111 protein-coding genes and 3 pseudogenes (1 of these 114 running past the window's edge) are annotated in these 110,345 nt (G+C 72.1%); 51 read left to right on the forward strand and 63 right to left on the reverse strand.

The genetic code is table 11. From position 1 onward, the window contains the following. The 4 genes and pseudogenes from ACSIH6_RS14090 to ACSIH6_RS14105 form a co-directional block, all read right to left on the reverse strand. Positions 1-406 (reverse strand): DUF4184 family protein (locus ACSIH6_RS14090; RefSeq protein ID WP_435108728.1); only part of this gene is annotated, 406 nt, incomplete at its 3' end. A 56-nt stretch (positions 407-462) separates the two neighbouring features. After that, positions 463-525, reverse strand: a pseudogene (locus tag ACSIH6_RS14095) (hypothetical protein); the annotation flags it as partial. A gap of 45 nt (positions 526-570) precedes the next feature. After that, positions 571-1,302, reverse strand: coding sequence for a hypothetical protein (locus tag ACSIH6_RS14100; RefSeq protein WP_435108729.1), 732 nt, complete (start codon positions 1,300-1,302; stop codon positions 571-573). A gap of 320 nt (positions 1,303-1,622) precedes the next feature. Next, positions 1,623-2,276, reverse strand: coding sequence for a hypothetical protein (locus tag ACSIH6_RS14105; RefSeq protein WP_435108730.1), 654 nt, complete (start codon positions 2,274-2,276; stop codon positions 1,623-1,625). A gap of 280 nt (positions 2,277-2,556) precedes the next feature. Between ACSIH6_RS14105 and ACSIH6_RS14110 the strand changes: the two genes are divergently transcribed. The 5 genes from ACSIH6_RS14110 to ACSIH6_RS14130 all read left to right on the forward strand — a co-directional run bounded on the left by ACSIH6_RS14110 (position 2,557) and on the right by ACSIH6_RS14130 (position 9,565). Further along, a complete protein-coding gene (locus tag ACSIH6_RS14110) occupies positions 2,557-4,491 on the forward strand; it encodes a methylmalonyl-CoA mutase family protein (RefSeq protein WP_435108731.1) in 1,935 nt (644 codons plus the stop codon). Then, complete coding sequence (scpA, locus tag ACSIH6_RS14115) at positions 4,488-6,764, forward strand: methylmalonyl-CoA mutase (protein ID WP_435108732.1); 2,277 nt, start codon at positions 4,488-4,490, stop codon at positions 6,762-6,764. Before ACSIH6_RS14110 ends, scpA begins: the two co-directional genes overlap by 4 nt. A 245-nt stretch (positions 6,765-7,009) precedes the next feature. Further along, a complete protein-coding gene (meaB, locus tag ACSIH6_RS14120) occupies positions 7,010-8,056 on the forward strand; it encodes a methylmalonyl Co-A mutase-associated GTPase MeaB (RefSeq protein ID WP_435108733.1) in 1,047 nt (348 codons plus the stop codon). A 463-nt stretch (positions 8,057-8,519) separates the two neighbouring features. Continuing rightward, entirely contained in the window at positions 8,520-8,891 is a 372-nt protein-coding gene (locus ACSIH6_RS14125; RefSeq protein WP_061079278.1) for an STAS domain-containing protein, read from the forward strand. A gap of 38 nt (positions 8,892-8,929) precedes the next feature. Further along, positions 8,930-9,565 (forward strand): class I SAM-dependent methyltransferase, encoded by a 636-nt coding sequence (locus ACSIH6_RS14130; protein ID WP_435108834.1) that lies wholly within the window; start codon positions 8,930-8,932, stop codon positions 9,563-9,565. 82 nt (positions 9,566-9,647) lie between these two features. Here ACSIH6_RS14130 and ACSIH6_RS14135 read toward each other — a convergent pair whose 3' ends face one another. Next, on the reverse strand, positions 9,648-10,295 hold the full coding sequence (locus tag ACSIH6_RS14135; protein ID WP_435108734.1) for a hypothetical protein: 648 nt from the start codon (positions 10,293-10,295) through the stop codon (positions 9,648-9,650). A gap of 16 nt (positions 10,296-10,311) precedes the next feature. Then, positions 10,312-10,707, reverse strand: a complete 396-nt coding sequence (locus tag ACSIH6_RS14140; RefSeq protein ID WP_435108735.1) for a hypothetical protein — start codon at positions 10,705-10,707, stop codon at positions 10,312-10,314. 344 nt (positions 10,708-11,051) lie between these two features. Between ACSIH6_RS14140 and ACSIH6_RS14145 the strand changes: the two genes are divergently transcribed. Further along, positions 11,052-12,050 (forward strand): hypothetical protein, encoded by a 999-nt coding sequence (locus tag ACSIH6_RS14145; RefSeq protein ID WP_435108736.1) that lies wholly within the window; start codon positions 11,052-11,054, stop codon positions 12,048-12,050. A gap of 203 nt (positions 12,051-12,253) precedes the next feature. Then, positions 12,254-14,719 carry a PEP/pyruvate-binding domain-containing protein gene (locus tag ACSIH6_RS14150; RefSeq protein WP_435108737.1) on the forward strand — a complete coding sequence of 822 codons (2,466 nt, stop codon included), beginning with the start codon at positions 12,254-12,256 and terminating at the stop codon, positions 14,717-14,719. Positions 14,720-14,729: 10 nt separating this feature from the next. Here the strand turns inward: ACSIH6_RS14150 and ACSIH6_RS14155 are convergent, their stop codons facing one another. The 8 genes from ACSIH6_RS14155 to ACSIH6_RS14190 form a co-directional block, all read right to left on the reverse strand. Next, complete coding sequence (locus ACSIH6_RS14155; protein ID WP_435108738.1) at positions 14,730-15,404, reverse strand: hypothetical protein; 675 nt, start codon at positions 15,402-15,404, stop codon at positions 14,730-14,732. Positions 15,405-15,418: 14 nt separating this feature from the next. Further along, complete coding sequence (locus ACSIH6_RS14160; protein WP_435108739.1) at positions 15,419-15,790, reverse strand: hypothetical protein; 372 nt, start codon at positions 15,788-15,790, stop codon at positions 15,419-15,421. Between the two features lie 170 nt (positions 15,791-15,960). Beyond that, complete coding sequence (locus ACSIH6_RS14165; RefSeq protein WP_435108740.1) at positions 15,961-16,542, reverse strand: hypothetical protein; 582 nt, start codon at positions 16,540-16,542, stop codon at positions 15,961-15,963. Continuing rightward, the gene (locus tag ACSIH6_RS14170) at positions 16,539-16,907 is read right to left on the reverse strand and encodes an MFS transporter (RefSeq protein WP_435108741.1); all 369 of its coding nucleotides are present in this window, start codon (positions 16,905-16,907) and stop codon (positions 16,539-16,541) included. Before ACSIH6_RS14170 ends, ACSIH6_RS14165 begins: the two co-directional genes overlap by 4 nt. Positions 16,908-17,278: 371 nt before the next feature. Further along, positions 17,279-17,746, reverse strand: a complete 468-nt coding sequence (locus ACSIH6_RS14175) for an NUDIX hydrolase (protein WP_435108742.1) — start codon at positions 17,744-17,746, stop codon at positions 17,279-17,281. A gap of 6 nt (positions 17,747-17,752) precedes the next feature. Beyond that, positions 17,753-18,610 carry a helix-turn-helix domain-containing protein gene (locus ACSIH6_RS14180; protein WP_435108743.1) on the reverse strand — a complete coding sequence of 286 codons (858 nt, stop codon included), beginning with the start codon at positions 18,608-18,610 and terminating at the stop codon, positions 17,753-17,755. After that, positions 18,607-19,134 (reverse strand): DUF6879 family protein, encoded by a 528-nt coding sequence (locus ACSIH6_RS14185; protein ID WP_435108744.1) that lies wholly within the window; start codon positions 19,132-19,134, stop codon positions 18,607-18,609. Before ACSIH6_RS14185 ends, ACSIH6_RS14180 begins: the two co-directional genes overlap by 4 nt. Position 19,135: 1 nt before the next feature. Continuing rightward, entirely contained in the window at positions 19,136-19,336 is a 201-nt protein-coding gene (locus ACSIH6_RS14190) for a hypothetical protein (protein WP_435108745.1), read from the reverse strand. A 172-nt stretch (positions 19,337-19,508) separates the two neighbouring features. On the opposite strand from ACSIH6_RS14190, the gene ACSIH6_RS14195 reads away from it, so the two are divergent. Together ACSIH6_RS14195 and ACSIH6_RS14200 are read left to right on the forward strand one after the other, a co-directional pair. Next, complete coding sequence (locus tag ACSIH6_RS14195; RefSeq protein ID WP_435108746.1) at positions 19,509-20,615, forward strand: TOMM precursor leader peptide-binding protein; 1,107 nt, start codon at positions 19,509-19,511, stop codon at positions 20,613-20,615. Further along, positions 20,612-21,094, forward strand: a pseudogene (locus tag ACSIH6_RS14200) (HIT family protein); the annotation flags it as partial. The gene ACSIH6_RS14195 and the pseudogene ACSIH6_RS14200, both read left to right, overlap by 4 nt. Before the next feature lie 399 nt (positions 21,095-21,493). On the opposite strand, the gene ACSIH6_RS14205 reads toward ACSIH6_RS14200, so the two are convergent. After that, positions 21,494-22,168, reverse strand: a complete 675-nt coding sequence (locus ACSIH6_RS14205) for a hypothetical protein (RefSeq protein WP_435108747.1) — start codon at positions 22,166-22,168, stop codon at positions 21,494-21,496. Further along, positions 22,165-22,713, reverse strand: coding sequence for an ATP-binding protein (locus tag ACSIH6_RS14210; RefSeq protein ID WP_435108748.1), 549 nt, complete (start codon positions 22,711-22,713; stop codon positions 22,165-22,167). Before ACSIH6_RS14210 ends, ACSIH6_RS14205 begins: the two co-directional genes overlap by 4 nt. 385 nt (positions 22,714-23,098) lie before the next feature. On the opposite strand from ACSIH6_RS14210, the gene ACSIH6_RS14215 reads away from it, so the two are divergent. The 4 genes from ACSIH6_RS14215 to ACSIH6_RS14230 all read left to right on the forward strand — a co-directional run bounded on the left by ACSIH6_RS14215 (position 23,099) and on the right by ACSIH6_RS14230 (position 26,047). Then, positions 23,099-23,941 (forward strand): helix-turn-helix domain-containing protein, encoded by an 843-nt coding sequence (locus ACSIH6_RS14215; protein ID WP_435108749.1) that lies wholly within the window; start codon positions 23,099-23,101, stop codon positions 23,939-23,941. Continuing rightward, on the forward strand, positions 23,941-24,153 hold the full coding sequence (locus ACSIH6_RS14220; RefSeq protein WP_435108750.1) for a DUF397 domain-containing protein: 213 nt from the start codon (positions 23,941-23,943) through the stop codon (positions 24,151-24,153). The genes ACSIH6_RS14215 and ACSIH6_RS14220 overlap by 1 nt, the downstream gene beginning before the upstream one ends. A 103-nt stretch (positions 24,154-24,256) precedes the next feature. Then, the gene (locus ACSIH6_RS14225; protein ID WP_435108751.1) at positions 24,257-24,928 is read left to right on the forward strand and encodes a hypothetical protein; all 672 of its coding nucleotides are present in this window, start codon (positions 24,257-24,259) and stop codon (positions 24,926-24,928) included. A 135-nt stretch (positions 24,929-25,063) separates the two neighbouring features. Beyond that, positions 25,064-26,047, forward strand: coding sequence for a LacI family DNA-binding transcriptional regulator (locus tag ACSIH6_RS14230; protein ID WP_026338347.1), 984 nt, complete (start codon positions 25,064-25,066; stop codon positions 26,045-26,047). 306 nt (positions 26,048-26,353) lie between these two features. Here ACSIH6_RS14230 and ACSIH6_RS14235 read toward each other — a convergent pair whose 3' ends face one another. The 3 genes from ACSIH6_RS14235 to ACSIH6_RS14245 all read right to left on the reverse strand — a co-directional run bounded on the left by ACSIH6_RS14235 (position 26,354) and on the right by ACSIH6_RS14245 (position 30,308). Next, on the reverse strand, positions 26,354-26,920 hold the full coding sequence (locus tag ACSIH6_RS14235) for a hemerythrin domain-containing protein (RefSeq protein ID WP_435108752.1): 567 nt from the start codon (positions 26,918-26,920) through the stop codon (positions 26,354-26,356). Positions 26,921-27,091: 171 nt separating this feature from the next. Beyond that, complete coding sequence (gene xylA, locus ACSIH6_RS14240) at positions 27,092-28,249, reverse strand: xylose isomerase (protein WP_435108753.1); 1,158 nt, start codon at positions 28,247-28,249, stop codon at positions 27,092-27,094. A gap of 55 nt (positions 28,250-28,304) precedes the next feature. Continuing rightward, on the reverse strand, positions 28,305-30,308 hold the full coding sequence (locus tag ACSIH6_RS14245; protein WP_435108754.1) for a beta-galactosidase: 2,004 nt from the start codon (positions 30,306-30,308) through the stop codon (positions 28,305-28,307). An 85-nt stretch (positions 30,309-30,393) separates the two neighbouring features. On the opposite strand from ACSIH6_RS14245, the gene ACSIH6_RS14250 reads away from it, so the two are divergent. The 3 genes from ACSIH6_RS14250 to ACSIH6_RS14260 all read left to right on the forward strand — a co-directional run bounded on the left by ACSIH6_RS14250 (position 30,394) and on the right by ACSIH6_RS14260 (position 35,938). Beyond that, positions 30,394-32,700 (forward strand): glycosyl hydrolase family 95 catalytic domain-containing protein, encoded by a 2,307-nt coding sequence (locus tag ACSIH6_RS14250; protein WP_435108755.1) that lies wholly within the window; start codon positions 30,394-30,396, stop codon positions 32,698-32,700. A 94-nt stretch (positions 32,701-32,794) separates the two neighbouring features. Then, positions 32,795-35,527 carry a cellulose binding domain-containing protein gene (locus tag ACSIH6_RS14255; RefSeq protein WP_435108756.1) on the forward strand — a complete coding sequence of 911 codons (2,733 nt, stop codon included), beginning with the start codon at positions 32,795-32,797 and terminating at the stop codon, positions 35,525-35,527. Between the two features lie 111 nt (positions 35,528-35,638). After that, positions 35,639-35,938, forward strand: a complete 300-nt coding sequence (locus tag ACSIH6_RS14260) for a type II toxin-antitoxin system Phd/YefM family antitoxin (RefSeq protein ID WP_435108757.1) — start codon at positions 35,639-35,641, stop codon at positions 35,936-35,938. 84 nt (positions 35,939-36,022) lie between these two features. Here the strand turns inward: ACSIH6_RS14260 and ACSIH6_RS14265 are convergent, their stop codons facing one another. From ACSIH6_RS14265 to ACSIH6_RS14275, 3 genes are read right to left on the reverse strand one after another with little or no spacing between them, the layout of a single operon-like run. Beyond that, positions 36,023-36,934 (reverse strand): carbohydrate ABC transporter permease, encoded by a 912-nt coding sequence (locus tag ACSIH6_RS14265; RefSeq protein ID WP_435108758.1) that lies wholly within the window; start codon positions 36,932-36,934, stop codon positions 36,023-36,025. Continuing rightward, positions 36,931-37,971 carry an ABC transporter permease gene (locus ACSIH6_RS14270; RefSeq protein WP_435108759.1) on the reverse strand — a complete coding sequence of 347 codons (1,041 nt, stop codon included), beginning with the start codon at positions 37,969-37,971 and terminating at the stop codon, positions 36,931-36,933. Before ACSIH6_RS14270 ends, ACSIH6_RS14265 begins: the two co-directional genes overlap by 4 nt. Continuing rightward, on the reverse strand, positions 37,964-39,622 hold the full coding sequence (locus ACSIH6_RS14275; RefSeq protein ID WP_435108760.1) for an extracellular solute-binding protein: 1,659 nt from the start codon (positions 39,620-39,622) through the stop codon (positions 37,964-37,966). The genes ACSIH6_RS14270 and ACSIH6_RS14275 overlap by 8 nt, the downstream gene beginning before the upstream one ends. A gap of 199 nt (positions 39,623-39,821) precedes the next feature. On the opposite strand from ACSIH6_RS14275, the gene ACSIH6_RS14280 reads away from it, so the two are divergent. Continuing rightward, positions 39,822-42,890 (forward strand): glycoside hydrolase family 3 C-terminal domain-containing protein, encoded by a 3,069-nt coding sequence (locus tag ACSIH6_RS14280; protein ID WP_435108762.1) that lies wholly within the window; start codon positions 39,822-39,824, stop codon positions 42,888-42,890. Positions 42,891-42,909: 19 nt separating this feature from the next. Here the strand turns inward: ACSIH6_RS14280 and ACSIH6_RS14285 are convergent, their stop codons facing one another. Further along, positions 42,910-44,286, reverse strand: a complete 1,377-nt coding sequence (locus ACSIH6_RS14285) for an ROK family protein (RefSeq protein WP_435108763.1) — start codon at positions 44,284-44,286, stop codon at positions 42,910-42,912. A 258-nt stretch (positions 44,287-44,544) separates the two neighbouring features. On the opposite strand from ACSIH6_RS14285, the gene ACSIH6_RS14290 reads away from it, so the two are divergent. The 6 genes and pseudogenes from ACSIH6_RS14290 to ACSIH6_RS14315 all read left to right on the forward strand — a co-directional run. Next, the gene (locus ACSIH6_RS14290) at positions 44,545-45,132 is read left to right on the forward strand and encodes a GNAT family N-acetyltransferase (RefSeq protein ID WP_435108764.1); all 588 of its coding nucleotides are present in this window, start codon (positions 44,545-44,547) and stop codon (positions 45,130-45,132) included. Positions 45,133-45,149: 17 nt separating this feature from the next. Continuing rightward, positions 45,150-45,620, forward strand: a complete 471-nt coding sequence (locus tag ACSIH6_RS14295; protein ID WP_435108765.1) for an NUDIX hydrolase — start codon at positions 45,150-45,152, stop codon at positions 45,618-45,620. 67 nt (positions 45,621-45,687) lie between these two features. Further along, positions 45,688-46,140 (forward strand): helix-turn-helix domain-containing protein, encoded by a 453-nt coding sequence (locus ACSIH6_RS14300; RefSeq protein WP_435108766.1) that lies wholly within the window; start codon positions 45,688-45,690, stop codon positions 46,138-46,140. Between the two features lie 14 nt (positions 46,141-46,154). After that, entirely contained in the window at positions 46,155-46,721 is a 567-nt protein-coding gene (locus ACSIH6_RS14305; protein WP_435108767.1) for a PIN domain-containing protein, read from the forward strand. 21 nt (positions 46,722-46,742) lie between these two features. Beyond that, positions 46,743-46,883: a hypothetical protein gene (locus ACSIH6_RS14310; protein ID WP_435108769.1), complete on the forward strand. Its 141-nt coding sequence runs from the start codon at positions 46,743-46,745 to the stop codon at positions 46,881-46,883. Positions 46,884-46,949: 66 nt separating this feature from the next. After that, positions 46,950-47,177 (forward strand): annotated as a pseudogene (locus ACSIH6_RS14315) (NUDIX hydrolase); the annotation flags it as partial. A gap of 105 nt (positions 47,178-47,282) precedes the next feature. On the opposite strand, the gene ACSIH6_RS14320 reads toward ACSIH6_RS14315, so the two are convergent. Beyond that, positions 47,283-47,483 carry a DUF397 domain-containing protein gene (locus ACSIH6_RS14320; protein WP_435108770.1) on the reverse strand — a complete coding sequence of 67 codons (201 nt, stop codon included), beginning with the start codon at positions 47,481-47,483 and terminating at the stop codon, positions 47,283-47,285. A gap of 20 nt (positions 47,484-47,503) precedes the next feature. Further along, positions 47,504-48,364, reverse strand: a complete 861-nt coding sequence (locus tag ACSIH6_RS14325) for a helix-turn-helix domain-containing protein (protein WP_435108771.1) — start codon at positions 48,362-48,364, stop codon at positions 47,504-47,506. A 203-nt stretch (positions 48,365-48,567) separates the two neighbouring features. Between ACSIH6_RS14325 and ACSIH6_RS14330 the strand changes: the two genes are divergently transcribed. The 3 genes from ACSIH6_RS14330 to ACSIH6_RS14340 all read left to right on the forward strand — a co-directional run bounded on the left by ACSIH6_RS14330 (position 48,568) and on the right by ACSIH6_RS14340 (position 50,416). Further along, complete coding sequence (locus tag ACSIH6_RS14330; RefSeq protein ID WP_435108772.1) at positions 48,568-48,870, forward strand: hypothetical protein; 303 nt, start codon at positions 48,568-48,570, stop codon at positions 48,868-48,870. Between the two features lie 347 nt (positions 48,871-49,217). Next, positions 49,218-49,811: an ATP-binding protein gene (locus ACSIH6_RS14335; protein WP_435108773.1), complete on the forward strand. Its 594-nt coding sequence runs from the start codon at positions 49,218-49,220 to the stop codon at positions 49,809-49,811. After that, on the forward strand, positions 49,808-50,416 hold the full coding sequence (locus tag ACSIH6_RS14340) for a hypothetical protein (RefSeq protein ID WP_435108774.1): 609 nt from the start codon (positions 49,808-49,810) through the stop codon (positions 50,414-50,416). Before ACSIH6_RS14335 ends, ACSIH6_RS14340 begins: the two co-directional genes overlap by 4 nt. An 88-nt stretch (positions 50,417-50,504) precedes the next feature. On the opposite strand, the gene ACSIH6_RS14345 is transcribed toward ACSIH6_RS14340, so the two are convergent. The 7 genes from ACSIH6_RS14345 to idi all read right to left on the reverse strand — a co-directional run bounded on the left by ACSIH6_RS14345 (position 50,505) and on the right by idi (position 55,154). After that, positions 50,505-50,996, reverse strand: coding sequence for an NUDIX hydrolase (locus tag ACSIH6_RS14345; RefSeq protein ID WP_435108775.1), 492 nt, complete (start codon positions 50,994-50,996; stop codon positions 50,505-50,507). 117 nt (positions 50,997-51,113) lie between these two features. Next, positions 51,114-51,872 carry a GntR family transcriptional regulator gene (locus ACSIH6_RS14350; protein WP_435108776.1) on the reverse strand — a complete coding sequence of 253 codons (759 nt, stop codon included), beginning with the start codon at positions 51,870-51,872 and terminating at the stop codon, positions 51,114-51,116. Positions 51,873-51,876: 4 nt separating this feature from the next. After that, positions 51,877-52,404 carry a GntR family transcriptional regulator gene (locus ACSIH6_RS14355; RefSeq protein WP_435108777.1) on the reverse strand — a complete coding sequence of 176 codons (528 nt, stop codon included), beginning with the start codon at positions 52,402-52,404 and terminating at the stop codon, positions 51,877-51,879. A gap of 180 nt (positions 52,405-52,584) precedes the next feature. Next, a complete protein-coding gene (locus ACSIH6_RS14360; protein WP_435108778.1) occupies positions 52,585-53,139 on the reverse strand; it encodes a PIN domain-containing protein in 555 nt (184 codons plus the stop codon). Between the two features lies 1 nt (position 53,140). Then, a complete protein-coding gene (locus ACSIH6_RS14365) occupies positions 53,141-53,590 on the reverse strand; it encodes a helix-turn-helix domain-containing protein (RefSeq protein ID WP_435108779.1) in 450 nt (149 codons plus the stop codon). 159 nt (positions 53,591-53,749) lie between these two features. Beyond that, positions 53,750-54,460 (reverse strand): HAD family hydrolase, encoded by a 711-nt coding sequence (locus tag ACSIH6_RS14370; RefSeq protein WP_435108780.1) that lies wholly within the window; start codon positions 54,458-54,460, stop codon positions 53,750-53,752. Between the two features lie 136 nt (positions 54,461-54,596). After that, positions 54,597-55,154, reverse strand: a complete 558-nt coding sequence (idi, locus tag ACSIH6_RS14375) for an isopentenyl-diphosphate Delta-isomerase (protein ID WP_435108781.1) — start codon at positions 55,152-55,154, stop codon at positions 54,597-54,599. 279 nt (positions 55,155-55,433) lie between these two features. On the opposite strand from idi, the gene ACSIH6_RS14380 reads away from it, so the two are divergent. Further along, positions 55,434-56,921, forward strand: a complete 1,488-nt coding sequence (locus tag ACSIH6_RS14380; RefSeq protein WP_435108782.1) for an SDR family NAD(P)-dependent oxidoreductase — start codon at positions 55,434-55,436, stop codon at positions 56,919-56,921. Between the two features lie 45 nt (positions 56,922-56,966). Here ACSIH6_RS14380 and ACSIH6_RS14385 read toward each other — a convergent pair whose 3' ends face one another. The 4 genes from ACSIH6_RS14385 to ACSIH6_RS14400 form a co-directional block, all read right to left on the reverse strand. Then, a complete protein-coding gene (locus tag ACSIH6_RS14385) occupies positions 56,967-57,488 on the reverse strand; it encodes a GNAT family N-acetyltransferase (RefSeq protein WP_435108783.1) in 522 nt (173 codons plus the stop codon). Then, positions 57,485-57,790, reverse strand: a complete 306-nt coding sequence (locus ACSIH6_RS14390; RefSeq protein ID WP_435108784.1) for a type II toxin-antitoxin system TacA family antitoxin — start codon at positions 57,788-57,790, stop codon at positions 57,485-57,487. Before ACSIH6_RS14390 ends, ACSIH6_RS14385 begins: the two co-directional genes overlap by 4 nt. A gap of 119 nt (positions 57,791-57,909) precedes the next feature. After that, positions 57,910-58,632, reverse strand: a complete 723-nt coding sequence (locus tag ACSIH6_RS14395; RefSeq protein WP_435108785.1) for a response regulator — start codon at positions 58,630-58,632, stop codon at positions 57,910-57,912. A 5-nt stretch (positions 58,633-58,637) separates the two neighbouring features. Next, positions 58,638-59,888: a sensor histidine kinase gene (locus ACSIH6_RS14400; protein ID WP_435108786.1), complete on the reverse strand. Its 1,251-nt coding sequence runs from the start codon at positions 59,886-59,888 to the stop codon at positions 58,638-58,640. A 151-nt stretch (positions 59,889-60,039) separates the two neighbouring features. On the opposite strand from ACSIH6_RS14400, the gene ACSIH6_RS14405 reads away from it, so the two are divergent. Beyond that, positions 60,040-61,359 (forward strand): DUF418 domain-containing protein, encoded by a 1,320-nt coding sequence (locus tag ACSIH6_RS14405; RefSeq protein WP_435108787.1) that lies wholly within the window; start codon positions 60,040-60,042, stop codon positions 61,357-61,359. Here the strand turns inward: ACSIH6_RS14405 and ACSIH6_RS14410 are convergent. The 3 genes from ACSIH6_RS14410 to ACSIH6_RS14420 all read right to left on the reverse strand — a co-directional run bounded on the left by ACSIH6_RS14410 (position 61,349) and on the right by ACSIH6_RS14420 (position 63,807). Then, positions 61,349-62,044, reverse strand: a complete 696-nt coding sequence (locus ACSIH6_RS14410; protein ID WP_435108788.1) for a lipase family protein — start codon at positions 62,042-62,044, stop codon at positions 61,349-61,351. The genes ACSIH6_RS14405 and ACSIH6_RS14410 overlap by 11 nt on opposite strands. A gap of 373 nt (positions 62,045-62,417) precedes the next feature. Continuing rightward, positions 62,418-62,702: a MoaD/ThiS family protein gene (locus ACSIH6_RS14415; RefSeq protein WP_017563261.1), complete on the reverse strand. Its 285-nt coding sequence runs from the start codon at positions 62,700-62,702 to the stop codon at positions 62,418-62,420. A gap of 1 nt (position 62,703) precedes the next feature. Continuing rightward, positions 62,704-63,807, reverse strand: a complete 1,104-nt coding sequence (locus tag ACSIH6_RS14420; RefSeq protein WP_435108789.1) for a WD40/YVTN/BNR-like repeat-containing protein — start codon at positions 63,805-63,807, stop codon at positions 62,704-62,706. A 446-nt stretch (positions 63,808-64,253) separates the two neighbouring features. Here ACSIH6_RS14420 and ACSIH6_RS14425 point away from each other — a divergent pair, with 446 nt between their 5' ends. After that, positions 64,254-64,859 (forward strand): TetR/AcrR family transcriptional regulator, encoded by a 606-nt coding sequence (locus tag ACSIH6_RS14425; RefSeq protein WP_435108790.1) that lies wholly within the window; start codon positions 64,254-64,256, stop codon positions 64,857-64,859. Between the two features lie 109 nt (positions 64,860-64,968). On the opposite strand, the gene ACSIH6_RS14430 is transcribed toward ACSIH6_RS14425, so the two are convergent. Both ACSIH6_RS14430 and ACSIH6_RS14435 read right to left on the reverse strand, forming a co-directional pair. Next, positions 64,969-65,361 carry a nuclear transport factor 2 family protein gene (locus ACSIH6_RS14430; RefSeq protein WP_435108791.1) on the reverse strand — a complete coding sequence of 131 codons (393 nt, stop codon included), beginning with the start codon at positions 65,359-65,361 and terminating at the stop codon, positions 64,969-64,971. 332 nt (positions 65,362-65,693) lie between these two features. Beyond that, positions 65,694-66,182, reverse strand: coding sequence for a GreA/GreB family elongation factor (locus ACSIH6_RS14435; protein ID WP_017563257.1), 489 nt, complete (start codon positions 66,180-66,182; stop codon positions 65,694-65,696). Between the two features lie 196 nt (positions 66,183-66,378). Here ACSIH6_RS14435 and ACSIH6_RS14440 point away from each other — a divergent pair, with 196 nt between their 5' ends. Continuing rightward, the gene (locus ACSIH6_RS14440; RefSeq protein ID WP_435108792.1) at positions 66,379-67,947 is read left to right on the forward strand and encodes a helix-turn-helix domain-containing protein; all 1,569 of its coding nucleotides are present in this window, start codon (positions 66,379-66,381) and stop codon (positions 67,945-67,947) included. A gap of 221 nt (positions 67,948-68,168) precedes the next feature. Here ACSIH6_RS14440 and ACSIH6_RS14445 read toward each other — a convergent pair whose 3' ends face one another. Beyond that, entirely contained in the window at positions 68,169-68,801 is a 633-nt protein-coding gene (locus tag ACSIH6_RS14445) for a hypothetical protein (protein WP_435108793.1), read from the reverse strand. A 276-nt stretch (positions 68,802-69,077) separates the two neighbouring features. On the opposite strand from ACSIH6_RS14445, the gene ACSIH6_RS14450 reads away from it, so the two are divergent. The 3 genes from ACSIH6_RS14450 (at position 69,078) to ACSIH6_RS14460 (ending at position 72,435) form a co-directional block, all read left to right on the forward strand. Then, complete coding sequence (locus ACSIH6_RS14450; protein ID WP_435108794.1) at positions 69,078-70,415, forward strand: GAF domain-containing protein; 1,338 nt, start codon at positions 69,078-69,080, stop codon at positions 70,413-70,415. Between the two features lie 107 nt (positions 70,416-70,522). Next, positions 70,523-72,046, forward strand: coding sequence for an acetaldehyde dehydrogenase ExaC (exaC, locus tag ACSIH6_RS14455; protein ID WP_435108795.1), 1,524 nt, complete (start codon positions 70,523-70,525; stop codon positions 72,044-72,046). Continuing rightward, positions 72,046-72,435, forward strand: a complete 390-nt coding sequence (locus ACSIH6_RS14460) for a DUF779 domain-containing protein (RefSeq protein ID WP_435108796.1) — start codon at positions 72,046-72,048, stop codon at positions 72,433-72,435. Before exaC ends, ACSIH6_RS14460 begins: the two co-directional genes overlap by 1 nt. A gap of 85 nt (positions 72,436-72,520) precedes the next feature. On the opposite strand, the gene ACSIH6_RS14465 is transcribed toward ACSIH6_RS14460, so the two are convergent. Beyond that, on the reverse strand, positions 72,521-72,901 hold the full coding sequence (locus ACSIH6_RS14465) for a MerR family transcriptional regulator (RefSeq protein WP_435108797.1): 381 nt from the start codon (positions 72,899-72,901) through the stop codon (positions 72,521-72,523). A 658-nt stretch (positions 72,902-73,559) separates the two neighbouring features. Between ACSIH6_RS14465 and ACSIH6_RS14470 the strand changes: the two genes are divergently transcribed. Further along, positions 73,560-73,676 carry a MerR family transcriptional regulator gene (locus ACSIH6_RS14470; RefSeq protein WP_435108835.1) on the forward strand — a complete coding sequence of 39 codons (117 nt, stop codon included), beginning with the start codon at positions 73,560-73,562 and terminating at the stop codon, positions 73,674-73,676. 107 nt (positions 73,677-73,783) lie between these two features. On the opposite strand, the gene mnhG is transcribed toward ACSIH6_RS14470, so the two are convergent. Genes mnhG through ACSIH6_RS14500 form a run of 6 tightly spaced genes read right to left on the reverse strand, consistent with a single transcriptional unit; the run spans position 73,784 to position 80,606 of the window. Then, positions 73,784-74,179 (reverse strand): monovalent cation/H(+) antiporter subunit G, encoded by a 396-nt coding sequence (gene mnhG, locus ACSIH6_RS14475; RefSeq protein WP_435108798.1) that lies wholly within the window; start codon positions 74,177-74,179, stop codon positions 73,784-73,786. After that, on the reverse strand, positions 74,176-74,553 hold the full coding sequence (locus ACSIH6_RS14480; RefSeq protein ID WP_435108799.1) for a monovalent cation/H+ antiporter complex subunit F: 378 nt from the start codon (positions 74,551-74,553) through the stop codon (positions 74,176-74,178). The genes mnhG and ACSIH6_RS14480 overlap by 4 nt, the downstream gene beginning before the upstream one ends. Further along, on the reverse strand, positions 74,550-75,167 hold the full coding sequence (locus tag ACSIH6_RS14485; protein ID WP_435108800.1) for a Na+/H+ antiporter subunit E: 618 nt from the start codon (positions 75,165-75,167) through the stop codon (positions 74,550-74,552). The genes ACSIH6_RS14480 and ACSIH6_RS14485 overlap by 4 nt, the downstream gene beginning before the upstream one ends. Continuing rightward, entirely contained in the window at positions 75,164-76,822 is a 1,659-nt protein-coding gene (locus ACSIH6_RS14490; RefSeq protein WP_435108801.1) for a Na+/H+ antiporter subunit D, read from the reverse strand. The genes ACSIH6_RS14485 and ACSIH6_RS14490 overlap by 4 nt, the downstream gene beginning before the upstream one ends. A 2-nt stretch (positions 76,823-76,824) precedes the next feature. Further along, positions 76,825-77,655 carry a Na(+)/H(+) antiporter subunit C gene (locus tag ACSIH6_RS14495; protein WP_435108802.1) on the reverse strand — a complete coding sequence of 277 codons (831 nt, stop codon included), beginning with the start codon at positions 77,653-77,655 and terminating at the stop codon, positions 76,825-76,827. Beyond that, positions 77,652-80,606, reverse strand: a complete 2,955-nt coding sequence (locus ACSIH6_RS14500) for a Na+/H+ antiporter subunit A (protein ID WP_435108836.1) — start codon at positions 80,604-80,606, stop codon at positions 77,652-77,654. The genes ACSIH6_RS14495 and ACSIH6_RS14500 overlap by 4 nt, the downstream gene beginning before the upstream one ends. Positions 80,607-80,860: 254 nt before the next feature. Here ACSIH6_RS14500 and ACSIH6_RS14505 point away from each other — a divergent pair, with 254 nt between their 5' ends. From ACSIH6_RS14505 to ACSIH6_RS14515, 3 genes are all read left to right on the forward strand, one after another. Beyond that, positions 80,861-81,337: a MarR family winged helix-turn-helix transcriptional regulator gene (locus ACSIH6_RS14505; protein ID WP_061079323.1), complete on the forward strand. Its 477-nt coding sequence runs from the start codon at positions 80,861-80,863 to the stop codon at positions 81,335-81,337. 160 nt (positions 81,338-81,497) lie between these two features. After that, positions 81,498-82,157 (forward strand): ClpP family protease, encoded by a 660-nt coding sequence (locus ACSIH6_RS14510; protein WP_435108803.1) that lies wholly within the window; start codon positions 81,498-81,500, stop codon positions 82,155-82,157. Further along, on the forward strand, positions 82,154-82,777 hold the full coding sequence (locus tag ACSIH6_RS14515; protein ID WP_435108804.1) for an ATP-dependent Clp protease proteolytic subunit: 624 nt from the start codon (positions 82,154-82,156) through the stop codon (positions 82,775-82,777). Before ACSIH6_RS14510 ends, ACSIH6_RS14515 begins: the two co-directional genes overlap by 4 nt. A gap of 103 nt (positions 82,778-82,880) precedes the next feature. Here ACSIH6_RS14515 and ACSIH6_RS14520 read toward each other — a convergent pair whose 3' ends face one another. Next, positions 82,881-83,264: a helix-turn-helix domain-containing protein gene (locus tag ACSIH6_RS14520; RefSeq protein ID WP_435108805.1), complete on the reverse strand. Its 384-nt coding sequence runs from the start codon at positions 83,262-83,264 to the stop codon at positions 82,881-82,883. A gap of 181 nt (positions 83,265-83,445) precedes the next feature. Between ACSIH6_RS14520 and ACSIH6_RS14525 the strand changes: the two genes are divergently transcribed. Then, positions 83,446-83,916: a hypothetical protein gene (locus tag ACSIH6_RS14525; protein WP_435108806.1), complete on the forward strand. Its 471-nt coding sequence runs from the start codon at positions 83,446-83,448 to the stop codon at positions 83,914-83,916. A gap of 531 nt (positions 83,917-84,447) precedes the next feature. Here the strand turns inward: ACSIH6_RS14525 and ACSIH6_RS14530 are convergent. Both ACSIH6_RS14530 and ACSIH6_RS14535 read right to left on the reverse strand, forming a co-directional pair. Beyond that, on the reverse strand, positions 84,448-85,248 hold the full coding sequence (locus ACSIH6_RS14530; protein ID WP_435108807.1) for a hypothetical protein: 801 nt from the start codon (positions 85,246-85,248) through the stop codon (positions 84,448-84,450). Positions 85,249-85,776: 528 nt separating this feature from the next. Next, positions 85,777-86,136, reverse strand: a complete 360-nt coding sequence (locus tag ACSIH6_RS14535) for a hypothetical protein (protein WP_435108808.1) — start codon at positions 86,134-86,136, stop codon at positions 85,777-85,779. 189 nt (positions 86,137-86,325) lie between these two features. Here ACSIH6_RS14535 and ACSIH6_RS14540 point away from each other — a divergent pair, with 189 nt between their 5' ends. Then, entirely contained in the window at positions 86,326-86,595 is a 270-nt protein-coding gene (locus tag ACSIH6_RS14540; RefSeq protein ID WP_061079328.1) for a GlsB/YeaQ/YmgE family stress response membrane protein, read from the forward strand. 231 nt (positions 86,596-86,826) lie between these two features. Here ACSIH6_RS14540 and ACSIH6_RS14545 read toward each other — a convergent pair whose 3' ends face one another. The 5 genes from ACSIH6_RS14545 to ACSIH6_RS14565 form a co-directional block, all read right to left on the reverse strand. Continuing rightward, positions 86,827-87,741, reverse strand: coding sequence for a Gfo/Idh/MocA family protein (locus ACSIH6_RS14545; RefSeq protein ID WP_435108809.1), 915 nt, complete (start codon positions 87,739-87,741; stop codon positions 86,827-86,829). A gap of 123 nt (positions 87,742-87,864) precedes the next feature. Beyond that, positions 87,865-89,004, reverse strand: coding sequence for a galactokinase (gene galK / locus ACSIH6_RS14550; protein WP_435108810.1), 1,140 nt, complete (start codon positions 89,002-89,004; stop codon positions 87,865-87,867). Between the two features lie 31 nt (positions 89,005-89,035). Continuing rightward, on the reverse strand, positions 89,036-89,998 hold the full coding sequence (gene galE / locus ACSIH6_RS14555) for a UDP-glucose 4-epimerase GalE (RefSeq protein WP_435108811.1): 963 nt from the start codon (positions 89,996-89,998) through the stop codon (positions 89,036-89,038). Continuing rightward, positions 89,995-91,077, reverse strand: a complete 1,083-nt coding sequence (gene galT / locus ACSIH6_RS14560) for a galactose-1-phosphate uridylyltransferase (RefSeq protein ID WP_435108812.1) — start codon at positions 91,075-91,077, stop codon at positions 89,995-89,997. The genes galE and galT overlap by 4 nt, the downstream gene beginning before the upstream one ends. Next, the gene (locus ACSIH6_RS14565; RefSeq protein WP_435108813.1) at positions 91,074-91,871 is read right to left on the reverse strand and encodes a DeoR/GlpR family DNA-binding transcription regulator; all 798 of its coding nucleotides are present in this window, start codon (positions 91,869-91,871) and stop codon (positions 91,074-91,076) included. Before ACSIH6_RS14565 ends, galT begins: the two co-directional genes overlap by 4 nt. 215 nt (positions 91,872-92,086) lie before the next feature. Between ACSIH6_RS14565 and ACSIH6_RS14570 the strand changes: the two genes are divergently transcribed. The 5 genes from ACSIH6_RS14570 to ACSIH6_RS14590 all read left to right on the forward strand — a co-directional run bounded on the left by ACSIH6_RS14570 (position 92,087) and on the right by ACSIH6_RS14590 (position 100,456). Beyond that, positions 92,087-93,409: an ABC transporter substrate-binding protein gene (locus ACSIH6_RS14570; protein ID WP_435108814.1), complete on the forward strand. Its 1,323-nt coding sequence runs from the start codon at positions 92,087-92,089 to the stop codon at positions 93,407-93,409. A gap of 109 nt (positions 93,410-93,518) precedes the next feature. Then, positions 93,519-94,403 (forward strand): carbohydrate ABC transporter permease, encoded by an 885-nt coding sequence (locus ACSIH6_RS14575; protein WP_435108815.1) that lies wholly within the window; start codon positions 93,519-93,521, stop codon positions 94,401-94,403. Beyond that, the gene (locus ACSIH6_RS14580) at positions 94,400-95,299 is read left to right on the forward strand and encodes a carbohydrate ABC transporter permease (RefSeq protein ID WP_435108816.1); all 900 of its coding nucleotides are present in this window, start codon (positions 94,400-94,402) and stop codon (positions 95,297-95,299) included. The genes ACSIH6_RS14575 and ACSIH6_RS14580 overlap by 4 nt, the downstream gene beginning before the upstream one ends. Then, on the forward strand, positions 95,296-97,443 hold the full coding sequence (locus ACSIH6_RS14585) for an alpha-galactosidase (protein ID WP_435108817.1): 2,148 nt from the start codon (positions 95,296-95,298) through the stop codon (positions 97,441-97,443). The genes ACSIH6_RS14580 and ACSIH6_RS14585 overlap by 4 nt, the downstream gene beginning before the upstream one ends. A 1-nt stretch (position 97,444) precedes the next feature. After that, entirely contained in the window at positions 97,445-100,456 is a 3,012-nt protein-coding gene (locus tag ACSIH6_RS14590) for a glycoside hydrolase family 2 TIM barrel-domain containing protein (protein WP_435108818.1), read from the forward strand. On the opposite strand, the gene ACSIH6_RS14595 is transcribed toward ACSIH6_RS14590, so the two are convergent. Both ACSIH6_RS14595 and ACSIH6_RS14600 read right to left on the reverse strand, forming a co-directional pair. Beyond that, positions 100,367-101,335, reverse strand: a complete 969-nt coding sequence (locus ACSIH6_RS14595) for an EamA family transporter (protein ID WP_435108819.1) — start codon at positions 101,333-101,335, stop codon at positions 100,367-100,369. The genes ACSIH6_RS14590 and ACSIH6_RS14595 overlap by 90 nt on opposite strands. Next, positions 101,332-101,985, reverse strand: a complete 654-nt coding sequence (locus tag ACSIH6_RS14600) for a nitroreductase family protein (RefSeq protein WP_435108820.1) — start codon at positions 101,983-101,985, stop codon at positions 101,332-101,334. The genes ACSIH6_RS14595 and ACSIH6_RS14600 overlap by 4 nt, the downstream gene beginning before the upstream one ends. 92 nt (positions 101,986-102,077) lie before the next feature. On the opposite strand from ACSIH6_RS14600, the gene ACSIH6_RS14605 reads away from it, so the two are divergent. Both ACSIH6_RS14605 and ACSIH6_RS14610 read left to right on the forward strand, forming a co-directional pair. Beyond that, a complete protein-coding gene (locus ACSIH6_RS14605; RefSeq protein ID WP_435108821.1) occupies positions 102,078-102,590 on the forward strand; it encodes a MarR family winged helix-turn-helix transcriptional regulator in 513 nt (170 codons plus the stop codon). Between the two features lie 279 nt (positions 102,591-102,869). Continuing rightward, positions 102,870-103,913, forward strand: coding sequence for a ferric reductase-like transmembrane domain-containing protein (locus tag ACSIH6_RS14610; RefSeq protein ID WP_435108822.1), 1,044 nt, complete (start codon positions 102,870-102,872; stop codon positions 103,911-103,913). Positions 103,914-103,978: 65 nt separating this feature from the next. On the opposite strand, the gene ACSIH6_RS14615 is transcribed toward ACSIH6_RS14610, so the two are convergent. Both ACSIH6_RS14615 and thiD read right to left on the reverse strand, forming a co-directional pair. Beyond that, complete coding sequence (locus ACSIH6_RS14615) at positions 103,979-104,170, reverse strand: CsbD family protein (RefSeq protein WP_435108823.1); 192 nt, start codon at positions 104,168-104,170, stop codon at positions 103,979-103,981. A 112-nt stretch (positions 104,171-104,282) separates the two neighbouring features. Then, entirely contained in the window at positions 104,283-105,083 is an 801-nt protein-coding gene (gene thiD, locus ACSIH6_RS14620) for a bifunctional hydroxymethylpyrimidine kinase/phosphomethylpyrimidine kinase (RefSeq protein ID WP_061079340.1), read from the reverse strand. A gap of 204 nt (positions 105,084-105,287) precedes the next feature. Here thiD and ACSIH6_RS14625 point away from each other — a divergent pair, with 204 nt between their 5' ends. After that, entirely contained in the window at positions 105,288-105,686 is a 399-nt protein-coding gene (locus tag ACSIH6_RS14625) for a TetR family transcriptional regulator C-terminal domain-containing protein (RefSeq protein WP_435108824.1), read from the forward strand. 2 nt (positions 105,687-105,688) lie between these two features. Beyond that, positions 105,689-105,778 carry a hypothetical protein gene (locus ACSIH6_RS14630; protein WP_435108825.1) on the forward strand — a complete coding sequence of 30 codons (90 nt, stop codon included), beginning with the start codon at positions 105,689-105,691 and terminating at the stop codon, positions 105,776-105,778. Positions 105,779-105,917: 139 nt separating this feature from the next. On the opposite strand, the gene ACSIH6_RS14635 is transcribed toward ACSIH6_RS14630, so the two are convergent. Together ACSIH6_RS14635 and ACSIH6_RS14640 are read right to left on the reverse strand one after the other, a co-directional pair. Then, positions 105,918-106,568 carry a pyridoxamine 5'-phosphate oxidase family protein gene (locus ACSIH6_RS14635; RefSeq protein ID WP_435108826.1) on the reverse strand — a complete coding sequence of 217 codons (651 nt, stop codon included), beginning with the start codon at positions 106,566-106,568 and terminating at the stop codon, positions 105,918-105,920. A 185-nt stretch (positions 106,569-106,753) separates the two neighbouring features. Further along, the gene (locus ACSIH6_RS14640; protein WP_435108827.1) at positions 106,754-107,365 is read right to left on the reverse strand and encodes a globin domain-containing protein; all 612 of its coding nucleotides are present in this window, start codon (positions 107,363-107,365) and stop codon (positions 106,754-106,756) included. Positions 107,366-108,075: 710 nt separating this feature from the next. On the opposite strand from ACSIH6_RS14640, the gene ACSIH6_RS14645 reads away from it, so the two are divergent. The 3 genes in view from ACSIH6_RS14645 to ACSIH6_RS14655 are tightly spaced (at most 7 nt apart) and all read left to right on the forward strand, a layout consistent with a single transcriptional unit that may run on beyond the window. Then, positions 108,076-108,984 carry an ABC transporter ATP-binding protein gene (locus ACSIH6_RS14645; protein ID WP_435108828.1) on the forward strand — a complete coding sequence of 303 codons (909 nt, stop codon included), beginning with the start codon at positions 108,076-108,078 and terminating at the stop codon, positions 108,982-108,984. Next, on the forward strand, positions 108,981-109,760 hold the full coding sequence (locus ACSIH6_RS14650; protein WP_435108829.1) for an ABC transporter permease: 780 nt from the start codon (positions 108,981-108,983) through the stop codon (positions 109,758-109,760). Before ACSIH6_RS14645 ends, ACSIH6_RS14650 begins: the two co-directional genes overlap by 4 nt. A gap of 7 nt (positions 109,761-109,767) precedes the next feature. Beyond that, positions 109,768-110,345: the 5' end (the start) of a sensor histidine kinase gene (locus ACSIH6_RS14655; RefSeq protein ID WP_435108830.1), read on the forward strand. 670 nt of this gene lie beyond the right edge of the window; only the first 578 of its 1,248 coding nucleotides appear in the window; its start codon is at positions 109,768-109,770; the stop codon falls past the right edge of the window.

The raw sequence follows: 110,345 nt of genomic DNA on the forward strand, positions 1-110,345 counted from the left end.
CCCCCCCCCCCCCCCCCCCCCCCCCCCGCTCGCGGTGGACCCACCAGGCCAGGGCGACCAGACCGCCCGCCGAACTCGCGTACATCAGCACGTTGTGGAGCAGGTGCGGGCCCGCCACCGGAGTGCTCAGCAGCGGCCAGGACCGCACCAGGGCCCCGCCCGTCTGGGTGAAGGAGTCCCAGGCCATGTGCGTGGCCGACCCCAACGCCAGGGCCGCGACGATCAGCACGGCGGCCCGCGCCGACTCCCGCGCCGACCGGGGAGCCCGGACGCGTGGGGCCGGGGACCGTCCGGCCAGCGCGTGCAGCGGGGGCCGGAGCGCGTACGCGTACACCGCCAGCACGGCGCCGCCGAGCAGCACGTCCAGCCACAGCCCGGCGGGGCCGTGCGTGGTCGCCGCGGCCACGGGCAGCGGCGGTAGTACGGCAGGTCCGGCGCCACCGACCCCACGACCAGGGCCGCCGGAGGCAGCCCGGTACGCGCCAGTGGCAGGACCGCCGCGACATGGCTGGGGGTGAAGGGCACGTCGTCCTTCCTCGGCAGGGGCCGACCCGGCCCCGGTGGGTCCCGCTACTCCGCGTCCAGGTACTGGTAGGTGGCCAGGGTCCCCCCGATGAGCACGTAGACCTCGTAGGGGGAGACCGCGTCCTCCGGGGAGTCCGACCCCGCGAGCCCGCCGTCGCGGGCGTAGCAGAGGTAGGGTGCCCGCTCCGCGCCCGGCTCGACGGCCACGACGTCGTCCATGTCGCAGTACACCGCCTCGACTCCGTGGTCGAAGCGGATGGTGTCCTCGACCACCTCGCGCACGGTGGGCAGTTCCGGGTACTCGAACCGGAAGGCGGCGCCGCCGTCCCCAGCCAGGACCGGGAACTGCATGTCCAGGCCGCCGTAGGTGAGGGTGCAGTTCAGGCCCGGTTCGACGGGCTCCGTCATCTGTTCGGGGCACGCGGCGGCGGCGCTCGGATCGACGAGGGAGGCCTTGCGGGACACCTCCGTCAGCAGGGCCCAGGCCGCCCGCTCGGACACGGACGCGGAGGCTTCGGGCTCGGGAGGCAGGGCGGACTCGTCCACCTGGGGTCTGGAGCCCGGTACTGGAGCTTCGACGAGGAGCCCGGCGAGCTCCTCCTGGGACAGCTCCTCCGGCGGAGTGCCCTCAGCGGCGGTCTCCTCGGCGGCCTCTTCCGAGGGCGCCGAGGCCTCCGCGGGGTCCTCCCCGCCGCCACAGGCGGACAGGGCGAACACGAGCGCGAGGGAGACCGCCGGGGTGAGGGCGAAACGGCCGTGAGGGGGGAAGAAGGGCATCTCTGTCCTTTTCGTCCTTGGTGGGGGTGGGGGGAGGGGGATGCCGTGGACCGTGAAACACGTGGGGAGGCCCGCCAATCCGACTCCCGTCACCCTCCGTCGGTTCACCGAACACCAGGGGTGTGTCCCACTTCACTGAAAGAACGCGTGCCGTGACACTTCGGTGAAATGCGGGGCCCATGGGGCGCGGAAGACCCCCTGAGGTGTCCGCCTCCACAGTGAGCAGGCACGGGAGCGCGCACACCCGGTTCCGGCCGTGCGCGTGCGCCGCGTCCCCGTCCCCGGGCGGTCGGTTCCGGCCACCCGGGCCGGCGGACCGCCTACACCCTTTCGATCGCGTACCCGCTGTGCTCGCCGTAGTCGACGGTGAACTCCGCCGTCTCCCCGGTCGTGTCGTCCAGGGCCACGCACGTGGTGAGCTCCTCGCCGACGTCGGCGACCACCACCTCGCCGTCGAGACCGCAGTCGACGTAGGGGAAGAGGCTCCACACGCGGATGTCGTGCTCCAGGTTTTCGAGGATCACCGGTCCGGTGAGCAGTTCGGTGGACTCGGCGGCGTAGTCCTCCGTGCTCCTCTCCGCGTCGAGCGAGACCTGGTACTCGAACTCCTCGCCCATGTAGGTCACGGTGCAGACGTAGCTCTCCACCTCGTGCAGGTCGACGTCCGGGCACTCGGAGGTGGCGTCGGGGTCCGCCGTCCACGTCCTCTCGGTGACCTCCACCAGGGCCCGGTGGGCGAGCAGCTCGTGCCGGGGCGTGCCCGGGACGGGCTCGGGCGGCATCAGCGACTCGTCGATGCTCGGGCCCTTCTCGTTCTCCGTGGGGACCTCGCCGTAGGTGAACCCCGTTGTGTCGACCTCCGGCGCGGCCTCCGCCCCGGGGTCGGCGCCTCCGCCGCACGCGGTCAGGGCCAGAACGGATCCGGCGAGGACGAGGCCGAGCGCCGTGGGGCGCTCGCGGACGGGGATCTGCATGGGGGACCTCCTGGGGTCGTCGAACGACGTGGGGGAGCGGTTCGTGCGCGCACCGTCACCCTTGGGGCGAAGGCGCGGCCACGCGCGTCCGGTCCGCCCCCGGGAGGGCACGCCGCACACTGTCGGAGGGACGGTGCGCCGCACGTCGCCGGGTCGGGGGACCGGTGGCGCGGAAGGAGGGACCGACGTGTCCTCCGGCGGGCCCGGCCCGACACCCCGGTGTGCCGTGCCCCACACCCCGGGGCGGCGCGACCGGACGCGATTCTCTACCATCCACTATATGGACGTCCCTGAGAGCGGGGCCGCCGGATCCGGCGCCCCCAACCCGGCCGACGGGTTCCCCGCCGCCACACGCGAGCGGTGGCGCGAACTCGTGGCGGGGGTGCTGCGCAAGAGCGGTGTCCCCGAGGACCGGCTCGCCGACACACCCGAGTCGGCACTGGCCACGCACACCTACGACGGGTTCGACATCGAGCCCCTCTACACATCCGACCCCCCGGCCGCGGACCCCGGCTTTCCGGGACTAGCCCCCTTCGTCCGGGGCCACCGGCCCGGCGGGGCGGTTCCCGAGGGCTGGGACATCCGCGCGCGCCACACCGACGCCGACCCGGCCGTCCTGCGGCGACGCCTGCACGCCGACCTCATGAACGGCGTCAGCTCGCTGTGGATCGCGGTCGGCGGCACCGGACTGCCCGTCTCCGCGCTCGGCCAGGCCCTCAGCGACGTCCACCTCGACCTCGCGCCCGTGGTCCTGGACGCCGGGGCCGACCACGCCGACGCCGCCACCGCGCTGCTCGACGCCCACGCCGACGCGGGCGTCCCCGACGGCCGGATCATCTCCCACCTGGGCATCGACCCCCTCGGCACCGCGGCCCTGGCTGGCGAGCGCCCCGACGTCATCGACCCCGCGCGTCTGGCCGCGGAGCTGGCCCGGGGGCGCCCCGGGCTGGGGCTGCTCGTGGCCGACGGCCGCCTCGTGCACAACGCGGGCGGCTCCGACGCCCAGGAACTCGGCTTCGCCGTCGCCGCCGGGACCGCCTACCTGCGCGCCCTGCACGCCGCCGGGATGGACCTGCCCGACGCCGCGCGGCGCATCGAGTTCCGTCTGGCCGCGAACGCCGACCAGTTCGGCGTCATCGCCAAACTGCGCGCCGTCCGCGCCATGTGGGACCAGGTCCTCGACGCCAGCGGGGTGCCAGCCGACCAGCGCGCCATGCGCCTGCACGCCGCCACCTCCGAGGCGATGATGACCCGGCGCGACCCCCATGTGAACATGCTGCGCACGACCGTGGCCTGCTTCGCCGCCGGGGTCGGGGGGGCCGACGCGGTCACCGTCGCCCCCTTCGACTCGGCCGTGGGCCTGCCCGACGACTTCGCCCGCCGCATCGCCCGCAACACCCAGTCCCTGCTCATCGAGGAGTCCCACCTGGCGCGGGTCATCGACCCCGCCGGGGGCTCCTTCTACGTCGAGGCGCTCACCCGCGACCTGTACCGGGCGGGCTGGGCGTTCTTCCGGGAACTGGAGGCCGCGGGCGGGGCCGCCGAGGCCGTCGCGCACGGCCTGCTGCGCGAGCGCGTGGACGCGGTGTGGACGCGCCGCCGTCTCGACCTCGCCCACCGGCGCTCCCCGCTCACCGGCGTCAGCGAGTTCCCCAACGCGGACGAGACCCCGCTGGTCCGGTCCGCCGACCCCGCCCGGCCCCCAGCACCGGTCCCCGGGGGCTTCCCGGTGCGCCGCTACGCCGACGACTACGAGGCGCTGCGCGACCGCAGCGACGCACGCGCGGGCGACACCGGCCGACGGCCCACCGCCTTCCTGGCCACGCTGGGCCCGGTCGCCGCGCACACGGCCCGCGCGTCCTTCGCGGCCAACCTGCTCGCCGCGGGAGGCGTCGCGTCCCACGACCCCGGCCCGCTCGACGGCGCCGCCGCCGTCGCGGAGGCGTTCGCCGCCTCGGGCAGCCGCGTCGCCGTGCTCTGCTCCTCCGACGCGGTCTACGCCGAGCAGGCCGAGGACGCCGCGCGGGCGCTCAGGCGGGCGGGGGCCCGCATGGTCCTGCTCGCGGGCGCGCCCCGCGACGTCTACCGCGAGGCCGGGGTCGACGCCTTCGCCCACCGGGGGTGCGACGCCGTCGCCCTCCTCACCGACCTGGTCGACGTCCTGCTCACCGATCCGCCGGCACCGTCCGCCACTGCCGAGGGGGCGCACGCATGATCCCCGACTTCTCCGACGTCCCGCCGCGGCTCCCCGCCTTCTCCGGTGACACTGCCTCCGGCGACGCTGCCTCCGGTGGCACCGCCTCCGGCGGCACCGTCTCTGGTGGCACTGCCTCCGGCTACGCCGCCTGGCAGAAGGCGCTGGAGGCGGGTACCGGCAAGGCCGCCGACGCCCTGGAGTGGGAGACACCCGAGGGCATCGGCGTCAAGCCGCTGTACACCCCCGCCGACCGCGCGGGCCTGGACTTCGTGGACGGGCTGCCCGGCATCCCGCCCTACCTGCGCGGGCCCTACCCGACCATGTACGTCAACCAGCCGTGGACCATCCGCCAGTACGCCGGGTTCTCCACCGCCGAGGAGTCCAACGCCTTCTACCGGCGCAACCTGGCCGCCGGGCAGAAGGGCCTGTCGGTCGCCTTCGACCTGGCCACCCACCGCGGCTACGACTCCGACCACCCCCGGGTGGCGGGCGACGTCGGCATGGCGGGCGTGGCCATCGACTCCATCTACGACATGCGCCAGCTGTTCGACGGGATCCCGCTGGACCGGATGAGCGTGTCCATGACCATGAACGGCGCAGTGCTGCCGGTCCTGGCGCTCTACATCGTGGCCGCCGAGGAACAGGGAGTACCGCCGGAGAAGCTGTCGGGGACCATCCAGAACGACATCCTCAAGGAGTTCATGGTCCGCAACACCTACATCTACCCGCCGAAGCCGTCGATGCGGATCATCTCCGACATCTTCGCCTACACCTCGCAGCGGATGCCGCGCTTCAACTCCATCTCCATCTCCGGCTACCACATGCAGGAGGCCGGGGCCACGGCCGACCTGGAGCTGGCCTACACCCTGGCCGACGGCGTGGAGTACATCCGTGCAGGTCAGCGCTCTGGACTGGACGTGGACGTGTTCGCGCCCCGGCTGTCGTTCTTCTGGGCGATCGGCATGAACTTCTTCATGGAGGTCGCCAAGCTCCGCGCCGCCCGCCTGCTCTGGGCCCGCCTGGTCAGGGATCTGGGCGCGGCCAGGGACAAGTCGCTGAGCCTGCGCACCCACTCCCAGACCTCGGGGTGGTCGCTCACCGCCCAGGACGTGTTCAACAACGTGGCCCGCACCTGCGTGGAGGCGATGGCCGCCACCCAGGGCCACACCCAGTCGCTGCACACCAACGCCCTGGACGAGGCGCTGGCCCTGCCCACCGACTTCTCCGCGCGCATCGCCCGCAACACCCAGCTGCTGCTCCAGCAGGAGTCGGGCACCACCCGCGTCGTGGACCCCTGGGGCGGCAGCTACTACGTGGAGCGCCTCACCCAGGAGCTGGCGGCCAAGGCCTGGGAGCACATCCGGGAGGTCGAGAAGGCGGGCGGCATGGCCGCCGCGATCGACGCCGGGCTGCCCAAGATGCGCATCGAGGAGGCCGCCGCCCGCACCCAGGCGCGCATCGACTCGGGCCGCCAGCCGGTGATCGGTGTCAACAAGTACCGCCCCGACACCGCGGACGAGATCGAGGTCCTCAAGGTCGACAACTCCCGGGTGCGCGCCCAGCAGCTGGAGAAGCTGCGCCGCCTGCGCGAGGAGCGCGACGAGGACCGGGTGCGCGCCGCGCTCGACGCGCTCACCGCGGCCGCCGGGGGCGAGTCCCGGGCGGACGAGGCCCTGACCGGCAACCTCCTGGCGGCAGCGGTCGACGCGGCCCGCGCCAAGGCCACCGTGGGCGAGATCTCCGACGCGATGGAGAGGGTCTTCGGCCGCCACTCCGGGCAGATCCGTACGATTCAGGGTGTGTACAGGGACGAGGCGGCGGGCAGCGCCGACGCGGCCGACCTCATGGAGCGCGTGGCCCGCCGGGTGGAGGAATTCACCGAGGAGGAGGGCCGCCGTCCGCGCATCCTGGTCGCCAAGATGGGCCAGGACGGCCACGACCGCGGTCAGAAGGTGATCGCGACCGCCTTCGCCGACCTGGGCTTCGACGTGGACGTCGGCCCGCTGTTCCAGACCCCGGCCGAGGTCGCCGCGCAGGCGGTGGAGGCCGACGTGCACGTGGTCGGGGTGTCCTCCCTGGCCGCGGGGCATCTGACCCTGGTGCCCGCGCTGCGCGAGGAGCTGACCCGGCTGGACCGCGGGGACATCATGATCGTGGTGGGCGGGGTCATCCCCCCGGCGGACTTCGCGCCGCTGCGGGAGGCGGGCGCGTCGGCGATCTTCCCGCCGGGGACGGTCATCGCCGAGGCCGCCGTCGACCTGCTCGACCAGCTGGAGGAACGGCTGGGGTAGGGGGGAGCGCGGGGGCGCCGACCGCCGGGCCGGCCGTCCGGGCGGCACGGGCACGCGGCGGACGAGGGCGCGTCGGCGGAGGAACGCGGCGGATGAGTACTCGGCGAACGGGGACGCGGCGGAGGAGTACGCGGCGGAGGGCAGACACGTCGGTGAGCGACGCGGCAGGCGGGGACGCGGCAGAGGGCAGAGGGAAGACGTGTCGAGCCGGGGCGCGGCCCGGGGCTGGGGAGAGGGAGGCAGGCGTGGCGGAGCAGGGTCCCGTGCCGGGCGCGCGGCGTTCGGCGCGGCGCCGTCCGGTGGACGTGGACGCCCTCGCCGAGGGGGTCCTGGCCGGGCACCGACCCACCCTCGCGCGGGCGATCACGCTCGTGGAGTCCCGCCGCCCGGACCACGCGCGCGCCGCGCAGGAGCTGCTCGTGCGGCTGCTGCCGCACACCGGCGGGGCCCGCAGGGTGGGGGTCACCGGGGTTCCCGGCGTCGGCAAGTCCACGTTCGTCGACGCGCTGGGCACCCGGCTGACCAAGGCCGGGCACCGGGTGGCGGTGCTGGCCGTGGACCCCTCCTCCACGCGCACCGGCGGCAGCATCCTGGGCGACAAGACCCGGATGGAGCACCTGGCGGTGGACCCCAACGCCTTCATCCGGCCCTCGCCCACGGCGGGGACCCTGGGCGGTGTCGCCCGGGCCACGCGGGAGACCATGCTGCTCATGGAGGCGGCGGGGTTCGACGTGGTCCTGGTGGAGACGGTGGGCGTCGGACAGTCCGAGGTCGCGGTCGCCGCCATGGTGGACTGCTTCTGCTTCCTCACGCTGGCCCGCACGGGGGACCAGCTCCAGGGCATCAAGAAGGGCGTGCTGGAGCTGGTGGACGTGGTCGCGGTCAACAAGGCCGACGGGCCGCACGCCGAGGACGCGCGCAAGGCGGCCCGCGAGCTGTCGCGGGCGCTGCGGCTGCTCCAGCCGGTACACCCGGACTGGCGTCCGCCGGTGCTCACGTGCAGCGGCCTGACCGGCGACGGGCTCGACGAGGTGTGGGACGCCGTGACCCGGCACCGCGCGGTGCTGGAGCGCGACGGGGCGCTGGCTGAGCGCCGCAGCCGCCAGGGGGTCAGCTGGATGTGGGATCAGGTCCGCGACCAGCTCATGGACGCGTTCCTGCGCGACCCCCGGGTGGCCTCGCTCCTGCCGCGGACGGAGGAGGAGGTGCGGTCGGGGGAGACCACGGCGACCCTCGCCGCGCGCACGCTGCTGGACTCCTTCACCCGGGACCGGGGCCCCTCCGCCGGGTGAACCCGGAGGCGGCGCGGTGCCGGGGCGCGGACCGGAGGGGTGAACCCGGAGGCGGCGCGGTGCCGGGGCGTGGATCGGAGCACTCACCCGGGACCGCGGGTTTTGTCCGCCAGGTGAACACACGGTGACGGTGACGCCGCCGTCCAGCGGTGTCCGGGTGTCCCCGGCGCATCCCATGTCATGAAATGTCCCGGTGGCAACGGTGGATAACGGGTGCTCACCGCCAGGTTCGTGCCCAGGAGGCGAAAATTTCTTCCGGTATGCCATTCCCGAACGGGCGGTTCGCTTATACCGTGTGTGTCCAACGACTTACCAGGCTCGCGGGCGTACCAGACGCTCCCCCCTGACGTCGGACCGGCTCTGTGGGAGTGGCGCCGGTCCGGGTGGGCGTGGTCCGCCGGTCTGCGTATGGTTAAGCGAAGGGACCCCTCACCATCTCAACGTGGGGCCGGGAGGAGTGAACGTGCACAGGCTTGGGCTGAGCACGCGGGTGGAGAGCCGCAGCGTCATCGTCGCGATCGAGGGAGAACTCGACATCGCGACCGCCGCCGACCTCCAGGAACACATCCAGTCCGCTGTCGAGGACCACGGTCCTTGGCTGATCCTGGACCTGTCAGGTCTGGACTTCATGGACTCCAGCGGTCTGAACGTCATCATCAACGCCTACAGAACCGTCCGTGAGCTGGGCGGATCGCTGGCGCTGGCCGCTCTGAACGAACGCGTCACCAAGGTCGTCCGCCTGGTCGGCCTGCACCGTCAGGTTCCGGTCCACCAGACCGTGGCCACCGCCGTCGCCGCCATGGAGGCCCTGGAGGCCAAGCGCCAGGCCGGATAGCTTCCGGGAGCATGAGCCCCATCCTCCCCCCGAGTCCCGTGGACATCTCCTGGGACCACAACAGCCACTACCACGAACACCTCCTCCGCCACGTGCCCCCGCACTGCGCCCGAGCGCTCGACGTCGGGTGCGGCGGCGGCAGGTTCGCGAGGGCCCTGGCCTCCCGCGGGATCGCCGTCGACGCGATCGACCCGGCACCGCGGATGATCTCCATGGCACGGGAGCTCACACCCGCGCGGCTGCCGGTCGACTACCGTGTGGCCGCGCTGGAGGAGGCGGATCCGCGCCCCGGGGGGTACGGGTTCGTCAGCTCGATCGCCAGCATCCACCACATGCCGTTCGGTCCCTCGCTCGAACGGATGGCCGCCGCCCTCGCCCCCGGCGGCACGCTGGCCGTCCTCGGTCTGTACGCCGAGAAGGACGCCGCCGACGTCGCGACCAGCCTGGCCGCCCTGGGCCCGCAGTGGGTGGTCGGGGCCGGCCTGCGGCTGGGACGAGCGCTCACCGGCACACCGAACCTGCACAGCGTGGGACCCACCGCCGAGATGCCGATGCGCGATCCGCGGATGGGCCTGCGCGAGATCGCGGAGGAGGCCGGGGAGGTGCTGCCCGGCGCACGCCTGCGGCGGCTGCTGTTCTGGCGCTACTCGTTGTTCTACACGCGACCGGCCTGACCCCGTTCGAGGTCAGGCCGTCGTTTCGTGTCGGTCGGTTCCCGCTGGGGGCTGGTCCGTTGGGGATCAATGTGCGCGGGGATCAGTCGCCACTGCCACCGCCACCGCCGTCACCGGAGGAGGAGCCTCCCCCGTCGGCGGATGAGCTTCCGCCACCTCCGAAACCTCCGCTGTTGCCCGGGCTCCAGCCGGTGCCGCCACCGGGTCCACCGAACGGAGGCGCGTGGCCCTCCGGTCCCGGGTGCCCCGGGTTCTCGGCGGGCCCGACGGGCGTACCGGGGTGGCCGTGCCCGTACCCGGAGCGGCCGTGCCCGGGCGGTGCCGGGTGGGTCTGCCCGAACCCGTACGGCTGGCCGGGCGCGGGCGGTGCGAACGCGTGACCGGCCGGAGGGCTCGCGGCGGCCGGACCCGCGGCGCGTGCGGCAGCGGACTTCGACCGCACCAGCGCGACGGCGAGCGCGATCAGCGCGCCGGTGACCATGAGCCCGTACACGATCTCCACGAGGAGGCCCGTCACCGAGTTGGCCAGCAGGAACGCGTTGGTCTCCAGACCCATGGCCCCGATGGCGGTGACGACCACGACGTTGGCCACCTGGGCGAGCGCGGCGATGACCATGAGGGCACCGGCGGTCCGGACGGCACCCGGGGAGGGTGAGCCCTTCGCCCGGACGAGGGCGAGCACCGCCACCGCGAGCAGGACGACCGTGCCGAGGAGGTAGAGGAAGGACATCGGAGAACTCCTCGCGTCAGCGGGTCGGGGAGGGGTGCGGGCCGGACCGGGGTCCCGGCGGCGGAGGGGCGGCCGGATTCGGGACGCGCCTGGCCGCGGCCAGCACCAGGGTGAGCAGGCCTCCGAGGAAGACCAGCGTGAACACCAGGTGCAGCAGGTTGGTCACGGGGGACGTCGGGGAGAGCGTGCCCATGTACAAGGCGTAGAAGCTCCAGATCTGGACCGCCAGGTCGCCGAGGGCGCCGATGACGAGCAGGGCGCCGCCCGTCGCCACGAGCTTCTTGCGGTCGGCGGCCACCACGCCGGTGAGGGCCAGCACGATGATGCCGAAGAGCAGGTAGAGGCCCTCGAAGAACAGGGAGACGAAGGAGGAGAAGGAGAAGACGGTGTACATGGGAGAGATATCGGACATCCGGAGCCTTTCCTGGGATGGCGCGCAGGGCCAGACTCTAGCGCCGGGTCTCTCTCCGCGTCGAGGCGTGTACCGACCGTCCACCGCCTGCCCGTGCGCCGTGGGACGGCTGATCCGCCCCGGGGGTCCTCCACAGACGGTCTCCGTCCGTGGCGAACCCTTCTACCGTTGACAGGTACGGCGGAGCGGGGGCGGAACGGTCGGAGACGGCGTCGTGCTCGCGAACGCGGGCGGAAGGGGTAACGGATTGTCCGTATCCGGCCTTCCCGCCTAAGAAATTCCGGATTTCTGGCATGCTGCTCTACACCGCACCAGCATCCGTTCACCATCCCCCAAGGAAAACAATGCGCCTCCTGAGCACCGTCGTCGCGGGTACGGTCATGTCCACCGCGGCCCTGCTCCCCTCCACCGCTCTCGCTGACCACTTCGGCGTCTCCATCGAGGCGATGAGCTCCCCCTGCGCCCCCGTGACCATTGCGACCAGGTGGTTGGGAGAGGACAGCCCGTACGAGGAGGAGGCCCGTCTGGTCGTCCTCACCCAGGACGGTGTCGAGACCGCCCCGGTGGGGGAGAGCCTGAACGTCGGGCCGGAGGACATGTCCGTTCCCCCCACGAGCACGCGCAGCGGTGAGGTCTACTACCGCGTCTGGGTGGGGCACGAGCACTACTACGGCAATCCGGCGCCGTACGACAAGGAGGCCCTCCTCGTTTACCTGGACGAGGGAGGGTCGCCGCTCGCCGCGGACGTCCCCGGGGTGCCGTGGAGCGTGGCGTCCGCCGGGCCCTGTTCCGAGTACGAGGACCCGCCCACTCCGGAACCGAGCCCCTCCCTCCCCGACAGGGGTCCCTCCCCTGAGCCGACCCCCTCCTACCCGGGCACGGACCCCTCCGTGGAGCCGGAGCCCACTCCGGCTCCGGACCCGACCGGAGAACCGGTCGGCTGGCTCTCCGACCTTCCGAGTGCCCCCGAGGGCATGAAGCCCGGTCAGTGGTGCGACACCGAGGACCGGCTGGTCACCTTGTACGCCTACACCGACACCTCGGCGTTGCAGTGCCAGGACGACAACGGCTGGCGGTGGGTCGAGGTGCACTCTCCGGAGGAGCTCATCGTCCCGCCCTCCGGTGACCCCACGGCCACCCCCACCGACTCGCCCTCGCCGACACGGTCCCCCGACCCCTCCCCCGCGCAGGCCGCACCGCCCGCCGAGGACCCCTCGAAGAGGCTCCCGGTGACCGGAGCCTCCCTCACCGCCCTGGTGCTGGTGGCGGTCGTGGCCGTCACCGGCGGTCTCGCCGCGCTGTGGGCGGCCCGGGGCAGGGCCGGAGGCACGGAGACGGTCTGACGGACCCACCCGGCACCGGGCGGACACGCGCCGTCCGGTGCCGACCGGTACCCGAAGAGCTGTCCGACCGGACACGGGCGTCCGGGCCGTGGCGTTGGGCGGACCCGCCGCGGGAGTTTTCCACAGATCCTTTTCGGCTGTGGCGGCCCCCGCCTCCGGCGAGGAACATGGGAAGCGGTGGCAGAACAGCCGGAGGTGACGTCGTGCTCGTGGTGGAACTGGATCGGATCGACGGGGTGGGGACCGACCTGGTCGGCGGCAAGGCCGCCGGGCTGGCCGGGGCGATCGCGGCCGGAGAACGCGTGCCGCCGGGTTTTTGCGTCACCACCGAGGCCCACCGCTCCGGGAGGCTGCCGGAGGAGGAGGTGACCGCCGCCTACGAGGCCCTCGGCGGCGGCCGGGTGGCGGTGCGGTCCAGCGCGACCGCGGAGGACCTGCCGGACGCCTCCTTCGCGGGACAGCAGGACACCTACCTCGACGTCGAGGGCGCCGACGACCTCCTCACGGCCGTGCGCCGGTGCTGGGACTCCCTGTGGACCGACCGCGCCGTCGCCTACCGGCGTGACCGGGGCATCGACGACGACGGGGTGCACATGGCCGTCGTCGTGCAGCGCATGGTCCAACCCCGGGCCGCGGGGGTGCTGTTCACCGCCAACCCGGTCACCGGCACGCGGGACGAGACCGTCCTGGACGCCGTTCCGGGCCTTGGGAGCGCGGTGGTCGACGGCACGGTCCAGCCCGACCACTACGTCGTGGCCGCGGACGGCGGGACCGAGGGGCCGGGTGGCGGATGCCTGTCACCGGAGGAGGTGGCGGAGCTGCACGCCGCCGGGCAGCGGCTCCAGCGTCACTTCGGCTCACCGCAGGACGTCGAATGGGCCCTGGACAGCGACGGAACCCCCTGGATCCTCCAGTCCCGCGCGGTCACCACCCTCTTTCCGCTGCCCGACCACCACGACGACGGGCCCCGCGCCTACTTCGAGGTCGGCAACATGCAGGGCATGCTCCGCCCGTTCACCCCGATGGGCCTGTCCGTGCTGGGGGCCGTCGCCTCCGCGTGGTTCGGCTCCTGGAGCACCGGACCCGACGACGGGAGCGGGACGGTGGTCTCGGTGGCGGGCAGGTTCTACCTCGACCTCACCCCCTACCTGCGCAACCGCTGGATCCGCGGCGCGCTGCCGGGCAGCATGGTCGTCTACGGCCCCCGGGCCGCGGCAGCCGTCCGCTCCCTCCTGGACGACCCGCGGTTCGCCGCGCGCCCGGGTGGACGGATCAACCTGGGCAGGGCGGTCGGGGCCGTCGCGCGGGCGCTGCCGCTCACCGGCAGGATCCTCGGGGACGCCGTGGCCGCGCTCGTCGATCCCGACGACGCCAGGCGGCGCTTCCTGCGGGCCGGTGAGGTGCTCCGGACGCGGGCCACCCGCGCCCCGGAGCACGCGCTCACTCCCGCGCAACGGCTGCGGCACGCGACGCAGCTCCAGAACGAGGCGCTGACGGAGGGGATGGTCCCGATGATCGGGCCCCTGTGCGTCGGTATCCTCGCCGCCAGGGCGCCCGATCTGCTGCTCAGGGGGATCGCCGAACCGGGCGATGTGGCCGCCGTCCTCGGCGGGATGCCGCACAACGTCACCACGGAGATGGACCTCGCGCTGTGGCGGCTGGCGGACGGGGCGCGCGGGTACGGCGAACTGCTCCGGGGCACCCCGCCCGAGGAACTGGCGGCCAGGTACCGGGCGGGGACGCTCCCCGACATCGGCCTCAACGGTTTCCTGGAGAGGTACGGGCACCGCGGCGCCGCCGAGGTCGACGCGGGCGTGCCCCGGTGGTCGGAGGACCCCGCACCCCTGTTCGCGGCGGTCGCCAACTACCTGCGGGTGACCGACCCGGAGCAGGAACCCGACCGGAGGTTCGCCCGGGCCGCCGCCGAGGCCCAACGCACACGGGACGCGCTGGTCCGCAGGGCGCTCGCCTCCCGGCCCGTCCGCGCGCGTCTGGCGTCGTTCTCCTTCGACCGTGCGCGCGCCCTGACCGGGATGCGGGAGTACCCCAAGTTCTCCTGGCTGTTCGCCATCGCCGAGACGCGTCGGCAGCTCCTCCTCGTCGGCGCCGAGATGGTCGGGGCGGGACGGCTGGACGCGCCCGACGACATCATGTTCCTCCACATGCCGGAGGCGCGCGCCCTGGTGGAGGGCGCGGACCAGCGCGCGCTCGTCGCCGAGCGCCGCGCCGAGTACCTGCGTGAACGCGGGCGCCGCCGGGTGCCCCCGGTCCTGCTGTCCGACGGCACCGACGTGGAGGCCGCGCTGCCCGCCCTGCCCTCCGGGCGGGACGGGGAGTTCCTCGGCGTGCCCGCCTCCTCAGGAACCGTGACCGGGGTGGCGAGGGTGATCCACGACCCGGCGGGGGCCACGCTCGAACCGGGGGAGATCCTGGTGGCCCAGAGCACGGACCCCGGATGGACGCCCCTGTTCATGACCGCCGGAGGGCTGGTGGTGGAGACGGGGTCCACCATCGCGCACGGGCCGACGGTCGCCCGGGAGTACGGCATCCCCGCCGTGATCTGCGTCCCCGGGGCGACGGAGGTGATCCGGGACGGGCAGCGGATCACCGTCGACGGCGGTACGGGCACGGTCCGCGTCGAGGACGGGGAGAGACCGGAGGAGCCGTGACCGGCGGGGGCTAGAAACCGCCTCCGCCGCCGCCTCCGTCGGCCCCGCCGCCGTGGCTGCCGCCGGCACCGCCGCTTCCCCCGGAGTCACTTCCGCCGGAACCGTCGCCGTAGGGGCCCGGGGCTCCCGTCGGCCCGTAACCGTGCCGGGAGGGACGCTGACCGTACCCGGGCGGAGCCGCGGGCGGTCGTCCGGGTGCCGGGGTGCGCGGCTGGCCGGGGCGGTGACCCGGGCCGGACGGAACGGGTTGGCCGGGGCGGTGACCCGGGCCGGACGGGATCGGCTGGCCGGGACCCGCCTGCTGGTAGGGAAGATCGGGTTGCTGCCCTGTCCCGGCGGGGGCCGCGTGCTTGTGCCGACGGGCGCTGCGCACCCCGAACAGCAGGAGGACGACGGCCGGCACGAGCAGGAGGGAGATTACGGCGTGGTAGGTCAGGGTCACGGCCGGGAACATCGGTACGGACAGCGTCAACCGCCCTGAGAAGGAGCCGTGGAGGCCCGAGAACTGGGACCACATCCACACCTCCCAGCCGCCCGTGACGACGGCGGCGAGGATGAGGAACCCGCCCCCGGTGAGGACCAGTCCCCGGCCGCTGGGGGAGCCCCCCGCCCGCAGCAGTGCCACCACGCCGCAGACGAGGAGGGGCACGGAGTAGAACAGCAGGTTCAGGAGAAGGGAGATCATCGTCGGCTCCGGGGTCAGCGCTGTACGGGGGACGCGGGCGGGCCGGGCGGGTACGGTCCCGCGGGGGCGTACCCGGGCCGCGGAGTACGTGCGCGAGGAGGGCGCCGGGTGGCACCGAACACGAGAAGGAGCAGCCCGGTGGCGGACAGGGCGTGGCAGAAGTAGTTCAGCCCGTCGATGACGAGGAACGTGGTCCTTCCCCCGAAGAGGTCCCCGAGCAGGGACTCGACCGGAAGGAACAGCACCACGATGACCAGGCTGACAGCCGAGGCGAACAGGATCAGTCCGCCTCCGACACCGGTGAGGGCGCGGCGACCTTTCGGGGCGACGAAGCCGCAGAGCAGTCCGGCGCTCCCCAGCAGCAGGGCCAGGGCCGGTCCGATCACGTGGGGCAGTGTGTGGAAGAGCACGGAAGTCCTCGGTGAGAGGGGGAGCGGGGACCGCGCGGCGGGTGACCGCGCCGTGCATGTGACCCTAGCCACGGGCAGGGACCCTTGGGGCGGTGGCGTCCGCTTGTGGCCAGTCGGCGCCGGACCCGAACCGACCCGGCCGAGGGCTAGAAACCGCCTCCGCCGCCTCCGTCGGACCCGCCGCCGTAACCGCCCCCGCCACCGTCGTTGTGGCCGCCTCCGCCGTCGAAAGCGTCGCCACGATGGCCGGGATCGCCCGTTGTCTCGTGGGCGTTCGAGGTGTACGCGGAGGATCGGCCACCGTCGTACGGGGCGCCGCCCGGTCGTCCGCCCCGCTGCTCCGGCCGCTGCTCCGGCCGTCGCGGAACGGTTCCCCGGGGCGCGTGTCGCCGTCCCCGGGAGCTCATCACCGCGCACAGCAGCAGGACGAGCGCCACCGCGAGCAGCACGTAGGACCCGATTTCGAGGACGTACAGCACCGTGAACGGGACCGGCACCTCACCGTTCCCCACCAGGGCTGGAAGAAAGAGGAACCGGAACCAGAGTTCCCGGCTCCCCTGGACGATGCTGAGGAGCACGAGCAGCCCGCCTCCGGCGCGTACGAGGCCACGCCCGCCGGGAGCCCTCCCGGCGAGGACGAGCGCGAGGACTCCCGCCAGCAGCGGGGGGAGCACGACAGTCAGCAGCGCCAGGAGAAACTGCACCAGGTCGGGGCCCTGCTGGGTCATCGCCGGGCCTCCTCGTGCGGTCCGTCGAAGGAGGAGAACGACGGAGGGGGCGGCCCGGCCCGCGATGTCCTCCGGCTGGCGGCCAGGACCAGCAGGACCATGCCCGCGCCGAGGAGGAGCGCGGACAGGTGGTACGACACGCCCGTGATCAGTGTGGTGGTCTCCGAGTCCGCCACCCGTTCGCGCAGCCATTCGGAAAAGAGCTGGTCGAGCAGGGCCAGGACGGAGGAGGCCAGCAGCGCCGCCGCGCCCAGTCCGGTGAGCGCGCGGCGCTCCGGAGCGGCGGTGAAGCAGCAGACCAGCGCGAAGAGGCCCACCAGCAGAAGGAGGAGCGGTCCGATCAGGTAGGGCAGGTGGAGGTTCACTGCGGTCCTCTTGGGTGGGGGAGTGGGCGGGGGCCACAGCGCGGTGCGCGTCCGCGCCGCGAGGGAACCTACCCGTCCGAGGGGCGTCCGAGGCGGCCGCGGCCGCTTGTGGCCAGACCCGGGGCCCGAACCAACCCCGCCCCGGCCGCATCCCGAAACGCACGCGACCGTCTCTCCGGCGGCAGTGAAGACGACCCGGGCCTCGCCCTCCACCACACCGGTGACACGGGCCCCGGCGGCCCTACTGCCCAGAGCGAAGGCCGCGCCGCCGGGCGGACACGGGTTCGACCTGGATGTGCGGGTCGAGGAGGTCGCGGGCTCCCGGATCGGGGTTTGCCACCGCTGGGCACGTCGCCCCGGTCCCGACGCGATCAACCCGCGTACGGATCTTCCCGTCCCAGCGCGTGCTCCACCCGGAGCCGCTGGGTATGGTGCATCTCCAGTCCTGCCGCCTCCTCGGCGGTGAACCAGGCCACCTCGTGCGACTCGTCGCTGACCGCGAGCTCTCCTCCGACGACACGGGCGCGGAAGCACACGTTGAACTGGCGGCGCACCTCACCGTCGCCGTAGACGATGACGTGGCGGGCGTCGGTGTAGGTGCCGAGCAGACCGGTCACCTCGATCTCGTACCCGGTCTCCTCCCGTACCTCACGCACGGCCGCCTCGGGCAGGCTCTCGGTCATCTCCATCGCCCCGCCCGGCATCGCCCACAGCCCGTTGTCCACCCTCCGCTGCAACAGCAGACGGCCCTGCTCGTCCAGAGCGGCAGCGCTGGCAGCGACCACCAGGCTGTTGGGAACGGGTGCGTCCGGATCGTCGTAGTACTCGGTACGTGCCATCACACCTCATCGCACATCGGGGCGCTCATGCCCGGTGAGCGCGCTACGGGCCCGCTCCACCAGTTCGAGGGCCGCATGGCCCTTCACGGCAGAACGTGACAGGGCCGAGAACACGCGCCGGTACGGTTCGATCGCGTCGTCATCGGTCAGACACAGTTCGGCGCCGATGGTCTCCACGATCACGCGGTCATCGTCAAAGATCCAGAAGCCGTGCGAGGGAACCACGTCCGTGCTGCACCGCATCGGAATGACGCCGACCTCAGCCCTTCCCGAAGTGAGTTCCGCGATGACGCGATCGAGCTGGTCGGCCATGATCGTGTCCGGAGCCAGGCGGAGCCTCAGGGCGGGCTCCCATATGAGGATGTGGAACGTCTTACCAGGTGATTCGAGCACGCGTTGGCGCTCGATCCTGGCGTCCACCGCCCGTTGCCCGTCGTCAGGCACGCCGTGCAGGCGCACACCCCGGCGGAACATGAACCGTGCGTAGTCGGCGGTTTGCAGGAAACCGGGGATGCAGGATGACTCGAAGATCCGGAACCTTCGTGTCCGTTCATCCAGAGGGAAGTAGGAGTTCTGGCGTGCCTCGTGTCCGGCCGCGAGCTGGCGCCGCCAGCTCGCGTAGTGAGTCTCCAGGGAGCGCAGCTGCGTTACCAGCCCTCCAGCGGCGTCCTGGCGACCGCACAACAGTGCCCATGAGCGCAGATCGTCCGTGTTCGCGGTCTGTTTGCCGTGTTCCAGACGCGACACCTTGGAGGGGTGCCAACCGGCTCGGGAGGCCAGCTCGCGGCCAGACAGCCCGGCCTCATCCCGGAGTTCGCGCAGGCGGACGCCAAGGGAGATCCGGGCTGTCTGGTAGTCGGTCATGCAGCGCGAGATGCCATGTACTCGGTGAAGGTGAGCGCATGGTGCCAGGCGGCGTCCCGTGCCTGAAGGGCGGTCAGTACCTGCTCCGGGGCTTCGGTCAGGCTCGCTCCGAGGAAACGGTCGTCCTCGAATTTCAATCGGGCCACCGTGCGACTGTCGAACACCCAGAAGTCATGGTCGGGAAGCTCCGCCACGATCGGGTGGGTGCGCGGCAGGTAGCGGATGTCCTCGCCGACGCCGAGGTTGTAGGGGGTGCCCCACAGCTCCCAGCGCAGGTAGTCCGAGGGCGGGTCGTCGATGAGTCGGACCCGCTCCATACGCTTGCCGGTGGCCAGTTCCGCACGCATCATCTTCAGCCAGGGCTTGAACCACTCGATGTCGGAGTCGTCCCCGACCAGCCACCGCTGGAACGGTAGGTCCTCGTTCGCCTTGCCGTAGTGCGTGCGTGTCTCCAAACGCCAGGCGGTGTGTCGGTAACGGCGGAAGAGGTCGGTGAAGTCCTCTCCGCTGACGAACTCGGACATCTCAATCCTTGGGGGCGAAGCGGGTGAGCAGGGCGCGGGGGACTACGACGAACTCCTCGCCAGCAAGGACGTCGCTCAACTGGCGCAGGGCTTCGGGGTCGGTCAGTTTGTCACCTTGTACCACGATGTCGCCGGTGTCCGTCTCATACAACGTGGGGCAGGCGCCGTCCTGGGACGTGGTGCCGAGTTCGCGGAGTTTCATGGTCCTCCTCGGTTCAGGGGGTGCACTACGAGTATCTCGGGAGAAGGACGGCCGGGGCAGTTGTTGGCGGATCTGACAGACGCAATCTCGCGCAATCCTCCCGCTTGGTCGAAGCTCCCGGCCTACGCTCGCGCCGTCCGCGTTTTCCTCGCATGCCAAGGCGGTACCGGTCATGACCTCTGACACGACCCATGACGACCTTCCGCGTGTACTGGCCCCGTATGTGCGGGTCGGGGTACAGGATTCGACGCTGTTCCTTGGCTTCGGTTCGATACGCCAACCCGTACGCGACCGCGCGCTGTGGGGGCCGCTGCTGCGTCTGGCCGACCACTTCCGCGCCCCGCGCACCCGCCGGGAGGCTGCGGCCTACCTGAGTTCCTCCTGCGGCACCGACCCCGCCTCGACCGAGGCCGCGATGCTGCTGCTCGAACACGGCAACTGCCTGATCCCCGCCCACACCTACGACCGTGCCGACCGCTTCAGCAGGCACGCGCTGTTCTACGAACTCTCCGGAGCCGACGCCGAGCGCGTACAACGGCGCCTGACTCAGGCCCGTGTCGTCCTGCTCGGCTGTGGCGGGATCGGTAGCCTGGTCGCGGTCACCCTGGCCACGGCCGGGGTCGGGGAACTGACCCTGGTGGACGGCGACCACGTGGAGCTGAGCAACCTGACTCGCCAGTTCCTGTTCACCGAGGCTGACATCGGCCTGCCCAAGGCGGAGGTGCTCGCCCGGGAACTGCGGCGGCGCAACTCCTCCTGCGAGGTGCGCCCCATGGTGTGCGACGCCGCTGACAGGGCGGACCTGGCTCACCTGCCGGAGTGCGACCTCATGGTGGTCTCGGCGGACTCGCCCGGCCTGACGGGGATGGTCAACGCCCATTGCGTCGCGTCGGGGACCGCGTGGATGAACGCCTGCTACGTCAACGACATCGCGGTGTGGGGCCCGCTGGTGGTTCCGGGAACGACCGGATGCTGGGACTGCCAGCCGCTCACGGCGCGCCTGCCTGAGGACGACTTTGAACTGGCCTCCCTTGTCGCGCGGGTCAACGGCCGCTACCAGGCGCCTTCCAGTGGACCGGTGAACATGCTGGCCTCGTCCCTGGCCGCGTTGGATGTACTGCGCCACCTGGGCGGGTTCGGAACACCGGCCGCGCTGAACCGTCGTGTGGGGGTGTGGTCGCACGACCTGGCCCTCGACCACCAGGCGGCGGAGCGCGACCCCTCCTGCCCCACCTGCGCCAATGCTGTCCTCTCCTCGTCCCGAGAAGGAGCCCGATGAACGCCGATCATGACGCGGGGTGTGTCTTCTGCCGGATCGTGTCCGGGGAGGCGCCCGCGCATCGGATCTGGGAGGACGCCGACCACCTGGCTTTCCTGTCGATCTTCCCCAACACCGAGGGGTTCTCGGTGGTGATCCCCAAGACGCACCGCACCAGTTACGTGGTCGACCTGGAGCCGTCGGAGTACGCGGCCCTGCACTTGGCCGCGCGCGAGACGGCCCGCCGTCTGGACGCCGCCTTTGCGGATGTGGCCCGCACCGGGATCATGTACGAGGGCTACGGGGTGGACCACGCCCACGCCAAGCTCTTCCCCATGCACGGCACCGCGGGCAACGCGGGCGAGAACTGGCGCGAGGTGGTCTCACCGATCGAGGGCTACTTCGACCGGTACCAGGGGTATCTGTCCTCGCACGACCACACCCGCGCCGACGACGCCTGGCTCGCGGAGGTGGCCGAACGCGTTCGGAAGGCCGCTCCCTGCGCCCGACTGCTACGTGCTCCGCGCACACAGGGGCGGGACGGTCCTCAGAAGGACCGCCCCGCCGTCGTGGTGCCTGGCCTAGTTGTTGCCGTCGTCGTTCACAGCGGACCTCCTTCTCGGTACGGGGGTCGAATCACGGGCTGTGGGCGTCCCGGGTGGCCCAACCGCCTGCAACAACCATGAAAGCCGGTGCCGGGGCGCCAGCCAACGCCCTTGCACGAGATTGCTCCTGGCGCGCGGAAGCGATGACGCGAGCGATGTCGCGCCCGAAGGGTTTGCCCGGGACTGTCGGGTCCCCGGAACACGAAAGACTGGGGCCGGGAGAGTGTGACGGCCGCGCCGGGCCCTCGATCCGGCGCGGCCTCCCGAAGGGGTTCGGGCGCGGGCCGCTCCCGGCTACAGCAGGACCGTGGCCAGGTGGTGGGCCAGGGCTCCGACTCCGGTCGCGAGGGTGTAGGCGGCCAGCAGGCGGGTCGGGCCGGTGCGGGTCCAGCTGAGGCGACGGGGTCTGCGGTGGCTGTGCGGACGTTGGGAGCGGCGGCGCGGCAGTGGCGGGCGTTCTGGGCGTTGCGGGCGGGGCTGGAGCGGGCCGTCGTCGGGGGCGGGTCGCGGGCGCGGAACCGCGGGTGCCTGTGGGCGTAGCGGCGGAGGGGAGGACTTGCGCGGTCCTTCGGAGTCTTTGGTGCCCCGAGTGTTCTGAGTGCCCGGCGTGTCCCGAGTGCTCTGAGTGCCCGGCGTGTCCCGAGTGCTCTGAGTGCTCTGAGCGCTTTGGGGGTTCTGGGAGCCGCGTTCGGCCAACCGGGCGGCTTGGACGTGCATCCAGGCGGGCAGTTCGCCGTGGGCCTGGCGGTAGGCCACCCGGGAGTTGTTCGCCATCTGGTCCAGGAGTCGCTGTTCCCGGGCGGAAACGGCGGGGTTACCGGTGTTCCTGGAGCGGTTGAGGCCGTCGGGACGGCTGGAACGACCAGGGTGACCGGCGGTACCCGGGCGGACGAAGCGCTGTCCCCGGGGCGCGTCCAGGACTCGGCGGATGCGATCGGTGCCGGGCCCGCCGACGGTGGAGGCGCTCACCGGTCGGCCCTGGCGCTGGCGGTACTGGAGGGAGCGGTGGGGACCAGGGCGAACTCGGCCCACACGACGGTGCCCAGCCCGGCGCAGAAGGGGAAGTCCACCACTGCCTTGCTGCCCCACCTGGTGGCCAGGGTGTTGATGAGCAGCAGGCCCCGGCCGCGTTCGGCTTCGTCCCACTCGGTTGCGGTGCGCTGGTGCGGAATGTGCGGGAGGGAAGGGTTCTTGGTTCGAACGCCGTCGTCGGTGATGCCCAGGTGCAGGGTGGTGGCGGTGGGCATGGACAGGGTTCGGATGACCCGGCCGTTCTCCTGACTCGAACGGGAGTGAGCAGCGGCGTTGGCAAACATCTCGCTGGCGCACAGCACGATGGTGTCGGCCAGGTCAGGGCACAGGCCCTCCAGACAGAAGAGGTTGGCCCGCAGGTCCTCACGTACCCAAGCGGCCTGGGAGAGGTCGCCGGGGTAAACCCGGGAGGGCCAGCGCCGCCCGGCGAAACCTGGGGTGGGCGTGTGGATCGGTGCACGAGGACGCGGCACAATGGACATGACGCACTTCTCCTTTGAGCAGGGGTCTGTGTTGTCTGGGGCTCTGAGGGCGGCGCAATCGCCCTCAGAGCCCGTTTTCGTGTGGCCGCCCTCAACAGGCGGCCGTCCCAGCGGTGAGCGAAGCGCCGCTGTGGACCGGCCAGATCCCAGCTCTTCTCCTGCGCATCCTCGTGTCACGCACCGCGTTCATCGAGGTAGGCAGCCTTCTTCCGAAGAACCACACCGGAATCTCGCTTCGCCCTCTAAGCTAGAGAACAGCCTTAGTACTTACAAGGTCTGCATAAAAAGTGGTCTGCATTAATAGCACATGTCCTTTTTGATGCAGTGAGATGATGGGGGCGTCCCCGCCATCCGCTGTGACGACGACGGAACGAAGGAGGCCTCCGTGGCCCAGGGCTCCCCCGTGCGCAGGCACTACCTGGTGAGTCAGCTCAAGCGGCTCAGGAGCCAGGCGAAGCTGTCCCAGGAACAGGTCGCCAACGAGTTGGGTTGGGACACCAGCAAGCTCTACAGAATCGAGAACGGGCGGTTCGTCCGGCTGACGACGGAGGCCGTCGCCGCACTCTGCCGCCTGTACGGATCGAGTGACGCACTTCGTGAAGAGCTGGTGGAGATCGCCAAGGCGGCCCGCAAGCAGAAGCCCTGGTGGTTCCAGCACGAGGACGTGGCGGGCAACGCCTTCTACAGCCTGGAGAACGAGGCCACCAAGATTCAGCAGTACGCCATGGGAGTCGTCCCGGGCCTCCTCCAGCACCCGGACTACATCGAAGCCCTCATGTCGCGGGGGTTCGTGGCGGACAAGGAGGAGCGCCAGAAACGCATCGCCGCACGCGTCGAGCGCTGCACCAGCATCTTGGACCGCGACAGTTCACCCCGGATCTGGACGATCATCGACGAGTCGGTGCTCCGCTGCCTCGTCGGCGGGCCCGAGGTGATGCGGACCCAGTTCCAGCACCTGATGGAGCTGGACAAGCGCCCGAATATCGACATTCAGGTCCTGCTACTGTCCAAGGGCATGGCACAGTCCTGCGGCTACACCCTCCTGCACCTCGGCGAAACCGACCGGGTGGGCTACCTTGACGTCCCTCCGAGCGGGCACTTCTTCGAGGGCAGCGACGAGCTCGCCAACCACGAGCACGGGTTCGAGTACATGCAGGCCGCTGCTCTGCCGTTGGATGACACGCAAGACTTCATCCGTGATCTGGCGAACGACCTGGAGAAACCCTGATGACTGAGCACGAAGCCGCCGAGGCGACATTGGTGTCCGCTTCTCTCTGGCACACCTCCAGCTACAGCGTTGAAAGAGGTGAATGCGTGGAGGTCTCGGAGGGAGCAACCACCGGGGTTCGGGACACCAAGCACCGGGATCTGGGCGCGCTCCTCTTCGGCGGTGGCGAGTGGCAGGCCTTCCTGGGTGCCACGAAGGACGGTTCCCGCTAGAGCCCTGCGTGCACAGGGTGTACTCCGGGACGCCTTGGTCCACCGTGTGTCCTTCGGGTCGTTGGTCCCATGTGCGCGGCGCGCCCCGGGGTAGTTCGCGGGTATGAACAGGAACCGCGGCATCCCCCGTACCCCAGGGCGGTTCGGCACCCTCATGGGTCGATCCACCATCTACGCCCAGAACAACCCGCGTCAGTTCGGTCTCCGTACGGCCCTGGCGGCTGGCGCGTTCGGCCTCCTCCTTCTGGCCGTCGCCTTCGTCCCCCTGGCATCGACCCAGGGGACGGATCCCCTGTTCCTCGGCTTCTTCGGGGGCATCGTGCTCATGGTGCTGGTCGCGGCGGTAATCAGCGGTTTCGTCAGCACGTGGATGATGCGCCGCATGGTCAAGGGCAGACCACTGCCCCTGGACGCCGACCCGTCCAAGGCCTGGGCCGCGCACTGGCAGATCATGCGGGGCACCCTCCACCCGGATCCCGAGACCAACTGGCTCGGGCGCATCCTCGCTGACCAGAGCGACACCTCCAGGTCACCGAAGTACATGATCGCGGTCGGCGGTTTCCTCCTGCTGATCAACGTGCCGAACGCCCTCCTGTACTACGACGGCGGATCCCCGATGGCCCTGTTCAACCTGTTCCTCCTGTTCGTGCTGGTGGTCATGATCGCGACCTTCGTCCCGCTCACGATGCGCCGCCAGCGCAGGGTCCGCCAGTTCCGGGAGACCTACGACCTCGCCTCCACGGGCTCCTCCGGTACTCTCGGACGCGAGGACTGACCACGGCGCCCCTTCCTCCTCGCCCCCCACGCTCCGTGACCGCTCCTCACTCGGCGGTGCCCATCGGCGTTGCGCCGGGACAACACGGTGCGTAACATCGCATCGAATCGGTTCGATAATGGACGGGACGGCACGGTGCGGATCTCCGATGTGGCCCGGCACGCTGGCGTGTCGCCGAGCACGGTCTCCTACGTCCTCAGCGGCAAGCGGTCGATCTCCGAGACCACCCGGCGGCGCGTGAAGGAGAGCATCGACGCCCTCGGCTACCAGCCGCACGCGGGCGCCCGCTCCCTGGCCAGCCGCCGCAGCAACGTGATCGCCCTGGTCATCCCGCTCCGCGGCGACGTGCACGTCCCCGTCGCGATGCGCTTCGCCGTCTCCGTGGTCACCGCCGCCCGCGCGCACGACCACGACGTCCTCCTGCTCACCCAGGGCGAGGGCCCCGACGGCCTGCGCCGGGTCTCGGGCAGCGCCATGGTGGACGGCGTCATCGTCATGGACGTGGAGGCCGACGACGCCCGCGTGCCCGTCCTGCGCGAGCTGGACCTGCCCTCGGTCCTCATCGGCGTCCCCGAGGACACCGAGGGCCTGACCTGCGTGGACCTGGACTTCGCCGCCGCCGGTGCGGCCTGCGTGCACCACCTCGCCGACCTCGGCCACACCGACCTCGCCTTCGTCGGACAGCCGCCCTCGGTGTACGAGCGGCGCACCGGGTTCGCCGAGCGCACCACCACCGGCTTCGAGCGCGCCGCCGCCGAACGCGGCGTCCGCGCCACCCTGCACCCCTGCTCCCCCGACACCGCGCACGGCCTCGCGGAGGACCTGCTCCGCGAGCGGCCCGGCCTCACCGGCCTCATCGTGCACAACGAGCCCTCCGTCGGCCCGCTGCTCGAGTCCTTCGCCGAGCACGGCCGCACCCCGCCCGAGCTGTCCGTGGTCGCCATCGGCCCGGTCCCGCCCGGTGCCCCGCCGCTGACCTCGGTGGACCTGCCCGCCGAGGAGGTCGGAGCCCGCGCGGTCGGACTGCTCATGGACAAGATCGACGGCCCCGGAAACCCCGGGGTGACCCTGCTCGAACCCCGGCTCACCTCCCGGGAGAGCACCGCCCCGCGCGCCTGACCGCGCTCCGCGCCTGACCGGGGGATGTGGCGGGGGACACCGGAAAAAGTGCCCCCGGGTCGCGGAATACCCCACCCCACCCTCCCGTTGTACGGGGTGCCGGAAGGTGCGGTAGAAAGTGTCCCCCGGGCTCCACTCAAAGCCTTCACGGAATACCGCGCCCGCAAGGGTGGCAGGAGCCGTGTTGTGCACCGCGCCGTGAGGCGACCGCCGCACCGTTCCGGTGTACGTGACGGCCCCGCCGGGCAACTGCCCGGCGGGGCCGTTTCACGTCCCGCGCCCCGAGGGACGCCCGATCCGGAGGGGTCAGCCGCGCCTGGCCTTCTGCACGGCCTCGGCCAACTTTTCCTTGTTCATCTTGGAGCGGTCCTTGATGTCCAGCTCCTGGGCCTCCTCGTAGAGGTCGCGCTGCTTGGGGACCCTGCCCCCGAGGTTGAAGCGCCTGAGCTCCTGCTCACGCCGCTCCGAGAACGCCTTGCCCAGCTCCTGGGCGCGCTTTTGGCTCACGGCCTCCTTGAGGCCGGGCAGGACGTCGCTCTCCTCCTCCTCGACGTGGTGCTTGACCGCGTCGACGAACCTCTCGCACCGCTTCTCGAACTCCTTGCTGTTCGGGTCGCAGTCCTTCAGCTTCTGGAGCAGCTCCTCGGCCTCCTGGTGCTCCTCCGTGCCGTGGCGGACCTCCGGCCCCTCGCCAGCGGCCTTGGCGGCGGCCGGGTACACCTCGTCCTCCTCGGCACGGCTGTGCGCGGTGAGGATCGCCTCGATCTCCTCCAGCAGGCGCGGCCGCTGGTCGGGCTCGGACCGGAGCCGGTCGAACAGCTCCTCCATCGTCCGGTGGTCCTTCATGATCAGGGTGACGGCGTCCTCGGCCATGTTCGCCTCCGCTTCGGTGGTGGTGCTTCCGACCACCGCCACTACCCACGGGTCCGCTGTCCAGACACGGCGCCGACCGGTCGCCGCGGCCCGACCCGTCCCCGACCCGAAAGCGGTCCGGGCCGCGTCCCGCGCCTCGCGCGGAACACGGCCCGGATTCGGGAACGGGGATCAGCGCAGGCCGAACAGATGCTCCATGGCGAGCTGGTCCAGGCGTTCGAAGTGGTAACCCCGCCTGCCGACCTCGGCCAGGTCGATCTCCTCGGCCAGCAGGTCGGACAGGGACTCGCCCTCGCCCAGCGTGGACTGGGACAGCTCGGGCACGCGCGAGGCCGCGAGCGCCTCCACCACCTCGGGGTCGGCGCGGAACGCCCTGGCCTTCTCCTTGAGGATGAGGTAGTTGCGCATGCAGGCCGCGGCCGACTCCCACACGCCGCTCATGTCCTCGGTGCGCGGCGTCTTGAAGTCGAAGTGCAGCGGGCCGTCGTAGCCCGCGCTCTCCAGCAGGTCGACCAGGAAGAACGCCTCCTTGACGTCGCCCGCGCCGAAGCGCAGGTCCTGGTCGTACTTGATCCCGCGCTGGCCGTTGAGGTCGATGTGGAAGAGCTTGCCCGCCCACAGCGCCTGCGCGACGCCGTGCGCGAAGTTCAGCCCGGCCATCTGCTCGTGGCCGACCTCCGGGTTGACCCCCACCATCTCGGGGTGCTCCAGCTCGTTGATGAAGGCCAGGGCGTGCCCCACCGTGGGCAGCAGGATGTCGCCGCGCGGCTCGTTGGGCTTGGGCTCCAGGGCGAACCGCAGGTCGTGGCCCTGCTCGCGCACGTAGCCGCACAGGATGTCGAAGGCCTCGCGCAGCCGGTCCAGGGCGGCGTGGTCGTTCTTGCCCGCCTCCGTCTCGGCTCCGTCCATGCCGCCCCAGCACACGTACGTCCTCGCGCCCAGCGACACGGCCAGTTCGATGTTGCGGACGACCTTGCGGATGGCGTGACGGCGCACGTCGCGGCTGTTGGAGGTGAACCCGCCGTCGCGGAACACCGGGTCCGAGAACAGGTTGGTGGTCGCCATCGGCACCTTGAGGCCGGTCTCGTCCAGGGCCGCGCGGAACCGCTTGAGGATGTCCTCGCGCTCGGTGTCGGAGCTGCCGGGCGGGATGAGGTCGTCGTCGTGGAAGGTGATCCCGTGCGCGCCGAGGTCGGCGAGGCGGCGCACGGCGTCCACCGGGTCGAGCTCGGGGCGGACGGGGTCGCCGAAGGTGTTCACCCCGCGCCACCCCACGGTCCACAGGCCGAAGGTGAACCTGTCCGCGGGTACGGGCTGGTAGCTGCTCATGTCGTGTCTCCTGAGGTAGGCGCAGGACTCCGGAATAGTTTGTCTAGAGTCGCAACTAATTGTCAACGGGGTGGCCGCGCAGCACCGCCACCCCGCCGCCCGGCAGGGTCATCCCCTGCGCCGAAACGCCCGACACCAGGTCGCGGGCGCTCGCGTCCAGCCCGAACCGCGCCGGGTCGATCCACCGCGGCCGGTTGTCGTGGTTGGTGACGAACACCCACGCGCCGTCCCGGTCCACCCGGCGCACCACCTCCAGCCCCGGCTCGGGGAACGGCCCCGTCCCCGCCGCCTCGGCCAGCAGCCGCGCCAGGCCCCGGTCCGACAGCCGGGCCGACAGGTACCAGGCCTCGCCCGCCCCGTGCCGCCGCCGCGTCACCGCGGGCAGCCCGTCCAGCGGCCCGCCCGCGTAGTGGGCCACCGCCTCGGCCCCCGCCAGGTGGACGTGTTCGCTCCACAGGGTGACCTCCTCGCGCACCGAACCCAGGTCCAGGCCCACCGTCTCGCCGGGCAGCATCGGGTACACCTCCTCCACCCGCACCCCCAGCAGGTCCCGCAGCGCGCCCGGGTACCCGCCGGTGCGCACGGTCCCGTCCGGGTCGGCGGCCCCGCTCAGGAAGGTCACCACCAGCGTCCCGCCGTCCTCGGTGTAGCGGGCCAGCCGCTCGGCCGCCTCGTCCGACAGCAGGTACAGGGCGGGCACCACCAGCAGCGGCACCCGCGGCAGGTCGCGGTCGGGGCGCACCATGTCCACCGTGCGCCCCGACCGCCACAGCACCCGGTGCACCTGGCGTACCGCCTCCAGGTAGTCCACGCCCCGCGCGGGCAGCGACGGGCTGCCCAGCGCCCACCAGCACTCGGGGTCCCAGGTGAGCGCCGCGTCGGCGACCACGTCGGCGTCGCGCGCCTCCGCCACGCGGGGCAGCACGCTCCCCAGTTCGCACACCTCGCGGAAGATCCGGGAGTCCGGCCCGGCGTGCGGCACCATCCCCGAGTGCCACTGCTCGGCGCCGCCCCGGGACGCCCGCCACTGGAAGAACATCGCGCCCAGCGACCCGCGCGCCACGTGCGCCAGGCTGTGCCGCGCCGTCTCGCCGGGGGCCTTGGGCCGGGTGACCTCGCCCGTGTAGGTCACCCCGGCCGCCTGTTCCATCAGCAGCCACGGCCGCCCCGGGCCGGGCACGCGGTCCGCCCACGAGCGGGCCAGGTCGGCGGCGAAGGCGGTCTGCTCCGCCCCGCCCTGCCCCGTCCGGTCCGGGTAGTCGTCCACGGCGACCAGGTCCAGGTGCTCGGCCCACCGCCACGGGTCCACCGGCACCCAGTCACCGAAGGCCAGGTTGGTCGTGACCGGAACGTCCGGCCGGACGGCGCGCAGCACGTCGCGCTGGGACAGGAAGTGGTCGAGCATCGCGTCCGACAGGAACCGCCGGAAGTCCAGCACGTGCGCCGGGTTGGGCAGGTACTGGGTCGCGCGCGGCGGCTGGATCTGTTCCCACTCCGAGTAGTGCTGGCTCCAGAACGCCGTGGTCCACGCCGCGTTGAGCCGGTCCAGGTCCACGTGGCGACCCCGCAGCCAGTCGCGGAAGGCCCCGGCGGTGTGCTCGGAGTGCGACCAGGTCCCGTACTCGTTGTGCACGTGCCACATGCGCAGCGCCGGGTGCCCGGAGTAGCGCTCCGCCAGCGCGCGGGCGATGCGCACCGAGGCCTCCCGGTAGGCGGGGGAGCACACGTCGTAGGTGTCGCGGCTGCCGTGGGTGAGCCGGGTCCCGTCCGCGGTCACCGGCATCGCGTCGGGGTGGGCGAGCCCGAACCACGGCGGGGGAGAGGCGGTCGGGGTGGCCAGCGCGACCCCGATCCCGGCGTCGGCGAGCCGGTCCAGCACCCGGTCCAGCCACTCGAACCGGTACTCGCCCTCCTTCGGCTCCAGGAGCGCCCAGGAGAAGACGCCGACCGTCACGAGGTTGACCCCGGCGCGGCGCATCAGCTCCACGTCCTCCGCCTGGACCTCCTCCGGCCACTGCTCGGGGTTGTAGTCGCCGCCGAACCACAGCGGAGAGGACATGGGGAACTCCTTCTGGTTTGGTGTGTGCGCCAACAAAGTAGGGCGAAAACCCTTCCGGGCGACACCCCCCACACGAGGAGCGCACATGTCCGCAGTACGACGGGTCCGTACCCGACACCCGGTCGGGGACTGGGAGGACGCGCTGGTCACCGGCAACGGGTGCCAGGGAGCGCTCGTGCACTCGACGGCGCACCGCGTCCGCCTCACCCTGTGCCACGAGAGGCTCTTCCTGCCCGTCACGGAGCCGCTGCCCGCCCCCGCGACCGCGTCCCTGCTGCCCGAACTGAGGGAGCTGCTGCGCCGGGGCCGCTCCCGCGAGGCGGCCGAGCGGATCACGGCGTTCGCGGCGCGGGAGCACCCGGGTTACGCCGACACCCGGTGGATCGACCCGCTGGTGGGCGCCGCCGTGCTCTCGTTCGCCCCGCGCGGGCCCCGGCCGGGGCCGGTCACGCGCACGTGCGACCTGGACTCGGGGCTGGTCACCGAGGAGCTGCCGGACGGAACCGCACACCGGGCCTTCGCCTCCCGGCCCGACGACGCCGTGGTCGTCGAACTCGCCTCGCCCCTCGGCCTGGACGGCACACTGGGGCTCACCGCGCTGGAGGAGACGCCGCCGGTCCCGATGGAGGTGGTCCGCGAGGCGGGCCCCGGCCTGCTGACCCTGCGGGCGGACTTCCCCGAGCGCCCGCCCGGCGGCCTGTCCGGGTACACGGTGACCTGCGCCGTCACCGCTGAGGGCGGCCGGATCAGCGCTGGCGGTGAGGGGCTGGACCTGCGGGGCGTCCGGCGGCTCCGGCTGGTGGCGCGCGTGCGGGTGGACGGGTTCCCCGTGCTGGAAGCGGGGAGCCCTGAGGACCTCGCGGGGGCGCTCGAACGCCACCGGGCGGTGCACGGCGACCTCATGTCCCGCTTCCGGCTGGAGCTGGAGGGCGGTTCGGCCCGGCCCGACGCGCTCGCCGAACCACCCGGCAGGCCCGACGCGCTCGGCGAGGACCTCCTGGCGGCGGGCCCCACTCCTGACCTGATCGCCCGCCTGGTCGACGCCGGACGGTACGCGATCATCTCCAGCTGCGGCGACCTGCCGCCCACCCTCCAGGGACTGTGGAGCGGCACCTACGACCCCCCGTGGCGGTCGGGGTACACCTTCGACGGCAACCTGCCCTCCGCCGTCGCGGCCCTGCACACCACGGGCACGCCCGAGCTGATGACCGGCCTGTTCGACCTCCTCGACGGCATGGCCGACGACCTGGCCGACAACGCGCGGCGGCTCTACGGCTGCCGGGGGATCCTGCTGCCCGCGCACGCCTCCACCTCCGGCAGGCACAACCACTTCGGCCCCGAGTGGTGCCTGACCTGCTGGACCGCGGGCGCGGCGTGGATGTCGCGCCTGTACTGGGACCACTACTCCCACACCCGCGACCGCGCGTTCCTGCGCGAGCGCGCCCTGCCCTTCCTCACCGCCGCCGCGGAGTTCCACGAGGACTTCCTCAGCGACGAGGGCTTCTCCCCCTCCTACTCGCCGGAGAACACCCCGGGGGACGGCGACGGCCAGGCCGCCGTCAACGCCACCATGGACGTCGCGGCCGTGCGCGACCTGGTGCGCAACCTGGTGCGGGCGCACCGTGCCCTGGGCGTTCCCGGCTCCCGCCGCTGGGCCCGGCTGGGGGCGCGGCTGCCCGGCTACCGCGTCGCCCCGGGCGGCGAACTCGCCGAGTGGGCGGGACCGGCCGGGCCGGTCGGGCAGAGCGAGCGGCACGCGCACCGCCACGCCTCCCATCTGTACCCGCTCTGGTACGAGACCGACCCCGCCCTGACCTCACCCCGGCTGCGCGCGGCGGCCGTCGCCGCCGTGCGCGCCCGCCTGGCGTGGTGGCGTGGACAGGAGTCCGACGAGATGGCCTTCGGCCTGGTCCAGCTGGGGCTGGCCGCGGCGAACCTGGGCCTGGCGGCCGAGGCGCACGAGACCCTGTCGCTGCTGGCCGCCCGCTACTGGCGCCCCACCCTGGTGCCCACGCACAACCGCGGCAGCCTGTTCAACGTGGACATCGGCGGCGGGTTCCCGGCCGTGGCGGCGGCGATGCTGGCCCGGTCCGCCGAGGGGCGCCTGGACCTGCTGCCCGCCCTGCCCCGGGAGTGGGCCTCCGGCCGGGTGGAGGGGCTGCGGGCCCGCGGCGGGGTCGTCGTGGAACTCCTGGAGTGGTCCGGCGGCCGGGCCCACGCGCGGCTGCGGGCGGTCGAGCCCCGCGAGACGGTGGTCGTCCTGCCCGGCGGGGAGCGGCACAAGGCGGCCCTGGTACCGGACCGAACGGTGTCCCTGCAATTCACCGTGGTTACCGGGGAAGAGTCGAAGCGATTCGAAATTTCCCGCGCAACCCCCCTTGCCGGGGGTTAGTCGGCTATCCAGACTAATGGGGAATTCGCGCCTGCCCCGGGACCGGATTTCCGGGGAAGGCGTACACCCCCCGATTCCCCCAAGGAGCCCGCACATGCCTCCCGAACAGCACCGGCCCCCCAGACGCGGGCGGGGCTTACCGGCGCTCGCCGTCGCGGCGGCCACCGCACTGGCCGCCTCCACCGTCGTCGCCACCACCGCGGCCGGAGCGGCTCCCGCGGAGCCGACCGCGGCGCAGGCCGCCTACGAGTGGGACAACGTCGAGATCGTCGGGGGCGGCTTCGTCCCCGGCATCGTCTTCAGCGAGACCGAGCCGGGCCTGGCCTACGCCCGCACCGACATCGGCGGCGCCTACCGCTGGAACCCGGACACCGAACGCTGGATCCCCCTGCTCGACTGGGTCGGCTGGGACGAGTGGGGCTACACGGGCGTCGTCAGCATCGCCACCGACCCCGTCGACCCCGACCGCGTGTACGCGGCCGTGGGCACCTACACCAACGACTGGGACCCCAACAACGGGGCCATCCTCAGCTCCGACGACCGCGGCCAGACCTGGGACGTCGCCGAGCTGCCCTTCAAGCTCGGCGGCAACATGCCCGGCCGCGGCCTCGGCGAGCGCCTGGCCGTGGACCCGAGCGACAACAGCGTCGTCTACTTCGGGGCGAGCGGCGGCAACGGCCTGTGGCGCAGCACCGACCACGGCGCCACCTGGGCGGAGGTGGAGGCGTTCCCCAACCCCGGCGACTACGTCCAGGACCCGGCCGACGAGACCGGCATGATGTCCGACGTCACCGGCGTGACCTGGGTGGACTTCGACCCCCGAACCGGGTCCGAGGGCTCGGTCACGCAGGACGTCTACGTCGGCGTCGCCGACCTGGACGACCCGGTCTACCGCAGCCGGGACGGCGGACAGACCTGGGAGCCCGTCCCCGGCGCGCCCACGGGGCACCTGCCCGCGCACTCGGTCGTGGACCACGAGGGCGGCCAGCTCTACATGGCCACCACCAGCACCCCCGGCCCCTACGACGGCGACTCCGGCGACGTGTGGCGCATGGACCTGGCGACGGGGGAGTGGACCAACATCAGTCCCGTCCCCTCCAGCTCCGAGGACAACCACTTCGGCTACGGCGGCCTGACCATCGACCGGCAGGACCCGGACACGCTGATGGTCGCCACCCAGATCTCCTGGTGGCCCGACATCCAGATCTACCGCAGCACCGACCGCGGCCAGACCTGGACCCAGGCGTGGGACTGGGGCGCCTACCCCGAGCGCACCGCGCGCTACGAGATGGACATCTCCGGGGCGCCCTGGCTGGACTTCGGCGGCACCGGGACGCCCCCCGAGACCCAGCCCAAACTCGGCTGGATGACCCAGGCGATGGCGATCGACCCGTTCGACTCCGACCGCTTCATGTACGGCACGGGCGCCACGATCTACGGCAGCGACAACCTCACCAACTGGGACGCGGGCACCACCTTCGACATCGGGGTCAGGGCGCACGGCATCGAGGAGACGGCCGTCAACGACCTGATCAGCCCGCCCGAGGGCGCGCCGCTGCACTCGGCCCTGCTCGACGTCGGCGGCTTCACCCACCAGGACCTGGAGACCGTCCCCGACCAGATGTACCAACAGCCCTACTGGGGCCACGGCACCAGCCTGGACTTCGCCGAACTCCAGCCCGCGACCATCGCGCGGGTCGGCGGCAGCGACGCCGAGGCGGCCATCGGCCTGTCCACCGACGGCGGCGACAGCTGGTGGGCCGGACAGGAGCCCGGCGGGGTGACCGGCGGCGGCACGGTCGCGGTGAACGCGGACGGCTCGTCCGTCGTGTGGAGCCCCGACGGCACCGGTGTGCACACCTCCACCACCCTGGGCTCGTCGTGGACCGCCTCCACCGGTGTTCCGGCGGGCGCGCGGGTGGAGGCCGACCGGGTGGACCCGGACGTGTTCTACGCCGTCTCCGGCGGCACCTTCTACACCAGCACCGACGGCGGGGCCACCTTCACAGCGGGCTTCGACGGGCTCCCGGCCGAGGGCAACATCCGCTTCGGCGCGGTGCCCGGCCACACCGGTGACGTGTGGGTCGCCGGGGGCACCGGGGACCACTACGGCATGTGGCGGAGCACGGACGCCGGGGCCACCTTCGAGCGGGTCGAGGCCGTGGACGAGGGCGACGCGGTCGGCTTCGGCGCGCCCGCGCCGGGCTCGGACTACCCGGCGGTGTACACCAGCTCCAGGATCGACGGCGTGCGCGGGATCTTCCGCTCCGACGACGCGGGCGGGACCTGGGTGCGGATCAACGACGACCAGCACCAGTGGGCCTGGACGGGGGCGACCGTCACCGGCGACCCCAACGTCTACGGCCGGGTCTACGTCGGCACCAACGGGCGCGGGATCGTCTACGGCGACCTGGCGGGCGGGGGCGGCGACCCCGACCCCGAGCCGTCACCGGACCCCTCGCCGGACCCCGATCCCACCCCGGAGCCCTCACCGGACCCCGAGCCCGAACCCGGGGACTGCGCGGTCGGGTACGAGATCACTCATACCTGGAGCGGCGGGTTCCAGGCCGGGGTGACGGTCACCAACACCGGCGACGAGGCCCTGGAGGGCTGGGAGGTCGGCTGGGAGTTCACGGCCGGCGAGGAGGTCACCAGCCTCTGGAACGGCGCGCACACGCAGGACGGCGCGTCCGTGCGGGTCACCGACGCCGGGTGGAACGCCCGGATCGCCCCGGGGAGCTCGGTGACGGTCGGCTTCAACGGGATCGTCGACGGCGAGCCCGCGCGGCCGACCGGGCTCACCCTGAACGGGGAGGCCTGCGGCTGACGCCCTGACACACCGACACGGCGGGGTCGGGAGCCGCGGGAGCGGTTCCCGGCCCTTCGCCTTGTCACGTCTTCGGGACACTGAGCCGTTCCTGACCAGGAGCAGACCCGCATGCGGTACACAGGCCGTATGCACGAGCCGGTGACCGCCACCCTGTCCGAGGTGGGACGACACCTCGCCAGCACCATCGACCGCGCCTGCCATGAGCACACCCCGACCCTCATCACGCGACGGGGAAGAACGGTCGCCGTCCTCCTCGACGTCGACGAGTACCGCCGCCTGCTTGAAGTTGAGCAGGCTGCGGAGGACGCGTGGCTCAGCCGTCTCGCGGACGAGGCCGAGGAGGAGGGCCGGGAGGGGTCCGTCTCCCTGGAGGAGATGGCACGGGAGCTGGCCCGGGAGGAGGGGTGAACCGCCGGGGCCCGGGCGCACCCGCGCCCCCGGGGTTCCAGGAGGAGGGAGAACCCCGGGGGCGCGGGCGGTCGGAGAGGCGCCTCAGCCCTTCACGGCGCCGATGATGACGCCCTTGGTGAAGTGCTTCTGGACCAGCGGGTAGATGAACGTGACCGGCACCAGGGCCACCACCACGATGGCCATCTGGATGGCCAGGTTGGGCGCCGAGGCGGAGCCCTGCACCGCGTCGCCGATCACCGAGCTCGAACTGAGCTGCTGGCCCTGCTGCACGTACTGGCGCAGCACGAGCTGGAGCGGCCACTTGGAGTTGTCGTTGATGTAGAGGATGGCGTTGAAGAAGGCGTTCCAGTAGCCCACCGCGTAGAACAGCCCGACGACCGCGGTGACCCCCTTGGACATGGGCAGGACCAGCCGGGTCATGATGGTCCACTCGCTCGCCCCGTCCACCCGGGCGCTGTCGCCGATCTCCTGGGGCAGGTTCATGAAGAACGCCCGCATCACCACCAGGTTGAACGCGTTCACCGCCGTCGGCAGGATCAGCGACCAGTAGCTGTCGATGAGGCCGACGTTGCTGACCAGCAGGTACAGCGGGATCATGCCGGGCGCGAACAGGAAGGTCAGCAGCACCGCGAACAGCAGCGGCCGGTGCCACAGCGACCCGGGTTGGGACAGCCCGTAGGCGGCCAGGATGGTCGCCACCAGGCTGACCAGCGTTCCCACGGCCGTGACGCCCAGGCTGACCAGGACGGCCCGGGTCACCACGCCGCCGCTGAACAGGTCGGCGTAGGCCTGGAAGGAGATCCCCTGCGGGACCAGCACCAGGCCGCCCGCGCTGTTCACCGCCGAGGCGGGGGACAGGCTGGTCAGGATCACGACGTAGAGGGGGAAGAGGATGATGACCGCGATGACGGCCAGGGTGGAGTTCTTCGCGGCGCGCGCGGGAAGGCTCGGGCGCTCCGCCCACACGGGGCGGTCCTTGAACAGTGTGCTCATGCTCGTCGGTAGATTCCCTGTTCGCCCATCTTGTGGGCCAGCTTGTTGGCCAAAACGATGAGAACCAGTCCGACGATGCCCTTGACCAGGCCCGCGACCGCTCCCGCGCTGAAGTTCCCCGTCACCAGGGTCTGGTGGTAGATGAAGGTGTCCAGCACCTCCGACACGCCCGATCCGAACGCGTCGCGCTGGAGGTAGAACTGCTCGAACCCGACGTTGAGGATGTCGCCGATCTTGAGGATGAGCAGCAGGATGATCACCGGCCGCAGGCCCGGCAGGGTGATGTGCCACATCCGCCGCCAGCGCCCGGCGCCGTCCACGGCCGCGGACTCGTAGAGGTTCTGGTTCACGGCCGCCAGCGCCGCCAGGAAGATGATCGTGCCCCACCCGGCGTCCTTCCAGATCATCTGGGAGGTGACCACGAACAGGAACGCGTCCGGGTCGGTCATGACCTCCAGCGGCGCGTACCCGTTCTGCCGCAGGATCTGCGAGAACAGCCCGGCGCCGCCCAGGATCTGCTGGAACAGGGTGACGACCAGGACCCACGAGAAGAAGTGCGGCATGTACACGATGCTCTGGAGCACCATCCGCAGCCTGGGACTGAGGACGCTGTCCAGCAGGATGGCCAGGGCGATCGGGATGGGGAAGAAGAACACCAGCTGGACGGCGGCGATGACCAGCGTGTTGCCCGCCGCGGTCCAGAAGCGGGGGTCGGTGAACAGCCGTTCGAAGTGCGCCAGCCCCACCCACGGGCTGCCCCACACCCCGTCCCAGGGGTTGTAGTCCTGGAAGGCGATGATGTTGCCCAGGGTCGGCGTGTAGTGGAACACCGCCAGCAGGCCGATCGCCGGGAGCGTCATCAGCAGCAGTTGCCAGTCGCGGCGCAGCCTCGCCCCGAACGGGACCCGTCTGCGCCCCGGGGAGGCGGACCCGCCCCGGTGGTCCGGGACGGTCGGGGGCCGCCCCCGGCCCCCGCGCCCGCGGGACGCGGCGGCCGGGGAGGGCGGTTCGCCCTTGGTCATGGTCCGCTCAGTCACGGCCGTGCTCCTGGAGGACCCCCATGTAGAACTCGCGTCCCTCGTCGCCGCCGTCGCGGCGCCAGTCCGCGACGGCCTGGTCCAGCGCGCTGAGGTCCTCTCGGCCCCGGATGATGTCGTTGACCCTGTCGCTCAGCGGGGTCTCGGCCCCGGAGAAGCGCTCGGGGCGCTGGATGCGGATGCCCGCGAACGGGTCGTCCCCGGTGAACTGGGCGGCGTGGTTGTACCAGTCGCACTTCCACGGCACGAAGTCCGGGTACTGGCTCTCGGTGACCGCCTGGGGGCGCCCGCTGATGAAGTAGTAGCCGTCGTTGACCTCGCCGTTGCCGGTGTCGGTGAGCTGCGGGGCGCCGTCGTCGTTGAGCTCGTGGTGCACGCCCTCCTCGCCGTAGCGGTAGTCCATGTACTCCCGGGTCCCGAACGGCGCGGCGCAGTAGTTGATGATGCCGAGGATCTCCTCGATCTGCTCCGGCTCCATGCCCCTGCGCACGAACACGGACTGGGCGGAGGGGTCGCCGCTGTGCATCACCGGGTCGGCGCCGCCGTTGCCGAAGACCGGCATCAGGTCCAGGCGGAAGTCGGGGTTGTCGCCGAGCATCTGCATGTAGGCCTCGTGCCAGGCGCCGATGCCGTCCTGGTTGAAAATGATCTGTCCGGAGTTGAGCAGCTCCTTGGAGTTGTCCCCCAGGGCGACGATGTCGGGGTGCACGAGTCCCGCGTCGAACACCCTGCGCATGTACTCGACGCTGGCCCTCCACTCCTCGGTCTCGAACATGTGGATGAGCTCGCCGCCCTCGTAGCGCCACTGCTTGGGCGCGCCGAAGATCTGGCGCATGGTGAGGTTGAAGTCGCCGAAGGCCCAGCGGTTGTTGTCCGGGTCGTTGATCTCCTCGCCGATCGCGAACAGATCGTCGGGGCTGGTCGGCGCCTCCAGGCCGTACTCCTCCAGCAGGTCGCGCCGGTACAGGACCCAGCTGCTGAAGGGCTCGGAGGGCCAGGGGATCCCGTGCAGCTGCTGGTTGAAGACGTTCCAGCGCCAGGCGTCGCTGTCCAGGTTGGCCAGCAGCGGGTAGGCCCGCACCGCGTCGCCGGCCAGGTGGGGGGTCAGGTCCTCGAAGAGCTCGCCGACGGCCCGGTTGAACTGCGGGATCAGGTTGATGACCCAGTCGGGGATCATCGTGATGTCGGCGACGTCGCGCCCGGCGATCACCGCGTTCATCTTGTCGATGACCGTGTTGCCGTCCTGGAAGTTGAACTCCACCGTGGCGCCCAGGCGCCCGTTGACGTGGTCGAAGAAGGAGTTGTCGCCCAGCCCGGGCGGGATGGGCCCCCACAGCGGGGTCATCGCGGTGTACTGACCGCCCCTGCCGGGGGCCTCGGGGACGGCCCGGACGAACTCCGTCGGGTAGGCGGTGAACCCGTCCGGGGCGCCGTGCTGTCCCGGGATGTCGGGGGTGACCCCCTGGAACGGGATGTGCGTGGGGATCAGGTCGTCCAGCGAGCTGGCGGAGGAGGCGGACCCTCCGCCGCTGGACGACTCCGAGCCGCAGCCGGAGAGCGTTCCGGCGGTGAGCGCCGCGGCGGTGGAGGCGCCCACCAGGCCGAGGAAGCGGCGTCGGCTGGGGATCGGGCGCAGGGGGGTGGTGCGCATAGCGTCGTTCCTTCGGTTGAGCAGGCCGGGGAGCCCAGGGGGGTAGGAAACGAAGGGCCATTTTGCTATGAATTAGTTGGCCGTTTAGACAAACAAATTACTCCACTGTGATGTGGCACACAAGGTCCTCAGGTATCGAAGTCGAAGCGGTTCGATTTCGAAGGACAATACCCTCGCGTACGAGAGGCGAACACCCCCCATGACCCTCCAGCCGCACCTGCCGCCGTACCGGGACCCCGCCCTGCCGTCCGAACGGCGCGTGGACGACCTGCTCGCCCGCCTCACCCCGGACGAGCGGATCGGCCTGCTCCACCAGCACCAGGCGCCCGTCGAGCGCCTCGGCATCGGCCCCTTCCGGACCGGCACCGAGGCCCTGCACGGACTGGCCTGGCTCGGACCGGCCACCGTCTACCCGCAGGCCGTCGGCCTGGCCAGCACCTGGGACCCCGGCCTGCTCCGCCTCGTCGGCCGGGCCACCGGCGACGAGGTGCTCGCCCGCAGGGGCGCGGGCGCGTGGCCCAACGTCTGGGCGCCCGTGGTCAACCCGCTGCGCGACCCCCGCTGGGGCCGCAACGAGGAGGGCTACTCCGAGGACGCGTGGCTGACCGGGGTCCTGGCCGCCGCCTACGCCCGGGGGCTGGCCGGTGACGGCGACACGCTGCGCCTCGCGCCCACCCTCAAGCACTTCCTCGCCTACAACAACGAGGAGGGCCGCTGCGAGACCTCCAGCGACCTGCCGCCGAGGGTCCTGCACGAGTACGAGCTCCAGGCCTTCCTGCCCGCCCTGGCCGAGGGGGCGGCCGTGGCGGTCATGCCCTCCTACAACCTGGTCAACGGGCGGCCCGCGCACCTGAGCCCGCTGATCGGCGACGTGCTGCGCCCGGCCGCGCCCGACCGCCTGCTGGTGGTCAGCGACGCCTACGCGCCCGCCAACCTCGTGGAGACGCAGCACTTCCGCCCCGACCTGCCCACCGCCTACGCGCACGCGATCCGGGCCGGGCTCGACAGCTTCACCCAGGACGACGACCGCACCGAGGCCACCCTCGGGCACGTGCGCGAGGCGCTGCGCCGGGGGCTGCTCACCGAGGCCGACGTCGACCGCGCCGCGCGCAACGTGCTGTCGGTCCGGATCCGGCTGGGCGAGTTCGACCCCGTGACCGGTGGGGCCGTCGGGGAGGGCGGGGACCTGCTGGCCGGGGACGGGCCGAACGGTGAGGCCGGGGACGCGGGGGCCTTCGACACCCCCGAGCACCGCGCGCTGGCCCGGGAGGCGGCCACCCGCTCGATCGTCCTGCTCCGCAACGAGGGCACGCTCCCGCTGTGCGACGTGCGCCGGGTCGCCGTCGTCGGCCAGCTCGGCGACACCGTGCTGGAGGACTGGTACAGCGGGACGCTGCCCTACGCCGTCACCGCGCGCGCCGGGATCGCCGAGCGGGTGGAGACGGTGTTCCGCGAGGGCGTGGACCGCGTGCGGCTGGGGGCGTTCGGGGGCGGGATCGTCGTGGACCCCGGCGACGGGGGACCGCTCCGGACGGTCTTCCCCGACGAGCACGGTCCGCTGCGCGGCGCGGACGGGACCCTGCGGCGGCACGCGCCCGAGACGGAGCGCGCGCGGACGGAGGAAGCCCGGACGGAGGGCGTTTCGGTGCGGGGCGCGCGGGACGAGGACGCGTCTGGGGAAGGCACACGGGGCGAGGGCTCCCCGGCACAGGGCTCCCCGGCACAGGGCTCCCCGGCACAGGGTTCTTCGGTGGAGGACCCCGGCTTCGACCTCCTGGACTGGGGTGGCGGCGCCTGCGCCCTGCGCTCGGTGCGCACCGGCAGGTACGTCGACGCGGGTGCCGACGGAGTCCTGGCCTGCACCGCCCCCGGCCCCGGCACCTGGGAGGTCACCCAGACCTTCCGCCTGGCGGAGGAGGACGGTCTCCTGCGGCTCACGCACGTCCACAGTGGTCGCGGCGTCACCGTGCGGGACGGCCTCCTCGTCCTGACGGAGGACGGGGACCGGGCCACCCCGTTCACCGTGGACGGGATCGGCTCGGGAGCGGAGGAGGCCGCGCGCGCCGCCTCCACCGCCGACGTCGCGGTCGTCGTCCTGGGGGACCACCCCATGGTCAACGGGCGCGAGACCGAGGACCGCACCGACCTGGACCTGCCCGCCGCCCAGGAGCGGGTGCTGCGCGCCGTGCGCGCGGCCAACCCCGCCACGGTCCTGGTGCTCAGCAGCGGCTGCCCGTTCGGGGTCACCTGGGCCGACGAGCACGTTCCGGCCGTCCTGTGGTCGGCGCACGGCGGACAGGAGTACGGTCACGCGCTCGCCGACGTGCTCTTCGGCGACGCCGAGCCCTCCGGGCGGCTTCCGCAGACCTGGTACCGCTCCGCCGACGACCTGCCCGGGATGCTCGACTACGACATCGTCGGCGCGCGCGGCACCTACCTGTACTTCGAGGGCGAGCCGCTCTACCCCTTCGGGCACGGCCTCGGCTACACGCGGGTGGAGTACGCGGCCCCCGTGGTCGGCGTGGACGGCGGCCGGGTCACCGTCACCGTCATGGTCGCCAACACGGGCACGCGGCCCGCCGACGAGGTGGTGCAGGTCTACACCCGCCAGCTGGCCTCGCGGGTGCGCACGCCGCTGCGCGCGCTGCGCGGGTTCGCCCGGGTGCGCGTGGAGCCGGGCCGCAGCGCGGTCGCCACGGTGTCCTTCGACGTGGAACGGCTCGCGCTGTGGGACACCACCCGCGACCGCTTCGTGGTGGAGGACGCGCCGCGCCAGGTGCTGGTCGGGCGTTCGGCGACCGACATCCGCGCCACCGCGGCCCTGGACGTGCCCGGGGAGACCATCCCGCCCCGCGACGCGCGCACGCCGTGGTCGGCCGCGGGCTACGACGACGCCCGGGGCACGTCCCTGTGCCCGCTCACCCCCGAGCGGGGCGACGCGGTGCGCTCCCGGGAGGGCGGCGCGTGGGCGGCCTTCCACGACGTGGACCTCGGCGACGGGGTCACCGGGTGCCGCCTCACGGTGAACGCCGAGCACGCCTGCACGGTCCGGATCCGCCTGGACGACCCCGAGGACGGGCCGACCGCCGCGGTGGCCGACGTCCCGGCGGGCAAGGACGGCTACGACTTCACCGGGGTCAGCGCGGCCTTCGAGGACGCGAGGGGAACCGGGGGGATCCGTGACCTGTACCTGGTCTTCGACCGGCCGGGCACGGCGGTGGCCGACCTGGTCCTGACCGGAGGCGCTCCGGCTACGGACGCGGACTGACCGGCACCGTGCCGGTCCGCTAAGCGGTGTCCGCGGTGTCGCCGCCCGGCCGTGCCGCGTCCGTCACCGGGGTTTTGGCGTGTCCAGCAGCAGGCTCCGCTGTGGACTCCTCAGCGGACGCGGACGCGGACGCGGCTGCGGGCTGGGGAGCCGGGGCGACGGGATCGGGCAGGGGCAGCAGTCCCGCGTCGAGCGAGTGGATCATCGCGGTGGCCCCGCCCCGGGCCGCCGCGCTCAGCCCCAGGGACGACAGCTCCACCCGGCAGCCGCCCGCCTCCGGCGCGAACGCGCTCGCGGCCGCCTCCGCCCGGCAGTTCGGCAGCAGCCACGGGCCCAGGGGCACGAAGTAGCCGCCCAGCACCACCAGGCTCGGATTGGTGACGTTGATCAGCACGGCCAGGCCCCGGCCCAGCCACGTGCCCGCCCGCTCCAGCGCGCCGACGGCGGCGTCGTCGCCCGCCTCGGCGCGTTCCACGGCCGCCCCCACCAGCTCGGCGACGTCGCTGCCCGACAGCGGGTGGTCCGGGAACCGGTCGGGGACGGCCCCGTGCAGGATGGCCCCGATCCCCGCCAGCGCCTCCAGGCAGCCGCGTCGCCCGCACGCGCACTCCGGCCCGTCCGGGGCCAGCGACAGGTGGCCCACCTCGCCCGCGAACCCGCTGACCCCGCGCAGCAGCTCGCCCCCGGTCAGGATGCCCGCGCCGATCCCGACCTCGCCGGTCAGGTACGCCAGGTCGGCGGTCCCCGCGAACGACCCGACCCGGTACTCGGCCACCGCGCCCAGGTTCGCGTCGTTGTCCACCCGCACCGGGACGCCCTCCACCCCGGCCTCGCGCAGCAGCTCCGACAGCCGGTCGCGCAGCGGCACGTCGCGCCAGCCCAGGTTGGGCGCGTGCGTGACCCTCCCCGAGGGGGCGTCGATCAGCGCCGGTACCGCCACGCTCACGCCCACCACGGTGCGCCCGCGCAGCGCCGGGTCGGCCACCATCGCGCCGAGGGTGCGCGCGATGTGCCGCGCGCACGCCTCCGCCCCGGCCGACCGGGCGTCGAAGGGGACGTGGCGGCTGACCAGTTCGCGCTGGAGCAGGTCCACGGCGACCACCGACAGGTAGTCCACGTTGACCTCCAGACCGATCGCCGCGATCGAGGAGTCGTCCAGGTCCAGCAGCACCCCGGGGCGCCCCACCCGCTGGTGGGAGGAGCGCCCGGTCTCGCGGACCAGCCTGCGCGCCATGAGGTCGGCGACCAGGCTGGACACCGTGGTCTTGTTCAGCCCGGTGGCCGCGGCGACCGCCGCGCGCGAGCAGGGGGCCAGCTCGCGGACCGTGCGCAGCACGACGCCCAGGTTGGTCTCCCGGACCGTCTGGAAGCTCACCGTTCCCGAACCGACCGACACCTGGTCCCCCTCGTCCTGCCCGACACGGCACACCGTGCCCGGATCGTACAGGGAGGCAGCGGCGTGAGCGGGAGCGCTACCCCGGCAGGTGCGGCTGAGGGGATGGAGGGGGCGGAGGGGGCGGGTGTGGCCGGGGAGGCGATCGCGGGTCCGGGAAGCGGGGGCTGGGAAGCCGGGGCTGGGGCCGGGGACCGGCGCAGGGAGGCCGGGCCGGAAAAGCCGTTGCGCCCGGCGGACCCCTCTGGTGGGATCCCGGGCATGGTGCCTGCCGACGTCTTCCGCGACCAGCCCGTCCTCACCGGTAAGAGGGTCCGCCTCGAACCGCTCGACGCCAGGACCGGCGAGCACTTCGTCGAACCGGTACTGCGCATGGACCCCGAGGTGCGCCGCCTCACCGGCACCCACCGGGAGTTCACCAGGGACGAGCTGGTGCGCTGGGCCGCGACGCGGCCCGACCACCACGACCGCGCCGACTGGGTCGTCTTCGAGAGGGAGGGCGGCGCGCCCGTGGGCGAGTGCGCGCTGATCGACCTCGACCCGGACAACGCCAGCGTCGGCTACCGGATCGCGCTCAACGGCATGTCCGTCACCGGCAGGGGCTACGGCACCGAGGCCACGGACCTGGTGCTGGAGTACGCCTTCACCGTGGCCGGGCTGCACCGGGTCGGCCTGGAGGTGTTCGCGTTCAACACGCGCGCGCAGAGGTCCTACGCACGGTCGGGCTTCGTCCACGAGGGCGTCTGGCGCGAGTTCCTGCGCTGGGACGGCGAGTGGCACGACGCGGTGCTGATGTCGATCCTGGACGAGGAGTACGCCGAACTCCGCGCCGCCCGGGAGCGGAACTAGGGGCTACCCTCGGGCCCATGCCCGTTCCTGACTTCCTCCTCGCGCTCCGCAGCCACGTCGGCCACGGCCTCCTCCCCCTCGTCGGGGTGACGGCGGTGGTGATCAGCGAGGAGGGCGAGGTACTCCTGCACCGGCGCGCGGACGACGGCCGCTGGTCCACGCCCGGCGGCATCCTGGAACCGGAGGAGGAGCCCGCCCGTGCCGTGGTCCGCGAGGTGCGCGAGGAGACCGGCGTGGAGGTCGAGGTGGAGCGGCTCACCAGCGTGGTCGCCCAGGAGCCCTTCACCTATCCCAACGGCGACCGCGTGCAGTTCCTCGACCTGGCCTTCCGCTGCCGTCCCGTGGGCGGGGCGCCCGACGCCAGCGGCGACGAGAGCCTGGACGTGCGCTGGTTCCCGCCGGAGGCCCTGCCGAGCATGCCCCAGCGCATCCTCGACCGGATCGGCTACGCCCGCGAGGACCGCCCGGGGCCGTTCTACCTCACCTGATCCCTCAGTCCGGGCATTGTGGTTACGCTTATTTCAGATATGCTGGTGCCACTGAAGGGAGGTCCAGATGGTGCGATCGAGTGTGCTGGGCCGCGCGCCCCGGATCGAGCCCGGCGTGGACGACCGCTCGGCAGCCGAGCGGGTCATGAACGGTGCGGCGGGCGGTGGGTCGCGGCTGGTGTTGAGGTTGTCCGACGGTGGCGAGGTCACCCTGCCGGAATCCCTGATGAAGGTTCTGCTGGCTTCGGCCAGCGAGTTCTCGGAGGGGCACGCGGTCACGGTCCTGGCGTCCGAGACCAGCCTGACTCCGGCCGAGGCGGGGGAGTTGCTGGGTCTGTCGCGGCCGTTCGTCGTGCGCCTTCTCGATGGGGGGGAGATCCCGTCCGAACGCCTGCCCGACAGCCGACACCGCGTCATCCGGCTGGCCGACGTCCTGGAGTTCCAAGCGAAGAGGGAGAGAAGGCGTGCGGGCAGACGGCGGATCGCCGAAGCAGTTGAATCCGCCGATCTCCCCTACTGAACGTCAGGTCACGCATGCCCCGCGTCTTCGTCGACACCAATGTGCTCTTCCCGTTCTCGATCATGGACCTTCTGCTGGCCCTGACCGAGGACATGGTTCACGAGGTGCTCTGGACCGAGAGGCTCCTCGCCGAATGGGAGAGGGTGATCGTGCGTGAACACCAGCGTTCGCCCGCCTCAGCCAGGGCGATCACCTCAGCGATCAGGGAGTGCTTCGCCGATAACCGTATCCCGGAGGATGACTACTCCCACCTGACGGAGACGATGCCCGGCGGCGATCCCGACGACCGTCACCACATGGCCGCCGCGCTGGCTGGACGGGCCAGCGTGATCGTCACCTGGAACCTGAGTGACTTCCCGAGTGTTTCCCTGGCTGCCCTGGGGATGGGAGTCGTCGACCCGGACACCTACCTCTGTCAACTGCTCGATGAGCTGTCGCATGAGATCGCCACGACGGTCGTCAGACTGGCTGGTGAGAAGCGCCGCCCACCCATGACGCCTGAAGAGCTCTTGGACAACCTGGCCAAGGCGGGTGTCCCTGACTTCGCCGAGCGCCTCGGAGCGCGGCTCGGCACGCGTTGAGCCGGGGACGCCAGGATCCACATGTTCCTGCTGCCCAACAACGTCAGGCGCGACGATCTCATCGCCCTTCTTCATGACCACCTGAGAGAGATCCGCACACGGGTCGTGGAACTCGTTTCCGGGGCCCGGCGGGTGACGCGGGCAGGGTTGAAGCAGCCGTGAACGACGCGGGCATCGGTACGTCACCGGTGCCCGCGTCCACGTCAACCGGCGGCGGCCTCCGGAAGGAGCGCGGTCGCCCAGGAGCCCTTCACCTACCCCAACGGCGACCGCGTGCAGTTCCTCGCCCTGGCCTTCCGCTGCCGTCCCGTGGGCGGGGCGCCCGACGCCAGCGGCGACGAGAGCCTGGACGTGCGCTGGTTCCCGCCCGGGGCCCTGCCCGACATGCCCCAGCGCATCCTCGACCGGATCGGCTACGCCCACGAGGACCGCCCGGGGCCGTTCTACCTCACCTGAGACCCGGCGCCGAAGACCTTGGGCGGTTGACTCCGGGAACCGGTCAGAGCGAACGCCCTGTGCCTTCCTTTGAGGGGAGAGGACACAGGGCGCGGAACTATCGGTTCAGCTGAGGTCGCCCTTGGAGGTGCTAAGGAAGGCGCGCCACTCGGCAGGACCAAAGGTGAGTGCGCCCAACTCCCGATGCTTGGTGTCGCGTAGAGCTGAACCTTCCAACCAGTCCGCGACCTCAACGCAGTTGGAAGAAGCACTTGAGTAGGTGGAGGTGCGGAAGAGCGCCTCGTGCTGAGCGGGAAGCTGGTCCATGGGTCCTTGGCCTTCGTGGGTCAGGTGGGCTGCAAGAGGTTTTTGAGTAGCTGAACGGATTGCTTCTGCGAAAGCGCTACTCCACAGAGGTGGGTGAACCTGGATCGATGGAGGGCTACCTCCTCCTTGCTTTCGAGGTAGGCGTTGCGGGCCGCAGACTCGGTGTAGACGATGGTCAGGTCATAGTCACCAGCGAAGTCCATGATCACGAACGAGCCGCCCATCCCTCCGTGCAAGCCGGATTGTAGCGGGGCGATCTGGATCGACGTTGTGTTGCTGGTGTCCTCGGCAACCTCGATCAGGTGCTCTACCTGCGGTTTGAAGGCTTCGGGTGTGCCCAGCAGGCGCTGTACGGCGGCTTCCTCGATCACGAACACCGCAGTGGGTGACGTATCGCGGGTGAGGATCTGCTGGCGCTTCATCCGTGCTTCAACCTTGGCCTCGACTTCTCCCGGAGTGATGAAGGGATAGCCGAGAAGCAAGGCCGTGGCGTACTCGCGAGTCTGGAGTAACCCGGGGATGAACTCTGGTTCGTAGGTGCTGATCTGGGAGGCTTCGTCCTCGAACGCGAGCAGCGCACCGTCGAGGGCATCTCCGTACTGGACCCACCAGCCGCGTTTCTTCGCGTCACGCATCAGGTTCTCCAGCGACTCGCGGTGGGCTGGGTCAGTCACCGCATAGAGATCGAGCAGCGCCCTGAGGTCCGTCAGGTTTCCTCGTGTCCAGCGACCGTTCTCGTAGTTGTGCACCTTGGTCTTTGCCCAGTCGAGTTCGGCGGCCACCTGGTCGAGCGTCAACCCGACTGCTTCTCGGCCACTCCGCAGCTCGCGGGCCAACTGGCGTTTGCCCACCGTGGGCAGTGGCGGCTGCTTCGCGGCCATCGGACGCCTCCTCAACGTTAGTCATGGCAAGTCACAGCTGATACTAGTCCGAACTCTCATGAAACGAACTAGACATATCACGCAAAACAACTTTGGACTTGAAAGTAGGAAGTTCATAGTTAACGATGGTCTCATGGATTGATTCGCCAGGGGCGCGGCTCTACAGGGCCGTTGGTCCGTGGCTATCACTGTGGAGGACTGTCATGGCTGGTGAACGGCGGGCACGCGAGGGAACCAGTGGTATCCCGGCCGCTGAGCTGGTGAGACTCCTGGAAGCCAGACACGGGATTGAGGCGGAAGAGACCTCCGAGTCGGGGTGTGTGGTGGCCCGTGGCGGGGGTCGCACGGTGACGGTCGCTCTGGTGAGCGGCCGATGGTGCCGGGCGCACACCTCCTACGACGGCCGCAGGGCCCTCGCGCCCCTGTACCCCGCTGGCCGTGAGGCCTCCGTGGCCCGCTCGATCGCGGCGGAGCTGATAGAGGCGAGGGCGAGGGCCGTCGAGTGAACGAACCTCCAGGACCTGGACCCGCCACATCGTGGACCTGCCCCGCGTGCTGCCGCACCGAGAACGGCGGTCACAGGACTCACACCCGTTGCCCTCGCGGCAACTCCCAGGACGACAGCGACGACCGCCCGGCCCTGATGCACAGCCCGCGCGAGAACTGCACCCATTCCGCGCGACACCGAGACGCGAAGAGGCTCCCGGACCCTGGCGGGCCGATGCCCTCCGCGTTCCCCTCTTCCGGCCTCCACGTGCCGCCTCCGGCCGGGCACGTCAAAGCCCCGGCGGGTGCAATCACACCCCCGGGGCGCGGCCAGTCAATATCGGATGTCTCCAAAGGAGCCTCTGGCATGTTCATTCTGCCTCGTAACCCCGATCCCGCGCCCCTGGTGCCCGCCGTTGTCCACAGCCTGTGGAAACCGTGCCTCTACCCCGGAACCCTGGCCACCACCGCCCGGGTTCGCGCTGACCTGCGCCGGGACCTGTCCCGCCTGCCCGGCCTGGAGGAGGAGCTGGCCGAGTCCATCGTGCTGTGCGCCAGCGAGATGTTCGCCAACTCGTGCGACCACTCCCGCTCCGGCGAGCAGGACGGCCGGGTCATCCGCACCCTGACCCTGCCCGAGAGGCACACACTACGGCTGTCGGTCATCGACGACGGATACCGCGACACCGACACCCGCCCGCGCATCCCCCACCAGCGCACCGAACAGGAGTGGCACGAGGCCGAACGCGGCCGGGGCCTGCTGCTCATCCACCACCTCTCCGCGCGCTGGGGAACGCGCCGGGTGGTCGACTTCCCGTTCTGCGAGGGGCTGGGCACCGTGCTGTGGGCGGATTTCGACCTGCCCGCCACCCCGGCCGCCGGGTCTGCTTCGGCCGCCGTGTCCACCCCGACCGCCACGGCCACCGCGTTCGCCACGTCTGTCACGGAGGCCCTCCGATGACCGCACCCGCTGCGCCCGAGCTCTCCCCGGGCATGCGCCGGGTGCTGGACGCACCCCGAGGCCAGCGTTTCAGCCGTCCCACGCTCCGCCCGGGAATCCGCCCGACGACCAACCGGCCGCCCGCTTCGCCGCCTCCGCTGACCTCGTTGGGCCGAACCCCGCGTGAGCGCGCACTCCTCGCGCAGATGCCCGACACACCCCGGCTGCGCTACCGGCTCACCCACGGGGACGTGCCCGCCTGGATGATGGCCTCCGACGCCCGTGACCCCCGTCCGCGCGAGAGGCCCGCCCCGGTCTCCGACCCCGGCTCCGTTCCCGGCCGGAAACCCGCTCCCGCTCCCAAGCCCGTGCCCAACCGGAAACCCGCGCCCGCGCCCAAGCCCACACCCGCCCCCGGCGACGGACCGAGGCCCAAGCCCCTGCCGATTCCGCGGCCTCGGCGGGAGCGTACGCCTCCGCCGCCGCTGCCGCGCAGGTCGGACCGTCCCCGCCGCCCGGCGAGCCACCGCAGGCCCCGCCGCCGCGCGGGCTGGACGGTGACCTGCTACGCCCTCGCCGCCAGCGCCGGAGCCCTCGCCCACCACCTCACCCAGTTACTGGTCTGACCCTTCCCAGCTGCCCCGACCACTCAAGGAGGCCGCACCGGCGCGGGGGCCCGGTGCGGCCGTCACAGCCGCCCATTAGCTCAGCCGCTCAGCCGCCGAGAATCCGAGTGATCTTCTCCGCCAGACGCTTCTGCGGGACCTCGGTGGGCAGGCGCCAGCCGTGGTCTCCCACCTCCTCGGCCTGGAGCCGCACCGACGCCTCCCGCACGCGGTGCAGGTAGCGGAAGTCGAAGTGCCAGTGTTCTGGCTCGCCCTTCGCGAGGTTGGCCGGGATCTGGTGAATATCCAGGTCAACCGGCACAACATCCTTGACATCCTCGGCCGCCCTGAACCTGGCGCGGTCGAGCGCGTCGCAACGCCAGCGGCGGGAGGCCTCAGCGTGTGCCGCCTCGTCGATGCTCTTGGGCTTGGGGAGCACGGCGCGCAGGTCGGCCACTCCGGCGAGGGCGTGCAGAAACGCGGGACGTTCGGGCAGGAGGTGGGTGATCGCGATGGCGCAGGCCCTGTGTCCGTTCGGCAGGCTTTCGGAGACACGGGAGAAGTAGTCGGCGATCCGGGCGCGTTCGAAGTCTTCCAGCACTGGTGCGCTCCTGGGAGGAAGAGGGTGTTCCCAAGAGGGTTGTACCTAGATGCCTTGATGGGTAAACCATCAAGGTAGTGCTGAGGAGGTGCTTCTTCTGGGCATGCGCCCCTGACATCAGGGGATCGTGCTCTGGTAGGCCAGCTCGTAGCGGTGACCACCCTTGACCAAGACCGAGACCTCCACGGGGTTGGCCTCGTCGCTGTACACGGTGCGGAGAGTCCGCATGACCGGTACGTCGTCGGGGAGCTCCAGGGCCCTGAACTCCTCGGGTGTGGCGAGACGCACGGACACCCGGTCGACGTGCTCGCGCGGTGGGTACCCGAGACCGGTCAGCAGGGCTGGAGAGCCTCCCCGCATACGCGCTCTGTGTTCCAGGGGTGTGCCGTCGGCGATGGACAGAGGGTAGTAGTTCCACACCAGTTCGACGGGGTCGCCGTCGAGCGACAGGAGCTGGTGCCGCAATGCCACGTCCTCACCGGAGGCGGTGCCGAGAGCCTCCGCGACCTGGCGCGGCGGCTTCACCCGTGTGACGTCGAGGAGCTTCGCCGTACCTCGCTGGCCGCGCTCGTCGGCACGGGAGATCCACGGGTGGGCTCCGCCCCGAAGAGAGGGGGAGAGGTAGGAGGCAACCTGAACCACCAGCGGAGTCTCAGCCCGAACGAACACGCCCACACCGGGCCTGCCGACGACGAAGCCCTCCTCCTTGAGTACCTGGAGAGTGCGCTGAACGGTCTGGCCGGTGACCTCGTAACGCTCCACGAGCTGCTGCGTCGTGGGGAGGCGTTCTCCGGGCTCCAGTTCCCCGGACATGATCGCCGCACGCAGGGACGCGGCGATCTGCTGATGCCGTGGGCGCGTGTCCTTCCGTCTCATGGCCCTATCCCACCAGCAGCCGGTAACGCAGGTGCCGTCCTTCGGGACGCATCACCATGCGGGACACCTCGAAAGGAGTGCCGTCCGCCGTCCGTGTGGTCCTCAACAGGATGAGGACGGTGCGCCCGGAGGGAAGGTCGAGCGCCTTCGCCTCGGAGGCCGTCGCAGGTCCTGCTGACACGTCCTCCACCACCTCATGCGCGGTGTACCCGAGTTCGGCGAGCAGGGTGGGCGCTCCGCCGCGTATCTTGCGTTTCTCAGCCAGGGGTGTGCCCGCAGCGACGGAGAGCGGATAGTACGAGTCCGTGAGCTCCACGGGGACATCGTCGAAGAGCATGATCCGGCGCCGCACCACGGCCCGGACCTGCTCTCCCAGCGCCTCGGCCACCTCCGCCGGGGTGCTCACTTCGCCGACCTCCACGAGTCTTTGCGTGGCTTGGACTCCCTGAGCGGTCCAGGGATCGGACGCACCAGCGGGACGTGCGGTCACGTAGGAGGCCGAATCGTCGTTCGGTCCGGATCGCGAACTCATCTCGCCTCCGAGGAAGTCGGGGCCTTGGTGCCTGTGATGCCAAGGTAGTACGCGCCGCCACTGTACGAGCCGAGCCCTCGACGCTTACGAGGGCCCCCGGTCCCGGCGCGGGGGCCCGGTGCGGCCATGGTCCTCAGAGCCCCGTCCGTGACGGTCGTTGAGCAGGGCAGTCGCTGCCCATCACTCGGATTGCAGTTCTGCCACCGAACTGTGAAGGCCGTTGCGCTGAAGGCTGGCGAGCACGGCAGCAACCGTTCCCGGCGGTTTGCGCCAGGAGTCTGCGATCTGTTGTGCGCAGGACCAGACCACTTTCCTGTCCAGGTGGATCTGGTCGAGAACGAAGTCGTCCGGGCTCTTGGCCTCGATGTCCCACCCGTCCAGGACCGATGAGGGGAAGTCGGACAGATTCTCCGTGACGATCACCTGGGCACGTGCGCGGATGGCGGCGGCCAACACGTGCCGATCGTCGAGATCGGGTAGGTCCAAGGAGTCGATCAGCGGTTCGTAGCCTGTGACAAGACAGTCCCGCACCGCGCAGATCATGAGCTTCCTCGTGCGCTGCAAAGCGTCGGCCGACAGTTCCGGGCGGTTCTTCCGGAGGTTGTCGAAGGTCTCATCCAGGATCTGATGGGTCCATCTGGCCTGGACGAGACTCGCCTGAGCCACCCTGATGAGCAGGTCCCGCAAGGTACTCGGGTAGAGGACGTTCGCATCGTAGATGACGACGAAGGGCATCTCAGTCCAGGCCCAGTTCCCGAGTCATCGCGGACAGTTCGTCGGCGGCCTCGCGGCGACGCTGGTCGTCTCTGCCGATGTACTCCAGCAGGGAGTCCGCACGAACCCGGCGGTGGGTACCGACCTTGCGGTAGGCGATCTCTCCGGCCTGGAGAAGGCCGATCAGATGCGGGCGCGAGACGTTGAGCATGTCCGCGGCCTGCTGGGTCGTCAGTTCGGCGTGGTCCGGAACGATCGAGACTCCGCGCCCGGCCGCCATGTGCGCGAGCACACTGGCGAGCAGTTCGACGGCCGACCGCGGCAGCAGAAGCTCTTCCTGGCTGTCCTCGACGGTCACGGGGACGGGTGTCAACGTTTCGTGGTGCTCGTCCAGGTAGCGGCGAATGCGGGGCAGGGCGCTGGCGGCCGCCTGGATCTGTTTGGTGTCCGGATGCGAAGACAACACGGCCATGCTTTCTCCTCGCGTTGGCGCCAAGGCCAGAACATCAATCCTGTAACCGCATTATCCGAAACAAACGAAGCAAACGCAAGGAGGATGGCGGTTTTGCTGTCCGCTCCCCGAGCCCTGGGTCTGTCCTCAGGCCCGCAGCCGGGTCCGCTGTCCTGTCGGTCAGGGGTGTTCAGAGGGAAGAGCGAGCAGCCCGTCCACCGTCTGGGCGAGGTCGCGGCCCGAGACGTCCGGCGGGGCGAAGACCGACGGGAAGCGCCCCTCCAGGTGGGAGGACCAGCCGGTCACCAGCCCCGCGTTCCGCGCCCCGGCGACGTCCCATCCGTGCGCGGTGACCAGGGCCAGCCGCTCCGGGGCGACCCCCAGGGACCGTGCGGCGGCCCGGTAGGCGCCCGGCGCGGGCCTCCACTCCCCGGCGGGGCGGGCTGCCAGCACGTCCTCCACCAGGTGGAGCAGACCGGCGCGCTCCAGCAGCCTGCGGGGCAGCGCGTCGCCGTGGTCGCCCAGGGCCGCGACGGACAGCCCGGCCTCGCGCGCGGCGCGCAGTGCGGCGGCCGCCTCGGGCCGGGGGTCGAGTTCGGCCAGCCCTTCGACGATGGCGTCCTCGGCGGAGGGGGCGATCTGGTGACCGGTGATGTCGCGCAGCGCGCCCCGGACCACGTCCTCGAAGGACCGGTCGGCGCCGTCGCCGCCCACCAGGGCCAGGGCGAACGAGTCGCGCAGCAGGTGGTCCGACCAGCGGGTCATGAGCACCCGGGGGATTCCGGCCTCCCGGAACCGCCACTCCAGGGGCGCGAGGGGGAAGAGGGTGTCGAGGACGTCGAGGACGAGGGCGGCCGGGCGGAGCGGTCGCCCGGCGGGGCGTTCGGACATGGGTGCGGCTCCAGGGAGGGGGTCGGGGACGGCCACCCCGTTCCTACCCGGACACGGTGCCTTTCGCGCCTCTCGGGCCTTTCGCGCCTCCCGGGCGCCCCGTCTCCCGGCCTTCCGGCCGCGGGGGCGCGACCGCTCAGAGCGCGTCCAGGCGGGGGATCTGCTCCACCGCCCACGGGCTCAGCAGCCACGGTGTCCGCTCGGCGACCGCCACCAGGTCCGCCCACTCCGTCCACGCGTGCTCGGCCACCTCCGACGGGTCCGGGTCCGGACCCTCCTCCGCGCGAGCCCAGAAGACCGGGCAGAACTCGTTCTCCACGATCCCCTCGGCCGACACCGCCCGGTACCGGAAGTCGGGCAGCGCGGGCCGCACCCCGCTGACGCGCATCCCCAGCTCCTGGCCGACCCGGCGGCGCACGGCCGCGTCGAGGTCCTCGTCCGGGCCGGGGTGGCCGCAGCAGCTGTTCGTCCACACCCCCGGCCAGGTGGTCTTGCCCAGGGCCCGGCGGGTGACCAGCACCCGCCCGTCCGCGTCCAGGACGTAGCAGGAGAACGCCAGGTGCAGCGGGGTGTCCCGGGTGTGCACGGTGGCCTTGTCGGCGACGCCCACGCGCCGGTGCAGCTCGTCGAGCAGCACCACGAGTTCACGCCCGGAACCGCCTTCCGCGCTCGCGGCGGCCTTGTGCTGGGTCACGGCTCCTACCCCCCGCTTCCGGGACCCGCGCTCCGCGCGCGGCCGTCCCTCGTTCTTACGTCACACGCGTATCCGTACTTCTCACACGGTGTCGGTCTTCCCTCCCATACTCACCCGTCACTTCCGTCTGACGCGCACCGGCTCCACCGGACCGTGCTCCGCGCGGTCCGGGGGTGCGCATACAGTTCCTGATGGCCCCGAGTCGGGAGCCACCGGACACAGGGAACGGGAGGCCGGCCGCGACGATCGCGGCGCGGCGGTGGAGCGGTGACGGAGACGATGACGGACACGGGTACGCGGGCACGGCCGGAGGAACCGGAGCACCCGGCGGAGCGGATCGACCCCGACCGGCTGGCCGTGTGCCTGGACGTGATCGCCCGCGCCGGTGAGCTGCCCAGCGACCACCCGGACTCGGCCGTCCTCCAGCGCGCGACCGCCCGCCTGTTCAAGCGGGTCAAGGAGCAGCGCCGCAGGGAGCGCCAGGCCGCCCAACGGGCCCACGACAACGCCGTGTTCGCGGCCACCGCGACCGCCGCGCCGGACCGGATCGACGACGAGACCAACGGCCGCGCCCTCACCAGCGGCAGCGGCGGAGCCCTCGCGGGCGTGCTGAGCAGGCCCCGGCCCTGTTACATCTGCAAGCAGAGGTACCGCGAGGTCGACTCCTTCTACCACCAGCTGTGCCCCGCGTGCGCCGCGTTCAACAGGGAGCGCCGGGCCGCCCGCACCGACCTGACCGGGCGCCGGGCCCTGCTCACCGGCGGACGCGCCAAGATCGGCATGTACATCGCCCTCCGGCTGCTGAGGGACGGCGCGCACACCACCGTCACCACGCGGTTCCCCAACGACGCGGTGCGCCGGTTCGCCGCGATGCCCGACAGCGGCGAGTGGCTGCACCGGCTGCGGGTGGTGGGCATCGACCTGCGCGACCCCGCCCAGGTGCTGCGGCTGGCCGACTCGGTGGCCGAACAGGGGCCGCTGGACATCCTCATCAACAACGCGGCCCAGACGGTGCGCCGCTCGCCCGGCTCCTACGGGCCGCTGGTCGACGCCGAGGCCGAGCCGCTCACGGGCGAGGGCCTGCCCGAGCCGCTGGTGCTGGGCGGTGTGCGACCGCGCTCCCTGGAGGGGCGCACCGCCCCGGAGCAGGACGCTCCGGCGACCCACGCGCTCACCCCGGCCATGCTCACGTCCCTGGCGCTGACCACGGGATCCGCGTCGATGGAGAGGGTGCGCACCGGGACGGCGATCGACGCCGGGGGGCTGGTGCCCGACCTGGCTCCGGTGAACAGCTGGACGCGGCGGATCGGCGAGGTCGACCCCGTCGAGATGCTGGAGGTGCAGCTGTGCAACGTGAGCGCGCCGTTCCTGCTGGTGGACCGGTTGCGTCCGGCCCTGGCCGCCTCCCCGGCGCGCCGCACCTACATCGTCAACGTGTCGGCGATGGAGGGGGTGTTCGGCCGCGGCTACAAGGGGCCGGGGCACCCCCACACCAACATGGCCAAGGCCGCGCTCAACATGCTCACCCGCACCAGCGCCCAGGAGATGCTGGAGTCCGACGGCATCCTGGTGACCAGCGTGGACACCGGGTGGATCACGGACGAGCGGCCGCACCCGGACAAGGAGCGGCTGGCCGAGGCCGGGTTCCACGCGCCCCTGGACCTGGAGGACGGGGCCGCGCGCGTGTACGACCCCATCGTGCGGGGCGAGCTGGGCGAGGACCTGCACGGGTGCTTCCTGAAGGACTACGCCCCCGCCAACTGGTAGGGAGTGCGCGGAAACGGCTGTCCGGGTTCCGGGTGGGCCTACGGATCAGGTGAGTGCGCGGCGGAGGTCCTTCATCAGCAGTACGAGGTGCATCGGATCGCTCGGGCTCTGCTCGAACTGAGCGAGGTTGAGGTAGAACTGTCGTGCTGATGCGCTCTCGCAGTGGATGAGGAGAGCTCGGACACCGATCGTTTCGGAGGCCACCGCGACCCGGCGTAGCGCATCGACGACAAGGGCCTTGCCGAGTCCCGTCCCCTGGACACGGGTGTCGACTCCCAGCCTGGTCAGGATGACCACGGGCTGGTGGTACCCGCCGGCGCCGCGCAGGAGTCGGCTGGAAGCCACGGAGGGAGCGATGCTTCCAGCGGCCAGAGCGTAGTAGCCGACCACCGGGCCGTCCGTCTCCGGGTCCTCGTCACACACGACGTAGACGCGCGATCCACCTGAGCGGTGCGCCTGGAGCGCGTGTTCGGTCAACCAGTCGGACTGGGCGTGTGATCCGCAGTCGAAGTCGGCCGTCGTGTGATGTGCGGTGAGCGGTTCGACCGGTCCGAACCTCGGCTTCACGTGCCGTCCTCATGACGCCGTGGGCCGTCCTCGTCGAGCACACCGGGCCCGGCCAGTAGCTCCCGCAGCCCGGGGATGTCGCGTGCGGGGCGCTCCAGGGCCGCGTCGAAGGCGGCCCACTCCTGTTCGTCCAAGGTGAAGACCCGTCGGTCCGCCAGTACGTTCGCTGCTGCTTCGGTGGCCGCGCTGAGGACGAAGGCTGAGACCGTGTCTCCCGAGACGGTGCTCGCGGCCTCAAGCAGGGCCTTCTGCTGGTCATCCACTCTCAGGTGGATTCTCTCTGCCTTCATGGCGGTAGTCATACCCCAGATCGTACGCACAATGTGTGTACGCGAGGGCGTGTTTTCGTCGAACAGCGGTGCACCCCTTCAGCCCCAGGACGCAGGGCTTACTGGCGGGGCGGTTGCCGGATGGGGGCGTCCTACTCCGCGTGTCCGTTGCGGTAGGCCCAGGCCGCCACCTCCACGCGGTTGCGCGCCCCCAGCTTGGCCTGCACGCTCGCCAGGTGCGTCTTGACCGTGCTCACGGTGACGAACAGCTCCCCGGCCACCTCGGTGTTGGTCAGCCCCCGCGCCACCGCGCGCACGATGTCCAGCTCCCGCACGGTCAGCCCGCAGTCCCGCGGCGCGGACCGGGGCGCCGCCGCGAAGTGCCGCAGCAGCCGCACGGTGACCCTCGGGGAGACCAGGGCGTCGCCCCTGGCGGCGGCCCGCACCGCCTCCACCAGCAGGGCCGGTCCGGCGTCCTTGAGCAGGAACCCGACCGCCCCTCCGGTGAGCGCCGCGTGCACGTACTCGTCCAGGTCGAACGTGGTCACCACGACCACCCGGAGCGGGTCGGCCACCCCCGGACCGGCCAGCCGCCGGGTGGCCTCCAGACCGTCCACCCCCGGCATCCGGATGTCCATGAGCACCACGTCCGGGCGCAGCTCCCGCGCCAGCCGGACCGCCTCCAGGCCGTCACCGGCCTCTCCCACCACCTCGACGCCGTCCTCGGCCGCCAGCATGTACCGGAACCCGGTCCGCACCATGGCCTGGTCGTCCGCCAGCAGCACCCGGATCGGCGCCGTGCCGTTCCAGGACACCGCCCGCTCGCCTCCGGTCTCCACCGCACGCTCCCCTCCGGCCTCCTGGGACCCCCGCATCACCGTCACCCCTGCTCCCCGACCGTCGAACGTTGCGCCGGGCCGCCGCCCGCCCGGTCCAGCGGCAGCCGCGCCGCCACCTCCCAGCCCCGGTCCCGGGGGCCCGCTGAGAACACGCCGCCGAGCAGGCGTACCCGCTCCGCCATGCCGACCAGGCCGAACCCGCCCCCGGCCGGACCCGCGGCCCCCTGGCCGTCGTCGCTCACCCGCACCCCGACCTCCTCCGGTCCGGCCTCCACCGACACCTCCACCAGGGTGGCACCGCGGGCGTGCCGCAGCGCGTTGGTCACCGACTCCTGGGCGATCCGCAGCACCGCCGTTCCGGCGGTCGGCGGCAGGGCGTCCACGGGGCCGCCGCACCGCACCGCCACCTCCGGGCGGCCGTCGGCCGCCGGTGTCGCCAGCCGGGCCAGCCCCGCTGCGGTGTCCGGGGCCAGCGGCACGTCACCCGGTTCCCGCAGGCGCGAGACCATCCCGCGCATGGACTCCAGGGCGCGCGCCCCCGCCGCCTCGATCTCGGGCAGCGCGGTCCGCACCGCGCCGGGGTCGCGGTCGGCGATGTGGCGCAGAGCCTGCGCCTGGACGACGATGCCGGTCACCTCGTGCGCCACGACGTCGTGCAGGTCGCGGGCGATCGCCAGCCGCTCCTGGGACCGGGCCTGTTCCACGTGGGAGCGCCGCTGCGCCTCCCGCCACCGCAGGTACAGCCCCGGGGCCAGCCCCACGGCCACGAACGTCAGCGACTGGTTGACCAGGCTCCCGTAGTAGGGGATGGGCTCTCTCACGTAGTCCGAGAGGGTGGCCGCGAAGGCGCACAGCGCCACCGCGCCGATCTGCCAGGGGTGGCACCGCAGCCCGGCCAGCACGAGCAGCACCAGTAGCCCGCCGACCTCCGAGCTCGCGAAGGCGTACCCGAACGCCTCCCCCATGGGCAGCGGCCACAGCACCGCCGAGGTCGCCAGCATCGCGGCCGCGGCCGCCGCACCGGCCGCCGCGGTCGGCACCGGTCCCGACGACGGGCGCAGGGCGAACAGGGCGAGCACGCAGACCACCCCGCCGGAGACCACCGGCGCGTAGTCCATGGCGGAGTGCGGAGGCCCCATCCAGCCCGGGCTGGAGAAGTTGCCGTGAACGCGCATCAGGTCCAGGACCCACACCGCCGCGAGCACGCACGCCACGGCCCACGGCGCGAGCCGGGACAGCGCACCGCTGGTCCGGCCGCCGCCGAGCGTCGCGAACAACCTGTTCATGGCCATGGCGACCAGCGTAGGGCGCGCGGACGCGGCGGGCCTCGGCCGAAGGTACGAGGCGGGCGGGTTCGGGCGTCGACCGTTCGGTCGATGCGCGCGCACGGGCCCGGAGGCGAGGCTGGAAGCCGTTCACCGTCCGAGGGGGAGAGGGCACCGCATGAGCGAGACGCGGCACACGACCGAGGCGCAGGACACGACCGGGGTGTGGCACGAGGCCGGGGTACAGGACACGACCGGGGCGCAGGACACGACCGGGGCCGGGGCGCGGCACGAGGCCGGGGTGCAGCACACGACCGAGGCCGGGGCCGCGTCCGACGGCGCCGTCCCCGGCCTTCCGCCGCCCGCGCGGCGCGTGGTCTTCCTGGACGTCGCCCGGGCGCTCGCGATGATCGGCGTGGTCATGATGAACGCGTCCTCGGTCGTCTATCCCGTCGAGATGTCGGGGAACCGGGTTCCGAGTCCGCTGACCGACCTCGTGAACGGCGGCCTCACCCTCCTCATGTCGGGCAGGGCCAGGACGATGCTCATGGTGCTGCTGGGCGCGGGCGTGGTCCTGGCATGGCGGGCCGCCGCCCGGCGCGGCGGGCGGCCAGCGGCGGTGATGCTGCGCCGCTACGCCGTCCTGGGGCTGCTGTTCGGACTTCCGCACCTGGCGGTCTTCGACGGGGACATCCTCACCCAGTACTCGGTCGCGGCGCTGCTGCTGACCCCTCTGGTGCCGCTGCTGCTCGGCGGGTCCCGCCGCCGACCCCTGATCGCGGCGGCCGTGCTGTTCGCCGCCGTGCCGGTGTCGGACCTCCTGCTCTCCCCGTTCTTCGGGGACTACGCCTGGGGGGCCTCGGCGATGCTCGTCCCGCAGACCCTCGGGTTCTTCTGCGTGGGCGTGTGGCTGGCCCGCCGCCCGGAGCTCACCGGCGGACCCGGGACCGGCGCGCGGGGGGACTCCCGCCTGCCGCTGCGCATGCTCGTGTTCGGCGCGGTGGTCCAGGGCCTCAGCGTGGTCCTCATGCTCGTCGGCAGCGTGTTGTTCCCGACCGAGTTCGGCGCCGACGGCGCACCGGTGCGGTCCGTGGGCGAGACCGTGGTCATTCTCCTGGGGAACACGTTCCTGAACCTGGGCGGAGCCCTGCTCTATCTGGGACTGGTGTGGTGGCTGGTGCTCAGGGGGCGGAGAGCGTCGCGCGTGCTGGGCACCCTGGCCCCGCTCGGGCGGATGACCCTCACGGTGTACCTGGGCAGCACGGCGGTGTTCCTGGCGGTCATGGGCCCGTTCGAGGGGACGGTCCCCCTCCTGGCCCAGTACGCACTGGCCACCGCCTACTTCGTCGTGACCGCCGTCCTCGCCCACCTGTGGGCGCGCCGGTTCCGGCTCGGCCCGCTGGAGTGGGTGTGGCGGAGCCTGACCTACCTGCGCCCGGCGCCCCTGCGCACCGAGCGTTCCGACCAGGGCGTGTATCGAGAGGGGATCAGGTCGTAGTGGCGAGTTCAACGAGGTGCCGGGCTGTGCCAGCGGGATCGACGAGCTGATGGAGGTGCGCGCCGGGCAGGCGCGCCACGCGCCAGCCGCGTTCACGCGCCTTGGCGGCAAGGCCGTCATACGGAGGGCTGAACAGCAGGTAGGAACAGGGATGGTCGTCCCAGGAGTCGGGAACCGGGATGTGCTGCTCGTAGTAGGACAGCGGCAGGGTGGGCTGCTCCTCGATGACGGTCCGCCGCACCAGCGGATCGGAGAACATGGGCGCGACGTCCGCCTCGTCCCACCAGTCGGTCCAGCGTGGCAGCGTGCCGTTCACAGCCATCGGGCGGAGAAACTCCAGCACCTCGGGTGGGGCGACGGGTATCGGCCCGGTCCGTGCCGGCAGTGCGGCATCGACGAAGACCGAGCTGATCACCGGATGGTCGAGGCTCGAGCGGATCACCGGGAGAAACAAGCCTGCGTTGCTGTGTACCACCAGAGTGACGGGACTGCTGGCCGGGACCTGCCGCAGGTCGTCGCGGACGGCGTCCGCGATGCGGGGCCAGAAGGGCGGAGCACCGGCGCCGATGTGCAGTAGGGACGGTACCCGCACCTGGTATCCCGCCGCCGTCAGGTGTTGGGCCACAGGTTGCCAGGTAGAGGGACCCACGGACGGACTGTGCACGAGAACGAAGATCGGCTGCATGTGACGATCCTGTCGCCCGTGCCATTGGAGCCGCGACTGTGTTGGCCGACAGCAGAACGCTGAGTCCCGAACAGGTCCGTGTTCCAGCAAGGCCGTTCACAGCCATGCGTTGACGGCCGCGACAAGGACGGTCGCCTCGTAGCAGACCGCGAGCTCGCCGTGGCGCGAGGCAACCGCGCGGTACCTCTTGAGGCGGTTGGTTCCGCACTCGACCGCATGGCGCTCACGGTGGTCGACCGGGCCGAACCCGGAACCGTATGCCGTCGATCAGCCGCCGCCGGGGGCGGGGAGCGGGGACTGCTCCGCCGTCCGGACCGCTCTGCTCCCCGAACCGGTCCGGGCCGCACGCGCACGTCCTCTCCGCTCGGGCCCCTCAGCCCCCCGCGACCGAGGGCAGCACGCGCACGTCCGCGCCGTCGCGGACCGGCGCCGCCAGCCCGCCGACCCCGCGGCACTCGTCCTCGTCCACGAACACGTTGACGTAGCGGCGCAGCCGCCCCTGCTCGTCGCGGATCCGCCGGTCCAGCCCCGGGTACCGGGCGGTGAGCGCGTCCAGCACCCCGCCCAGCGCGGTCCCGTCCTCGACCTCCACCGGGACGTGGGCCGCGCCGTCGGCGTCGGCCCGCAGCAGCCCCGGCAGGTGCACCGTCACCCGCATCTCACACCTCCGCGGCGCGTACGCACAGGACGTCGGGCAGGTGCTGGACCACCGGGTGCCAGCCGTCACCGCCGTCGGTGGCGGCGTAGACGTCGCCCGACCGGGTGCCGAAGTAGAACCCGGGCACGTCCGCCCCGTCGGTGCAGGCGCCGTCGCGCAGCACGATCCCGAAGTAGGGGTCCCGCGGCAGGCCCTCCGTGAACGGCCGCCAGCTGCCGCCCCCGTCGTCGGTCCGGTACACGCCCAGCCGGTGGTCGGGCGGCAGGTGCACCTCCTGGCTGACCACCGGGAAGTTGAGCGCGGTCTCCGGCCGGTGCGGGTGGGCGACCACCGCGAACCCGAAGTCGGTGGGCAGGCCGGTCTCCACGGCCGTCCACCCCTTCCCGGCGGGGTCCGCGCTGCGGTACACCCCGTGGTGGTTCTGCGCGTAGAGCACGCCGCCCGGCCCGGCGGCCACCTTGTGCACGCACTGGCCGTACTCGGGCTCCTCGTCGGGCAGGAACACCGCCGAGATCCCCCGGTTGGCCGGAGCCCAACTGGCACCGTCGTCGCGGGTCTGGTAGACACCACCGGTGGACATGGCCACCGTCAGGGCCCCGGGCACGCGCTCGCCCGCGCCGAGGATCCCGGGCAGGATCGTGTGGACCGCGCCGCCGCCCGCCCCGGGGAACCAGTCGGCGCGGTGGGGGTGGTCCCACAGGGCGCGGACGAGCTCGAAGCGCAGTCCGCCGTCGGAGGACCGGAACAGGGCGTGCGGCTCCACCCCCGCGTACACGGTGTCGGCGTCGTCGCCGAAGGCGAACTGCCAGGCCCGGACCAGGGAGGCGTCGGTGTCCTCGGGGAAGGCGATGGGCGCGGACCCGGGCTCGTGCCAGGTGGCGCCCCCGTCGTCGCTGTACCAGACGCTCGGTCCGAAGTGCGAGCTCTCCGCTCCGGCGAGGACGCGGCCGCTGTGCGGGTTGACGCCGACCGCGTACACCGAGCTCATGCTGGCGTAGTCCGCGGCGTCGAGCCGGTGGGGGCCGCTCACCTCCCACGCGCGCCGATCCTCGCTGCGGGCGGTGAAGAGCCCCTTGCGTGTGCCGATGACCAGGAGATATGCCATGACCAGCTCCAGAATGGGATCGAGGTCTCCACTGTGGCACAGGCCACTGACAATCGGCGGTCGCGCGGTCCGGCGGGCCTCGACCCCCGACCGGGGAACAGTAAGGAAACCGAACGTTTTCCCGGAAGATGTTCAATGGGGACCGATCCGGAATGGCTCCCGCTCCAGCCGTGTGGAAGGGGAAATCCGGTGAGAGGGGAACCACTTTCCGGGTAGATGTTCCGCACGGCCCGGAAGGCGGTTGTCAGACGAAGCCCGCTCTGCAATAAAATTCCGGGCCAACCGGTGCGTCCGCGTGGGTTTCGGACTGTGCCCACCGGCTGCGTTCCCGCTACAACAGGACAGACGACTTCCCGCTCCCCGGTCTCGTGGCGCGTTTCAGGACTACCGTCCCAATGGTCCTGCGTACCAAGGAGAACCGGGTTCCCACTCGATAGGGTCGCCTCATGCACCACCCCCCCGACACGCTCCACGCCCGCAAACGGCGTAAGGCCCGGGCCATGATCGTGTCAGCAGCATTCCAGCTCTTCGCGGAGCACGGATTCGACAACGTCACGGTCGCCGCGATCGCCGAACGCGCGGAAGTCGGCCGGACCACCTTCTTCAGGTACTTCGGCGACAAACAGCAGGTGTTGTTCGCCGACGACGCGGCCGAAGCCGACCGCATGTGCGCCTATGTGCGGGAAAAGGCCACCCGGCCGCTGGGCGATGACCTCGGCGCCGCCGTCGAGCTGCTCCGTCAGGCCGACGCCGCCGTCAGGCCGCACACCGCTCTCTCTCCAGCCCACTCCGCCGTCCTGGCGCGCCTGCTCCGGGAGAGCGGCGAGCTGCGCTCGCGCTACCTGCTCACCCGCCAGCAGCGCGCCCACCGGTTCGCCGGTGCCCTGGTGGAGGCGGGTGCGGCCGAGAACGTCGCCGTGCTCGCCGCCCACACCGCCATGGCCTGCGAGCTGACCGCCATGCGGCTGGCGGAGAACCCGGAGGCCTTCCCCGCCCGCCTCGACGAGGCCCACGTCCTCCTCCACACCATCGGCAGACCGGCGGCCCCCTGACCCGGGCCCCCACCCCACACCGACCCGGGGCGCACCGAGACCGGTACCGGCCGCCCCGGGCCGTGGCGCGCGACCGGTGCGTCTACGGCCGCCCGGCGCGCACGCGGTGTCAGGGCGTGCGCCGGGCCGCGTCGAGGGCCGCCTCCACGCCCTCGTCGTAGCGGAGCGCGGCGGTGATCAGGCCGTGGCGCACCTCGAACAGGGTCGCGGTGCGCACCGGGGCGGCCTCGGGTCCGGAGTCGGCGCGACCGGGCCAGGAGGCGTTCTGCTCGACCACGACGCGGTGCTCGTCCACGGTGTGCCAGTCGACCGGTTCGAGGCGGACGCCCGAGTCGCGGACCCAGTCCAGGAAGACCTCCACGCCCTGTGTGGAGCCCTGGGGGCCGCCGACCCTGATGTCGGGGTCGACGACCGCCTTCGCCGCCGTCAGGTCCCGTCCGCTCACCGCCGCGTGCCAGTCCCTGACCGGCGCCCAGCGCGCGTCGTCGGTGTGCGCGCCCATGTGCATCGCCCTCTCTGCGTCGGGTGTCCGTTTCCCTCGGCCCGTGTGCTCCCACGGGGTCCCCACCCCGCTACCCGGAACCGGGCGGTCGTGATCGTCCCGCCGTCCGGGAAAGGGTGTGCGCGGGTCGCGGAGGAAACCCCTCCGGTCTTCGGGACGGTGTCCTTCTCCCTCTCCGCGGAACGGGCGTTCCCCGCGTGAAAGGTGACGGAGGTATTCCGCCTCCCCGCCTCCTCGCGCCCGACCGGTTCCACCGGTGTCCGGGTACGCCGCGAACGCCGTTCGGAGGCCGTTCACGGTGGGTGCCGCCTCGGGGGTCCGCGCGACCGGGATCAGTGCACCACGGCGGCCCGGTACGGCTCGGCCCTGAGCAGGGTGACCCCGATGACCGTGCCCCGGGGCGCGGTGAACGTGCGCCGCTCGCCCTGGCGGGCGCCCACCAGCGCCGCGCCCAGCGGGGACTCCGGGGAGTACACCGTCATCCGGTCCGCCACGGACGCGTCCCGGACGCCGAGGAGGAACACCTCGTCCTCCTCCTCGCCGTCGTAGCGGATGGTGAGCACCTTGCCGGGCGCGGCGATCCCGTCGTCGGGCGCGGCCTCGTCCACGACGGCCTCGCTGAGCAGTCGCTCGATGGTGTGCACGCGCGCCTGCCGCACGGCGGGGTCGTGAATGTAGCGGGGCGCGGGGAGTACGTCCCCCGCGCCCCCGTCCGCCCCGGTGCCGGGGTCGTCGTCGGGGAGCGCGCGCAGCGTCCGGAGCTCCTCCCGGAGCCGCTCGTAGGCCTCCCGGGTCATCCATCGGTCGGTGGTCCTGGCCATGAACGTTCCTTGTCTTCAGGGCCCGCGCCGCGGACCGGGTCCGCGGACGGGGCGAGCACAGCGGCGGCCGACACGGGGGCCGCCGCCTATCACGAGTGTGTCCACGGGGCCGATGCCGGGCGTTATCCTCGGGCGACAATCAGGTGAGGTCCCTTTGTGGCCGCGGAACAACTCCGTCGCCAGGAAAGGAGGGGGCGTGATCCACCTCGACCGTCTCGTCAACGTCCTGGGCGGCTACGGCGCCCGGCTGGTCGGCCCCGAGCCGCTGCGCCGCAGGGAGCTGCGCAGCGTCGCCATGCACGACCCCACCGACGACGTGCCGCAGCTGGGCGACGCCTTCCTCGCCGTCGGCGTGGACTCGGCCGCCGAGGCCGTGCGCCTCGCCGAGCAGGCCCGTGCGACCGTCGTCATCATCCGGTCCGCGACCGGGCCCGGCGACGACGTGCGCGCACGCCTGGGCGAGGGCGGCCCCGCCCTCCTGGTCGTCGAACCCGCCGTGTCGTGGAGCCAGGTCTCCGGCGTCGTCTACGGGCTGGTCCTGGAGGGGCGCGAGACCGAGGCCGGACGCGGCCCCAGCGACCTGTTCACCCTCGCCGACACCGTCGCCGCCGAGGTCGGCGGACCCGTCACCATCGAGGACCGGGCCTCGCGCGTGGTGGCCTACTCGGCCTCCCAGGGCGGCACCGACCGGGTGCGGCGCGACACCCTCGTCGACCGGCGGGTCCCCGAGCCGGTCCGCGAGCGCCTCGACGCCGACGGGGTGCTCACCCGGCTGGCGGCCGCGACCGGACCCCGGTTCGTGCCGGGGGTACCCGAACTCGGCATGGGCGGGCGCACCGCCGCGCCGATCCGGGTGGGCCGCGAACTCCTGGGGACGCTGTGGGTGGTGTGCGATGCCCCGCTGGACGCGGACCGGTCCCGGGCGCTGAGCGAGGGGGCGCACACGGTCGGGCTGCACATGCTGCGCGCCAGGGTCAGCAGCGACCTGGAACGGCAGGTGGAGTCGGAGTCGGTGATCGACCTGCTGGAGGGCTCCGCCGACCCGGCGCAGACGGCCGGGCGGATCGGCCTGCTCGGGGCGGGACTGCGGGTGATCGCCTTCCAGGCGCGTGCGCGCACCGAGCCCGAGGCCGCGATTCTGCACCTGTTCGAGCAGGTCACCACCGGTTTCGGCTGGTCCCGCCCGGGGCGTAGCACCCTGCTCGGAACCACCGTGTACACCGTGCTGCCGTGCGGGGACGACCCCGCCCCGGCGGTGGAGTGGGTGCGCTCGACGCTGCGCGGCCTGCCCGACCGGCTGGGGGTGGTGGCCGGGGTGGGCGGCGCCGCCGACGCCGCGGACCTGCCCGCCAGCAGGCAGGAGGCGGACGAGTGCCTGACGCTGCACGGGCAGGCGCCGGAGGGCGCCGACGCGGTCGTCTACGACGACGCCTGGCACTCCGTGCTGCTGCGCCGCCTGCGCCTGGTGGCCGAGGCCGGGCGCATGCCCGTCCGCAACCCGGTTGCCGACCTGGTCCGGTACGACGCCGAGCACGGCACCGACCACGCGCGCACGCTCCGCGCCTGGCTGTACGTGCACGGCGACCTGGGACGGGCGGCGGAGCTGCTGGGCCTGCACCCCAACACGGTGCGGTACCGGCTGCGCCGGATGGGCGGGGTCGCGGACCTGCCGCTGCACGACCCGCGGGCGCGGGTGGCGATGACGGTCGCGCTCGCCGCGCTCGTGGCGGACCCGCCCGGCGGGGAGGGTCCGCACCCGCTCTGAGCGGGCGTCCGCGTGTGTTCCGGCGCACTCCCCCGAGTTCGGCAACGCCCGGGTGCGCGGGGACGCCCGTCCCCGGTGCGGGTCCGCGCTTCCCCCCTCGCGTTGGGGGGCACTCCGCGCCCACGACCTGGTGACCAGGGTCCGCCTCCGAACCGGCCTCAGCCCGCGGGGGTCGGTCCGGGCGCCCGGACACGGACCGGAGCGAAGGTCGAGAACACCGCCTAGTGATGGCGCGGGTACCGCGCGCGCTCGCTGAGCAGCCTCCTCTTGTGCCGGTTGCGGCGCACGCCCGTGGTGATGAGGATCGGCAGCCCGATCACGAGGCCCGCGAAGGGGAGGCCGACGAACGCGGCCATCGCGCCAACGATGTTGACGAAGAAGTCCGCGCCGTCCCCCACCTCGGCGACCGCGTAGACCGTCTCGGGGTCCCCTTCGCACACCAGCGTGTACTCGCCCTCCCCGTCGTGGGAGAACGAGCCGACCAGCGACCAGCTCCGGTTCCCGGACTCGGTGTTGTGGCTGTAGGGCGGGAAACCGAAGGACTCCTCCTCCCCGTCGGGCGTGACCAGCCAGCAGGCCGACTCGTCGGCGCCCGCCGGGCTGGAGTACAGGCCGACCTCGCCGGGTTCGGGGGCGACCGTGAACACGGCCTCCGCGGACCCCTCCACCTGGGCGGAGAACTCGGGCAGCGCCAGGGTGCGGTACAGCATGACGCCGAAGCCGACGACGCCCGCGACGATCCCGAGCACGACGAACGCCGCGCCCACGGCGTACCCGAGGCGTCCGGGGCGCAGCTCCCGGGGGTCCACCCGGATGCGCGGGGGAGGGGGCGGGGGCGGGAAGTGGGCGGACACGGGCGGCCTCCAAGGGTGCGTGCGGGTCCCCGGACGGGGGAGCGGGTTCGTGCCCCGTAGGACGGCACGAACGCGGTGTTGGTTCTCCCGAACGACATGTTCGGACTCCGGCCGCCGGTCTCCGGAGCGGGGAGTCCGGGCCCGCGCCGCGCGGGGCGGCGCTGACCGGCCGGTTCGCCGCGACCCCTTGTCAGAAGGGGCGGGCGCGGATTCAATCAGGGGTGTCGGGCGGTCCGTCGGCACGGCCCGCCGTCGCCTCGGCGGAGGGAAGCGCGCATGCCGGGACCGTGGAACGCGTGGCCTTGGGACGCCGACCCCGAGGCCGTGCGCCGGGACGTGGCGGTCGCCCACACGCGCTTCACCGACTCCGGCCGGGTCAGCGGCCCGGTCCGTCCCGTCGTCGGCGCCTCCTGGCGGCGCAGCGCCCTGCACGGCGTGGACCCCGACACCGCCCTGCCCCGGGTCGAGCTCACCGGTCCCGCCCTGCGCGACCACCGCGACGCGCACCCGCTGGCCGCCGTCATGCCGCTGCTGCGGCACCTGCTCGTCGACACCGCGCCCGGCCCCCAGATCGTCGCGGTGGGCGACGCCTCGGGCCGCCTGCTGTGGGTGGAGGGCGACCACCGGCTCCGCGGCCGCGCCGAGGACATGTGCTTCGTCGAGGGCGCCAACTGGCACGAGCACGCGGTCGGCACCAACGCGCCCGGCGTCGCCCTCGCCCTGGACCACGAGGTCCAGGTGTTCGCCAGCGAGCACTTCGCCCGGGGCGTGCAGCACTGGAGCTGCTCAGCGGCGCCCCTGCACGACCCCGGCACCGGTGCCCTCCTGGGCGTCCTGGACATCACCGGGGACAACCACCTCGCCTCGCCGCAGGCCCTGGCCCTGGTCCGCGCCGCCGCCACCGCGGCGGAGACGGAGCTGCGCGCCCTGCGCGCCGGGGCCCGGGGGCCCGCGCCGGGACGGCGGCAGGCGGGCCGGGCGGCCCTCCCTCCCACCGGTCCGCGCGGAGGCGCCGCGTTTGCCGGGGAACGGAGACCCGCCGGGGACGACCGGCTCCGCGTCCTGGGGCGCGACGGCGCCCGGCTCACCCTGGACGGCCGCGACCTGGCTCTGAGCACCCGCCACTCCGAGATCCTGCTCCTGCTCGTCCGCAGTCCGCGCGGGCTGACCGGCGACGCGCTCGGTGCCCGGCTGCACGAGCGGGACGCCTCCCCGGTCACCGTCCGCGCCGAGATGTCGCGCCTGCGCCGCCTCCTCGGCCCCGGCGTGCTCGCCTCCCGCCCCTACCGGCTGTGCCGCCCGCTGTCCACCGACCTCGACGAGGTGCGCCGCCACCTGTCCGAGGGCTCCTACCGGCGGGCCCTGGACGCCTACGCCGGACCGGTCCTGCCCCGCTCGGAGGCGCCCGGCGTGGTCGAGGTCCGCGACGGCCTCCAGGCCGAGGTGTGTGAGGCCCTGGGCGCCAACGCCGCGCCGGACGTGCTCCTGGCCTGGGCCGAGCACCCCGAGTGGCGCGACGACCCCCGCGTCCTGACCGCCGTGCTGCGCGCCCTCGACCCCGCCTCCCCGCACCACGCCGCCCTGCGCGGCAGGCTTCGCTGGCTCGGCGGCTGACCCGCCCGCAACGTGGTCGCAACGTGGCGGTGACTAGCGTCACCCTCCAACCTCCCCGGAAGCGGCTGCCGGTCCACGGCCGGAGCCCCGCGAAGAAGGAGTCCGCCATGGCGATCTACGCACCCCCGGGCCAGCCCGGAAGCGTCGTCGAGTACGCCGCCCGCTACGACAACTGGATCGGGGGCGAGTGGGTCCGGCCGGTCCGGGGCCGCTACTTCGAGAACCCCAGCCCCGTCAACGGCCGCGTCTTCACCGAGGTCGCCCGCAGCGGGGCGGAGGACGTCGACCTGGCCCTGGACGCGGCCCACGGCGCCGCGCCCGCCTGGGGCCGCACCTCCGCCGCCGAGCGGGCCCTGGTCCTCAACCGGATCGCGGACCGCGTCGAGGAGAACCTGGAGAGGCTCGCCGTCGCCGAGTCCTGGGAGAACGGCAAGCCCGTCCGCGAGTGCCTGGCCGCCGACCTGCCGCTGGCCGTCGACCACTTCCGCTACTTCGCCGGGGCGATCCGCGCACAGGAGGGGCACACCTCCCAGATCGACGGCGACACCGTCGCCTACCACTTCCAGGAGCCCCTGGGGGTGGTCGGCCAGATCATCCCGTGGAACTTCCCCCTGCTCATGGCCACCTGGAAGCTCGCGCCCGCGCTGGCCGCCGGGAACGCGGTCGTGCTCAAGCCCGCCGAGCAGACCCCCGCCTCGATCCTGCTGCTCATGGAGCTCGTCGCCGACCTGCTGCCGCCCGGCGTGGTCAACGTCGTCAACGGCTTCGGCGCGGAGGCGGGCAAGCCGCTCGCCAGCAGCCCCCGCGTCAGCAAGGTCGCCTTCACCGGCGAGACCACCACCGGGCGCCTCATCATGCAGTACGCGTCGGAGAACCTCATCCCGGTCACCCTGGAGCTGGGCGGCAAGAGCCCCAACATCTTCTTCGCCGATGTGGCCGCGGCCGACGACGCCTTCTACGACAAGGCCCTGGAGGGCTTCACCCTCTTCGCCCTCAACCAGGGCGAGGTGTGCACCTGCCCCTCGCGGGCCCTGGTGCAGGACGCCGTCCACGACCGCTTCATGGGCGACGCCCTGGCCCGCGTCGGCCGGATCCGGCAGGGGGACCCGCTGGACACCGACACCATGGTCGGCGCCCAGGCCAGCAACGACCAGTTGGAGAAGATCCTGTCCTACATCGACATCGGCCGTCAGGAGGGGGCCGCGGTTCTGGCCGGAGGGGAGCGGGTCGACCTCGGCGGCGACCTGTCCGGCGGCTACTACGTCGCGCCGACCGTCTTCGGGGGCCACAACGGCATGCGGATCTTCCAGGAGGAGATCTTCGGCCCGGTGGTGTCGGTGGCCCGCTTCGACGACTACGACGACGCGATCAAGACCGCCAACGACACCCTCTACGGGCTGGGGGCGGGGGTGTGGTCGCGCGACGGCAACACCGCCTACCGCGCGGGCCGCGACATCCAGGCGGGCCGCGTGTGGGTGAACAACTACCACGCCTACCCGGCGCACGCGGCATTCGGCGGGTACAAGCAGTCCGGGATCGGCCGCGAGAACCACAAGATGATGCTCGACCACTACCAGCAGACCAAGAACCTGCTGGTCAGCTACTCCGACAAGGCGATGGGGCTGTTCTGATGGACTCCCGCGCCGACGGTGCGGCGGTGGAGAGGGTGGCCGTCACCGACGCGGCGGCCGCCCTGCTCCGCGAGCTGCGCGCCGAACACGGGCCGCTCATGTTCCACCAGTCCGGCGGGTGCTGCGACGGCAGCTCGCCGATGTGCTATTCGGCGGGGGAGTTCCGCACCGGGGCCTCGGACGTGCGCCTGGGAGACCTGGACGTGGGCGCGCCCGAACCGGTGCCGGTGTGGATGTCGCGGGCGCAGTTCGAGCTGTGGAGCCACACCCACCTGACCATCGACGTCGTCCCGGGGAGGGGTGCGGGCTTCTCCCTGGAGGCGCCGACGGGCAACCGGTTCCTCATCCGCTCCCGGCTGATGACCGACGACGAGGCCGAACGCCTCTGACCCCGCGCGGCCGCTGCGAGGGCGAGGGAAGCGGCGGGGCCGCCCTGACGGCGTCGTACGGGGCGGCCTCTCGGGGGACGGCCTCTCAGTCCACGCCGCTCCGTTCCCGGTCGGACGCTTCCGGGGGCCCCGGGCGCCCGTCGGTCCGGGCGCCGGCCTCGGAGGCGCGGAGTTCCTCGTTGATCCGCTGCGCCTCCTCCAACTGGTCCTCCAGGATGATGATCCTGCACGCGGCTTCGACCGGAGTGCCCTCGTCCACGAGCGTGCGGGCGCGGGAGGCGATCCTGAGCTGGTAACGGGAGTAGCGGCGGTGTCCGCCCGCCGAGCGCAGGGGCTCGATCAGTCGGGCCTCGCCCAGAGCGCGCAGGAACGCCGGTGTGGTACCGATCATCTCCGCGGCGCGGCCCATGGTGTAGGCGGGGTAGTCGTCATCGTCGAACCGGTCTTCGGTTTCGGGACGGGACAAGCGTTTCTCTTTCTCTCGTCATCGCACGCCGAGGGCCCCAGCGCCGAACAGCGCTGGGGCCCGAGAGTTCAACACCATCTACCGACTGCTGTCGGTCTTCCGCTTCCCGAGGTCAAACTGGGACGGGAGCGCGGGGATCGCGGTTGTGTGACCGTGGACCACCTTCTTCCGAACCGGGGCCTGCGGTACCCGAGTGGAACATCTCCACACCCGGGCGATCCTCGATGGCATCTACTCCTCTCGATCTCACTGCGTGCACTTCACTCCTGCTGCGGAGTCCCCCGTGCGGGCGGGACGCCGGTCCTGCGGTACTGCGTACTGCTCTACCTCTGTACTGCGGTGTCGCGGTCCTACCGGCTCCCGGCGCTGTACAACACCTCTGCGCAGGTCGAGCCCTACCGCGTTTCCCTTGTCGCTACGGCATCCCCCGTGCGGGCGGGACGCCGGTCCTGCTCTCCACCGGCGTATCCGGTGGTCCACCCTGTGGATCTCTGTGGCTACGACAGGAAATGTATCAGCGACTTCGACGGATGTCTACTCTGGCCACTACAGATTTTGGTGTGTCTCGCGAGCAGGTTTTCTGGGGGCGCTGCCTCAGCTCGCCCCGGCGCGCACCGGGGGAGGCACGCGGCTGTACAGCGACGACGACATCACCCGGCTGCGGCGGGTGGCCGAGTTGGCGGCCCAGGGAGTGAACCTCGCGGGGATCGGACGCATCCTGGAACTGGAGGAGGAGAACACCAGGCCGCGCGACGGTCCTCCCGGGAGCGGGTGAGGCAGGCGGGAACCGGCGTCGGCCGGACCGCCCGAGGCCGCGGACGCGGCGAGGGCCCCGGGAGGCTCAACCGCCCTCCGGGGCCCTCGCGCGGGCTCCTCCGCCGACTACCGGGGGGTGCCGTCCGGACCGCCTTCGTGCTCGGCCTCCATGCGCTTGGCCAGCTCGTCCCGGACCATGAGCTCCCTGTCGATGCGCCCGGTCCGGTAGCCCACGCGAGCGGTGATGTGGCCCGCCACCGGGACGGTCACGATCTGGAAGAGCGCCACCAGGACCAGCGTTCCGGCGCTGAAGACGTTGGTCTCCACGGGGACCAGCCGGAGGCCGATCCCCACCAGCACCAGCAGCAGTCCCAGGATCTGCGGCTTGGCCGCGGTGTGCATGCGCGAGAGCAGGTCGGGGAAGCGGATCAGGCCCACGCCCGCGACGAGGGAGAGCATGGCCCCGGCCAGGATGCACAGGACCGCCACCCAGTCCAGGACGGCGGTGAGTTGGTCGCTCACGAGGTCTCCCCCTTCTCCTGCTCCTGCTCCTGCCGTTCCGATTCGGGGACCGCGTCGGTGGGCGCCGCGGAGGTCGGGTGGGCCTCGGTCGGCGTGGCGATGTGCTCCTGGTCCTCGTGCGCCCGCCGTGCGACGAACTTGGCGAGGCTGACCGATCCGACGAATCCCAGCAGGGACAGCACCAGCAGGGTCGGCAGCACCGTGGGATCGCGGTGGAAGGCCGCGTAGGCGCCCACGCCGGTCAGCGCCGAGGCGAGCAGCACGTCCACGGACAGCGCCCGGTCCAGGATGCTCGGACCGATGAGCATCCGGATCACGCCCAGCAGCGCCGCCACGCCGAGCATGACTCCGATGGCGATCCACAGAGCGTTCACGGCCTCTCCTCCCCGTCGAGGTTCTCGGGTCCGCCCGCCCGCAGCGCGGCGATGTCCTTGTCCGTGCCCAGTGCCATCACGAAGCGCTTCTCCAGCTTCCAGATGTCCTGGCGGCCCCGCTCGACGGCCTCCTCACCCTCCACCCCCAGCATGTGCACGTACAGGATCCGTTCGGGCCGGTTGATCTCGACGATCAGGGTGCCCGGGATGATCGAGGCGGCGATCGAGGTGCTCACCATCGTCAGGTCCGATTCGGTGCGCATCCGCACCGCCACCACCGAGTTGCGCACCTGTCCGGGCCTGAAGGTCAGCACGGTGACCTGGAAGCTGGCCGCCACCATCTCGACGAGCACGTGCAGGAGCAACCGGACCAGAGCCACCGGGTGGAAACGGGGGCCCGGGGTGATCGGCGGCAGCGGGAACAGCAGCATGATCAGCACCGACACCAGGAAGCCCAGGACGAGCAGGCCCAGGGACTCCCGGCGGAGCTGGAAGCCGTCGAAGAGCAGCATCCACACCAGGGTCATGCCGAGCGCGACCGGGATCTGCACCTTGCCCAGGCGCCTGCGCAGCGCGGTCAGGCCGATCCTCTTCTTCTCCTGTAGGTCGATCATCGGTCGCCTCCGAGAACGGCCTCGATGTAGGGACTGCGCGCCTGGAGTTCGACCGCCGCGTCCGAGGAGTACTCGATCAGCGGTCCGGCCAGCACCGTCAGGGCGATGCCGAGCACCACCAGCGCCACCGTGGCGCCGACCATGCTCCTCGGCAGGGCGACGGACGTGACCACCGGCGTGGCCGCGGTCGAGGTGTCGCCCAGGCGGGAGGACGGCCCGACCGCCTCGCCGGGGCCAAGGGCCGCGGTGGAGGGTTCGTCGGCCTCGGTGTCCTCCAGCACGGTGCCGGGCTCGGCCACCATTCCCTCGGAGGGCGTGCGCCAGAACGCGTAGTTCCACACCCGGGCGATGACGTACAGGGTCAGCAGGCTCGTGAGCACCGACGCCCCCACCAGGGTGTAGGCCAGCGGCGTGCCCGCCTCCACCCCGGCCTGGAGCAGGCCGAGCTTGCCGAGGAAGCCCGACAGCGGCGGGATGCCGCCCAGGCTCATCGCCGGGACGAAGAACAGGACCGCGAGGATCGGCGCGATGCGCGCCAGCCCGCCCAGGTGGTCCAGCGACGCCGATCCGCCGCGGCGCTCGATCAGACCCGTGACGAGGAACAGCGTGGTCTGCACCGTGATGTGGTGCGCGATGTAGAACACCGCGCCCGCCATGCCCTGCTCGCTGCCCAGGGCCACGCCGAACACCATGTACCCGATGTGGCTGATCAGCGTGAAGGACAGCAGACGCTTGATGTCGGTCTGGGCGACCGCGCCCAGGATGCCCATGATCATGGTCGCCAGGGCCACGACCATCAGCAGGTCGTTGAGCTGATCGCCGGGGAACAGCAGGGTCTGCGTGCGGATGATCGTGTACACGCCCACCTTGGTGAGCAGGCCCGCGAACACCGCGGTGACCGGCGCGGGCGCCGTCGGGTAGGAGTCGGGCAGCCACGCGGCCAGCGGGAAGACCGCCGCCTTGATACCGAAGGCGAACAGCAGCATGACCTGGAGGACCGCCCTCAGGTCGGTGGACAGCTCGGGCAGCCGCTCGCCGAGCTGGGCCATGTTCACCGTGCCGGTCGCGCCGAAGACCAGCGCGATGGCGATGAGGAACAGCACCGACGACACCAGGGACACCACGACGTAGATGGCGCCCGCCCGCATCCGGGACTGCGTGCCGCCCAGGGTCAACAGCACGTAGCTGGCGGTCAGCAGGATCTCGAACCCGACGTACAGGTTGAACAGGTCCCCGGCCAGGAAGGCGTTGGACACACCCGCCACCAGGATCAGGTAGGTCGGCTGGTACACCGACAACGGTGCCACCTCGGCCTTGCCCGCCATGCCCTGGCCGATGGAGTACACCAGCACGGCCAGCGTGATCGCCGCCGACACCGTGACCATCAGCGCGGAGAGCCGGTCGGCGACCAGGGTGATGCCGATCGGCGCCTCCCAGCCGCCCACCTGCACGACCTGCGGGCCGTAGACGTGGGAGCCGAACATCAGTACGAGGCCGATGACCAGTACCAGGGCCAGCGAGATGACGCTGAGCGCCTGCTGGAGGCGGGGCCAGCGGATGCCGAGCGCCAGCTTCACCCCGGCCGCGAACAGCGGGAGCACCACCGGCAGCGGGATGAAGTAGTGCAGCAGACCGACGAAGTAGTCCGTCCCCATGGTCACTCGCTCCCTTGCAGGTCGCTGTCCTCGGCGCGGGCCAGGCGCTCGCGTTCGGCCCGCATGGTCTGGCGCGCCTGGCGGCGCTGCGAGCGGATGCGGCGTCGCAGCTCGCGCCACAGCTCGCGCTCGGCGGCGCGGTCGGCCCGCCTGTGCTCGCGCAGCCGCCTGCGCCCCTGGCGGATGTGTCCCCGCAGTTCCTGGATCTGGGCGCTCATGGACTCCGCGCGGTCGCTCAGGCGGCGCATGGTCTCCTGGGACCGCTCGTCGGGAGCGCTGTCCTCCGCCTCCAGCTCGTAGCGGGCCAGTTCTGCCTGCGCCCGCGCGATCTCGGCCTTGATGCGGGCCTGCTCGGCCAGCTCGCGGGCGTCGGCGGTGGCGATGGTCGCCTGGAGCTCGGCCCGCTGGCGGCGGATGTCGGCCTGGAGCCTGCGGCGCTCCTTGCGGAAGCGCTGGCGCACCGCGCGGCGGCCCTCGCCCTGGACGATGCGCAGGTCCTCCGCGTCGTCCTGGACCTCGTCGTTGCCCTCCAACTGCCAGCTCCGGTAGGCCATGGCCAGCAGGAACGCCGTGATGCCGAGGGTGATGACGATCGCCGTCAGGATCATCGCCTGCGGCAGCGGGTCGGTCATCTCCTCCGGGTCGGTGAGCCACAGGATCGGCGGACCGCCGGGCTCACCCGCCATGGACAGGATCAGCAGGTTGACCCCGTTGCTCATGACGATGAAGCCGAGCAGCACGCGGGTGAGGCTGCGCTCCAGCAGGAGCACGACGCCCACCGCGACGAGGACGCCGATGACGATGACGAGGAGCAGGCTGGGCGACTCGTTCACGAGATGACCTCCTCGGGGCGCTCGGGGACTCCGGTCCTGGCCTTGCTCTCCGCCTGCGCGGCGTCCCGCTCGATCTGCTCGTCGATGCGGGCGCCGAGGCTGCGCAGGATGTCCAGGATGAGCCCGATCACCAGCAGGTACACGCCGAAGTCGAAGAGCAGGGACACCGTGACGTGGGCCTCGCCCAGGATCCAGAAGTCGATGTAGGCGTCGCCTCCCGCCAGGACGTCGGTGCCGAAGATCGCCCCGCCCAGCGCGGTGCCGGTGGCCACGGCCAGGCCGGTGCCGATCAGCGCGCCCGGCTGCACCCACGCGGTGGCGTACAGCTCGAACCGGCCTCCGGCCAGGTAGCGGACGATGAACGCCAGGCCCGCGACGATGCCGCCCGCGAAGCCGCCGCCGATGGCGGTGTGGCCGGTCAGCAGCAGGTACACCGAGATGACCATGATCACCGGGAACAGGAAGCGCGAGACGACCTCGAAGATGACCGACCGGCGCTCGGTGGGCAGGGCGTCGGCGCCCGGCAGCCAGGTGTGCCGCCACTGGGGTTCGACGTGCATCGTGCGGGGGGCGAACCGCAGGTCGCCGAGGTCGAGCCCGCGCTGGCCGTCACCGGGCTCGGGCGGCTTGGTGACCGACAGGGCCATCAGTCCCCCCGGCGTCTTGCGGGGCTGGGCGCGGCGGCGCACGAACATCAGGCTGGCCACACCGGCGGCCGCGGCGGCGAGCACCGAGATCTCGCCCATGGTGTCCCAGGCGCGGACGTCGACCAGCAGGACCGAGATGATGTTGTAGCCGCCCGCCTCCTCGGCCGCGGCCGGGTAGCCCGCAGAGATGGAGGGCTCCTGGCGGCCCGCCAGGGCGAACCAGCTCATCGCGGCGACCAGGACGCCGGTGGCCAGGCCCAGGGCCAGGTTCCACACCCGTCGGCCGCGCAGCGCGGGCGCCGAGAAGCGCGAGGGGAAGCGGCGCAGCACCAGGACGAAGACCACCAGGCTGACGGTCTCCACGAGGAACTGGGTGAGCGCGATGTCGGGGGCGCCCATCACGTAGAACAGGGCGGCGACGCCGTAGCCGCCGGTGCCCACGAGGATCACCGCGAACAGGCGGCGGCGCACGAACAGCGTCAGCAGGGCGGTGGCGGCGATGATCACGACCGGGATGATCTGGACCGGGCTGTCCCACAGGCGCACCGCGGGGTAGTCCCCCTCCCAGATCCTGCCGCTGACCATCCACCATCCGGCGGCGATGACCAGGGTGATCAGGATGGTGCCGAGGTAGATCGGCAGCGAACCGCGCTGTGTGCCGCCGGTGACCTGGAGGGCCAGGTTCTCCAGCGCGGCGAGCATCCGGCGGTAGACCCGGTCGGCGTCGGGCAGCGCGGTCCGCGTTCCCGCCCACACGATCTCGTGGCGGAACCGGAACAGCACCAGGCCGCCCGCGACGCACACCGCCGACAGCAGCAGGGGCAGTCCCAGGCCGTGCCACAGGGCCAGGTGCTTGACGTAGTCGCCCTCGGCGACGGGGACGGTGTCGGCGTACACGGCGAGGAAGGGGTCCACGAGGGTGGAGAGCAGGCCGCCGAGCAGGCCGAGCCCCGCCAGGACCGCGGCGGGCACCTGGAAGAGCGGGCCGGGGGCGTGGACCGGCGTGGGGGGGATGTTCTCCTTGTCCCAGAAGGCGCCCCACAGGAAGCGCAGGCTGTAGGCGACGGTGAAGGTGGAGCCGACCACGAGGCCCGCCAGGACGGCGACGTCGACGCCGCCGCCGTGCTCGAAGGCGCCGAAGGCCAGCTCCTTGGCGGCGAACCCGAGGGTGGGCGGCAGACCCGCCATGGAGGCCAGCGCCACGACCGTGGTCCAGAAGGTCACGGGCATGGACGAGCGCAGGCCGGACAGCTCGCGCAGGTCGCGGGTGCCGGTGCCGTGGTCGATGACGCCGACCACGAGGAACAGCGGCGCCTTGAACAGCGAGTGCGCGATGAGCATGGAGATCCCGGCCAGGGCGCCGGCCTGCGTTCCTGCGCCCAGCAGGGTGATGAGGAAGCCCAGCTGGCTGATGGTGCCGTAGGCCAGGACCAGCTTGAGGTCGTACTGGCGCAGCGCCTTCCAGCCCGCGAGGACCATGGTGAGCGTGCCGAAGAACAGGGCCGTGTACTTCCACACGGCGACGTCGTGGAAGGCGGGGGTGAGCCGGGCGACCAGGTAGACGCCCGCCTTGACCATCGCCGCGGCGTGCAGGTAGCCGGAGACCGGCGTGGGGGCGCGCATGGCGGCGGGGAGCCACAGGCTGAACGGCAGCAGGGCCGACTTGGACATCGCGCCGACCAGGACGAGCACGAGCGCGACGTTGACCAGGGTGCCGCTCGGGGGCGGCGAGGCGACGATCTCGGAGATCACGTAGGTCCCGGCGGTCTCGCCGAGCATGATCATGCCCACCAGCATCGCCAGTCCGCCGAAGGTGGTGACGGTCAGGGCCGTCATCGCCGCCCGGCGGCTCTCCTTGAGCTCCGTGCTGTGCCCGATGAGCAGGTAGGAGAAGACCGTGGTCAGCTCCCAGTAGACGAAGAGCTGGATGAGGTCGTCGGCCAGCACCAGGCCCAGCATGGCCCCGGCGAAGGCGACGAACACCCCGGCGAAGCGCGCCAGGCCCGGCTCGGAGTCGTCGAAGTAGCGGGCGCAGTAGACCAGGATCAGGGCGCCCACGCCCGCGGCGATGAGCGTCATGACCAGGCTCAGGCCGTCCATGTACAGGCCGAGTCGGAGGGAGAACTCCGGAGCCCAGGGGATGGAGGTCGAGAGGGTATCGCCGCGCATCACGGCGGGGATCTGGAAGAGGGCCCAGACGGTGGACACACCCGGAACGACGGCGAGCGCGAGGAAGGCGTTACGGCCCCACTGGCGCACCAGTAACGGCGCGATCGCAGCTGCGATGAAATGCGCGATCAGCACTGTTGTCAATGCGCCCCTCCCGGACCTGTCCGGGCCCGCCCTGGTGTCGGACGGACGTCCACTGCCCCGCGCCGCGTCCACAACCGGTCAGTGGACGACCGGTCAGTGGATGAGAGGTGTCGCTACGGTTTGTGGGGGCAAGGATGTATGTGAACTTGCGTGCTTTAGCTATTTAATAGCTACACTACACAAACGTCAAACCACCGCGCGGGTCGTGGACCCGCGGTGCCCGCCCAGCATGCGAGGACCGTTTCGTGCCCGACGAGACCCACGAACCCCGTGCCGAGCAGCACGGTTCCGAGCTTGAGGAGTTCCAGCGCGCCTGGACCGAGCTCATCAACGCGGCGCTCCACGCCCGCTCGCGCAGCGGTCACGGCCACCGGGGTGCCGAGGATCTCACTCTCACACAGGCGCTCCTGATGGAGGCGGTTCGCGGTATGGACAGCCCCAGCGTCGGCGCCGTCGCGCACATCGTCGGCGTCTCGTCCCCCTCCGCCACCCGCATGATCCAACAGCTGGAGCGCAAGGGCATGATGGCGCGCCGCCGCTCCGAGCGCGACGAGCGCAGCACCGTGGTGACCATCACCGAGGAGGGCGAGCGGGTGCTCGCGATCCGCCGCAGGGACATGGAGCGCAAGCAGCGCCAGGTGTTCGACGCCATAAGGCCGTCGCTGCGGCCGATGGTGCTCACCCTCCTGCGCGACCTGCGCGAGGCCCTCGACGAGACCTGAGCCCGAGCCCGCTCGGCCCTCCGGGGCGGGTCCGAAGGCCGTGCGTCCGAGGCCTCTGCCATGGGCAGATCTGCCCCGGGCCGAAACGGTGGAAGTCTCCCTCTCCGTCGCCGCAGGCTGGGATCACCGGCCCGCGAGGGGCCGGTGAAGGGAGAGTGCCATGCCGACCCATGTCGCCGCCTCGGACGAGACCTCCGGCGGTGCCTTCGACGACCAGCTGGCCGCGCGCCTGCTGCGCAGCCGCATCGTGCTGCTGGGCACGCAGGTCGACGAGACCAGCGCCAACCGGGTGTGCGCGCAGATCCTGCTGCTCGCCGACGAGGACCCGCGCAAGGACATCACGCTCGCCGTCAACAGCCCCGGCGGCTCGGTGTCGGCCGGGCTGGCCATCTACGACGTGATGAACTTCGTACCCAACGACGTGTCCACCCTGGTCATGGGGTTCGCGGCCAGCATGGGCCAGTTCCTGGCCTGTGTCGGCACACCGGGCAAGCGCTACAGCCTGCCGCACGCGCGGATCATGATGCACCAGCCCTCCGGCGGCCTCGGCGGGACGGCCGCCGACATCGCCATCCAGGCCGAGAACCTCGCGCACACCAAGCAGACCATGGTGCGGCTGATCGCCGAGCACACCGGTCAGACCGAGGAGACCATCTCCCGGGACCAGCACCGCGACGCCTGGTTCACCGCGCAGGAGGCCAGGGAGTACGGGTTCGTCGACCACGTGGTCGCGTCCGTCTCGGAGATGAACGGCGGCGGTATCCGCCTGGGCGCCGGGGCACCCGGGTTCGCCACGTACGTGAAGGGGGAGGGCCGGTGAGCGGTCGTTACACGGTGCCGATGGTGGTGGAGCGCACGCCCCACGGCGAGAGGTCCTTCGACGTGTTCAGCCGGCTGCTGTCGGAGCGGATCATCTTCCTGGGCACGCCGATCGACGACGACGTCGCCAACGTGGTGATGGCGCAGATGCTCCACCTCGACTACGAGTCGAGCGAGACCGACATCCAGCTCTACATCAACTCGCCGGGCGGCTCGAACACCGCGCTGACCGCCATCTACGACACCATGCGGTTCGTGCGCGCGGACGTGGCCACGGTGTGCATGGGGCAGGCGGCCTCCGCCGCGGCGGTGCTGCTGGCGGCGGGCACGGCGGGCAAGCGCACGGCCCTGGAGCACGCGCGGGTGCTGCTGCACCAGCCCTCCGGGGAGGGCCAGGGCGTGGCCGCCGACCTGGAGATCCAGGCCGAGGAGATCCTGCGGGTCCGCTCGCAGGTGGAGGAGATCCTGGCCCGGCACACCGGGCAGACGCAGGAGCGACTGCGCGCCGACACCGACCGGGACAAGATCTTCACCGCCCAGCAGGCGAAGGACTACGGCCTGGTGGACGGGATCATCACCACCCGCCAGGCGCACCCGGCGGCCGGGAGGGCCGCCGCGTAGGGACCGCCCGGAGCCGGGGGGCCGCCGCGCGGAACGCCCCGGCCCGGGCGGTCGAACAGCACTCCTTCGGGGCTCCGCTTCGCCCCGTGTTCGGTCGCCGCCCTCAGGCGGCCAGTGACAGGACCCGGGCCTGGTGGGCGGGCGCGGCGGCGGGCCGGTAGTCGCCCAGACCGGTGCCGGTCCGGGGCAGCCTGGCCGTCACGGTCCGCTCGTACAGCTCGCCCAGCACGTCGGACAGGCTCAGTCCCAGGGAGCGGTAGACGGCGGCGAGCACCTCGGAGGAGGCCTCCTTGCGCCCGCGCTCGATCTCGGACAGGTAGGGCAGCGAGACCTGGGCGTCCTCGGCCACGTCGCGCAGCGTGCGGCCCTGTTCGGTCCGGGTGCGCCGCAGCAGGTCGCCGATGAGGTCGCGCATGAGGGGATCCTGCGGCTCCTCGGCGCGCCCGCCCGCGCGGGCCTCGTCCAGCGAACTCAGGACGTCGGTCATCAGGCCTCCACGGTGGTCGTGCGCGACGGTCTCACCTGACGAGCCTACGCCGCAGCCGCCTTGTGGGGGAGTCGTCCACAGGCGTTCTGCGAAGGGCAGAACCGTTCGGGCGGCGTGTGCGTCGCATCCGCTGTCGGTACCCCGCCCCCGCGCCGCGTGCGCCCACCTGCGCAGCGCCTGTGTGATCCGGCCCGGCCCGGTGTGGCTGCTGGAGCGGGTGGTGGCCGCCCGCGAGGCCGCCAAGGCCGAGACCTTTCAGCGCATCGAGCCGCTGCTCACCCCGGTGCTGCGCCTGGACCTGGACGGCCTGCTGCGGGTGGACCCCGCGGTGGGGTCGAGTCGGCCGCACTGGCTCTCCCACGGCGCCACGCAGGCCTCCCCGAACGCGGTCAACGCCGAGGTCGCCAAACTGGAGTACCTGCGCTCGCTGGACGCCCACGCCCTGGACGTGTCGGTGCTGCCCACCGAGCGGCGTCGCCACCTGGCCACGATCGGGCGCTGCTCCACCGCCCAGAGTCTGGAGCGGCGCGATCCGGAGGTGCGCTACCCGATCGACGTCGACAAGGAGCTGTCCAAGCTGGACGCGGCCGGGTACCGGCCGCTGCGCCGCCTTGGGGGAAGGAACGAGGTCTTGTGGGGCTCGCCCGGCTGAGGAGCAGGAGGGCGAGTTCGGCCTCGGTTGTTGCTCCGGAGGCTGTACGCACTCGTCTGATGAATGCCACGCGGCGAGCCTATCCACCGGCTTAGCGCGTGAAAACCCCGAAGATGGCGAACATCGCCGCAGTTCAGAGCGATGGGATTCCCGCGCAGGCAACACCATGAGCCAACTCAGGCCTGACGCGCGACATTTCCTCCCACCCACACCCTGCATCGTGAAGATGTAGCGAAATTCAGAACTGTTCATTCAAAATGCCCCGCTCCCTGATGAGAGCGGGACATTTTCGCCTTCATACTGTAGCCGTCTTACCGTTCGTCTGCACGATCGGGCCGGACACGTCTTAAGGCGAACATGCATCCGACAACGATCAGCCCCAAAGCCGCGAATCCCACCCAATGGAGGGTGCCCCCGGAGCCAGCGAGGCTGGGGACGAGCAGGATCAAACCCGCCCCGGCCAACGCCATGGGGATGATAAAGGCGAGGAAGAGTCGGTAAGACCCCTTGCCTTGAAGCATGGTGACCACCTCAGAAACAGCTCGCGATCGCTGTGATCGAAGCACCGCCGACGACCGCGAACCCACCGATGCACGCCGCGCAGACCGGGGCGGTGACGGGAGTCATGGGAACGGCGCAGGAACCGACGCAGGCATAGGCGATGGCGGCACCCACCGCGCCGCTGACACCGAGTACCGCGGCGACGCACGCGCCCGTGTTAGCGCTCTCGGCGACCGCTTCGTTCGCGGCCGCCACCTCGTCACGGAGCTGCTCCTCACCCACGAACGGGATACCGGTGTCCTCGCTCGTCGTGAGCGCACCGTCCACGTAACTGCTGATGTGGAAATTGCCGGAGTCGGCCTGGCTGTACAGAGTCTCGGCGTACTGGACGACGGCGCCCTCAGCATCGAAAAGGAACGTCAGGTTACTCAACGGCTCGCTGTAGCCGCCCGAGATCGGGACACTCACCGACGTGTGCTGCGGCTGGTCCGAGCCGGTCTCGATCTGGTAGGCCTTGGCTCCGTCGCGCTCCAGGGCCTCGGCCGACGCGTGCACCGTCACGTCGCCGTCGCCGACGAGCGCGGCCACATCGGCCGCCAGCCGTTCGGCCGGTGCGCCGTCGATCAGAGTCATGTCGTACGCGTCGCCCTGCTCGGCGCCCGTGGTCGCGGCACCGTTGTCAGAACATTCGGCGGCCGACTGCGCCGACGGCGCCGCAGTCGGCCCCGCTCCTGACGGCGTCGGCGATGCCGCAGCCGTTCCCACCGGGCCCATCAGAAATGCTGCGGTGACCACGCAGATCACATTGATCGTCTGCTTTTTCGCTACCATTGGACTCCTGATTCAAGCCGATCCTACGTGTCGATCACGAACGCCGCAGGGTCGATCGAAGCAGGCGCTTATGCAGCCCACGAGTCCGACTTACTCCAAACACTCGCAACTCGCGTGCACGGTGTTCGCCATCACCTCCTCGACATATCTCCTATTTACGTCTCTATCACGGTGAGTCGCACGGAAACAAGGGCACGGCGCCCGCACCCGAGGTGCGTCAGCTGATGAAAAAATCATGACGTCGCCACGCGGCGGCCTGACCACCAACACCGTTGTTTTAGGGTGTTTTCGCTGGTGGGGTCAGGCGCCACGGGTGGATGCGATGCCGGGTCCTGCCCGAGGTGGGCGTGGTGGGCTTGCGGGTGGGAAACCGGAAGGAGCGCCGGGTGACCTGGCGGGGTGCGGCCCGGCGGTGCCGCCGGGGCAGCAGGTCGTCCATGAGCTCACCGAAGGCCCACACATCCTGGGCTGCCAGGTACTCGGGGTGCCGTTAACGAACGTGGCACGGGCCGCAAACGCGACCGAACCTCACCGGTCGACGGTGAGCGCCTCCAGCGCGGCGGCCTTGTCCGCCTCGGTCGGCAGCGCGTAGCGGCGGGTGGTGTTGATGTCGGCGTGCCCCATCAGCTCGGCCACGGTCACCAGGCCGACCGGCTCGCGCGCGTCGGCGAGCCAGACCAGGAAGTAGCCGACGTTGCGCAGGTACTTGTCGCGGGTGTTCGCGCCCAGGTCGGTCGCCGAGGCCAGCTTCGCGGCGAAGGTCTCGCGCTCGGCGTCCAGGTCGCCGGGCAGAGCCACGGTTCGGCGCGGCCGCCCCGACGGAGGAACGACCCGGGTATGGGCCATCGCGAGAGCACGCCACGCCACGGTGCGGTGCGTGCGTCGCATCCGCTGTCGGCACCCCGCCCCGCGCCGCGGGGCCACCGGTGCCGCCCTAGTAGGCGCGGGCGGCCGCCGCCGACCAGGCCATGGCCGGGCACGGAACGCGCAAAGCCTTGGTTCCGGGCGCGTGTCCCGCGTGTTTTCGCCGTCACCGAGCGGGCAGGGGGTGAGGGCGTCAACATCCGGGAGGAAAAGATGGAGATCACCGGAATCATCAGTGCGATCGTCGTCGGCCTGATCGTCGGCGCACTGGGACGCCTCATCGTCCCCGGCAAACAGCACCTGCCGATCTGGCTCACCCTGATCCTGGGCATCGTGGCCGCCTTCATCGGCGGCTGGATCGCCGCGGGGCTCTTCGGCGCCGGATGGATCATCACGCTGATCATCCAGGTGCTGGTGGCCGCAGCGATCGTCTACCTGGCCGACGGCTTCTACTCCAGAGGAGCCAAGGGCCGCACCGCCTAGCGGCCTGGCCGGAACCGTTGCTGGTGTGCCACGAGGGTTCTGAACTGCGTCTTAGCTCGTCTCGACCGACCAACCTCGCTATGAGCACAAGGTCACGGCGGAGGGGGCGACCCCGGCGAACCTTTGTGGCCACGGCATCAGCTCCGCCGGCCGACGGGGCGAGCGCCGCCGCACCGGAGGCCGGCCTCCGAGGCCGGCCTCCGTCCGGCGCAGTCCCGGGCCGCCGGACCGCTATCCGGCGGCCTCGTCCACGCCCACGGACCGGCCCAGGCGCACCGAGGTCTCGGCGGCCTCCAGCACGGCCACCACGTCCCGGCCGAAGCGCACGTCACAGGGGTCGCCCACCGTCCCCTCCACCTGCGCCAGCAGCCGGTCGACCGCCGCGCCGAACGCCTCCACCGGGCTCCGGTCACCGCCCGGCACCGGTACCCAACCCCGCTCGCCGTGCAGCACGACCTCGAAGGTCTTCGCCTCGGGAGCGGCGTCCACGGTCACCGCGAACGAGCCGACCGCGCCGCCCTCGTGCCGGGTGAGCATGTGCACGGTGTCCCGAGGCCCCGCCAGCGCCGTCACCTGCGTGACCGGGCCGAGGACCGGCAGCACCAGCGACAGCACGTGCGGGCCCACGTCCCACAGGCCGCCCTTCTGCCGGCGCCAGCGCGAGCCGCCGTAGGGGTTGCCGGGCTCGAAGATCGAGGCGAACAGCGTCGCCCGCACGCCGTTCCAGCCGCCCTCCGCCGCGGCCGAGTCCACGAACTCCACCACGTTCTCGGAGAAGCGGCTGGTGAAGAAGACCACCGACGCCAGCCCGCGCGCCTCGGCCTCGGCGACCACCGCGTCGGCCGCCAGGGTCGACAGCGCCAGCGGCTTGTCCAGCAGCAGGTGCTTCCCGGCCCGCGCGGCGCGCAGGGCCAGGTCGCCCTGGATGTGGGGCGGCAGCGCGATCGCCACGGCGTCCACGTCGGCCAGCAGCGCCTCGAAGTCCGCGTAGGCCCGGGTTCCGTAGCGCTCGGCGAGCGCCGCCGCCTTGGCCTCGTCGCGTCCCCACACCCCCGCCAGGGTGGCGCCGGGGTGGGCGTCCAGCGCCGCGGCATGCGTCTCCGCGGCCCAGTAGCCCGTGCCCAGCAGACCGAACCTGAGTCCCATGCGTGCTCCCTCGTCCCTTGTGTCCACCGTCTCACCATTGTCCATGGAAGCGCTCCCATAACCTCGGGCGGGGTCGCCAGGGGCCGCCAGCGTGCGGTCTCCCGACCGTTCCCGCCCGGCGCCTCAGGGGTGCAGGCGGCGCGCTCCCTCGGACGGCAGGGCCCCGAACACGGCCGGTTCCTCGAAGCCCCGTTCCCGGTAGGCCTCCAGCACCGCCTTCCCGCAGCCCTCCACGCGCTCGGTCTCCACCAGGGCGACCACGCACCCGCCGAAGCCGCCGCCGGTGATCCTGGCCCCCAGCGAGCCCGCGGCCAGGAGGGTGTCCACCGCGGTGTCCACCTCGGGGACGCTCACCTCGTAGTCGTCGCGCAGCGAGGCGTGGGAGGCGGTGAGCAGCGGCCCCACCTCCCGCGTGCGCCCGGACCGGAGCAGGTCCACGGACCGCAGCACCCGCTCGTTCTCGGTCACCACGTGGCGCACCCGGCGGCGGGACACGTCGTCGGGCAGCGCGGCCAGGGCGCCCGGCAGGTCGGTGACGTCGCGCAGGGCCGCCACCCCCAGGACGCGCGCGGCCTCCTCGCACGAGCGGCGGCGCTCGGCGTAGGCGCCGTCCACGTGCCGGTGCGGGGCGCGGGTGTCGACCACCAGCACGGTCAGCCCCTGTGCGGAGGGGTCGAAGGGCACCTGCTCGGTCTCCAGGGTGCGCGTGTCCATGAACAGGGCGTGCCCCTCGGTGGAGAGCATGGACGCGGACTGGTCCAGGATCCCGCAGGGCATGCCCACGAAGTCGTTCTCCACCCGCTGGGCCAGCCGGGCCACCTCGCCCGGCGCGAGGTCGGCCCCGTACAGGGAGGCCGCGGCCATGACGGTCGCGCACGACAGCGCGGCCGACGAGGACAGGCCCGCCCCGCTCGGGATCGTGCTGTCCACCAGCAGGTCCAACCCGTCCACCGCGCGGCCCTCGTCGCGCAGGACCCACAGCGCCCCGGCGGGGTAGGCGGCCCACCCCCGCACCGCGCCGGGGACCAGGTCGTCCAGCGGGGCCGCGTACTCCTCCGGCGACTGCCGGGAGAGCAGCCGCACCCGTCCGTCCGTCCGCCGGGCGGCCGAGGCCGTCAGCGCGTGGGGCAGGGCGAAGGGGAGCACGAACCCGTCGTTGTAGTCGGTGTGCTCGCCGATGAGGTTGATCCGCCCCGGCGCGGTCCACACGCCCTCGGGCCCGTACCCGAACGCCGAGTGGAACGCGGTCGTCACGTCGTCCACGAGGTCCTGCCTTCCTGCTGTGCGATGGGGGTCAGGCCGTGCCGCGCCGCGCCAGGACGAACTCCCAGGCGTCGGCGACGGTCTCGTCCAGCGTGCGCCCCGGCGTCCAGCCCAGCTCCTCGCGGGCCCGGTCGTTGGCCGCGACCAGGACGGCCGGGTCGCCCGCGCGGCGCGGGCCGTCCACCACGGGCACCGGGCGGCCGGTCACCCGCCGGACCGCCTCGATCACCTCGCGCACGCTGTGCCCGCCGCCGGTGCCCAGGTTGTGGACGCGGAAGACGCCCGGGCGCACGCTCTCCAGGGCGCGCAGGTGCGCGTCGGCCAGGTCGGCGACGTGCAGGTAGTCGCGCACCGCCGTCCCGTCCCGGGTCGGGTAGTCGGTGCCGAACACGCTGGCGTGCCCCTCCCCCTCGGCGGCCACCCGCAGCAGGTTCGGCACCAGGTGCGTCTCGGTCTCGTGCCGCTCTCCGAAGCCCAGGTGCGCCCCGGCCACGTTGAAGTAGCGCAGGCTCACCGCGCCGATCCCGTGCGCCGCCGCCCACGACTCCAGCATGTGGTCGACGGCGAGCTTGCTCGCGCCGTAGGGGCTGGTGGGCGCAGCCGGGTCGGTCTCGCGGATCGGCGCGTCGCCGGCGGGGTCGCCGTAGGTGGCGGCGCTGGAGGAGAACACCACGCGCCCCACGCCGTGGCGCCGCACGGCCTCCAGCAGCGCCAGCGTCCCCGACACGTTGGTGTGCCAGTACTTGCCCGGGTCCGCCACCGACTCGCCCACCAGGGACTTGGCGGCGAAGTGCAGGACGGCGTCCACGGACGGGTCCAGCACGTCGGCGGCCTCGCGCACGTCGGCGACCACCAGCCGGGCCCCCTCGGGGACGGCGTCCGCGTGCCCGGTGGACAGGTCGTCCAGGACGGTCACCGCGTGGCCCTCCCGCAGCAGCAGGGCGGTCACCACGCTCCCGATGTACCCGGCGCCTCCGGTGACGAGCAGTCTCACGGTGCGACCTCCCGCAGCCGCTCGGCGACGGTCTCGGGCGCGACGTCGCTGATGAACGCGCCCATGCCGGACTCGGTTCCGGCCAGGTACTTGAGCTTGCCCGGCGCGCGCCGCACCGAGAACAGCTCCAGGTGCAGGTGGGCCAGGTCGCGCCGGTCGCGCACGGGCGCCTGGTGCCAGGCGGAGATGTAGGGCAGGGGCGCGTCGTAGAGCGCGTCGAAGCGGCGCAGCACGTCCAGGTAGAGGTGGCCGAAGTCCTCGCGCTCCTCCTCCGACAGCGCGGGCAGGTCGGGCACCCGCCGGTGCGGGTACAGGTGCACCTCCACGGGCCAGCGGGCCGCGGCCGGGACGAAGGCCGTCCAGTGCTCGGTCCTGGCCACCACCCGGACCCCGGCCTCCTGTTCGGCGCGCAGCACGTCGGCGAACAACGAGCCGCCGGTGCGCTCGCGGTACTCCTCGGCGGAGTCGAGCATCCGCCGGGTGCGCGGGGTGACGAAGGGGAACGCGTAGATCTGCCCGTGCGGGTGGTGCAGGGTCACCCCGATCTCGGGCCCCCGGTTCTCGAAGCAGTACACCTGCTCCACGCCCGGCATCGCCGACAGCGCCTCGGTCCGGTCGATCCATGCGGCCATGACCGTGCGCGCCCGCTCGGGGCCCAGGTCGGCGAAGGACGCGTCGTGGTCGGAGCCGAAGACGAGGACCTCGCAGCGGCCCGCGGCCACGCGCCGGGACGGCTCCAGCTCCCCGACCCCCTCCAGGGCGCGGCCGTCGTCGCGCACCAGCGAGGGGAAGCGGTTCTCGAAGGCGACCACGTCGTAGGAGGCGGCCGGGACCTCGGTCAGGCGCCCCTCGCCGGAGGGGCACAGCGGACAGTCGTGGCTGGAGGGCAGGTGGGTGCGGCCCTGCCGGTGGGAGGCCACCACCACCCACTCGCGCAGCAGGGGGTCGAAGCGCATCTCCGCGCCCGTCGCGGACGGTGGCAGCTCGCGCAGGTCGGGTGCGGGTTCGCGGGCGGTGTCGCCCTCGTCGAAGTAGACGATCTCGCGGCCGTCGGCCAGCCGGGCCGAGGTCCTCCTCATCCGTCCTCCTTCTTCCTCGGTCGCACGTCGGCGACCACCAGGCGGCCCACGTGCTCGGTCAGGGTGGCCCGGACGGCCGGGTCGGTTCCGGAGTCGGTGACCAGCACGTCGCAGCGGTCCAGCGGCGCGATGGTGCTGATCCCGACCGTGCCCCACTTGCTGTGGTCGGCGGCGACCACGAGGGAGGCGGCGGCCTCCACCAGGGCGCGGTTGGTCTCGGACTCCATGAGGTTGGGCGTGGTGAACCCGGCGCGCTCCTGCATGCCGTGCACGCCCAGGACGAGGACGTCCAGGTTGAGGCCGCGCACGGAGGCGAGCGCGAGCGGGCCCACGAGCGCGTCGGAGGGCGTGCGGAAGCCGCCGGTGAGCGCCACGGTCTGGTCGGGCCGCGCGGCCCGGTGGAACACCTCGGCCACGCGCAGCGAGTTGGTGACCACCGTCAGCCCCGGTGTGTCGGCGAGGTACTCGGCGACGGTGGCGGTCGTGGTGCCCGCGGACAGGCCCACGGCGCTGTGCGGTTCGACCAGGTCGGCCACGGCCCGGGCGATGGCGTGCTTCTCGTCCTCCTGGCGGGTGGACTTGGCCTCGAAGCCGGGCTCCTCGGTGCGCGCGCCGTCCGGTGCGACGGCCCCGCCGTGCACCTTGCGCAGCTCCCCGCGGCCCTCCAGGGCGTCGAGGTCGCGGCGCACGGTCATGTCCGACACCGAGAGGCTCTCGACGAGGTCGGACACACGCACCGCCCCGACGCGCCGCACCTGTTCGAGGATCAGCTCCTGTCGTTGCGCAGCCAGCATCCGCCCCCCCCAGGGATGATCGAAAATGTGGAAATCTGTTGGAACTAGTGTTCCAGGTTCCCCTCTCGTGTCAATGGTACCCGTGGCCTCCCCGGAAAACTGTTGGAAAACGTTGGTACCTGTTGACAGGACCGGGGGTGAGTGTCGAACATATTAAAACGTTCGTGTGACCGCCTTCACATCTGTTGACGACCCCCCGTTCGAAGGAGGCCCCCATGTACCACGGACCACCGGGAGCACCAGGACCGCCAGGGCCACCGGGACCACCGGGCCTGGGGCGCCGCACCCTGCTGCGCGGCCTGGCCGGGGCCGGAACGCTGCTGGCCCTGCCCGCCCTGGCGGGGTGCGGTGCGGGTCGACGCGGGGACCCGGACCTGGTCACCCTGGCCTCCAACCGGGCCAACCCCGCCCAGCAGGAGGCCGTCGCCGAGAGCGTCGGGCTCTTCGAGGCGGACTCCGGGCTGACCGTGGAGGTCAACACCTTCCAGTCCACCGCCTTCCAGGAGAGCATCAACAACTACCTCCAGGGCACCCCGGACGACGTCATCGGCTGGTTCGCGGGCTACCGGATGCGCTTCTTCGCCGAACGCGGCCTGATCAGCGACGTCTCCGGGGTCTGGGACCGCCACTTCGGGGACGCGTTCACCGACCAGGTGCGCAGGCTGTGCACGGCCGACGACGGCAGGCAGTACATGGTCCCCGACTCCACCGCGCCCTGGGCGGTCTTCCACCGCAGGAGCGTGTTCGAGGAGCACGGCTACGAGGTCCCCGCCACCCGCGCGGAGTTCGAGGAGCTGTGTGGGCGCATGCGCGCGGACGGGCTCGAACCGCTCGCCTCCGGCATCCGCGAGGGCTGGCCCGCGATGGGCATGTTCGACCACCTCAACCTGCGGCTGAACGGCCCCGACTTCCACCTGGAGCTGCTCAACGGCGACCACTCCTGGGACTCCGCCGAGGTCAGGAGCGTCTTCGGCACCTGGGCCGAGCTGCTGCCCCACCACCAGCCCGACCCCCTGGGCCGGGGCGTCAACGAGGCGCAGACCGCCCTGGTCCGGCGCGAGGCCGGGATGATGCTCTGCGGCATGTTCATCGCGCACTCCTTCCCCGAGGAGGACCTGGACGACCTGGACTGCTTCGCCTTCCCCGAGTTCGACCCCGCGATCGGCGCCGACGCCGTCGAGGCGCCCATCGACGGGTTCATGCTCTCCGGGGACCCGCGCAACCCCGACGGGGCCCGCGAGCTCGTGGGACACATGGGCACCCTCCGGGCCCAGGAGATCTACACCGCGATCGACCCGCAGGCGCTCCCCACCCACCTGGACGCCGACACCAGCGGGTTCAGCGCCCTCGACGCCAAGGTCAACGACATGGTCGCCAACGCGGGAGCGCTCACCCAGTACATGGACCGGGACACCCGTCCCGACTTCGCGTCCGTCGTCATGATCCCCGCGCTCCAGCGCTTCCTCCGACAGCCGGACGACATCGCCGACCTGACCGCCAGCATCCAGCGCCAGAAGGTCTCCATCTTCGGTGGCTGAACCAGAAGGGAGAGCAGGTGTGGTGTCGAACGCCCCCTCACCGCCTCGAAACCCGACCCAGGGGTCCGCACAGGCCCCGCCCGGCCGGTCCCCGCGCGCACGCGGGAGCATGCGCCACAGCCGAGGGGACCGGATCGCCCTCGGCCTGATGCTGGGCGTGCCCGCCCTGCTCGTGGTGGGCCTGGTGTGGCTGCCCGCGATGGCCACGATCATCCTGTCCTTCACCCGCTGGGACGGCATCGGCGGCCTGGACACCATCGAGTGGATCGGCACGCAGAACTACACGGACGCGTTCACGATCTACCCGCCCTTCGCACCGGCGCTGCGCAACAACCTGGTCTGGCTGGTGGCGCTGTTCGCGGTCCCCACCGTCCTCGGGATGTTCCTGGCGGTGCTGCTCGACCGCGAGCTGCGCGGCGGGTCGTTCTACCAAGGCGTCTTCTACATGCCGGTCGTGCTGTCGCTGGCCCTGGTCGGGTTCATCTGGCAGCTCATCTACTCCCGCGACCAGGGGCTGCTCAACGCCTTCCTCGCCGTGGTCGCCGACGTCCCGCCCGTGGACTGGTTCGGCGACTCCGACATCAACCTGTACGCGGTCCTGGTCGCGGCCGGGTGGCGGCACACCGGCTACATCATGCTGCTCTACCTGGCCGGGCTGAAGGCGGTCGACCCGTCCCTGCGCGAGGCCGCCGCCATCGACGGCGCCGGGCCGGTGCGCACGTTCACCAAGGTCGTCTTCCCGGCCCTGCTGCCCATCAACCTGGTCGTGCTCGTCGTGACCGTCATCGACGCGCTGCGCGCCTTCGACATCGTGTGGATCATCAACCGCGGACGCAACGGCCTGGAGCTGATCTCGGCGCTGGTGACCTCCAACGTCATCGGCGAGGCCAGCCGGGTGGGCTTCGGCTCGGCGCTGGCCGTGGTCATGCTGGTGATCTCGCTGGTGTTCATCGTCATCTACGTGTCCACCATGCTGAGAGGGGCCTACCGGTGACCGCCACGACCCTCCCCGACGCCCCCCGGCGGTACCGCCGGCCCAGGATCCGCCCGGCCCGGGCGGTGCTGCACGCCTTCCTCGGCGTCACGGCGCTGGCCTGGTTCTTCCCCGTCCTGTGGGCGCTGGTCAACTCGTTCCGCGACTACGAGTACACCGCCCTGCACGGCTACCTGTCCCTGGGCGGGTTCACCCTGGACAACTACGCGCGGGCGTGGAACGAGGGCCAGCTGCCCGGCTACTTCTGGAACTCGCTGGTCATCACGGTCCCGGCCGTGCTGCTGACGCTGTTCCTGTCCTCCTGCGCGGCCTTCGTGCTCTCCAACTACTCGCGCAGGTTCAACCTGACGATGCTCGCGGTCTTCCTGGCCGCGAACCTGCTCCCGGCCCAGGCGCTGCTGGTCCCGCTGTTCCGGCTCTACACCTCCATCCCCCTGCCGTACTGGATCAGCGAGTCCGGCTCCCTCTACGACAGCCACATCGGCGTCGTCCTCATCCACACGGCCTTCCAGATCGGGTTCTGCACGTTCGTGCTGAGCAACTTCATGAAGGCCATGCCCGCCTCCCTGCTGGAGGCGGCCCGGGTGGACGGGGCGTCGGTCTTCCAGCAGTACTGGAGGGTGGTGCTCCCGCTGTGCCGCCCGAGCCTGGCGGCCCTGGCCACCCTTCTGGTCACCTGGATCTACAACGACTTCTTCTGGGCGCTGGCGCTGCTGTCCAGCGGGGACAAGCTACCCATCACGACCGCCCTACAGAACCTCCAGAGCGCCTTCTTCGTCGACTACAACCTGCTCTCGGCCGGGTCGATCATCGTCGCCCTGCCCACGCTCGTCGTGTTCTTCGCGCTGCAACGCCACTTCGTCGCCGGACTCACCCTGGGAGCCAGCAAAGGATGACGTACCGCACCCTCAGCCTCCGCGCGGCGGGGACCGCCCTGGTCCTCGCCGTGCCCGAGGCCGGACTCCCCCACGTCCTGCACTGGGGCGCCGACCTGCCCGACGGCGGGGGACTGGCCGCCGTCGCGGCGCCCTCCGCCGCGCACAACGACGTCGACGCGCCCCAGCGGCTGTCCCTGGTGCCCGTCCAGGGGGAGGGCTGGCGCGGCCACCCCGGGATCTCCGGGCACCACGAGGGCCGGGCCACCTTCCCGGACTGGACCGTGCGCGAGACTTCCGTGGAACCGCTGGAGGAGGCCGCCCCCGGCGTGGGCGGGGCCCTCACGGTCCTGGCCGAGGCCGACGGGATCGCACTGCGCTGCGAGCTGCGCATGGAGCCCTCCGGGCTGGTCCGCGCCCGCAACACGGTCACCAACACCGACGCCGCGCCGTGGACCCTGGACGCCCTGCGGGTCACCCTGCCCCTGCCCCGCGAGGCGGGCGAGGTCCTGGACCTGACCGGCCGCTGGTGCCGCGAGCGCTCCCCCCAGCGCCAGGAACTGGCGACGGGCACGCGGCTGCGCGCCTCGCGCCGCGGCCGGACCGGCCACGACGCCACGCTGGTCCTCGCCGCCGGGACCCCCGGGTTCGGGTTCCGCCACGGCGAGGTGTGGGGCGTGCACACCGCCTGGAGCGGCGACCACGTCCACCTGGCCGAACGCCTCCCCGAGGGCGCAGGGCAGGCCGACGCCGTGCTCGCGGGCGGCGAACTGCTCCACCCCGGCGAGGTCCGCCTCGACCGGGGCGACTCCTACTCCACCCCGTGGGTGTTCCTCTCCTGGTCCGACCGGGGACTGGACGGGATGTCCGCGCGGATCCACCGCTGGCTGCGCGCCCGGCCCGGCCACCCCCGCACCCCGCGCCCGGTGGTGCTCAACACCTGGGAGGCCGTCTACTTCGACCACGACCTCACCACCCTCGAACGGCTCGCCGACACCGCCGCGCGGATCGGCGTGGAGCGGTTCGTGCTGGACGACGGCTGGTTCCGGGGCCGCCGCGACGACACCGCGGGGCTCGGCGACTGGACCGTGGACACCGGAGTGTGGCCCGAGGGCCTGCACCCGCTCTTCGACCACGTGCGCTCCCTGGGCATGCAGGTCGGGCTGTGGGTGGAGCCGGAGATGGTCAACCCCGACTCCGACCTGGCCCGCGCCCACCCCGAGTGGTTCCTGACCGCCGAGGGGCGCCCGGCCCCGCCCAGCCGCCACCAGCAGCTCCTGGACCTGTCCCGCCCCGAGGCCTTCCAGCACGTGTTCGAGCACCTGGACGCGCTGGTCGCCGAGTACCGGCCCGACTACCTCAAGTGGGACCACAACCGCGACCTCCTCGAACCCGTGCACGCCCCCACCGGCGCCGCCGGGACGCACCGCCAGACCCTGGCCGTCTACGCGCTGCTCGACCGGCTGCGCGCGAGACACCCCGGCCTGGAGATCGAGTCGTGCTCCTCCGGCGGGGGCCGCGTGGACCTGGGGATCCTGGAGCGCACCGACCGCGTGTGGGCCTCCGACACCAACGACCCCCTGGAACGGCTGGCCATCCAGCGCTGGACCTCACTGCTGCTGCCGCCCGAGCTGGTCGGCAGCCACGTCGGCGGGCGCACCGCGCACACCACCGGCCGCGACGCCGACCTGTCCTTCCGCTGCCTGACCAGCCTGCTGGCCCACGCCGGGATCGAGTGGGACGTCACCCGCTGCACCGACGACGAGCTGACCGCGCTGACCTCGTGGATCGCGCTGTACAAGGAGCTGCGCCCGCTGCTGCACTCGGGCGAGGCCGTGCACGCCGACGCGCCCGACCCCGCCGAACAGCTCGACGGCGTGGTCGCCCCGGACGGGAGCGAGGCGGTGTTCCGCTACGCCCGGCTGACCACCTCCGTCCGCGCCCTGCCGGGACGGGTCCGGCTGCCCGGCCTGCGCGAGGACCGCGTCTACCGCCTGACGTGGCGGCCGGAGGCGGGCCAGCCCTCGACCACGCAGCGCGTGCTCCCGGAGTGGTTCGCCAGCGGCGGGGCCACCGTGTCGGGGGCGGTGCTCACCCGCTCGGGCGTGCAACTGCCCAACCTCAACCCGTCCCAAGCCCTGCTCCTGCACCTGAGGGAGGCCTGACGTGCCCGCCATCCGCAAGCCCGCCTACCTGGAGGACTTCGCGCCCTCCAAGGGGACCCTCGCGCCCCGCGCCCGCTTCTCCTCCGACGCTCCGTCCCTGGACCTCAACGGCACGTGGCGGTTCCGGCTGCTCGACCGCGCGCGGGCCGACACCGACGGGTTCGAGGAGCCCGGCCACGACGACTCCGGCTGGGCCGAGCTGCCGGTGCCCGCCCACTGGCAGATGCACGGTCACGGCGCCCCCGCCTACACCAACATCTCCTACCCCTTCCCGATCGACCCCCCGTACGTGCCCGACGACAACCCGACCGGCGACCACCGGCGCGTCTTCGACCTGCCGCCGGAGTGGCCCGAGGGGGCGGCGGTCCTGCGCTTCGACGGGGTCGACTCCTGCTTCCGGGCGTGGCTGAACGGCACCGAGCTGGGCTTCTCCACTGGGAGCCGCCTGGCCGCCGAGTTCGAGGTCGGCCACCTGCTGCGCCCGGGGCGCAACACCCTGGCGGTCCGCGTCCACCAGTGGTCGGCGGCCAGCTACCTGGAGGACCAGGACATGTGGTGGCTGTCGGGGATCTTCCGCGACGTCACCCTCCTCGCCCGGCCCGTCGACGGGGTCGGCGACCTCGCGGTGAGCGCCGCCTACGACCACACCGCGGGCACGGGGACCCTGCGCGTGGACGTGGCCGGGTCCGCCGACGCCCTGGTCAGCGTCCCCGAACTGGGGCTGGTGGACGCCGCCGCCGGTGTGGACCACGAGGTCGGCGCGGTCGAGCCGTGGTCGGCCGAGGCGCCCCGCCTGTACGACCTGGAGGTGCGCACACCGGGGGAGCGGGTCCGGGCGCGGACGGGCTTCCGGACCGTGGAGGTCTCCGGCGGACTCCTGCGGGTCAACGGCCGCCCGCTGCTGCTGCGGGGCGTGAACCGCCACGAGTGGCACCCCGACCACGGCCGCGCCGTGCCCCGGGAGACCATGCGCGAGGACGTGCTGCTGATGAAGCGGCACAACGTCAACGCCGTGCGCACCAGCCACTACCCGCCCCACCCCGACTTCCTCGACCTGTGCGACGAGCTGGGCCTGTGGGTCGTGGACGAGTGCGACCTGGAGACCCACGGGTTCGAGGAGGTCGGCTGGCGCGGCAACCCCTCCGACGACCCGCGCTGGCGCGAGGCCTACCTGGACCGGATGCGCCGCACCGTCGCGCGCGACCGCAACCACCCCAGCGTCATCCTGTGGTCCCTGGGCAACGAGGCCGGGACCGGGGAGAACCTGCGGGCCATGGCGGAGTGGACCCGCGGACACGACCCCTCCCGGCCGGTCCACTACGAGGGGGACCGCGACAGCGCGTACGTGGACGTGTACTCGCGCATGTACGCGCCGCACGACGAGGTGGACGCCATCGGCCGCCGCGAGGAGGCGCCGACCGCCGACCCGGCCGCCGACGCACACCGGCGCGGACTGCCGTTCATCCTGTGCGAGTACGGGCACGCCATGGGCACCGGACCCGGCGGACTGGAGGAGTACCAGCGGCTCTTCGAGGGGCACGAGCGCTGCCAGGGCGGGTTCGTCTGGGAGTGGATCGACCACGGGGTCCGCCGCCGCGAGCCGGACGGCACCGCGTGGTTCGCCTACGGGGGCGACTTCGGCGAGGCGCTGCACGACGGCAACTTCGTCGCTGACGGCCTGCTGCTGCCCGACCGCACGCCCAGCCCCGGGCTGGAGGCCTACGCCAAGACCGTCGAGCCGGTCCGCGTGGTCCCCGACCCGGCCGCCGGGACCGTCCGCGTCACCAACACCTGGGACTTCCGGGACACCGCGGGCCTGGTCTTCGCCTGGCGGGTCGAGGGGGAGGGAACCCTGCTGGGGGAGGGGGTCCTGGACGTGCCGGTGCTCGCGGCCGGGGAGAGCGCCGAGGCGGCGCTGCCCGCGCTGCCCGAGCCGTCCGGGGAGACCTGGCTGACCGTGTCCGTCCGGCTGGCCGGGGACCAGCCCTGGGCCCCGGCCGGGCACGAGCTGGCCTGGGGCCAGGCCGAGGTGGGCGCTTCCGGGGCACGGGGTGCGGAAGCGCCGGACACGTCGGAGGGGTCGGAGGGGCCGGGTGCGCCGGGGGAGTCGGGCGCCCGGACGGGGACGGAGGGGAGCGCCGTGCTTCCGGCGTCCGCTGCCGGGGACGGTTCCGCCGCGCCCGCGCCGTCCGTCGCGGAGGACGGCACCGTGCGGATCGGCCCCGGCCTGCTGGACGCGGGGACCGGCGCGCTACTCCGCGTCGGCGGCCTGTCCGTGGACGCGCCGGTCGTGGACCTGTGGCGTGCCCCGACCGACAACGACGTGGCCCGGCACGGGGACTCCGTGGCCGTCCCGTGGCGCGCGGCGGGACTGCACCGGCTCACCGAACGCCTGCTGTCCACCGGCTGGGAGGACGGTGAGTTCGTCGTCCGGACGCGGCTGGCCCCGGCGGCCCAGGAGTTCGGCATGCGCGCCGCCTACCGGTGGGGCACCGACGGGGAGCGCCTGCTCCTGACCGTGGAGGCCGAGGCGGAGGGGGAGTGGCCCTGTCCGCTGCCGCGCTTCGGCGTGCACGTCGGCCTGCCCTCCTCGCTGGGGGAGGCGGAGTGGTTCGGCCGCGGACCGGGGGAGGCCTACCGGGACGTGTCCCAGGCCGCGCGGGTCGGCCGCTTCTCCGGCACGGTCGACGGCCTCCAGACGCCCTGTCTGCGGCCCCAGGAGAACGGCAACCGCATGGACGCCAGGTGGCTCGTCCTGCGGGCGGCGGACGGGACGGGCCTGCGGGTGGAGGGCGACCCGGTGTTCGACTTCACCGCGCGCCGCTGGGACACGGCGGCGCTCGACGCGGCCGACCACCCGCACGAGCTGGTCCCCGGCGACCGGATCCACCTGCACCTGGACCAGGCGCACCAGGGCGTTGGCTCAGCCTCGTGCGGCCCCGGGGTGCTCCCCGCCCACCGCCTGGCCGCCGGGAGCCACCGGCTCCGGCTCGCCCTGGTCACGCTGGGCTGAGGTTCCGGACGGCGGTCGCCGCGCGGTGGCGAGCTGGATCAGCACCACCGCCGCGACCGCCGCCAGGGCGCCCGCCGCCTGTACGGGGGTGAGCTCCTCCCCGAGGACCAGGAAACCCAGGACCGTGGCGGTCAGCGGGCTGGCCAGGGACAGGAAGGACACGGTCACCGCGGGCAGGCGTTCCAGTCCCCGGAACCAGATCGCGTAGGCCAGCAGGGCGCCGACCACGCTCAGGTAGGCGAACCCGAGCACGTTCGGCGCGGTGACGCGGTCGGGCAGGCCCTCCACCAGCAGGGCCGCGGGGGCCAGGAGGAGCCCGCCCGCGGCCAGCTGCCAGCCGGTCATGGCCAGGACGCCCACGCCCGGCGGGCGCCCCCACCGCTTGGTGAGCACGACCCCGGTGGCCATGGAGGCCGCGGCGGCCAGCCCGGCCAGCACCCCGACCGGGTTCAGCGCGGTTTCCGGGCCCAGGACGAGCAGGGCCACGCCCGTCGCGCCGAGCAGGGTGGCCACGACGTGGACCGGTCGGATCCGGTCGCCGAGCAGCAGCGCGGCCAGGACCAGCACCAGCAGCGGCTGCACCGACGTCACCAGGGCCGCCACGCCGCCGGGCAGCAGGTAGGCGGTGACGAAGAGCAGGTGGAGGAACACGCCGATGTTGAGCGTGCCCAGGACCGCGGCGCGCCACCACCACGCGCCCGAGGGCAGGGTCCGCGTCACGGCCAGCAGCACCAGCCCGGCGGGCAGGGCGCGCACGGCGGAGGCGAGCAGGGGGCGGTCGGGCGGCAGGAGTTCGGTGGTGACCAGGTAGGTGCTGCCCCACACGGCCGGAGCCAGGGCCGTGACCAGGGAGTCCAGGGCGAGGCGTCCGCGGCTCACACCAGTGCCCTTCCGTGGCGTTCGCCGAACACGACGTGCTCGCGTGACCGGCGTCCGGGGTGGGCCCTGCTCTCGGCCGGGTAGCCGACGGAGAGCAGGAGGGCGACGGCGAGGTCGTCCCGGTGGTCGGCGCCGATGACCTTCCTGACCTCGGCCTCGTCCCAGCCGTTCATGGGGGAGGTGCCCAGTCCCGCGTCGGCGGCGGCGAGCATCACGTAGGTCGCGGCGATCACGGCGTCCTTGACCGCGTACTCGCGGAGCAGCCCGCGCGCGGCCAGGTCGCCCTGGAAGTCGGCCCCGACGGTGGCGGTCATGCGGGCGAAGTCGTCGTTCCACGCCCCGTTGCGCGTGGCCGTCCCGCAGATGTCGTCCAGGGCCCCGCGCCAGGACTCGTTCTCGGCGACGAAGACCAGGGTGACGGGGGCCTCGCGGACCTGGCGCTGGCCGTTCGCGGCACGGGCGAGGGCCTCCCGGTTGTCGGGGTCGCGGACCGCGACCACCGAGCGGGACTGGAAGTTCCAGCTGGAGGGGGTCTCCACGGCCATGTCCAGGAGCTCGTCGAGCAGCGGTCCGGGGAGGGGGTCGGGAAGGAAGCGGCGGACACTGCGCCGGGAGCGGATGATCTCGGCGACGGGGAGGTTCCTGCTCATCGGAGCAAACCTTTCGATATCGAACATTTCGATGTCGAAAGGTTAGGGCGGGGTGCTCCGGTCCGTCAAGACCGCGCCGCTATGATCGCCGGATGAACGACGCCCTCGACGTTTTCCTCAGCCAGTGGGCCCGTGAGCGCCCGGACGTGGACGCGGCTCCGATGGGGGTCATCGGGCGGATCAAGCGGGCCAACCGGCTGCTGTCGCGGGGCGTTGAGGACTTCTTCGCGGAGGAGGGCCTGGAGGTCTGGGAGTTCGACGTGCTGGCCACGCTCCGTCGCTCGGGCGCGCCCCACCGCCTGGCCGCCAAGGAGCTGGTCGCCATGGCCATGGTCGGCTCCGCCGCCATGACCCACCGGGTGGACCGGCTGGTCGACCGGGGCCTGGTCACCCGGGGGATCGATCCCGACAACCGGCGCCGCGTTCTGGTGGAACTCACTCCCGAGGGGCTGGCCCTGGTGGACCGGGTCCTGGAGGGGCACGTCGCCAACGAACTGCGCCTGCTCGGCGGGCTCGACGCCGGGCAGCGCGAGCAGTTGGAGGGGCTGCTGCGCACGCTGCTGCTCTCCCTGGGGGACACCCTGCCGGAGGGGGGCGGAGGCTGACGGCCGGGAGCCACCGGCTCCGGCTCGCCCTGGTCACGCTGGGCTGAGGTTCCGGACGGCGGTCGCCGCGCGGTGGCGAGCCGGATCAACACCACCGCCGCGACCGCCGCCAGGGCGCCCGCCCTCCGCCCGGAACCGGGCGACCCGGTCCGCACGGGCGCGAGGGCCCTGTCCGGAGCCGGGAGACCGCGTTCGTGACCGGGAAACCGCGAAGGAGGGGTGGCCGCGGCCCCGGGGCGCTGCTGCGATGGAACCCCCACCACGAAAGGGGTTCCGCCCATGGCAGAGCCGACCGGACCCGCCGCCTCCCCCGCCCGGGGAGCCCCCCGGATCGACCACAGGTCCCTACGCGCCGACCTGCGCCGCCTGATACCCGACACCGCCGCGGCCCTCGCCGTCACCCTCGCCCTCTTCGTCCTCCTCTACTCCCGCGTCGAAGCGGGCACCTCGCAGACCCTCGTGGTCATGCCCTTCCTCGCCGACGCGGGCGAGTACTGGCTGTACTGGCTCTGCCAGGCCTTCGGCTGGTCCGGCCTGCTCTGGGCCTGGATCACCGTCATGCTCGGCCTGCTCCGCTCGACCGCCCCCCTGCCAGGGTCGCCGGTCTCCCACGCCCGGATCGAACGCTGGCACCGGGTCACGAGCCTGACCACCATCGGGCTCATGTTCGCCCACGCCCTCGCGTTCTTCCTCGAACTCGTCCGGGACAACGAGTACGGACTGGGCTGGGGCGGGCGCCTGTCCTCCGCGTTCGTGGAGACCTTCGTGCCCGGCGGCTACTCCTCCGGGACCGGACAGGTCGCCATCCTGATCGGCCTGATCGCCCTCTACCTGGCGATCCCGCTCAGCCTCGCCTACTACGTGCGCTTCTGGACCGGGACGCGCCTGTGGCGGGCCCTGCACCGGTTCGTCATCGTCGTCTACGCGCTCAGCGTGTGGCACACCCTGCTCTACGGCACGAACGTGTGGTTCGACGGCTGGTTCCGCACCGCGGTGTGGGCGCTCCAGCTTCCTGTGGCCCTCCTGCTACTGGCCCGGCTGCTGGCGCCGCTGCGCGCGGACGAGCGCTTCGCCCCGGGCGACCTCGCCGGCGGGCGGCGGCTCAGGGCGCTCGCCCGCGCGGGGGCGCGCCTGGGCGTCGCGGCCACCGTCGTCGTCCTGCTCGCCGTGACCGTCACCGGCCGCGACGGGGGCAGGACTCCGGGGGCCGAGAGCGGGGAGATGCTCGTCGGCGCCGACGCCGTCTGGGGCGGGCTCGCCCTCCTGCTCACGGTGATCGGGGCGGTCGTCCTCGCGCTGCGCGGGCGCCCCACCCGGGAGTGAGGCGGGCGCACACGCGGGCGGGGAGGCACTGACCGGTGCCTCCCCGCCTGGATCGCGCGGACTCCCTACTTCCCCGGCTTGTCGTCCCGGGTCAGGGCGTCCTTGGCCTTCTCGCCCGCCTGCTTGAACTTCGAGGTGCTCTTCTCGGCCTTGCCCTCGGCCTGCCACTGCTGGTTGTCCGTGGCCTCGCCGAGCTTCTCCTTGGCCTTGCCCTTGAACTCGTCGGCCTTGTTCCTGGCCTGGTCGCCTGCGGACATGTGGAACTCCTCCTCGGTGTTCGCTCCTGTGGGCAGACCTGACCGCCGGACGGGGGCACGAACCGTGCTCACGATAAAAATTCCGACAAAAAGGGCAAAAGAGGGGCGTTGCCTAGGCTCCGGGGGCGATCGTGGCCACCGAGTCGAACGGGGCGTGTGTGTCCACCCGGTGGCTGATGCCCTCGCGCACCATCTCCTTGGCCACGTCCGCGGCCGGTCCCACCTCGCCGCCCTTGGCCAGCTCGGCGGTGATCGCGGCGGCGAAGGTGCAGCCCGCGCCGCTCACCCTGGCGTTCCCGATCTTCGGGGCGCTGAGGACGGTCGTCTCCTCGCCGTCGAAGTACACGTCCACCGCGTCCGTGCCCGGCAGCTCCACGCCGCCCTTGACGATGACGTGCCGCGGTCCCAGCTCGTGGATGCGGCGGGCGGCCTCGACCAGGTCGTCCACCGTCTCCAGCGCCTCCATCCCCGCGAGGGTGCGCGCCTCGAAGAGGTTGGGCGTGATCACGGTGGCCAGCGGCAGGATCTGCGCGGTGAGCGCCTTGTCGGTGTCCAGGGCGGCGCCCGGCTCCTGGCCCTTGCAGATCAGCACGGGGTCCAGGACCACGTGTCGCCACGGCTGGCGCCGGAGCCCCTCGGCGACCACGTCGATGGTGTCTGGGGTGCCGAGCATCCCGATCTTGACCACGTCCAGGTCGTGGCAGGAGGTCGCCGCCTCGATCTGGTCGGCGATGACCTCGGGGGCCACGGGGACGAAGCGGTGGCCCCAGCCGTTCTTCGGGTCGAAGGACACGATGCAGGTGATCGTCCCCATGCCGTAGACGCCCAGCTCCTGGAAGGCCTTGAGGTCGGCCTGGATACCGGCGCCGCCGGTGGCCTCCGACCCTGCGATCACGTACGCGCGGTTGGTCATCGGGAAACCCCCTCGTTTCGGTGTGCTGTCGCGGAGCCCGCGGTCCCCACCTGCCCGCGAACCCCCGAACAATTGCACCACAGCGGACAGACCGGACGTTCCCCCAGCTCGCGGCGGCCGCTCCGCGACGCTCGGGCCGCGTCGTAGGGAGCGGGCACACTGGGGCGTGTCGGAGTCGGGCTCCGCCCCGCCCGGCTGACGGCGGTGAGCGCGGACGGGCCGCCGATCGTCTCGGCCCGCGACCGGATCTCCCGTGCGGCGCGGACCCTCCTGCCGCTCGACGACGAACGCCGCGCCGAGCTGACCGTGTGGCTGGAGTTCCTCCCGACCACGATGACCGACCCGGAGATGTCGCGCCCGCACAGGGACACCACCGCGGACCTGGTGGGCGTGTTCGCGCAGGCGATGGGCGAGGCGGTGCGCCGGGGCGAACTCCCGCCCGGCACGGACACGGCGGCCGAGGCCGCCGGGCTCGTCGCCCTCGTGGACGGCCTGACCGTGCACCACCTCGTCACCGGCGACGACACCGGCCGCCCACCTGGCCGACACCGGACCGTGGTGGGTGATGGGGCCGTGGGCGTCGGGTGTGCGCCCTGCTCCTGACCGTGTCGACGCTCTGGCTGTGCCGCTTCCGGGCGGGGCCGCTGGAGGTGTTGCGGAAGGCGGTGCTGGCGCGGGTGCCCGAACGCCGCTGACCACCCCGGCGCGGGGCCCTCCGGAGGGGGAGGGCCCCGCGTGCGGTGTCCACTGCGGCCCACCGGCACACCGGCCCGGCGCGTGGAGCTCCGGGCGAACGGCCGTCCGTGGACCCGGCGGTGTTCGGGGTGGGCCCGGTCAGATCTGGTAGACGGGGGTCTGGGGAGCGTCCCACCCCGTGGGGGTGCCCTTGGACTCGAAGAAGTCGCCGCCCTTGCGCAGGGAGTCGTCGGTGCCCCAGGCCTCGTCGCGCCCGACCTTGCGCAGGTGCGGGATGTGCTTGCGGCAGTGGATGTAGGCCTCCTCCACGTGCACCACGGTCCACAGCACCGCCTTCTGCCCCGGGACCTCGGGCTCGGGCAGGCCGCGGACGTGGCGCCGCAGCTCCACGTCCTCCAGCAGGGACGCGCGGCCGTTGACGTGCAGCCCGATGCGGTCGTGCGTGAAGTCCAGGAACATCAGGCCCACGTGCGGGTTCTCCAGGATGTTGCCCGAACTGGCGAAGACGCCGTTCCCCCGGAACTCGGGGTAGGTCAGGGTGTGCTCGTCGATCACGTGGACGAAGCCGGGCGGTCCCGCGCGGAAGCTGGAGTCGCACTCGCCGCGCCGGTCGGAGGTGGCGATGAACATCATCTCCTGGCGGGCGACGAACTCGCGCATGCGCGGGTTCAGGTGGTCGAGCATCTGGTCTCGGTAGAAGCGTTCGGCGCGTTCGCTCGTGCCGTTCAGCGCCTGGACGCGGTGCTCACCCTCGCTGCCGGGGACGTGCCGTGGGGAGGTCTCGCGCATCACTGCCTCTCGATGGACTGGTGGGGCTGGTGTGACTGGCCAGGGACGGAAGGGCCGCTGGTGTCGGGGAGAAGGGGTGTCGGGGAAGGGGCGCGGGCGCACCGCGCGGGGTGTCGGGGTGCCGGTCGGCGCGTCGGGGCGCTGCCCGGCGTGTCGGGGCGTCGGTCAGCGCGCCGCGGCACGGCTCAGCGTGTCGGGGCGTCGGCCCGCCGGTAGGGGGAGGACGCGTCGGCGGAGGGGTCGGGCGCGGGGGACGCGGGGCGCTCTCCGGCCGTGGACGCGGCGGTTCCGTCGTGCCGGGCCGTCCCGGATCCTCCGGACCGAGCCTCCCGGGTCCCGCCGGAGCGGGCGGCCTCGGCCTCGCGCGCGCCCGCGAGCATGTTGGCGGTGATCCACTCGTAGACCACGATCCAGGCCGAGCTCATGGAGGAGGACCAGGTCGGCGAGACCTCGCTGACCGCGCGCACCAGGGCGCGGCCCACGAAGGGGTAGTGCTCGGGCTTGATGTCCATGTCCCGCTTGTGCTGGGCGCCCAGCCGCCTCAGGTACCCGGCGACCTCCTCGGGATCGTCGAGGTAGCGGACGACCTCCAGCAGGGCGAAGGCCATGCGCTCCTTCTGCGTCTGCATGTTCGCGGGGAACATGTCACGGACGGCGGGCGCCATCTCGAACAGGTTCTGGTAGAAGCGGTCGGCCAGGCGGGTGGAGCCGGGCGGTAACGCGGAGCACGACTGCCGGACCGCCTCGATGACGGCGGGGGCTGGGAGCGGGACCTCTTCGATGGAACGGGGAGACAAGGAAGCCTCCAATCGGGTTGCGGAAAGGGCTGTGCCACGGGGCGCACGTACCACCGTGGTGACGGAGCGCAGTCATGCTGGAGGTGCGGGCACGCGTCTCCCGCCGGTTCTCCGGCCGGGGCGGACACGTGCGGGTCCGGTACGCGCGGAACCGAGTGATCGGGCGCACGCGCGCGGAGGGGCCTCAGCTCACCGCTGGACCGGCGGTCGCCCGGGGGACGGATGCGTCGGCCTGACGGCCGGTCCCGCCCTTCGGCTGCTCCCAGCCTCCGGCACTCCTGACGGGGCCGTGTGCGCGGGCTGGGACGAAGGGAACGGACGTAGCGCTCCTTCGGCAGTAGCGGGGGCGTCGGGAACCCTCATCGCTGCCTCGTCTTCTTCCGGATTCAGCGTCCATCCGAGGTTCGGATGGCTGTGAATGCCACGTGAGGGGTAAACAACGGTCGTTTCAACGCCTGCTACCCCCTTTGCTGTGTCTGTTGTGGCAATGTAACAGAAATGTCGACGTTTGAGGATATTACCCTCTGGTAGCGCATGAGTCCACAGTGCTACCTCAGTTCTCTGCCATAACTTTCTTCCTTCGTGTAACAGACGACCTCCGTGCGCCGTCCGGACGGAGCGCGTCAACCGATCGGTTGACGCCGCGATCCACCGATCCCGTGGCCGTGCGGGCGATGTCCGGCACGCCCTCGCCGGGCGATGCTCGGGGCATGCCGATCATCGACGTCAGGAACCTGCACAAGCGCTACGGGGAGAAGGTCGTCGTCGACGACGTGTCCTTCTCCGTCGAGGAGGGCGAGATCTTCGGGATCCTCGGCTCCAACGGGGCCGGCAAGACCACCACGGTCGAGTGCGTCGCGGGGATGCGCCCCACCGACTCCGGGTCGATCACCGTGCTCGGCCGGGACCCGAGGCGGGAGCGGGACGAGGTCCGCCAGCGCCTCGGCGTGCAGCTCCAGGAGGCGCGGCTGCCCGACCGGCTGAGGGTCGGGGAGGCCCTCGACCTCTACGCCTCGTTCTACCGCTCCCCGGCCGACACCGGGGAGCTCATGGAGAGGCTGGGGATCGCCGACAAGCGCGACACCCAGTACCGCAGGCTGTCCGGGGGACAGAAACAGCGGGTGTCCATCGCCCTGGCCCTCGTGGGCCGCCCCGCGGTGACCATCCTCGACGAGCTGACCACGGGCCTGGACCCGCAGGCGCGGCGGGACACCTGGGGCCTCGTCGAGGACGTGCGCGACTCCGGCGTCACGGTCGTGCTCGTCACGCACTTCATGGACGAGGCCGAGCGCCTCTGCGACCGGCTCGCGCTGATCGACTCGGGCCGCATCGCCGCCCTGGACACCCCGTCCGGGCTCGTCACGCGGGCCAGCCCGGAACAGCAGGTGACCTTCCGCGCGCCCCCGGAGTTCGACGAGCAGATCCTCGCCGCGCGGCCCGAGGTGGTCTCCGCGCACCGCAGGGGAACCCAGGTCCGGGTGGCCGGGCAGGGCAACCTGCTCCACGCCGTGACCTCCGTCCTGGCCCGCGAGCACGTCGTCGCCGAGGACCTGCGCGTCGAGCGCTCCAGCCTGGACGACGCGTTCGTCGCCCTGACCGGACGGGCCCTCGAATCATGAGCACCGACACCAGAAGGGGAACCCCCGTGCCCACCCTGTTGCGCGTCACCGTGACCGAGGCCCGGCTGCTGACGCGCGAGCCCGTGGCGGTCAGCGTCGGGATCCTGCTGCCCACCGTGCTCCTGCTGGGGCTCGGCGCGCTGCCGACGCTGCGGGAACCCGCCCCGGAGTTCGGCGGCCTGCGCTTCGTCGACACCTGGGCTCCCATGGCCCTGATCCTCGGCATGGGGATCCTGTGCGTCCAGCACCTGCCCTCCGTCCTGGCCGCCTACAGGGAGAAGGGCGTGCTGCGCCGGATGTCGACCACGCCGATGCACCCCGGGACGCTCCTGACCGCGCAGATCATCGTGGTGTTCGCGGCGGCGGCCGTCTCCGCCGTGCTTCTGGTGCTGTCCTCCTGGCTGGTCCTGGACGTCGAACCGCCGAGCCAGCCGCTGCTGTTCACCGCCACGTTCGTCGTCGGAGCCGCCTCGCTCATCGCGCTGGGGGTCCTCATCGCCGCCGTGGCGCCCAGCGCGAACGCGGCCAACGGCCTGTCGATGGTCCTGTACATGCTGGTGCTGCTCGTGGGCGGGGTCTTCCTGCCGTCGCACGTCATGCCCGGCTTCCTGGCGCGCATGGGTGAGTTCACGCCCCCCGGCGCGCAGCTCCTGCTGGAGAGCTGGTCGGGTAGCGCCGGGGACGCGGGGCTCCCACAGCTCGTCCAGCTGGCGATAATGGCGGGGGTCGCCGTGGCGGCCGCCGCGCTGGCGGCCAGACTGTTCCGATGGGAGTGAGCGGCGGATGAGCCGACGGAGCACCGTGACGGACGGGGAGGACGCCGTCCGGGACTGGGACCGGTGGTGGGACGGGTTCGTCGCCGTCGTCCCCTGGGCCCTGCTGCTGCCCTCGGCGGCGCTGGTCCTGTCCCAGCCGGTGTCGGACTGGACCGAGCACGCGGTCACCGTCGGACTGACCGCGCTCGCCGCCGCCTGGGTGCTCCTCGGGCACGCGCCGCCGTGGCGGGACGGCCGTCCGCTGCTCTCCGGGATCCACTTCGCGGTGCTCCTCGCGCTGGCCTGGGCGCTGATGGCGCGCGACATCCTGTTCCTGATGTTCGGGATCGCGCTGTTCTTCCGCGCCATGGTGCTGCCCCGGCAGCTGACCTTCGTCGGGATCGCGGCCACCGCGATCGCGCTGTACACCAACACCATGGGGTTCCCCGGGACGAACGCGGAGCTGCCGTTCCTGGAGCACCTGTTCATCTACGTCGGCGTGATCACCATCCAGACCGTGGCCGTCGGCGGAGGACTCGTGATGGCGTCCAAGACCGCCGAGCAGCACCGGGAGCGCCGGGTGACGGTGGCCAGGCTGGAGGCGGC

Source organism: Nocardiopsis synnemataformans, assembly GCF_965343085.1.
Classification (GTDB): domain Bacteria; phylum Actinomycetota; class Actinomycetes; order Streptosporangiales; family Streptosporangiaceae; genus Nocardiopsis; species Nocardiopsis alborubida.

Excerpts from the sequence above, each read along its gene's own strand:
- ACSIH6_RS14100 (WP_435108729.1), bottom strand. The coding sequence starts at position 1,302 with ATGCCCTTCTTCCCCCCTCACGGCCGTTTCGCCCTCACCCCGGCGGTC.
- ACSIH6_RS14105 (WP_435108730.1), bottom strand. The coding sequence starts at position 2,276 with ATGCAGATCCCCGTCCGCGAGCGCCCCACGGCGCTCGGCCTCGTCCTC.
- ACSIH6_RS14110 (WP_435108731.1), top strand. The coding sequence starts at position 2,557 with ATGGACGTCCCTGAGAGCGGGGCCGCCGGATCCGGCGCCCCCAACCCG.
- scpA (WP_435108732.1), top strand. The coding sequence starts at position 4,488 with ATGATCCCCGACTTCTCCGACGTCCCGCCGCGGCTCCCCGCCTTCTCC.
- ACSIH6_RS14135 (WP_435108734.1), bottom strand. The coding sequence starts at position 10,295 with ATGTCCTTCCTCTACCTCCTCGGCACGGTCGTCCTGCTCGCGGTGGCG.
- ACSIH6_RS14140 (WP_435108735.1), bottom strand. The coding sequence starts at position 10,707 with ATGTCCGATATCTCTCCCATGTACACCGTCTTCTCCTTCTCCTCCTTC.
- ACSIH6_RS14145 (WP_435108736.1), top strand. The coding sequence starts at position 11,052 with ATGCGCCTCCTGAGCACCGTCGTCGCGGGTACGGTCATGTCCACCGCG.
- ACSIH6_RS14155 (WP_435108738.1), bottom strand. The coding sequence starts at position 15,404 with ATGATCTCCCTTCTCCTGAACCTGCTGTTCTACTCCGTGCCCCTCCTC.
- ACSIH6_RS14165 (WP_435108740.1), bottom strand. The coding sequence starts at position 16,542 with ATGACCCAGCAGGGCCCCGACCTGGTGCAGTTTCTCCTGGCGCTGCTG.
- ACSIH6_RS14175 (WP_435108742.1), bottom strand. The coding sequence starts at position 17,746 with ATGGCACGTACCGAGTACTACGACGATCCGGACGCACCCGTTCCCAAC.
- ACSIH6_RS14180 (WP_435108743.1), bottom strand. The coding sequence starts at position 18,610 with ATGACCGACTACCAGACAGCCCGGATCTCCCTTGGCGTCCGCCTGCGC.
- ACSIH6_RS14185 (WP_435108744.1), bottom strand. The coding sequence starts at position 19,134 with ATGTCCGAGTTCGTCAGCGGAGAGGACTTCACCGACCTCTTCCGCCGT.
- ACSIH6_RS14190 (WP_435108745.1), bottom strand. The coding sequence starts at position 19,336 with ATGAAACTCCGCGAACTCGGCACCACGTCCCAGGACGGCGCCTGCCCC.
- ACSIH6_RS14195 (WP_435108746.1), top strand. The coding sequence starts at position 19,509 with ATGACCTCTGACACGACCCATGACGACCTTCCGCGTGTACTGGCCCCG.
- ACSIH6_RS14210 (WP_435108748.1), bottom strand. The coding sequence starts at position 22,713 with ATGTCCATTGTGCCGCGTCCTCGTGCACCGATCCACACGCCCACCCCA.
- ACSIH6_RS14220 (WP_435108750.1), top strand. The coding sequence starts at position 23,941 with ATGACTGAGCACGAAGCCGCCGAGGCGACATTGGTGTCCGCTTCTCTC.
- ACSIH6_RS14225 (WP_435108751.1), top strand. The coding sequence starts at position 24,257 with ATGAACAGGAACCGCGGCATCCCCCGTACCCCAGGGCGGTTCGGCACC.
- ACSIH6_RS14235 (WP_435108752.1), bottom strand. The coding sequence starts at position 26,920 with ATGGCCGAGGACGCCGTCACCCTGATCATGAAGGACCACCGGACGATG.
- xylA (WP_435108753.1), bottom strand. The coding sequence starts at position 28,249 with ATGAGCAGCTACCAGCCCGTACCCGCGGACAGGTTCACCTTCGGCCTG.
- ACSIH6_RS14245 (WP_435108754.1), bottom strand. The coding sequence starts at position 30,308 with ATGTCCTCTCCGCTGTGGTTCGGCGGCGACTACAACCCCGAGCAGTGG.
- ACSIH6_RS14250 (WP_435108755.1), top strand. The coding sequence starts at position 30,394 with ATGTCCGCAGTACGACGGGTCCGTACCCGACACCCGGTCGGGGACTGG.
- ACSIH6_RS14255 (WP_435108756.1), top strand. The coding sequence starts at position 32,795 with ATGCCTCCCGAACAGCACCGGCCCCCCAGACGCGGGCGGGGCTTACCG.
- ACSIH6_RS14260 (WP_435108757.1), top strand. The coding sequence starts at position 35,639 with ATGCGGTACACAGGCCGTATGCACGAGCCGGTGACCGCCACCCTGTCC.
- ACSIH6_RS14265 (WP_435108758.1), bottom strand. The coding sequence starts at position 36,934 with ATGAGCACACTGTTCAAGGACCGCCCCGTGTGGGCGGAGCGCCCGAGC.
- ACSIH6_RS14275 (WP_435108760.1), bottom strand. The coding sequence starts at position 39,622 with ATGCGCACCACCCCCCTGCGCCCGATCCCCAGCCGACGCCGCTTCCTC.
- ACSIH6_RS14280 (WP_435108762.1), top strand. The coding sequence starts at position 39,822 with ATGACCCTCCAGCCGCACCTGCCGCCGTACCGGGACCCCGCCCTGCCG.
- ACSIH6_RS14290 (WP_435108764.1), top strand. The coding sequence starts at position 44,545 with ATGGTGCCTGCCGACGTCTTCCGCGACCAGCCCGTCCTCACCGGTAAG.
- ACSIH6_RS14295 (WP_435108765.1), top strand. The coding sequence starts at position 45,150 with ATGCCCGTTCCTGACTTCCTCCTCGCGCTCCGCAGCCACGTCGGCCAC.
- ACSIH6_RS14300 (WP_435108766.1), top strand. The coding sequence starts at position 45,688 with ATGGTGCGATCGAGTGTGCTGGGCCGCGCGCCCCGGATCGAGCCCGGC.
- ACSIH6_RS14305 (WP_435108767.1), top strand. The coding sequence starts at position 46,155 with ATGCCCCGCGTCTTCGTCGACACCAATGTGCTCTTCCCGTTCTCGATC.
- ACSIH6_RS14310 (WP_435108769.1), top strand. The coding sequence starts at position 46,743 with ATGTTCCTGCTGCCCAACAACGTCAGGCGCGACGATCTCATCGCCCTT.
- ACSIH6_RS14320 (WP_435108770.1), bottom strand. The coding sequence starts at position 47,483 with ATGGACCAGCTTCCCGCTCAGCACGAGGCGCTCTTCCGCACCTCCACC.
- ACSIH6_RS14325 (WP_435108771.1), bottom strand. The coding sequence starts at position 48,364 with ATGGCCGCGAAGCAGCCGCCACTGCCCACGGTGGGCAAACGCCAGTTG.
- ACSIH6_RS14330 (WP_435108772.1), top strand. The coding sequence starts at position 48,568 with ATGGCTGGTGAACGGCGGGCACGCGAGGGAACCAGTGGTATCCCGGCC.
- ACSIH6_RS14335 (WP_435108773.1), top strand. The coding sequence starts at position 49,218 with ATGTTCATTCTGCCTCGTAACCCCGATCCCGCGCCCCTGGTGCCCGCC.
- ACSIH6_RS14340 (WP_435108774.1), top strand. The coding sequence starts at position 49,808 with ATGACCGCACCCGCTGCGCCCGAGCTCTCCCCGGGCATGCGCCGGGTG.
- ACSIH6_RS14350 (WP_435108776.1), bottom strand. The coding sequence starts at position 51,872 with ATGAGACGGAAGGACACGCGCCCACGGCATCAGCAGATCGCCGCGTCC.
- ACSIH6_RS14355 (WP_435108777.1), bottom strand. The coding sequence starts at position 52,404 with ATGAGTTCGCGATCCGGACCGAACGACGATTCGGCCTCCTACGTGACC.
- ACSIH6_RS14360 (WP_435108778.1), bottom strand. The coding sequence starts at position 53,139 with ATGCCCTTCGTCGTCATCTACGATGCGAACGTCCTCTACCCGAGTACC.
- ACSIH6_RS14365 (WP_435108779.1), bottom strand. The coding sequence starts at position 53,590 with ATGGCCGTGTTGTCTTCGCATCCGGACACCAAACAGATCCAGGCGGCC.
- ACSIH6_RS14370 (WP_435108780.1), bottom strand. The coding sequence starts at position 54,460 with ATGTCCGAACGCCCCGCCGGGCGACCGCTCCGCCCGGCCGCCCTCGTC.
- ACSIH6_RS14380 (WP_435108782.1), top strand. The coding sequence starts at position 55,434 with ATGACGGACACGGGTACGCGGGCACGGCCGGAGGAACCGGAGCACCCG.
- ACSIH6_RS14390 (WP_435108784.1), bottom strand. The coding sequence starts at position 57,790 with ATGACTACCGCCATGAAGGCAGAGAGAATCCACCTGAGAGTGGATGAC.
- ACSIH6_RS14395 (WP_435108785.1), bottom strand. The coding sequence starts at position 58,632 with ATGCGGGGGTCCCAGGAGGCCGGAGGGGAGCGTGCGGTGGAGACCGGA.
- ACSIH6_RS14400 (WP_435108786.1), bottom strand. The coding sequence starts at position 59,888 with ATGGCCATGAACAGGTTGTTCGCGACGCTCGGCGGCGGCCGGACCAGC.
- ACSIH6_RS14405 (WP_435108787.1), top strand. The coding sequence starts at position 60,040 with ATGAGCGAGACGCGGCACACGACCGAGGCGCAGGACACGACCGGGGTG.
- ACSIH6_RS14410 (WP_435108788.1), bottom strand. The coding sequence starts at position 62,044 with ATGCAGCCGATCTTCGTTCTCGTGCACAGTCCGTCCGTGGGTCCCTCT.
- ACSIH6_RS14415 (WP_017563261.1), bottom strand. The coding sequence starts at position 62,702 with ATGCGGGTGACGGTGCACCTGCCGGGGCTGCTGCGGGCCGACGCCGAC.
- ACSIH6_RS14420 (WP_435108789.1), bottom strand. The coding sequence starts at position 63,807 with ATGGCATATCTCCTGGTCATCGGCACACGCAAGGGGCTCTTCACCGCC.
- ACSIH6_RS14425 (WP_435108790.1), top strand. The coding sequence starts at position 64,254 with ATGCACCACCCCCCCGACACGCTCCACGCCCGCAAACGGCGTAAGGCC.
- ACSIH6_RS14430 (WP_435108791.1), bottom strand. The coding sequence starts at position 65,361 with ATGGGCGCGCACACCGACGACGCGCGCTGGGCGCCGGTCAGGGACTGG.
- ACSIH6_RS14435 (WP_017563257.1), bottom strand. The coding sequence starts at position 66,182 with ATGGCCAGGACCACCGACCGATGGATGACCCGGGAGGCCTACGAGCGG.
- ACSIH6_RS14450 (WP_435108794.1), top strand. The coding sequence starts at position 69,078 with ATGCCGGGACCGTGGAACGCGTGGCCTTGGGACGCCGACCCCGAGGCC.
- exaC (WP_435108795.1), top strand. The coding sequence starts at position 70,523 with ATGGCGATCTACGCACCCCCGGGCCAGCCCGGAAGCGTCGTCGAGTAC.
- ACSIH6_RS14460 (WP_435108796.1), top strand. The coding sequence starts at position 72,046 with ATGGACTCCCGCGCCGACGGTGCGGCGGTGGAGAGGGTGGCCGTCACC.
- ACSIH6_RS14485 (WP_435108800.1), bottom strand. The coding sequence starts at position 75,167 with ATGATCGACCTACAGGAGAAGAAGAGGATCGGCCTGACCGCGCTGCGC.
- ACSIH6_RS14490 (WP_435108801.1), bottom strand. The coding sequence starts at position 76,822 with ATGGGGACGGACTACTTCGTCGGTCTGCTGCACTACTTCATCCCGCTG.
- ACSIH6_RS14510 (WP_435108803.1), top strand. The coding sequence starts at position 81,498 with ATGCCGACCCATGTCGCCGCCTCGGACGAGACCTCCGGCGGTGCCTTC.
- ACSIH6_RS14520 (WP_435108805.1), bottom strand. The coding sequence starts at position 83,264 with ATGACCGACGTCCTGAGTTCGCTGGACGAGGCCCGCGCGGGCGGGCGC.
- ACSIH6_RS14530 (WP_435108807.1), bottom strand. The coding sequence starts at position 85,248 with ATGGTAGCGAAAAAGCAGACGATCAATGTGATCTGCGTGGTCACCGCA.
- ACSIH6_RS14535 (WP_435108808.1), bottom strand. The coding sequence starts at position 86,136 with ATGCGACGCACGCACCGCACCGTGGCGTGGCGTGCTCTCGCGATGGCC.
- ACSIH6_RS14540 (WP_061079328.1), top strand. The coding sequence starts at position 86,326 with ATGGAGATCACCGGAATCATCAGTGCGATCGTCGTCGGCCTGATCGTC.
- ACSIH6_RS14545 (WP_435108809.1), bottom strand. The coding sequence starts at position 87,741 with ATGGGACTCAGGTTCGGTCTGCTGGGCACGGGCTACTGGGCCGCGGAG.
- galT (WP_435108812.1), bottom strand. The coding sequence starts at position 91,077 with ATGAGGAGGACCTCGGCCCGGCTGGCCGACGGCCGCGAGATCGTCTAC.
- ACSIH6_RS14565 (WP_435108813.1), bottom strand. The coding sequence starts at position 91,871 with ATGCTGGCTGCGCAACGACAGGAGCTGATCCTCGAACAGGTGCGGCGC.
- ACSIH6_RS14570 (WP_435108814.1), top strand. The coding sequence starts at position 92,087 with ATGTACCACGGACCACCGGGAGCACCAGGACCGCCAGGGCCACCGGGA.
- ACSIH6_RS14575 (WP_435108815.1), top strand. The coding sequence starts at position 93,519 with ATGCGCCACAGCCGAGGGGACCGGATCGCCCTCGGCCTGATGCTGGGC.
- ACSIH6_RS14585 (WP_435108817.1), top strand. The coding sequence starts at position 95,296 with ATGACGTACCGCACCCTCAGCCTCCGCGCGGCGGGGACCGCCCTGGTC.
- ACSIH6_RS14600 (WP_435108820.1), bottom strand. The coding sequence starts at position 101,985 with ATGAGCAGGAACCTCCCCGTCGCCGAGATCATCCGCTCCCGGCGCAGT.
- ACSIH6_RS14605 (WP_435108821.1), top strand. The coding sequence starts at position 102,078 with ATGAACGACGCCCTCGACGTTTTCCTCAGCCAGTGGGCCCGTGAGCGC.
- ACSIH6_RS14610 (WP_435108822.1), top strand. The coding sequence starts at position 102,870 with ATGGCAGAGCCGACCGGACCCGCCGCCTCCCCCGCCCGGGGAGCCCCC.
- ACSIH6_RS14615 (WP_435108823.1), bottom strand. The coding sequence starts at position 104,170 with ATGTCCGCAGGCGACCAGGCCAGGAACAAGGCCGACGAGTTCAAGGGC.
- thiD (WP_061079340.1), bottom strand. The coding sequence starts at position 105,083 with ATGACCAACCGCGCGTACGTGATCGCAGGGTCGGAGGCCACCGGCGGC.
- ACSIH6_RS14635 (WP_435108826.1), bottom strand. The coding sequence starts at position 106,568 with ATGCGCGAGACCTCCCCACGGCACGTCCCCGGCAGCGAGGGTGAGCAC.
- ACSIH6_RS14645 (WP_435108828.1), top strand. The coding sequence starts at position 108,076 with ATGCCGATCATCGACGTCAGGAACCTGCACAAGCGCTACGGGGAGAAG.
- ACSIH6_RS14650 (WP_435108829.1), top strand. The coding sequence starts at position 108,981 with ATGAGCACCGACACCAGAAGGGGAACCCCCGTGCCCACCCTGTTGCGC.